The 114,963-nt window shown below is 60.3% G+C and carries 107 protein-coding genes and 2 riboswitches (2 of these 109 running past the window's edge); of the genes, 49 read left to right on the forward strand and 58 right to left on the reverse strand.

The genetic code is table 11. The annotated features are described in order from the left end of the window. Positions 1–273, forward strand: the 3' portion of a protein-coding gene (locus tag OA90_RS03580; RefSeq protein WP_068407250.1) for a fasciclin domain-containing protein. It extends 210 nt beyond the left edge of the window; the window shows 273 of its 483 coding nt (coding positions 211–483); the start codon falls outside the window, past its left edge; it ends in the stop codon at positions 271–273. Positions 274–530: 257 nt separating this feature from the next. Then, entirely contained in the window at positions 531–1,016 is a 486-nt protein-coding gene (gene bfr / locus OA90_RS03585) for a bacterioferritin (protein WP_068407255.1), read from the forward strand. Between the two features lie 66 nt (positions 1,017–1,082). Here bfr and OA90_RS03590 read toward each other — a convergent pair whose 3' ends face one another. Continuing rightward, positions 1,083–2,594 (reverse strand): AMP nucleosidase, encoded by a 1,512-nt coding sequence (locus OA90_RS03590; protein ID WP_068407258.1) that lies wholly within the window; start codon positions 2,592–2,594, stop codon positions 1,083–1,085. A gap of 200 nt (positions 2,595–2,794) precedes the next feature. Here OA90_RS03590 and OA90_RS03595 point away from each other — a divergent pair, with 200 nt between their 5' ends. The 3 genes from OA90_RS03595 (at position 2,795) to OA90_RS03605 (ending at position 6,447) form a co-directional block, all read left to right on the forward strand. After that, entirely contained in the window at positions 2,795–3,595 is an 801-nt protein-coding gene (locus OA90_RS03595; protein ID WP_068407833.1) for a transporter substrate-binding domain-containing protein, read from the forward strand. A gap of 353 nt (positions 3,596–3,948) precedes the next feature. Next, positions 3,949–4,755 (forward strand): amino acid ABC transporter permease, encoded by an 807-nt coding sequence (locus OA90_RS03600; protein ID WP_068407262.1) that lies wholly within the window; start codon positions 3,949–3,951, stop codon positions 4,753–4,755. Positions 4,756–5,307: 552 nt separating this feature from the next. Continuing rightward, positions 5,308–6,447, forward strand: coding sequence for a site-specific DNA-methyltransferase (locus OA90_RS03605; RefSeq protein ID WP_068407266.1), 1,140 nt, complete (start codon positions 5,308–5,310; stop codon positions 6,445–6,447). A gap of 122 nt (positions 6,448–6,569) precedes the next feature. Here the strand turns inward: OA90_RS03605 and OA90_RS03610 are convergent, their stop codons facing one another. Both OA90_RS03610 and OA90_RS03615 read right to left on the reverse strand, forming a co-directional pair. Continuing rightward, entirely contained in the window at positions 6,570–7,424 is an 855-nt protein-coding gene (locus OA90_RS03610) for an ergot alkaloid biosynthesis protein (protein WP_068407269.1), read from the reverse strand. Next, the gene (locus OA90_RS03615) at positions 7,417–7,881 is read right to left on the reverse strand and encodes a nuclear transport factor 2 family protein (protein ID WP_068407272.1); all 465 of its coding nucleotides are present in this window, start codon (positions 7,879–7,881) and stop codon (positions 7,417–7,419) included. The genes OA90_RS03610 and OA90_RS03615 overlap by 8 nt, the downstream gene beginning before the upstream one ends. Before the next feature lie 58 nt (positions 7,882–7,939). On the opposite strand from OA90_RS03615, the gene OA90_RS03620 reads away from it, so the two are divergent. The 3 genes from OA90_RS03620 to adh all read left to right on the forward strand — a co-directional run bounded on the left by OA90_RS03620 (position 7,940) and on the right by adh (position 11,395). Next, a complete protein-coding gene (locus OA90_RS03620) occupies positions 7,940–8,551 on the forward strand; it encodes a TetR/AcrR family transcriptional regulator (RefSeq protein ID WP_068407274.1) in 612 nt (203 codons plus the stop codon). A gap of 243 nt (positions 8,552–8,794) precedes the next feature. Next, a complete protein-coding gene (locus tag OA90_RS03625) occupies positions 8,795–9,745 on the forward strand; it encodes a GAF domain-containing protein (RefSeq protein ID WP_199823591.1) in 951 nt (316 codons plus the stop codon). Between the two features lie 129 nt (positions 9,746–9,874). Continuing rightward, positions 9,875–11,395, forward strand: a complete 1,521-nt coding sequence (gene adh, locus OA90_RS03630) for an aldehyde dehydrogenase (RefSeq protein ID WP_068407277.1) — start codon at positions 9,875–9,877, stop codon at positions 11,393–11,395. 81 nt (positions 11,396–11,476) lie between these two features. Here adh and tyrS read toward each other — a convergent pair whose 3' ends face one another. From tyrS to OA90_RS03680, 10 genes are all read right to left on the reverse strand, one after another. Further along, on the reverse strand, positions 11,477–12,754 hold the full coding sequence (gene tyrS, locus OA90_RS03635; RefSeq protein ID WP_082836818.1) for a tyrosine--tRNA ligase: 1,278 nt from the start codon (positions 12,752–12,754) through the stop codon (positions 11,477–11,479). A gap of 253 nt (positions 12,755–13,007) precedes the next feature. Continuing rightward, entirely contained in the window at positions 13,008–13,661 is a 654-nt protein-coding gene (locus OA90_RS03640; protein WP_068407279.1) for a cysteine hydrolase, read from the reverse strand. Positions 13,662–13,665: 4 nt separating this feature from the next. Beyond that, positions 13,666–14,133, reverse strand: a complete 468-nt coding sequence (locus tag OA90_RS03645) for a MarR family transcriptional regulator (protein ID WP_068407282.1) — start codon at positions 14,131–14,133, stop codon at positions 13,666–13,668. Between the two features lie 271 nt (positions 14,134–14,404). Continuing rightward, positions 14,405–14,989, reverse strand: coding sequence for a hemerythrin domain-containing protein (locus OA90_RS03650; RefSeq protein WP_068407285.1), 585 nt, complete (start codon positions 14,987–14,989; stop codon positions 14,405–14,407). A 412-nt stretch (positions 14,990–15,401) separates the two neighbouring features. Then, positions 15,402–16,994 (reverse strand): aminomethyl-transferring glycine dehydrogenase subunit GcvPB, encoded by a 1,593-nt coding sequence (gene gcvPB, locus OA90_RS03655; protein ID WP_068407289.1) that lies wholly within the window; start codon positions 16,992–16,994, stop codon positions 15,402–15,404. Continuing rightward, positions 16,991–18,337, reverse strand: coding sequence for an aminomethyl-transferring glycine dehydrogenase subunit GcvPA (gene gcvPA, locus OA90_RS03660; RefSeq protein WP_068407292.1), 1,347 nt, complete (start codon positions 18,335–18,337; stop codon positions 16,991–16,993). Before gcvPA ends, gcvPB begins: the two co-directional genes overlap by 4 nt. A 235-nt stretch (positions 18,338–18,572) precedes the next feature. Further along, a complete protein-coding gene (locus OA90_RS03665; protein ID WP_068407295.1) occupies positions 18,573–19,058 on the reverse strand; it encodes an OsmC family protein in 486 nt (161 codons plus the stop codon). Between the two features lie 4 nt (positions 19,059–19,062). Then, entirely contained in the window at positions 19,063–19,434 is a 372-nt protein-coding gene (gcvH, locus tag OA90_RS03670; protein WP_068407298.1) for a glycine cleavage system protein GcvH, read from the reverse strand. A gap of 24 nt (positions 19,435–19,458) precedes the next feature. Then, the gene (gene gcvT / locus OA90_RS03675) at positions 19,459–20,610 is read right to left on the reverse strand and encodes a glycine cleavage system aminomethyltransferase GcvT (protein WP_068407301.1); all 1,152 of its coding nucleotides are present in this window, start codon (positions 20,608–20,610) and stop codon (positions 19,459–19,461) included. A 181-nt stretch (positions 20,611–20,791) separates the two neighbouring features. Continuing rightward, positions 20,792–20,884: riboswitch (glycine riboswitch) on the reverse strand. Positions 20,885–21,028: 144 nt separating this feature from the next. Beyond that, entirely contained in the window at positions 21,029–21,610 is a 582-nt protein-coding gene (locus OA90_RS03680) for a hypothetical protein (RefSeq protein ID WP_068407304.1), read from the reverse strand. A 183-nt stretch (positions 21,611–21,793) separates the two neighbouring features. Between OA90_RS03680 and ispH the strand changes: the two genes are divergently transcribed. From ispH to OA90_RS03700, 4 genes are read left to right on the forward strand one after another with little or no spacing between them, the layout of a single operon-like run. Then, positions 21,794–22,792, forward strand: coding sequence for a 4-hydroxy-3-methylbut-2-enyl diphosphate reductase (gene ispH, locus OA90_RS03685; RefSeq protein WP_082836835.1), 999 nt, complete (start codon positions 21,794–21,796; stop codon positions 22,790–22,792). Between the two features lie 4 nt (positions 22,793–22,796). Next, complete coding sequence (gene thrB, locus OA90_RS03690) at positions 22,797–23,762, forward strand: homoserine kinase (RefSeq protein ID WP_068407307.1); 966 nt, start codon at positions 22,797–22,799, stop codon at positions 23,760–23,762. Next, the gene (gene rnhA / locus OA90_RS03695; RefSeq protein ID WP_068407310.1) at positions 23,759–24,211 is read left to right on the forward strand and encodes a ribonuclease HI; all 453 of its coding nucleotides are present in this window, start codon (positions 23,759–23,761) and stop codon (positions 24,209–24,211) included. Before thrB ends, rnhA begins: the two co-directional genes overlap by 4 nt. 34 nt (positions 24,212–24,245) lie before the next feature. Beyond that, entirely contained in the window at positions 24,246–25,169 is a 924-nt protein-coding gene (locus OA90_RS03700; protein ID WP_068407313.1) for a diacylglycerol kinase family protein, read from the forward strand. Between the two features lie 21 nt (positions 25,170–25,190). Here OA90_RS03700 and OA90_RS03705 read toward each other — a convergent pair whose 3' ends face one another. The 5 genes from OA90_RS03705 to OA90_RS03725 form a co-directional block, all read right to left on the reverse strand. Then, a complete protein-coding gene (locus OA90_RS03705) occupies positions 25,191–28,052 on the reverse strand; it encodes an EAL domain-containing protein (RefSeq protein ID WP_208985955.1) in 2,862 nt (953 codons plus the stop codon). A gap of 85 nt (positions 28,053–28,137) precedes the next feature. Continuing rightward, positions 28,138–28,776, reverse strand: a complete 639-nt coding sequence (locus OA90_RS03710) for a GNAT family protein (protein ID WP_082836819.1) — start codon at positions 28,774–28,776, stop codon at positions 28,138–28,140. A gap of 17 nt (positions 28,777–28,793) precedes the next feature. Then, positions 28,794–30,083, reverse strand: coding sequence for a pitrilysin family protein (locus OA90_RS03715; RefSeq protein WP_068407317.1), 1,290 nt, complete (start codon positions 30,081–30,083; stop codon positions 28,794–28,796). A 4-nt stretch (positions 30,084–30,087) separates the two neighbouring features. Continuing rightward, complete coding sequence (gene thrC, locus OA90_RS03720; protein WP_068407320.1) at positions 30,088–31,494, reverse strand: threonine synthase; 1,407 nt, start codon at positions 31,492–31,494, stop codon at positions 30,088–30,090. 216 nt (positions 31,495–31,710) lie between these two features. Continuing rightward, positions 31,711–32,307: a YqgE/AlgH family protein gene (locus tag OA90_RS03725; protein ID WP_156510370.1), complete on the reverse strand. Its 597-nt coding sequence runs from the start codon at positions 32,305–32,307 to the stop codon at positions 31,711–31,713. A gap of 219 nt (positions 32,308–32,526) precedes the next feature. Between OA90_RS03725 and OA90_RS03730 the strand changes: the two genes are divergently transcribed. Next, a complete protein-coding gene (locus tag OA90_RS03730; RefSeq protein ID WP_068407326.1) occupies positions 32,527–33,348 on the forward strand; it encodes a protein-disulfide reductase DsbD domain-containing protein in 822 nt (273 codons plus the stop codon). Positions 33,349–33,501: 153 nt separating this feature from the next. Further along, positions 33,502–33,990 (forward strand): peroxiredoxin, encoded by a 489-nt coding sequence (locus OA90_RS03735; RefSeq protein ID WP_068407329.1) that lies wholly within the window; start codon positions 33,502–33,504, stop codon positions 33,988–33,990. Positions 33,991–34,095: 105 nt separating this feature from the next. On the opposite strand, the gene OA90_RS03740 is transcribed toward OA90_RS03735, so the two are convergent. The 12 genes from OA90_RS03740 to coxB all read right to left on the reverse strand — a co-directional run bounded on the left by OA90_RS03740 (position 34,096) and on the right by coxB (position 46,662). After that, positions 34,096–34,929 carry a ChaN family lipoprotein gene (locus tag OA90_RS03740; protein WP_068407332.1) on the reverse strand — a complete coding sequence of 278 codons (834 nt, stop codon included), beginning with the start codon at positions 34,927–34,929 and terminating at the stop codon, positions 34,096–34,098. Next, a complete protein-coding gene (locus tag OA90_RS03745) occupies positions 34,926–35,609 on the reverse strand; it encodes a hypothetical protein (protein ID WP_068407335.1) in 684 nt (227 codons plus the stop codon). Before OA90_RS03745 ends, OA90_RS03740 begins: the two co-directional genes overlap by 4 nt. After that, positions 35,606–37,378: an SbmA/BacA-like family transporter gene (locus tag OA90_RS03750; RefSeq protein ID WP_068407338.1), complete on the reverse strand. Its 1,773-nt coding sequence runs from the start codon at positions 37,376–37,378 to the stop codon at positions 35,606–35,608. Before OA90_RS03750 ends, OA90_RS03745 begins: the two co-directional genes overlap by 4 nt. 4 nt (positions 37,379–37,382) lie before the next feature. Continuing rightward, complete coding sequence (locus tag OA90_RS03755) at positions 37,383–39,689, reverse strand: TonB-dependent hemoglobin/transferrin/lactoferrin family receptor (protein ID WP_068407341.1); 2,307 nt, start codon at positions 39,687–39,689, stop codon at positions 37,383–37,385. Between the two features lie 297 nt (positions 39,690–39,986). Then, complete coding sequence (locus tag OA90_RS03760; RefSeq protein WP_068407344.1) at positions 39,987–40,760, reverse strand: SURF1 family protein; 774 nt, start codon at positions 40,758–40,760, stop codon at positions 39,987–39,989. 21 nt (positions 40,761–40,781) lie between these two features. Further along, positions 40,782–41,171, reverse strand: coding sequence for a DUF983 domain-containing protein (locus OA90_RS03765; protein WP_068407347.1), 390 nt, complete (start codon positions 41,169–41,171; stop codon positions 40,782–40,784). Between the two features lie 122 nt (positions 41,172–41,293). Beyond that, the gene (locus OA90_RS03770; protein WP_068407350.1) at positions 41,294–42,166 is read right to left on the reverse strand and encodes a cytochrome c oxidase subunit 3; all 873 of its coding nucleotides are present in this window, start codon (positions 42,164–42,166) and stop codon (positions 41,294–41,296) included. A 49-nt stretch (positions 42,167–42,215) separates the two neighbouring features. After that, positions 42,216–42,821 (reverse strand): cytochrome c oxidase assembly protein, encoded by a 606-nt coding sequence (locus OA90_RS03775; protein WP_068407353.1) that lies wholly within the window; start codon positions 42,819–42,821, stop codon positions 42,216–42,218. Between the two features lie 11 nt (positions 42,822–42,832). Then, positions 42,833–42,994, reverse strand: coding sequence for a hypothetical protein (locus OA90_RS28960; protein ID WP_199823593.1), 162 nt, complete (start codon positions 42,992–42,994; stop codon positions 42,833–42,835). 4 nt (positions 42,995–42,998) lie between these two features. Then, positions 42,999–43,934, reverse strand: a complete 936-nt coding sequence (locus tag OA90_RS03780) for a heme o synthase (RefSeq protein WP_068407356.1) — start codon at positions 43,932–43,934, stop codon at positions 42,999–43,001. 153 nt (positions 43,935–44,087) lie between these two features. Beyond that, positions 44,088–45,683, reverse strand: coding sequence for a cytochrome c oxidase subunit I (ctaD, locus tag OA90_RS03785; protein ID WP_068407359.1), 1,596 nt, complete (start codon positions 45,681–45,683; stop codon positions 44,088–44,090). Positions 45,684–45,759: 76 nt separating this feature from the next. Then, on the reverse strand, positions 45,760–46,662 hold the full coding sequence (gene coxB / locus OA90_RS03790) for a cytochrome c oxidase subunit II (protein ID WP_068407858.1): 903 nt from the start codon (positions 46,660–46,662) through the stop codon (positions 45,760–45,762). Positions 46,663–47,274: 612 nt separating this feature from the next. Between coxB and OA90_RS03795 the strand changes: the two genes are divergently transcribed. Further along, entirely contained in the window at positions 47,275–47,766 is a 492-nt protein-coding gene (locus OA90_RS03795; RefSeq protein WP_068407861.1) for an invasion associated locus B family protein, read from the forward strand. Between the two features lie 199 nt (positions 47,767–47,965). On the opposite strand, the gene OA90_RS03800 is transcribed toward OA90_RS03795, so the two are convergent. The 3 genes from OA90_RS03800 to tldD all read right to left on the reverse strand — a co-directional run bounded on the left by OA90_RS03800 (position 47,966) and on the right by tldD (position 52,040). Continuing rightward, positions 47,966–49,753 carry a monovalent cation:proton antiporter-2 (CPA2) family protein gene (locus tag OA90_RS03800; RefSeq protein WP_068407362.1) on the reverse strand — a complete coding sequence of 596 codons (1,788 nt, stop codon included), beginning with the start codon at positions 49,751–49,753 and terminating at the stop codon, positions 47,966–47,968. A gap of 230 nt (positions 49,754–49,983) precedes the next feature. After that, complete coding sequence (locus OA90_RS03805; RefSeq protein ID WP_156510371.1) at positions 49,984–50,598, reverse strand: HAD-IA family hydrolase; 615 nt, start codon at positions 50,596–50,598, stop codon at positions 49,984–49,986. Positions 50,599–50,615: 17 nt separating this feature from the next. Continuing rightward, positions 50,616–52,040 carry a metalloprotease TldD gene (tldD, locus tag OA90_RS03810; protein WP_068407867.1) on the reverse strand — a complete coding sequence of 475 codons (1,425 nt, stop codon included), beginning with the start codon at positions 52,038–52,040 and terminating at the stop codon, positions 50,616–50,618. A 316-nt stretch (positions 52,041–52,356) separates the two neighbouring features. Here tldD and OA90_RS03815 point away from each other — a divergent pair, with 316 nt between their 5' ends. Further along, positions 52,357–52,584: a hypothetical protein gene (locus OA90_RS03815; protein WP_068407364.1), complete on the forward strand. Its 228-nt coding sequence runs from the start codon at positions 52,357–52,359 to the stop codon at positions 52,582–52,584. Positions 52,585–52,716: 132 nt separating this feature from the next. Further along, entirely contained in the window at positions 52,717–52,938 is a 222-nt protein-coding gene (locus OA90_RS03820; RefSeq protein WP_068407367.1) for a DUF2093 domain-containing protein, read from the forward strand. A gap of 26 nt (positions 52,939–52,964) precedes the next feature. Here the strand turns inward: OA90_RS03820 and lpxK are convergent, their stop codons facing one another. From lpxK to OA90_RS03850, 6 genes are read right to left on the reverse strand one after another with little or no spacing between them, the layout of a single operon-like run. Beyond that, entirely contained in the window at positions 52,965–53,993 is a 1,029-nt protein-coding gene (lpxK, locus tag OA90_RS03825; RefSeq protein ID WP_082836821.1) for a tetraacyldisaccharide 4'-kinase, read from the reverse strand. After that, on the reverse strand, positions 53,977–55,299 hold the full coding sequence (locus OA90_RS03830) for a 3-deoxy-D-manno-octulosonic acid transferase (RefSeq protein WP_068407373.1): 1,323 nt from the start codon (positions 55,297–55,299) through the stop codon (positions 53,977–53,979). Before OA90_RS03830 ends, lpxK begins: the two co-directional genes overlap by 17 nt. 39 nt (positions 55,300–55,338) lie before the next feature. Further along, complete coding sequence (locus OA90_RS03835; RefSeq protein ID WP_068407375.1) at positions 55,339–56,046, reverse strand: lysophospholipid acyltransferase family protein; 708 nt, start codon at positions 56,044–56,046, stop codon at positions 55,339–55,341. Positions 56,047–56,074: 28 nt separating this feature from the next. Beyond that, positions 56,075–56,314 (reverse strand): DUF4170 domain-containing protein, encoded by a 240-nt coding sequence (locus OA90_RS03840; RefSeq protein WP_068407379.1) that lies wholly within the window; start codon positions 56,312–56,314, stop codon positions 56,075–56,077. Between the two features lie 30 nt (positions 56,315–56,344). Beyond that, positions 56,345–57,151, reverse strand: a complete 807-nt coding sequence (locus tag OA90_RS03845; protein ID WP_347876829.1) for a 3'(2'),5'-bisphosphate nucleotidase CysQ — start codon at positions 57,149–57,151, stop codon at positions 56,345–56,347. After that, on the reverse strand, positions 57,138–58,481 hold the full coding sequence (locus OA90_RS03850; RefSeq protein WP_068407385.1) for a TldD/PmbA family protein: 1,344 nt from the start codon (positions 58,479–58,481) through the stop codon (positions 57,138–57,140). The genes OA90_RS03845 and OA90_RS03850 overlap by 14 nt, the downstream gene beginning before the upstream one ends. Before the next feature lie 699 nt (positions 58,482–59,180). On the opposite strand from OA90_RS03850, the gene OA90_RS03855 reads away from it, so the two are divergent. Continuing rightward, on the forward strand, positions 59,181–59,771 hold the full coding sequence (locus tag OA90_RS03855) for a DUF6101 family protein (protein WP_208985957.1): 591 nt from the start codon (positions 59,181–59,183) through the stop codon (positions 59,769–59,771). A 78-nt stretch (positions 59,772–59,849) separates the two neighbouring features. On the opposite strand, the gene ubiA is transcribed toward OA90_RS03855, so the two are convergent. Further along, positions 59,850–60,794 (reverse strand): 4-hydroxybenzoate octaprenyltransferase, encoded by a 945-nt coding sequence (gene ubiA / locus OA90_RS03860; RefSeq protein ID WP_082836838.1) that lies wholly within the window; start codon positions 60,792–60,794, stop codon positions 59,850–59,852. A 144-nt stretch (positions 60,795–60,938) separates the two neighbouring features. On the opposite strand from ubiA, the gene OA90_RS03865 reads away from it, so the two are divergent. From OA90_RS03865 to OA90_RS03895, 7 genes are all read left to right on the forward strand, one after another. Then, entirely contained in the window at positions 60,939–61,706 is a 768-nt protein-coding gene (locus OA90_RS03865; protein ID WP_068407394.1) for a PEBP family protein, read from the forward strand. Between the two features lie 135 nt (positions 61,707–61,841). Continuing rightward, a complete protein-coding gene (gene purD / locus OA90_RS03870; protein WP_068407397.1) occupies positions 61,842–63,119 on the forward strand; it encodes a phosphoribosylamine--glycine ligase in 1,278 nt (425 codons plus the stop codon). 77 nt (positions 63,120–63,196) lie between these two features. Beyond that, on the forward strand, positions 63,197–64,117 hold the full coding sequence (locus tag OA90_RS03875; RefSeq protein ID WP_156510372.1) for an alpha/beta hydrolase: 921 nt from the start codon (positions 63,197–63,199) through the stop codon (positions 64,115–64,117). 260 nt (positions 64,118–64,377) lie between these two features. Then, on the forward strand, positions 64,378–67,581 hold the full coding sequence (locus OA90_RS03880) for an EAL domain-containing protein (protein ID WP_208985958.1): 3,204 nt from the start codon (positions 64,378–64,380) through the stop codon (positions 67,579–67,581). Positions 67,582–67,726: 145 nt separating this feature from the next. Further along, a complete protein-coding gene (locus OA90_RS03885) occupies positions 67,727–68,578 on the forward strand; it encodes a patatin-like phospholipase family protein (RefSeq protein ID WP_068407403.1) in 852 nt (283 codons plus the stop codon). Positions 68,579–68,692: 114 nt separating this feature from the next. Next, on the forward strand, positions 68,693–69,034 hold the full coding sequence (locus tag OA90_RS03890) for a hypothetical protein (protein ID WP_156510373.1): 342 nt from the start codon (positions 68,693–68,695) through the stop codon (positions 69,032–69,034). Between the two features lie 243 nt (positions 69,035–69,277). After that, complete coding sequence (locus tag OA90_RS03895; protein WP_082836823.1) at positions 69,278–70,141, forward strand: MBL fold metallo-hydrolase; 864 nt, start codon at positions 69,278–69,280, stop codon at positions 70,139–70,141. A 15-nt stretch (positions 70,142–70,156) separates the two neighbouring features. On the opposite strand, the gene rsmD is transcribed toward OA90_RS03895, so the two are convergent. Further along, positions 70,157–70,720 carry a 16S rRNA (guanine(966)-N(2))-methyltransferase RsmD gene (rsmD, locus tag OA90_RS03900; RefSeq protein ID WP_068407405.1) on the reverse strand — a complete coding sequence of 188 codons (564 nt, stop codon included), beginning with the start codon at positions 70,718–70,720 and terminating at the stop codon, positions 70,157–70,159. Beyond that, on the reverse strand, positions 70,717–72,096 hold the full coding sequence (locus tag OA90_RS03905; RefSeq protein WP_082836824.1) for a pseudouridine synthase: 1,380 nt from the start codon (positions 72,094–72,096) through the stop codon (positions 70,717–70,719). The genes rsmD and OA90_RS03905 overlap by 4 nt, the downstream gene beginning before the upstream one ends. 202 nt (positions 72,097–72,298) lie before the next feature. On the opposite strand from OA90_RS03905, the gene OA90_RS03910 reads away from it, so the two are divergent. Both OA90_RS03910 and OA90_RS03915 read left to right on the forward strand, forming a co-directional pair. After that, positions 72,299–72,766: a nucleoside deaminase gene (locus tag OA90_RS03910; protein WP_068407408.1), complete on the forward strand. Its 468-nt coding sequence runs from the start codon at positions 72,299–72,301 to the stop codon at positions 72,764–72,766. Between the two features lie 189 nt (positions 72,767–72,955). After that, entirely contained in the window at positions 72,956–74,143 is a 1,188-nt protein-coding gene (locus OA90_RS03915) for a porin (protein ID WP_068407410.1), read from the forward strand. Positions 74,144–74,261: 118 nt separating this feature from the next. Here the strand turns inward: OA90_RS03915 and OA90_RS03920 are convergent, their stop codons facing one another. Beyond that, positions 74,262–75,113 (reverse strand): alpha/beta hydrolase, encoded by an 852-nt coding sequence (locus tag OA90_RS03920; protein ID WP_068407413.1) that lies wholly within the window; start codon positions 75,111–75,113, stop codon positions 74,262–74,264. Between the two features lie 69 nt (positions 75,114–75,182). Further along, the gene (gene mutL, locus OA90_RS03925) at positions 75,183–77,030 is read right to left on the reverse strand and encodes a DNA mismatch repair endonuclease MutL (protein ID WP_068407416.1); all 1,848 of its coding nucleotides are present in this window, start codon (positions 77,028–77,030) and stop codon (positions 75,183–75,185) included. Between the two features lie 113 nt (positions 77,031–77,143). On the opposite strand from mutL, the gene OA90_RS03930 reads away from it, so the two are divergent. Beyond that, on the forward strand, positions 77,144–78,019 hold the full coding sequence (locus tag OA90_RS03930) for a TIGR01459 family HAD-type hydrolase (RefSeq protein WP_068407419.1): 876 nt from the start codon (positions 77,144–77,146) through the stop codon (positions 78,017–78,019). 62 nt (positions 78,020–78,081) lie between these two features. Here OA90_RS03930 and OA90_RS03935 read toward each other — a convergent pair whose 3' ends face one another. Then, complete coding sequence (locus tag OA90_RS03935; protein WP_208985959.1) at positions 78,082–78,774, reverse strand: protein phosphatase CheZ; 693 nt, start codon at positions 78,772–78,774, stop codon at positions 78,082–78,084. 172 nt (positions 78,775–78,946) lie between these two features. Continuing rightward, the gene (locus OA90_RS03940) at positions 78,947–79,330 is read right to left on the reverse strand and encodes a response regulator (RefSeq protein WP_029063701.1); all 384 of its coding nucleotides are present in this window, start codon (positions 79,328–79,330) and stop codon (positions 78,947–78,949) included. A gap of 251 nt (positions 79,331–79,581) precedes the next feature. Between OA90_RS03940 and OA90_RS03945 the strand changes: the two genes are divergently transcribed. The 8 genes from OA90_RS03945 (at position 79,582) to OA90_RS03980 (ending at position 89,718) form a co-directional block, all read left to right on the forward strand. Next, positions 79,582–80,034 (forward strand): MaoC family dehydratase, encoded by a 453-nt coding sequence (locus tag OA90_RS03945; RefSeq protein ID WP_068407422.1) that lies wholly within the window; start codon positions 79,582–79,584, stop codon positions 80,032–80,034. A gap of 144 nt (positions 80,035–80,178) precedes the next feature. Then, positions 80,179–81,177 (forward strand): bifunctional riboflavin kinase/FAD synthetase, encoded by a 999-nt coding sequence (locus OA90_RS03950; RefSeq protein WP_068407425.1) that lies wholly within the window; start codon positions 80,179–80,181, stop codon positions 81,175–81,177. Then, complete coding sequence (locus OA90_RS03955) at positions 81,174–82,100, forward strand: DMT family transporter (RefSeq protein ID WP_244274530.1); 927 nt, start codon at positions 81,174–81,176, stop codon at positions 82,098–82,100. The genes OA90_RS03950 and OA90_RS03955 overlap by 4 nt, the downstream gene beginning before the upstream one ends. Before the next feature lie 296 nt (positions 82,101–82,396). Beyond that, positions 82,397–85,357: an isoleucine--tRNA ligase gene (gene ileS, locus OA90_RS03960; RefSeq protein ID WP_068407428.1), complete on the forward strand. Its 2,961-nt coding sequence runs from the start codon at positions 82,397–82,399 to the stop codon at positions 85,355–85,357. 22 nt (positions 85,358–85,379) lie between these two features. Next, positions 85,380–85,916 carry a signal peptidase II gene (gene lspA / locus OA90_RS03965; RefSeq protein ID WP_082836825.1) on the forward strand — a complete coding sequence of 179 codons (537 nt, stop codon included), beginning with the start codon at positions 85,380–85,382 and terminating at the stop codon, positions 85,914–85,916. 73 nt (positions 85,917–85,989) lie between these two features. Then, positions 85,990–86,700: a hypothetical protein gene (locus OA90_RS03970; protein ID WP_156510374.1), complete on the forward strand. Its 711-nt coding sequence runs from the start codon at positions 85,990–85,992 to the stop codon at positions 86,698–86,700. 339 nt (positions 86,701–87,039) lie between these two features. Continuing rightward, positions 87,040–88,359 (forward strand): pitrilysin family protein, encoded by a 1,320-nt coding sequence (locus OA90_RS03975; RefSeq protein ID WP_156510390.1) that lies wholly within the window; start codon positions 87,040–87,042, stop codon positions 88,357–88,359. A 3-nt stretch (positions 88,360–88,362) separates the two neighbouring features. Next, on the forward strand, positions 88,363–89,718 hold the full coding sequence (locus tag OA90_RS03980) for a pitrilysin family protein (protein WP_068407434.1): 1,356 nt from the start codon (positions 88,363–88,365) through the stop codon (positions 89,716–89,718). Positions 89,719–89,935: 217 nt separating this feature from the next. Here the strand turns inward: OA90_RS03980 and OA90_RS03985 are convergent, their stop codons facing one another. Next, a complete protein-coding gene (locus OA90_RS03985) occupies positions 89,936–91,468 on the reverse strand; it encodes an EAL domain-containing protein (protein WP_082836840.1) in 1,533 nt (510 codons plus the stop codon). A 455-nt stretch (positions 91,469–91,923) separates the two neighbouring features. On the opposite strand from OA90_RS03985, the gene OA90_RS03990 reads away from it, so the two are divergent. The 5 genes from OA90_RS03990 (at position 91,924) to groL (ending at position 97,274) form a co-directional block, all read left to right on the forward strand. Next, positions 91,924–92,502, forward strand: a complete 579-nt coding sequence (locus tag OA90_RS03990; protein ID WP_156510375.1) for a hypothetical protein — start codon at positions 91,924–91,926, stop codon at positions 92,500–92,502. A gap of 234 nt (positions 92,503–92,736) precedes the next feature. Beyond that, complete coding sequence (locus OA90_RS03995) at positions 92,737–94,242, forward strand: sigma-54 dependent transcriptional regulator (RefSeq protein WP_068407440.1); 1,506 nt, start codon at positions 92,737–92,739, stop codon at positions 94,240–94,242. 231 nt (positions 94,243–94,473) lie between these two features. After that, positions 94,474–94,992 (forward strand): hypothetical protein, encoded by a 519-nt coding sequence (locus OA90_RS04000; protein ID WP_068407442.1) that lies wholly within the window; start codon positions 94,474–94,476, stop codon positions 94,990–94,992. Between the two features lie 293 nt (positions 94,993–95,285). Next, complete coding sequence (groES, locus tag OA90_RS04005; protein ID WP_068407444.1) at positions 95,286–95,573, forward strand: co-chaperone GroES; 288 nt, start codon at positions 95,286–95,288, stop codon at positions 95,571–95,573. A gap of 57 nt (positions 95,574–95,630) precedes the next feature. Then, a complete protein-coding gene (groL, locus tag OA90_RS04010) occupies positions 95,631–97,274 on the forward strand; it encodes a chaperonin GroEL (RefSeq protein ID WP_068407447.1) in 1,644 nt (547 codons plus the stop codon). 768 nt (positions 97,275–98,042) lie between these two features. On the opposite strand, the gene OA90_RS04015 is transcribed toward groL, so the two are convergent. Both OA90_RS04015 and OA90_RS04020 read right to left on the reverse strand, forming a co-directional pair. After that, entirely contained in the window at positions 98,043–98,960 is a 918-nt protein-coding gene (locus OA90_RS04015; RefSeq protein ID WP_068407451.1) for a VOC family protein, read from the reverse strand. A gap of 57 nt (positions 98,961–99,017) precedes the next feature. Then, positions 99,018–99,449 (reverse strand): DoxX family protein, encoded by a 432-nt coding sequence (locus OA90_RS04020; protein ID WP_068407454.1) that lies wholly within the window; start codon positions 99,447–99,449, stop codon positions 99,018–99,020. Between the two features lie 127 nt (positions 99,450–99,576). Between OA90_RS04020 and OA90_RS04025 the strand changes: the two genes are divergently transcribed. Further along, a complete protein-coding gene (locus OA90_RS04025) occupies positions 99,577–100,482 on the forward strand; it encodes a LysR family transcriptional regulator (RefSeq protein ID WP_068407457.1) in 906 nt (301 codons plus the stop codon). Between the two features lie 189 nt (positions 100,483–100,671). Here OA90_RS04025 and OA90_RS04030 read toward each other — a convergent pair whose 3' ends face one another. Next, positions 100,672–101,376, reverse strand: a complete 705-nt coding sequence (locus OA90_RS04030) for a glutathione binding-like protein (RefSeq protein ID WP_068407460.1) — start codon at positions 101,374–101,376, stop codon at positions 100,672–100,674. A gap of 258 nt (positions 101,377–101,634) precedes the next feature. Here OA90_RS04030 and OA90_RS04035 point away from each other — a divergent pair, with 258 nt between their 5' ends. The 4 genes from OA90_RS04035 (at position 101,635) to OA90_RS04050 (ending at position 105,003) form a co-directional block, all read left to right on the forward strand. Beyond that, complete coding sequence (locus OA90_RS04035; protein WP_068407900.1) at positions 101,635–101,847, forward strand: SlyX family protein; 213 nt, start codon at positions 101,635–101,637, stop codon at positions 101,845–101,847. 182 nt (positions 101,848–102,029) lie between these two features. Beyond that, positions 102,030–103,043 carry an efflux RND transporter periplasmic adaptor subunit gene (locus tag OA90_RS04040; RefSeq protein ID WP_068407463.1) on the forward strand — a complete coding sequence of 338 codons (1,014 nt, stop codon included), beginning with the start codon at positions 102,030–102,032 and terminating at the stop codon, positions 103,041–103,043. After that, positions 103,040–104,278 carry an ABC transporter permease gene (locus OA90_RS04045; RefSeq protein WP_068407466.1) on the forward strand — a complete coding sequence of 413 codons (1,239 nt, stop codon included), beginning with the start codon at positions 103,040–103,042 and terminating at the stop codon, positions 104,276–104,278. Before OA90_RS04040 ends, OA90_RS04045 begins: the two co-directional genes overlap by 4 nt. After that, complete coding sequence (locus tag OA90_RS04050) at positions 104,275–105,003, forward strand: ABC transporter ATP-binding protein (protein WP_068407469.1); 729 nt, start codon at positions 104,275–104,277, stop codon at positions 105,001–105,003. The genes OA90_RS04045 and OA90_RS04050 overlap by 4 nt, the downstream gene beginning before the upstream one ends. Before the next feature lie 70 nt (positions 105,004–105,073). Here the strand turns inward: OA90_RS04050 and OA90_RS04055 are convergent, their stop codons facing one another. After that, the gene (locus tag OA90_RS04055) at positions 105,074–105,877 is read right to left on the reverse strand and encodes a YoaK family protein (RefSeq protein WP_068407472.1); all 804 of its coding nucleotides are present in this window, start codon (positions 105,875–105,877) and stop codon (positions 105,074–105,076) included. A gap of 88 nt (positions 105,878–105,965) precedes the next feature. Further along, a riboswitch (SAM-I-IV-variant riboswitch) is annotated at positions 105,966–106,091 on the forward strand. Between the two features lie 41 nt (positions 106,092–106,132). Here OA90_RS04055 and OA90_RS04060 point away from each other — a divergent pair. Further along, positions 106,133–106,417, forward strand: a complete 285-nt coding sequence (locus tag OA90_RS04060; RefSeq protein ID WP_156510376.1) for a hypothetical protein — start codon at positions 106,133–106,135, stop codon at positions 106,415–106,417. A 6-nt stretch (positions 106,418–106,423) separates the two neighbouring features. Here the strand turns inward: OA90_RS04060 and OA90_RS04065 are convergent, their stop codons facing one another. Together OA90_RS04065 and OA90_RS04070 are read right to left on the reverse strand one after the other, a co-directional pair. Continuing rightward, complete coding sequence (locus OA90_RS04065) at positions 106,424–106,768, reverse strand: acyl-CoA thioesterase (protein ID WP_244274536.1); 345 nt, start codon at positions 106,766–106,768, stop codon at positions 106,424–106,426. A gap of 203 nt (positions 106,769–106,971) precedes the next feature. Next, complete coding sequence (locus OA90_RS04070) at positions 106,972–107,487, reverse strand: group III truncated hemoglobin (RefSeq protein ID WP_199823597.1); 516 nt, start codon at positions 107,485–107,487, stop codon at positions 106,972–106,974. Positions 107,488–107,582: 95 nt separating this feature from the next. On the opposite strand from OA90_RS04070, the gene OA90_RS04075 reads away from it, so the two are divergent. After that, complete coding sequence (locus tag OA90_RS04075; protein ID WP_068407482.1) at positions 107,583–108,014, forward strand: Rrf2 family transcriptional regulator; 432 nt, start codon at positions 107,583–107,585, stop codon at positions 108,012–108,014. Here OA90_RS04075 and OA90_RS04080 read toward each other — a convergent pair. The 5 genes from OA90_RS04080 to OA90_RS04100 form a co-directional block, all read right to left on the reverse strand. Then, positions 108,011–108,700, reverse strand: coding sequence for a Crp/Fnr family transcriptional regulator (locus OA90_RS04080; protein ID WP_068407910.1), 690 nt, complete (start codon positions 108,698–108,700; stop codon positions 108,011–108,013). The genes OA90_RS04075 and OA90_RS04080 overlap by 4 nt on opposite strands. Before the next feature lie 688 nt (positions 108,701–109,388). Next, positions 109,389–109,919: an AAA family ATPase gene (locus OA90_RS04085; RefSeq protein WP_199823598.1), complete on the reverse strand. Its 531-nt coding sequence runs from the start codon at positions 109,917–109,919 to the stop codon at positions 109,389–109,391. Positions 109,920–110,030: 111 nt separating this feature from the next. Continuing rightward, positions 110,031–110,828 carry a ChbG/HpnK family deacetylase gene (locus OA90_RS04090; RefSeq protein WP_068407489.1) on the reverse strand — a complete coding sequence of 266 codons (798 nt, stop codon included), beginning with the start codon at positions 110,826–110,828 and terminating at the stop codon, positions 110,031–110,033. A 109-nt stretch (positions 110,829–110,937) separates the two neighbouring features. Next, on the reverse strand, positions 110,938–112,437 hold the full coding sequence (locus tag OA90_RS04095; RefSeq protein ID WP_068407492.1) for a glycosyltransferase family 39 protein: 1,500 nt from the start codon (positions 112,435–112,437) through the stop codon (positions 110,938–110,940). 10 nt (positions 112,438–112,447) lie between these two features. Further along, entirely contained in the window at positions 112,448–113,581 is a 1,134-nt protein-coding gene (locus OA90_RS04100) for a glycosyltransferase family 2 protein (RefSeq protein ID WP_068407913.1), read from the reverse strand. Positions 113,582–114,036: 455 nt separating this feature from the next. Here OA90_RS04100 and hisS point away from each other — a divergent pair, with 455 nt between their 5' ends. Further along, positions 114,037–114,963: the 5' portion of a histidine--tRNA ligase gene (gene hisS / locus OA90_RS04105; protein ID WP_068407495.1), read on the forward strand. It continues 591 nt past the right edge of the window; only the first 927 of its 1,518 coding nucleotides appear in the window; its start codon is at positions 114,037–114,039; its stop codon lies beyond the right edge, outside the window.

A 114,963-nucleotide genomic window follows, 5' to 3' on the forward strand; every position in this document is an offset into this window, starting at 1 on the left:
GCGCTGCCGGAGGGCACCGTTGAAGACCTGCTGAAACCCGAGAACAAGGACAAGCTGGTGGCGATACTCACTTACCATGTAGTCCCGGGCAAGGTGATGTCGGCCGACATCGCCGGCAAAAAGGCCTCTGTCGCCACCGTGCAAGGCAGCGAAGTCTCCGTCGACGCGACGGACGGCGTAAAGGTGGACGGCGCGACCGTCGTCTCCGCTGATATCGAAGCCTCGAACGGCGTTATCCACGTGATCGACGCAGTCATCCTGCCGAAGACCTGAGTTTTTGCCGGTATCCGTCGCCCCGGACCCGGGTGACTGAAGATGGCGCGATCCTTCGGGATCGCGCCATTTTGTTCAGCATACAGTAAAAACTCTTATTATTGATGATGTTACGACGCTCCGTTTCAAGAGCGAGGATCGTCCCGATGGAGTCGCATTTCAGAAAAATCTTTTGACCTATGACTGGACAAGAGCACTGGAATGACCTTAATGTGTTTTAGAACTATTCTAAATTAGAGACTTCCAGGAGAACTGCCATGAAGGGAAATCAAAAGGTTATCGATTGTCTGAACGAGGCCCTGTTTCTGGAACTCGGTGCAATCAATCAATACTGGCTTCACTACCGCCTCCTGAGCGATTGGGGGTTTGCGCGTCTCGCCAAGAAGGAACGCGAAGAATCCATCGAGGAGATGCAGCATGCGGACAAGCTGACCGACCGCATCATCTTCCTTGAAGGCCACCCGAACATGCAGAAGGTCGCGCCTTTGCGCATCGGCCAGAACATCAAGGAAGTGCTGGATTCGGACCTGGCCGGTGAATATGAAGCTCGCACGGCCTATTCAAAGTCTCGCGAAATCTGCCGCGAGGAAGGCGACTACGTCTCCATGCAGCTCTTCGAGGAACTGCTCTCGGATGAGGAAGGTCATATCGACTTTCTGGAAACCCAGCTCGAGTTGCTGGAAAACATCGGTGTCGAGCGTTACGGCCTGTTGAACGCCGCTCCGGCTGACGAAGCCGAGTAACAGCCTCTTCTTCCAGCCCTGATGGCCGCGGACAGATTTTGCGTCCGCGGCCTTTTTTGTTTTGTCTCACTGAAACGCGGTTTCCGTAAAGCTTCTGAGTTTGCGCGAATGCAGGCGTTCCGCCGTCATGTCGCGCATTTTTTCCATGGCCCTTATGCCTATCTCCAGATGCTGGGCGACCTGGCGCTTGTAGAAATCCGTTGCCATTCCCGGAAGCTTGAGTTCGCCGTGCAGCGGTTTGTCCGATACGCAGAGCAGCGTTCCGTACGGCACGCGGAAGCGGAATCCGTTGGCGGCAATCGTGGCCGATTCCATGTCGAGCGCGATAGCCCTGGATTGTGAAAACCGCTTCACGAGTTCCGGCTGGTTCCAGAGTTCCCAGTTGCGGTTGTCGAGCGAGACCACCGTACCCGTGCGCATCACGCGCTTGAGTTCATAGCCGTCGATGCCGGTCACCTCGGCGACTGCATCTTCCAAAGCCACCTGAACTTCGGCGAGCGGCGGGATCGGCACCCAGATGGGCAGATCCTGATTGAGCACATTGTCGTCGCGCACATAACCATGGGCAAGAACATAGTCGCCCAGCGTCTGGCTGTTGCGAAGCCCCGCGCAGTGGCCGAGCATCAGCCACACGTGGGGACGCAGCACGGCGATATGATCGGTAATCGTCTTGGCGTTCGACGGGCCGACACCGATATTGACCATGGTGATGCCGCTGCCATCCGCCCGTTTCAAATGATAGGCCGGCATCTGCGGCAGTTTGGGAAGCTCGACGCCACTGGCAGGCTCGCTGCACCCGGCTTCCGTGACCAGGTTGCCAGGCGCGACAAAAGCCTCGTAACCGCTTTCCGGGTCCGCCAGCATTTCCGCCGACAGGCGGCAGAATTCGTCGATATAAAACTGGTAGTTGGTGAAAAGAACATAGTTCTGGAAATGCTCCGCCCGGGTCGCCGTATAGTGCTGCAGCCGGTGCAGGGAATAATCGACCCGTGGTGCGGTGAACGATGCCAGAGGCATGATGCCGTCGCTCGGTTCATAGGTTCCGTTGGCGATGGAATCATCCATCACCGTAAGATCCGGCAGATCGAAGATGTCGGCAAGCGGCCTGTCCAGATTGGCCGCCGCCGCGCCGCCTTCCACATGTGTGCCGTCATAAAAGGCGAAATGCAGAGGAATCGGCATTTCGCTGTCACCGATGAGAACCGGCACCTCGTGGTTTTTCATGAGCAGCGATAACTGCGTCTGGAGATAGTTCTTGAAAAGGTCCGGCCGCGTGATCGTGGAGGCGTGCCTGCCCGGCCTGGAGACGAAGCCGTAGGAGAGCCGGCTGTCGAGGCGGCTGTGACTGTCCGTCACGATTTGCACCTGCGGGTAAAAGGCGCGCACCTTGCCATCGATCTCCTTACCGTCGAGAAGATCGTGAAAACGGGACCGCAGAAAACCGGTATTCGCCTCAAAGATCTCGATCAGCCGCTCCACCGCCTTGTCAGCGTCGGTGAAGACTTCCAGAGGATGGCCGGGGGCAAAGCGGGTCCGGCGGGCTGCCGGCTGCAGGTTCCGGCTGGTGGTATCGGACATGTACCGTCTCCTTATTGTTGTTTTTCGTTACAGTCCCGCCAAGTCTTATCCGGGTCAATAGACCCGACAGCAGAATTCGGAATTTTTTTCGAGCAGAGAAAAACTTTTCAGAACATCCCCCCCCCGCACAACCTGCAATGCTCTTTTCCGCGGACAAGGATACCGATAGTGTTATTCGTACTATCGTCAAGGAGCATCTCATGCATCGAACCATTGTGAAACTGGCGGTTGCCGCCGCTGCCCTGATCGGCGCAGGCCATGCGAGTGTTGCCGACACGCTTCCCGACCTGGGCGGGAAGGAAGTCGTGATCGCGTCGGAAAACACCTATCCGCCGCTGCAATTCGTCGACCCGAAAACCGGCGCGGCCGTCGGCTGGGAATATGATGCGATCAACGAAATCGCCAAGCGGCTGAACATGAAGGTGATCATCGAGAACACCAGTTGGGACGCGATGATCCCGGCCATTTCGGCAGGCGAATACGACGTTGCCATGAACGGCATCACGATCCGTGCCGACCGGGCGGAACAGGTGGCGTTCTCCGATCCGTACATGCGCTCGGAAATGTACATGCTGGTGCGCGCCGATGAGGACCGCTTTAGCGATGCCGGAGAGTTTGGCGCCAACGCCGATTTTCTTGCCGGCGCCCAGCCGGGCACCACACCCTTTTACGTCACTGTCTACGAAGTTCTTGATGGCGATGAAGCCAATCCCCGCATCAAGCTGTTCGAGACTTTCGGTGCCGCCGTGCAGGCGCTCAAGTCCGGCGACGTCGACCTGGTGCTGACCGACAGCACCGGTGGCGAGGGATATGTCGCCACCAATCCGGACACATTCAAGCTGATCGGCGAACCGATGGGATCAGAGGACTTCGGTTTCATCTTCCCCAAAGGCTCCGACCTCGTTGAACCGTTCAACGCCGCGATCACCGACATGCGTGACGACGGCACGCTGGAGGCGCTCAATCAGAAATGGTTCTTCGAATACAAGGCCGCCGAATAGCAGCCTTCTCCGGTGAAGATGTCAGCGGGTGACGGTCTGATCGACAGCCGCTCCACAGGGCCGGTGCCAACAATGCGGGTCCGCTTCAAAGGGACTGTCGCCTTTGCCGGCCCCGGCCAGTTGTGTCGTGAAGACCATATTCAAACCGGGTTTCTTCATGGGCGCAGATGCCGGCGAAACCGGAAGATGCCATATCATCCTTGACCTCACCGGCATTGAGGCAGGGCTTTATGAAGGTCCCGAATCAGGTTCGGAAGCATATCCGGGACAGGGTGTAGGGCGAGACACACCTTCCGCAAAACCCGGTCGTACCGGATCACCGCCCGTTCACCTCAAGCCCGCAGGACAAATCCATGTTCGGCAAAAAAAACCAGACGACTCTTCCGGAACAGGATTTCCCCTTTTGGCTTGTAGCCGCCGGCGGGATCGCCGTCTTCCTGCTGTTCCAGATTGCGACTGACGAGATCTATTCGCAGGTCATGGCGACCGTCTCGCGCGGGATCGGCCTGACTGTCTTCGTGACGCTGACCGGTTTCTTCCTGGCGTCCGTCTTGGGACTGCTCCTGGCGCTCGCCTCGCTCTCCGGATCGATAGTCCTGCGCCAGGCGGCAAGGTTCTATGTCGAGATCGTGCGCGGACTGCCGATCCTGGTATTGCTCCTTTACATCGCCTTCGTCGCAACCCCGTTGATCATCGCCGGCCTCAATGCCGTTCTGGAGCCTCTGGGGCTGACTGCGTTGCGCACCCGCGACTTCCCCCTGCTGTGGCGGGCTATCGCCGCACTGACCATCGGCTATTCGGCCTTTATCGCCGAAGTGTTCCGGGCAGGCATTCAGGCGGTCGACGCGGGGCAGATCGAAGCGGCCAAAGCGCTCGGCATGACCGGCTGGCAGCGGTTCCGGCTGATCGTCTTTCCGCAGGCGCTGAAGACCATCCTGCCGCCGCTCGGCAATGATTTCGTCGCCATGATCAAGGACAGTTCCCTCGTCTCCGTTCTGGGAGTTGCCGACATCACCCAACTCGGCAAGATCTACGCGGCCGGGTCCTTCCGCTATTTCGAGACCTATAATGTGGTCGCGCTTATCTACCTGATGATGACCATCACCCTGTCTCTCGCCCTGCGCAAATTCGAACGAACACGGGACGTCGGAGGCCGTTAGGTCAAACCGGTACGGCACCCGTGCGTGATCAGCTTGCCGCCCTGCAGCCTGTAACTACCGTGAAACTGTCTCATTTCATGATTGCAGCAGGAGATGCAACATGCACTCGATGATCCCGGGTGGGATCATGCTGGATTATAGGGCGTAAACTCATAAATGAGGGTGATACGGGATGGTTCGAAGCTCTCCTGGCGGAGGCACCCGGCAAATCACCCGGTGCTTCATGCGCAGGCAGCGTTTCGTCCACTCCGGTCACGTGGTTAACACCCTTATCCGTGAAAATGTCATTGAGAATGCCGCTATGTCGAAAAAAAACATAAGGGCGATTCAGACAATCTTTAACGAATGAAAGACAACCTCCGGTCGTACATTCATTGAAATCAGCAGAATTCCGGCGTTTTCGGTCAGCGACAACCGTTAACCTCTCATTCAACTTTTACTATTGTAAACAAACCATTGATTCAAAGGGAATTTTTGTTCCAGTCGCTTAACACCTGATTTACCAAAACCGGTAACCATGACGCTCTAAATTGCGTGAGGTAATGCGTCGCAATGAGTGTACTGCGTACCGGGGTGTCCTTTGCGGCACCCCATCAATCAGACAAGCCGGAGGCAAGCGCTTCCTGGCTCAATACGATCCTCAAGGGCGACTGCGTGTCCGCCCTTGAAAAGCTGCCGTCCCGGTCGGTCGACCTGGTCTTTGCGGATCCGCCCTATAATCTCCAGCTGGGCGGCGATCTGCACAGACCCGACCAGTCGAAGGTGGACGCCTGCGACGATCACTGGGATCAGTTCGACAGCTTTCAGGCCTATGACGCCTTCACCCGCGCCTGGCTGCTCGCCGTGCGCCGGGTGATGAAGCCGGACGGCTCACTGTATGTGATCGGCTCCTATCACAACATCTTCCGGGTCGGGGCGATGCTCCAGGATCTCGGCTTCTGGATCATGAACGATATCGTCTGGCTGAAGTCGAACCCGATGCCGAACTTCCGCGGCAAGCGGTTCACCAATGCCCATGAGACGATGATCTGGGCGGTGAAATCGAAGGATGCCAAGCCGACCTTCAACTACGACGCGCTGAAGACCTTCAACGAGGATCTGCAGATGCGCTCCGACTGGCACTTGCCGCTGTGCACAGGTTCAGAACGGCTGAAGGACAAGGCGGGCCAGAAGGTCCATCCGACCCAGAAGCCGGAATCCCTGCTCTACCGTGTCCTGACCGCCTCCTCCAAGCCGGGAGATGTCGTGCTCGATCCCTTCTTCGGCACCGGCACAACGGGCGCCGTCTCCAAGAAACTTGGCCGTAATTATGTCGGTGTGGAGCGCGAGCAGGACTATATCGACGCCGCCACGGCCCGCATCAAGGCGATCGAGCCGGGTGATGCGGAAGCACTGGAGATGCAGCAGGGCAAACGCGCCCTGAAGCGCATTCCCTTCGGCACCCTGCTGGAAAGCGGCCTGCTGGCACCGGGAACGGAACTGAGCTGTTCCAGGGGCAAGCATCTGGCCATCGTCCGCGCGGACGGCTCACTCAAGTCGGGCGACCACACAGGGTCGATCCACAAGGTCGGCGCCCTGGTCCAGGGACAGGAGGCCTGCAACGGCTGGACTTTCTGGCACACCCAGGACGGTCCGACAAAATCGCCTATCGACGAACTCCGCAAGGAAGTCAGATCCCGCCTGCAGGCATAAGCAGGCTAACAAGCAGAAACGACCTTCGCGTTCCCCGCGATTAACTGAACCCCGTCTCCCAGAAAAGGAGGCGGGGTTTTTCTTTGTGGGGACGGCGGCGAGACAGGGCGCCGGCAGGATGGCTAAACGCTTGCTGCGCGAGGCATTGCCCAGGCGCTTCTGTTTCGCCTGACAAAATCACGGAACGCGCCTGGTTGCCTCCCGGTGAGCCGGAAGACACCATCGCTCAAACGGTTCTCGGAGCCTTTGGCGATTGCGGTGTCCATTGAAGCCAGACCTCGTGCGTAGCCGGCTTCCATTCCAAGTATCGTGAAGCGGGCAGCCAAATGATCTTCAGAAAGGCAGACATGGTCGATTTTGCGCCCGGCCGCCAATCCGATCTCACTTGCGACAGCCTCGTAGGACAAGGCTTCCGGACCGGTCAGGATCATGTCCGTGTTTGGCGGTGAAGACGTCGTCAGGGCGGCGACTGCGGATGCTGCAATGTCGTCGGCATTGATGAAAGGCACCCGTCCCTCCCCGGTCGCCGAGTAGATCCTGCTTTCATCACGGATGGTGGTACGATGCTGCTGCTCGGAAAAATTCTGCATGAACCACGTCGGTCGCAGAATACAGAATTCAGGCACATTGCCGGCGAGCCAGTCATGGACCTCCCCCATCATCGCCCCCCCTCGCTGAAGCGAAGACGCGCTCAAGAGTACGAACCGCGACACTCCCATGCCGAGGGCGCACTGGAGGAAAGGCTTCATCACCGCGAGGTGATCGGTGCGGTCTGTCGGGGCGACTAGGTAAACCGCTTTCACGCTTCCCAAGGCTGCCGCGAACAAATCCGGCTGCCCCCAGTCGAAACGAACCTGGCCGGGTATCTGCGGATTACGGGTCGCAATGCGGACATCGCTGGCCCGATCACGCAGCAGCGCGGCTACCCGACGCCCTGTCTTGCCGGTGCCTCCGGTCACCAGAAATAAGTCAGACATTGGGCGTCTCCGCTGACAGGACACGTTCGAGCGTGTCCCGGTCCCCCGCAGCGGCCTGAACAACGAGCGGATTCCAGTAATCGCGATAGGAAACGATCCTGCCGTTCTTCATATCGATCACCGAGATGTAATCCTGATCGTAGGGCGCGCCGTTGACCCGGCTCTTTCCTCTGCAACTGAATTCCAGGACGAACCGGTTCCTGTCGGGGTCGGTCGTCACCGCATGCAAAGTCAAAGAGGTAAGTTCGATCAGCGCGCCGACACGCGGCAAGTACTGAGCCAGAGACTGCTTGCCCTGCAGGTTCTTCACCGCGCCGGGCGGCGCATAAGGAAATTCGAACGCAATGTCCTCGCTGCACATGTCGAGCAGGGAAACAGCATCGGCATCGAGAGCATCGCCCAGTCCCTTGCGAAGCAATGCAGCGAAATCCTTCAGGTCGTTATTGTTCTTGTGCATGCGTGTTTACCTTTCTTCGTCGGAACGGTATCGTTTCGACGTATCTAGAGGTTATTCGATGGAACGCAAGCGTATCGACGTAAAAAAATCCAGAACTCCCTCCGGAGCTGCCGTGCAGCGGCCGGAACTGACCCAGGCTCTCTACCGGGCATTGTTCGAAGTCTGGGCGGAAAAGGGATATCCCGCGATCAGTCTGGAACAGGTGGCCACACGTGCCCGGGCCGGCAAGGCGGCGATCTACCGGCGTTGGCCGTCAAAACTTGCATTCGCGCGGGAAGCGATCGAGGAAATCGGTTTTCCCCTCGTCGATACACCTGACAAGGGCTGCCTGGAGGACGACCTTCAGGCCTATCTCCTGGGATTGCGCCGGGTCCTGCGGCACCCGATCGTCAGACGGATACTGCCCGATCTTCATGCGGAGCGGAGCCGCTCACAGGAGATCGCCGACCTCCTCGACGCCGTTGCGGCAAGACGCCGGACACGCGGACTGGAGCTGATCGAGCGCGCCGTCGCTCGCGGCGAGCTTGCACCGACAGTGGACCGCGAAATGGCCATGGATCTGCTGCCTGCACCGCTTTACTGGCGGATGATCGTGCGCGGACGGTCCGTGACAAGAAGCGAGCTGACCGGACATGCCCGGGTTCTCAAGGCCGCCTTGCAGGCCGCTTGACCCGCATCAGGGAACAAGGCGGCAGGTCATCCTGCCAACCGGGTCTGGCTGCAACCTGACACCGCGCGAATTTGCTACCGGGTGTCCCGGAACTGAGACACATCGGCGTATCGTTCGACGCGGTGGCTTGAACATGTCGCTGATCCACTGCACTCTGGTCTTTCCTTGAAGCGTTCTCGGGAGGAGCGTCGAAGGACACGCGTTGGGTTTTCCGGCGGTGCACTTTGATCGTTGATCGCAGTCATGAAAGAACATGTGGAAACCGTCTTCCGAACCGTGGAATCGAGTTCGGCACCTGCCGTTTCGCAGATTGCCGCGTCGTGGCGCAGATCCATCGAGCGGCACGGCCTGCATCCGGGCGAAAAAAGTGCGCCGGATCGTCTCGATGCACCCGAGTTGCGCCAGCGCCGCGACAGAACCGGCGCGCTGCTGCAGATTGCAGCGCCTAAACTGGACCAGTTGTTCGGGCTTGTCGGACAGTCGGGCTGCGCTGTCGTTCTGACCGATGCCGACGGCATCGTGCTTGATCAGCGCTGCACGAACGCGGACGAGGGCGAATTCCAGACTTGGGGGCTTGCCGTCGGAGCGGACTGGAGCGAGGCTGCGGTCGGCACCAACGGTGTCGGCACCTGCATTGCCGAACAGCGTAACCTCATCGTCCATCAGAGCGAACACTTCCTTGCCCGCAACGCCGGTCTCAGTTGCATGGACGCGCCGATCTTCGGCCCCGACGGACATCTCGCAGGCGCGCTCGACGTTTCGTCCGCGAGATCCGATCAGACGGAAGCCTTCAACCGTCTGATCGCGGCCATGGTCACCCAGACCGCGCGCCAGATCGAAATCGACGCCTTTCGCGCCGCCTTTTCCGACAGCCGTATCGTCTTCGCCGATAAAGACGCCACGGACTCGGCCATGCTGCTCGCGGTCGATGGCGATGATATCGTGCAGGGAGCGACACGCGCCGCGCGCAAGGCATTCGGGCTGAATGCCTTCGGCCGGATCGCTCCGCTTCCAGCCTCGGACCTGCTCGGGCGCGAGGATGGTCCAACCGGTTTCGAGAAAGCAGAACGGGCGGCGGTGATGCGGGCCCTCACCCGTGCAAAGGGCAACGTGTCCGAGGCCGCGCGCGCACTGGGTATCGGCCGGGCCACCCTCTACCGGCGCATGAAGCGGCTCCGGATCGACGGAAACTGATCCGAATCTGTCTCAGTCCTGAGACACCTCCTCCCAAGCACCGCATCGCCCCATCTGTGCACCGGCCCGAGGCTTCGGCACAGTCCCCTCATACCCGGTGGAGGATCGGGGAACACGAGGAGGATATCCATGAACCAGATGCCCAGGATTGCGGTCGACACCGTGTCGCCCTTCAATGCGAGATACGACAATTTCATCGGCGGCAAATTCGTCGCTCCGGTGAACGGCCGTTATTTTTCCAATATTACACCGATTTCCGGACAGCACGTGTGCGACGTCGCCCGCTCCGACGCGGCGGACGTGGAACTGGCGCTGGACGCTGCTCATGCGGCCAAATCCGGTTGGGGAAGGACTCCTGCGGCGGAACGCGCAAACGTCCTGTTGAAAATCGCCGACCGCATGGAAGAAAACCTGGATCTTCTGGCAAAGGCCGAGACCTGGGACAACGGCAAGCCGATCCGCGAAACCACCGCGGCGGACATCCCGCTTTCCGTCGACCATTTCCGCTATTTCGCCGGTGTCCTGCGTGGTCAGGAAGGATCCATGTCGGAGATCGATGCCGACACGGTCGCCTATCATTTTCAGGAGCCCCTCGGCGTGGTCGGTCAGATCATTCCGTGGAATTTCTCCATCCTGATGGCGGCCTGGAAACTGGCACCGGCGCTCGCCGCGGGCAACTGTGTCGTGCTGAAGCCGGCCGAACAGACACCGGCGGCGATCATGGTGCTTGCCGAACTGATCGGCGACCTGCTGCCGGATGGCGTCCTTAACATCGTCAACGGCTATGGCGCCGAGGTTGGCGCACCGCTGGCGAAATCTTCCCGCATTGCCAAGATCGCCTTCACCGGCTCCACCCAGACCGGCAAGATGATCATGCAATACGCCACCGAGAACCTGATCCCGGTGACGCTGGAACTCGGCGGCAAATCGCCGAACATCTTCTTTTCCGACGTGATGCGCGAGGACGATGCGTTTCTGGACAAAGCCATCGAGGGTTTCGTGCTGTTCGCCTTCAATCAGGGTGAAGTCTGCACCTGTCCGAGCCGCGCACTCATCCAGGAAGACATCTACGAGGCCTTCATCGAACGGGCCATCGAACGTGTGAAAGCGATCAAGCAGGGCGACCCTCGCGTGCTCGACACAATGGTCGGCGCCCAGGCGAGCCGGGAGCAGCAGGACAAGATCCTGTCCTATCTCACCATCGGGGTTGAGGAAGGCGCCGAGGTTCTGTGCGGCGGCAGCGAAGCCAAATTCGGCGGCGACCTGGAGGGTGGTTTCTATATCCAGCCGACCATCCTGAAGGGTCACAACAAGATGCGCGTGTTCCAGGAGGAAATCTTCGGGCCGGTCGTGTCGGTAACGACCTTCAAGGACGAGGCCGAAGCGCTCGCGATCGCCAACGACACCATGTACGGCCTCGGTGCCGGCGTATGGTCGCGCGACGCCAATACCTGCTACCGTTTCGGCCGCGCCATCGAGGCCGGCCGGGTCTGGGTCAACAACTACCACGCCTACCCGGCCCATGCCGCTTTCGGCGGCTACAAGCAGTCGGGCATCGGCAGGGAAAACCACAAGATGATGCTGGACCACTATCAGCAGACCAAGAACATGCTGGTCAGCTACAATCCTAACAAGCTCGGGTTTTTCTGACAGCTGTTCGCGCTGTCCGGCCTTGCATCGTGAATATGGCGGGGCGGTCCTGAGAAGGGCTGCCCCGTTTTTCTGTTCGCCTCACGCAAACCCCACAAGGGCCTTGCGCCGTTTGCCGACGGAGACCGACATCCGGTCGTTGGCCTGAAGGTCGCCGATGGCGATGCGGCGGCGGGGATCGTCGACGATCCGGTTGTTGAGGCGTACACCGCCGCCTTCCACCAGGCGGCGGGCTTCGCCGTTGGAGGCTGCAAAGCCGACGGCCACGACGACTTCCAGCAATCCCAGCCCCTCGGCCAGCGAGGCAAGCGGCAATGTGTGGGTCGGCTCCAGGATCTCGCCCTCGCCGGCGAACAGCGCGTCGCCCTGCTGCAGCGCGGCGCGGGCTTCTTCCGGACCGTGGACGATATCGGTGACCTGGGTCGCCAGGATCTTCTTGGCCTCGTTCAGCTCCGCTCCCTGCAGCGCCGAAAGACGGGCGATCTCGCTCATCGGCAGCTCGGTGAAGAGCCGCAGGAACTTGCCGACATCGGCATCAGCCGTGTTGCGCCAGAACTGCCAGAAGCCGAAAGGCGACAGGTGTTCAGGATGCAGCCAGACGGCGCCGGCGGCCGTCTTGCCCATCTTGGCGCCGCTCGCGGTGGTCAGCAGCGGAACGGTGAGGCCGTGCAGCTTGTGCCCATCCCGGCGGCCGAGTTCGACGCCGTTGACTATATTGCCCCACTGGTCCGATCCGCCGACCTGCAGGACGCAGTCATGACGCCTGGCGAGTTCCAGGAAATCGACGGCCTGCAGCATCATGTAGCAGAATTCCAGCACGGTCAGCGGCATCTGGGCGTCGAGGCGCGATTTGACGCTGTCGAAGGTCATCATCCGGTTCACGGTGAAGCGGGAGCCGTAGTCACGCAGGAATTCCAGGAAGCGGAACTCGTTCAGCCACTCGGCATTATTGACGAGCATCGCGCCATCGGGCCCTTCCATGTCAACGAGACGCTCCACGGACCGGCGGATCGTGGCGATATTCGCTGCGATCTGCCGCTCTTCCAGCATTGGCCGGGTGTCCTTTCGGAAACTCGGATCGCCGATCAGGCTGGTGCCGCCGCCCAATACGACAATCGGCCGGTGACCCAGCTTCTGCAGCCAGCGCATGGTCATCAGCGGCATCAGGTGGCCGACATGCAGGCTGGCCGCCGTCGCGTCGAAGCCGGCATAGGCGGTCAGCGGTCCTTCGGAAAGCGTGCGGTCGAGCGCTTCGAGGTCCGTGCACTGATGCACGAGCCCGCGTTCCAGAAGCACGGCGAGCGCTTCCGATTTCAATCTGGTCGCCGGCTTGCCGGCTTCGATCATGTGGCTGGTCATTTTCGATTTCCTGGGTTTCCCGCCAGGAAGCCAGGGTCCTGAAAACCAAAAAGCCGCCTGACGCTGCGGCTTTTGAGGTTTCAAGAGGTGAACAAGATCCTACGCAGCCGCCGGTATGTCGGTGACGTAATAAAAATACACAAAGGCTGCGCTCATCCTGATCATGGCATTTTAAATGCGCGACGGAGGACAGGATGTCAAGCCTGTTGTCGGCAGGTATCCGGTTGCCCGGTGCCCGGCTCCGGGATGAGGCTCAAGCGAATACGACCCCTGCCGCATCAAGCTGCCTTTTCAGGGGCGGCCATTTTTGCGGCGTGCTGCTCAGCGTCGCCGCTTCGCGGATCTCCACCCGATACCCCCTGGCAAGCGCGCCCTTGGCGGTGAGTTGAACACAATGGCAGGTATCCAAGCCAATCAGGATCAGACGGCCGACGCGTTTTTTGTCAAGCCAGGCTTCGAAGTCGGCACAGGAGAACGTGTCACCGATGGATTTTTCGAACACGGGCGCATCACCGACATCAAGGGTATGGTCGAGCTTCAAGCCCTCCCGCCCCGGTGTACCGATGCCGCCGGCGGTCAGTTTCATTGCCGCAATGACTGGCCAGTCCCGAAAAATGTTTTTCACGAAAACCACTTCATGGCCTTCGGCACGGGCGGCTTCTATCTCCCGATGGACCTCGGCAAGAGCCGCGTCGCGAAGAGCGGGATCAAAGCCGTTCCTGCCGGAATTGCGAGTAAAATCCTCCTGAATGTCAATCACGACCAGTGCCCGGTTCGGGCGGGCCTGGCTGTCGATATCAGCGCCTTTCGTCGGCGTTCCCAGTTTGCGCAGGCAATACCCGATACAAAACAACAGGCAGATCAGGCCAGACGCGGCCATGGTTATTGCAATCCAGTAGATGGACATGGGTTTACTCCAGGGCTCTTGGGAGATCCGGGTTGTCCTCGAATTCCGCAAAATGATCGAGCATCGCACAGAGCACACGCTGCGCGGAGCGAAGATCTTCTTCCGCGAACAATCCGCTGACCGCCTCGATCTCGTCATTCTCGCGTGCGCGGATCTCCCCGAAGCCGGACTGACCGGCCTCGGAGATCGCGAACAGAGGCGAACGCTTGTGAGCAGGATTGGCCCTGCGGTGGACCATTCCCTTTTTTTCCAGCTCGTTGACCATCAACTGAACCTGCTGGCGCGCCAGAAACAGCACGCGCCCCAGATCGGGAACCGACATCGGACCGGCTTCCTGCAACACTTCCAGAACGGCGCGCATGCCGACCGTGATACCGGTTCCGTCCAGTTTTGCTTCAACCGCCCGGGCAAGACGCCTGTGGACCGGCCGGATCAGACGGATGATTTCGTAGAGTTCAACAGACTTGCTCATACCACCAACTTAACAATTTAATTGTCAAAATGACATTTTTATTGTCATTTGTCCAGCAGCCTACCCGACCCACTTTTCAAGAAAATTGAAAGGCGATCCGGCAGTTATACCAGCCGCAATAAATAAGAACCTATTGGATGGCTTGTTCAGGCGGGCGATGTGGAAGACAACACCGGCAACTCGTTACCAAGGCTTTGCCGGGCGGGACTCAAGGTCCCGGCTCAAGACCGGGACAGCGCTGAGGATGGGGCTTTGCCAGGCCGCGACGGCCTCACGACAGGCCCAGGTCGTGCTCGCCCCGTTCCAGGATCAGAGGCACGATCAGGTCCTCCTCGTCGTCCAGGTGGCGCATCAGGCCCGTGAGCAGCGTGTCGCTGACGGCCGCGTAATCGTCCGCCGCCCGGCGGATCCCGTCCCTACCACCCTGCTGCAATCGGCCGAGAAATGTGTTGGCGCTGCCGATGACGGTCTCAATACGGTGATGGATCAAGTCGTGATCGCCTTCCAGAAGCTCGAAACCGGCGACCAGCCGCTTTTCCGCCTCCATGAAAACGGGGAAATAGTGCTCGTCCTCGATCATGTGATGATGATGCAACTCGGAAAGGAACTGTTGCAAGCGCGGCGCGAACAAGCCACCGAACTGTTTTGCCGCGACCCGCTCCTCGTGGAAATCGTCGAGCAGCGTGTCGAGCGTCCGACCGAGCTGGCGAAACCCGTTGTGGCGCGCGAGCCAGAATTCGGTCAACGGGCCAAGGTTCCGGTGTGAAGTCCAGTCCACCCGGGGATGATCCTTCAACAGATACAGCCACTCTTCAGGCAGTCCGGTCCGCTGGTCCAGATGCATCGGGTCGGTCATGGTTTTCTTTCGCTTTCCCGGATGTCTCGCCTACGGTCCTTATAGCCCAATTCCGTCTGGCTTTAAGGAAACAGTGTGTTCAGCACAATTCCGGACTATCCGTCCTCACGCCTCCCCCCGCCGGCAGAAGCACGCGGCAAGACCGATTGCAGCGTCATTCCAGACATGTGCAGCAATGCTGCGCGCAGATCTGGAACCCAGCGCATATGGGCAACTGGCAGCGAGCACGAAACTCAAATAAGCACTTGAAATTATTCAATTAAGGCGCGCAATCGGCGCAGAATATGTCTGGAGTCCAGATCGGCCCTCGACTGGCGCCTCACTTGTCTGGAATGACGAAGTCGGGTGTGTCAGCAGTCTGGACCCCGGCCGAAGCCGGGGTTGCTTTACGTATCGGCCGACTGCCTGCCGCCTATTCCGCCGCGGCCGGACTTACTTCAGCCGGTTCGGGTTCGGTCCATTTCAGGACCGGCTTGCGGGCCGCAGCGGTTTCGTCCAGGCGGCGGCGCGGGGCCAGATAAGGCGCCCCGGAGAACCGGTCGGTTTCGCCGCGTTTGGCACTCATGACCAGGTCGCGCATGGTGGCAATGAACAGGTCAAGCGCCGCCCGGCTTTCCGATTCCGTCGGCTCGATCAGCATGGCCCCGTGGACGACCAGCGGGAAATACATGGTCATCGGATGATAGCCCTCGTCGATCATCGCCTTGGCGAAATCGAGCGTCGTGACGCCGGTATCTTTCAGGAAGCTGTCATCGAACAGCACCTCGTGCATGCAGGGACGCTCGCCGAAGGGAAGGCTCATCAGGTCCTGCAGGCCGACACGGATATAGTTGGCGTTGAGGACCGCGTCCTCGGAGGCCTGTTTCAAACCATCAGAACCATGGCTCATCATGTAGGAGAGCGCACGCACATACATGCCCATCTGACCATGGAAGGCCGTCATGCGGCCGAAGGGCTGCTCGCCATCCGTTGTCGCCGATGTGGTTTCGACCAATTCCAGCCCGCCGTCCGTCTTGCGGATGAAAGGCAGCGGCGCGAAAGGCGCCAGCCGTTCGGACAAGACCACCGGACCGGAACCCGGACCACCGCCGCCATGAGGCGTGGAGAAGGTCTTGTGCAGGTTGATATGCATGGCATCGACGCCAAGATCCCCTGGACGGGCCTTGCCGACGATGGCGTTGAAGTTGGCGCCGTCGCAGTAGAAATAGGCGTCGGCGGCGTGGATCAGATCAGCGATCAGCTTGATGTCGCGCTCGAACAGCCCGCAGGTGTTCGGGTTGGTCAGCATTATGCCGGCGATATTGCCGGTATGTTCCTCGGCTGTCGCCTTGAGGGCGTCCAGATCGACCGTTCCGTCGTCCTTGGCGGCGATGGAGACGACCTTGTAGCCGAGCAGCGCGGCGGTTGCCGGGTTGGTGCCGTGGGCGCTCTCGGGCACCAGCACGATCTTCGGATCGCGGCCGGCGGCGGTATGGGCCGCCTTGATCGCCATCATGCCGCATAATTCGCCATGGGCGCCGGCTTTCGGGCTCATGGCGACAGCGGACATGTGGGTGGATACCATCAGCCAGTGAGCCAGTTCGTCGATCAGCTCCAGCGCGCCCGGAACGGAAGAGACAGGCTGCAAGGGATGGATGTCGCCGAAGCCCGGCAGACGGGCCATCTTCTCGTTCAGCCGCGGATTGTGCTTCATGGTGCACGAGCCGAGCGGATAGAGCCCGCTGTCGATCGCGTAGTTGTTGCGCGACAGGCGCACGTAGTGGCGCATGGCTTCCGGTTCGGCGAGACCGGGCAGACCGATCTCGTCCTGGCGCCGGTGGCCGCCGAGTTCGAATTGCACACCGTCGTCTTCGTCCAGATCGACACCGGTGGTTTCCAGCGATCCGAATTCGAAGATCAGCGGCTCTTCCATGTCTAGCCCGCGGTTGCCGGTGAAGGTCTTGGGATGGAAGGCTCCGTCCGCCTCGCCCGGTCTGGTCGGGCGTCCTTGCGTGTTCATGCTCATGCCAGCACCTCCTTCAGCGCGCTCGCGAAGGCCGCGCGGTCTTCATCCGTGTTGACTTCGGTCGAGGCGACCACCAGCAGATTGGCGACCTCCTTGCTGTCCGGCTCAAGCCGGGAGACCGGCAGCCCGGCGAGAATGCCGCGTTCGGCAAGCCGTTCCACCACCTCGCCGGCCGGTTTCGGCAGGGCAATGGTGAATTCGTTGAAATAGGCCGAATTCAGAACCTCGACGCTTTGAATGGCGGCGAGAAGTGTCTTCAGCTTCACCGCGTTGGCGTGGTTGATGCGGGCAAGTTTCGTCAGCCCCGCTTGCCCCAGCAGCGACATGTGGATGGTGAAGGCCAGACAACAAAGGCCGGAATTGGTGCAGATGTTCGACGTCGCCTTGTCACGCCTGATGTGCTGCTCGCGCGTGGACAGCGTCAGCACGAAACCGCGCTTGCCTTCCGCATCCACTGTTTCGCCGCACAGGCGTCCGGGCATCTGGCGGACATATTTCTGACGGGTGGCGAAGAGGCCAACATAGGGACCGCCGAAATTCAGGCCGTTGCCGATGGACTGCCCCTCGCCGACCACGATATCCGCTCCCTGCGTTCCCGGCGGCTCGATAAGGCCGAGCGAGACCACTTCGGTGAAGACCGCGATCAGCAGGGCCTTGTGAGCGTGCACCTTTTCGGCAATCGGCTTCAGATCTATCAGTTGGCCGTAGAAGGACGGCGACTGGACCACAACGCAGGAGGTCTCGTCGTCGATCTGCGCAAGGATGTCCTCGGTGCCACCCGGGTCCGCAGGCAGGCTGACCACCTGGTCGCCGGCCATCGCCGACAGGCCCTCGACCACGGCGCGGTATTGCGGGTGCAGGCCGCCGGACAGCACCGCTTTGCTGCGCCGGGTGATCCGGTGGGCCATCAGCACGGCCTCGCCGGTTCCGGTGGAGCCGTCATACATGGAGGCGTTGGCCACATCCATGGCGGTCAGCCGCGCCACCTGGGTCTGGAACTCGAACAGGTACTGCAGCGTGCCTTGCGTGATTTCCGGCTGATAGGGCGTATAGGACGTCAGGAATTCCGAGCGCTGGATCAGGTGATCGACGGTGGCCGGCACATGGTGCTTGTAGGCCCCTGCCCCGACAAAAAACGGAACGGATCCTGCAGACGTGTTCTTCGCGGCCATGGCGGAGAGCCTGCGCTCAACCTCCATTTCAGTGGCGCGTCCGGGAAGATCCAGAAGGTTATTGAGGCGGACATTTGCAGGAATATCCGCAAACAGGTCGTCAATCGAATCGACGCCGATCCGCGCGAGCATGTCGCTCCGGTCGGTATCGTTTAAAGGCAGGTAGCGCATCAGGCAGCTCCCAAGAGTTAGAAAATCAGTAAGCCGGCGCAAGCTCAAATCTTCCGGTTCATTTTCCCCGGCGAACCACGCGGGACCCGGGACCAGTGAACCGGAAAACTCCCGGCTCAGGGCACCCCGGTCCCGGCTTGGCGCTGAAGCGCCGTCCGGGATGACGGAGGAAAGGCTTTGATGCCGTCCACAGCGATGGAACCGGCCGCATCACCCGCGCGGCCAGATCCTGACTTCAAGGCGCGACCAGCTTCAGAGGCTCCGGTTCCACAACGATCTCGCACTTTACGGAATTGGCGATGAAGCAGATCTCATGCGCCTTTTCGTGCAGATCGGTCAGCCATGTCGGATCCGGATCCTTGTCGGCGACCAGCGTGACGAGCGGACGCAGGACCACTTTGACGATCCCCATCTGGGCTCTCGCCACCCGGCGCATTTCGCCCTTTGCATCGTCCCGGTAACTGGCGACGTTGAAGCCTGCCCGACGGGCAAGATCCAGAAACGACATCATGTGGCAGGAAGAAATCGCCGCAACGAAGGCTTCTTCCGGATCGATGGCCGCCTCGACGGAATGCGGCAAGGGCACCACAGTCGGCGAGGAGCTTGCCGGGACTTCCAGACCGCCGTCAAAGCGCCAGATATGCCCCCGGGAATACGCATTTGCCGCGTAGTCACCGTCGCATGCCCACTCTATCTGAGCCGAGTAATAATGCCCTGCCATGACGTCACAAAGTCCCCACGTATGCCTTGTAGGCAGCCTCGTCCAGCAGGTCCGAAAGCTGGTCGGGGTTCCCGACCTTCATCTTCAGGAACCATGCTCCGCCTTCAGGGTCTTCGTTGACCTTTGCCGGTTCGTCGGCCAGCACGGCGTTGGCCTCGACCACTTCACCGTCGATCGGCGCATAGACCTCACTGGCGGCCTTGACCGATTCGACAACGGCGGCTTCATCGCCCTGGGACATTTCCCTGCCGGCTTCCGGCAGTTCGACATAAACCACATCGCCAAGCTGTTCCTGGGCATAGGCGGTGATGCCGACCGTGGCGATATCGCCTTCGACGGAAATCCACTCGTGGTCCTTGGAGTAATAGATGGTCATTGCTGTGCGTCCATTTCAGAAAAATCAGGATTTGGGTTTGCGGTAATAACGGTTCGGAACGAAGGGCATGTCGGCGACGGTTGCCGGCAGCCGCCGGCCCCGCACGATCAGCTCAAGAGCGGTGCCGGCGCCGGAATGTTCAACGGGCACATAGCCCATTGCGATGGGAGCGCCCACGGTAGGGGCAAACCCTCCTGAGGTCACCGTGCCGACCACCGGTCCGTCCGGCAAGGCGACCTCGGCCCCTTCGCGGGCGGGCGCCTTGCCGTCGAGGCGCAGGCCGACCCGGACCCGTCCGGGGCCGTCCTTCAATTCTTCCTGAATGCGATCGTCTCCGGGGAACCCACCTTCTTCCCGGCGCCGTTTCTGCATGCAGAAGGTGATCGCACCTTCCACAGGAGAGGTGGTCTCGTCGATATCGTGACCGTAGAGGCAGAGCCCGGCCTCAAGGCGCAGACTGTCGCGGGCGCCAAGCCCGATGGCGTCAACACGATCATCAGCCAGAAGCGCGCGCGCGATCGCCTCAGCAGCCCCGGCGGCAACCGAAATCTCCACACCGTCCTCGCCTGTATACCCGGCGCGGCCGATGTGGCAGTCGATGCCGTCGAATTCCATGGATGCAGCGGACATGAAGGCAAGGTCGGCCACGGCGGGTGCATGGGCGGCGACGGCAGCGACCGCTTCGGGTCCCTGAACCGCGATCAGCGCGCGGTCCTCGACCACATGCAGTTGCACATTTTCAGGCAGTCTTGCGCGAAAATGTGCGTAATCCACGTCCTTGCGCGCGGCGTTGACCACCAGCATCAGCTTGCCGTCATCGGCCTCGGAGATGGAACGGGTGACCATGAGATCATCGATGATGCCGCCCTCGTCATTGAGCAGCACCGAATAGCGCTGACGGCCATAGCCGAGTTCGACGAAATTGGACGGAGTTAGAGCCTCCAGGGCGCGGGCGGTCGTCTCATGATCCGGACCGGCGAGAAATGCCTGTCCCATATGAGAGACATCGAACAACCCGGCCTTGGACCGGGTTTGCAGATGCTCGGCCATGATGCCGGCCTTGTATTGAACCGGCATGGAATAGCCCGCGAAAGGCACCATCCTGGCACCCAGTTCCACATGAAGGTCATGAAGAGGCGTTTGTTTGAGATCGGTCTCTGCAGCGGCATCCGCCATGAACGGTCCTCGTCTCGGGGTTGCGCAGTCCCAGACCGTCCTTTCGGGACCCGGCCTGTCTGCACCCCCTCTGTCCGAGTACCTGAGAGATTTCCCGCGAACGCTATTCACGCGTCCTGCAGTTACTCCTTCGGTGAGCAGTCCGCAATTCCATTGGCGGAGCACTGCTTTCCAGAGCGTTTTGGCACGTGCGGTCCTTTTGCCTGAGAGTTTCCGGGGCGGTTGCTCCTTCGGCGCCGGGATCTTTCAACCCGGCCTCTCCCGCACTTGCGTCAGCGTGATTCCACGCCAATCAGGGAACGATCCTGATCTGAAGCGGCGATTGTGCGAGGCGGACATTGTCTTGTCAATATGCGACATCGCAACAACGCGAATTTGCCGGGCACAATCGCATCCGGCAAATCTCGAGTGTCAGCGATCAGCGACGACGGCCATCATCGAATCCGAAGACCACCTTGACGCTCTGGTCCGGGTCGACGGTGAACTTGTCTTCGATCAGCGTCCAGGTTTCGCTCGGCGACCCGGCCCCGACCGTCACCGGTATCTTGAGAATCTCGGAAGCCAGAGGTTTCGCGTCGGTGCCGCCGGGAACGATGGCAACACGCAACGGCAGGATCACTTCGCCGCCCTTCCAGGCGGGACCGGAGGTCACATCGCCGGAGAACCCGAGTTTCATCTGCCTCCGGCCGTCGGCTCCCTGAGTGCAGGTATTGGCCCAGTCCTCCACGGTCGCCTGATAAAGAAGTCCCTCGGGATCATTTTCCTTGCCGCGGACATACTTCATGATCAGGTAGGTGTTCAGCTTGAGCTGCATCGGGGGACAGGGAACCGGAGGCGCGAAGCTCTCGGGTGAAATTTCAATCGGCTCCTGGCCACCCGTAATGATCTTTCCGGCAACGCTTTCGGCTCCGCCGCATCCGCCCAGCGCCACCGCGCCGATGCAAACCGCCATTGCCGTCTTGAGTTTCATCTTGGTTGCGGCTTGAAACGCACTGATCATATTCTGTCCACTTGAATGCAAAGTAACCTCGCGGAGCTTCATAGCAGCTACACATTTGGTTGGCGAGGGCCGCCGACAGCAATGCTTGATGCGGCTCATTTTGCCGCGCGCGCTCCGCTCTCCCTTGACAGGTTGGTCATGCAAGCCCTTATTGCGACCATAAAAGTTTGCCGAAAGTGCATCATGACTGACACCCCGCTGCAAAAACCACAGCTTTCCATCCGGCTTTGCGCGCCGCGCGGCTTCTGCGCCGGCGTGGACAGGGCCATCCAGATCGTGGAACTCGCCCTGGAGAAATACGGCAGACCGGTCTATGTGCGCCATGAGATCGTTCACAACAAATTCGTGGTCGACGGGTTGAAGGCCAAGGGCGCCGTGTTTGTCGAGGAGCTGGAGGAGATTCCGGCGGAAGATGCGGGCAGACCGGTGATTTTTTCGGCTCACGGGGTGCCGAAGGCGGTGCCGGAGGATGCCCGCACCCGCAATATGTTCTATCTGGACGCGACCTGCCCGCTGGTTTCCAAGGTGCACAAGGAAGCGGAGATCCATTTCCGGCGCGACCGGGAAGTTCTGCTGATCGGCCACCAGGGTCACCCGGAAGTGATCGGCACGATGGGACAGCTTCCGGACGGCATCGTCAGCCTGATCGAGACCGAGGACGACGCGCGCCGCTATACGCCCCGCTCGGATCGTCCGCTCGCCTATATTACCCAGACCACCCTGTCGGTGGACGATACCGCCGGCATCGTCGCAGTGCTGCAGGAGAGATTCCCGCAGATCGTGGCCCCGCACAAGGAAGACATCTGCTACGCGACGACCAATCGCCAGGAAGCAGTCAAGCATGTCGCTCCCGGGGTTGACGCGATGATCGTTGTCGGTGCGCCAAACTCCTCCAATTCTCAGCGTCTGCGGGAAGTGGCGGAGCGTGCGGGCTGCAAAACCGCCGTGCTTATCCAGCGCGCAAGCGACATCGACTGGCAGGATTTCGAAGGGATTGGCTCGCTGGGCCTGACAGCGGGTGCATCCGCGCCCGAAACTCTGGTAGAGGAAATCATCAGCGCCTTCTCCAGCCGGTTCGACGTCACCGTTGAGACGGTGCGCACCGCCGAAGAAACGATTTCCTTTAACCTGCCACGTGAGCTGCGGGACCCGGTCCCGCCTGCTCAGGCCGCCAGCGGATGAATTAATGGCTGTCTATACTGAAGTATCCGATGAAGAACTCGACCGCTTCATCGGCGGCTACGATGTTGGCCGCCCCCTGTCCTTCAAGGGCATTGCCGAAGGCGTCGAGAACAGCAACTTTCTGCTCCACACCGACAAGGCGTCCTACATCCTGACGCTTTACGAAAAACGCGTGAATCCGGACGATCTGCCTTTCTTTCTCAATCTGCTGGAACATCTAGCGGGCAAGGGCCTGTCCTGCCCGACTCCGGTGCCTTCAAGGGATGGCAAGCTGCTCGGAACGCTGGCCGGCCGTCCCGCGGCGCTGGTTACCTTTCTGGACGGCATGTGGGTCAGGCGGCCGCGCGCCGACCATTGCGGCGAACTTGGCAAGGCCATGGCCGAGTTGCATCTGGACGGCATGGACTATGAGGGCTTCCGCAAGAATGCCCTTGATGTCAGCGGCTGGCGGCCGCTCTTCGACCAGTGCGGCGCGCGCAGCGACAGCGTCCAGCCGGGTCTCGGCGGCGAGATTTCACGCGAGCTGGATTATCTGGAAGCCAATTGGCCGTCCGATCTGCCGGCCGGTGTGATCCATGCGGATCTCTTTCCGGACAACGTGTTTTTTCTGGGCGATCAACTGTCCGGCCTGATCGATTTCTATTTCGCCTGCAACGACGCCTTTGCCTATGACATCGCCATCTGCCTGAATGCATGGTGCTTTGAGCTGGACGGGGCGTTCAACGTGACAAAGGCGCGTGCCCTGTTGAAGGGGTACACCTCCGTCCGGCCGCTCACGTCCACGGAATATGCAGCGCTGCCGACACTCTGCCGGGGAGCCGCCCTGCGGTTCCTGCTCACGCGCCTGTATGACTGGCTAAGCGTGCCCGAAGGCGCCCTGGTGACCCCGAAAGACCCGCTGGAATATCTGAAGAAGCTCAGGTTCCACCAGACCATCGACACCGCGGAGGCTTACGGGCTGGAACAATGAGCAGTACAAACCGAGTGACGATCTATACGGACGGCGCCTGTTCAGGCAATCCGGGGCCCGGTGGCTGGGGGGGCATCCTGCGCTTCGGCGAGCGCGAAAAGGAACTGTGCGGCGGCGAAGAGGAAACCACGAACAACAGGATGGAGCTGACCGCCGCCATCGAAGCCCTGAAGGCCCTCACCCGTCCCTGCGCCGTCGACCTTTATACGGACAGCACTTATGTGCGCAGCGGCATCAAAGAGTGGATCGAGGGCTGGAAAAGAAAGAACTGGCGCACGTCCCAGAACAAACCGGTCAAGAACGCCGACCTCTGGCAAGATCTTGATGCGGCTCGGGAACGTCACGATGTGACCTGGCATTGGGTCAAGGGCCATGCGGGACATCCGGACAACGAGCGTGCGGACGAACTGGCCCGGAGCGGTATGGCTCCCTACAAGGACGGCGCATAACCGCTGTTCCGGTGTGACTGGCAAAGGATTTCCCGTGAGACTGTTCCGGTGGTCCCCTCCTGCTTCACCACGCGCACCGCAGCCGGTTCCCACCGGCTCCGTGCTGATCATGGCCAATCCGACCTCCGGCGGTTACGACCCCGGGTTTCTGGAAGAGGTTCGGACGCGCCTTGAGCGGCATGGCTGCAAGGCCGAAATCAGGCTGACCCGTCATGCTGGTGAAATCGGCGAGATCTGCGCCGACCCGGAGCTGCGCGTGCGGACGCTGGCCGTTGCCGGCGGGGACGGCTCGATCAACGAGGCACTTACCGGATTTCAGTCTCATCCCAATCCGCCGCAACTGGCTGTGATTCCTTTCGGCACGGCGAATGTGCTCGCCCTGGAACTGGGCCTGCCACGCAAGGCAGGCGCCCTCGCCGACATCATCGCACGGCAGAAAATCAGACAGCTGCACTACGGCCTGGCAAACGGGCATCCCTTTGTCCTGATGGCGTCCGCCGGTTTCGACGCGGAGGTCGTCCATGCGGTTCCGCTCGCCCTGAAGCGGCGCTTCGGCAAACTGGCCTATGTGATCACTGCGATCAGAACCGGGCTCGCCCGCAAGGCAACTCCGCTGACGATCACCCTGGACGGCGACGCGATCACCGGCAAGCTCGCTGTGGCCAGCAACGCGCGGCACTATGGCGGCCCTTTCGTCATCAGCCCCGGTGGGGTGGCCGATCCGGGCCTCTATATGCTGGTGCTGGAGAAGGACGATCCGTGGTCTTCGATCCTTTACGGCATTGCGCTGTTGTTCGGACGTCTTCACAAGGCCCGCGGCGCAATCGTCAGACCGTTTTCCAGCGCCACGATCACCGCGGCAGGCCCTGTCGCAGCCCAGATCGACGGAGATCCGTTCGGGACGACGCCCCTGGAAATCCGGGCAACGGACAGGACCGTGCCTGTGCTGGTCCCCTGATCCTGACGCCATGAAGCGTGTCTACGCGGACTCGGCTTCGGCCGGCATCTTGCGCAGAATCTTGGTTGCCTCGTTCGCCGACACCGCTTCGCCGAAGAAATAGCCCTGGGCGTATTCGCAGCCGAGCTGATAGAGCTCCAGCGCATCGTTTTCGCTTTCCGCGCCCTCGGCGACAACGGACATGCCAAGGTCGTGGCCCATGGCAACGATGGTGCGCAGCAGGACTGGCCTCGCTGACGAGCCGTTCGGTTTAACAAAGGACTGGTCGATCTTGATCGTGTCGAACGGAAACCGGTGAAGATAGGACAGCGACGAGTGGCCGGTGCCGAAATCGTCCAGTGACAGACCCGCTCCCAGGCCGCGCAGGCGCTCCAGCACCTTGGCGGAGTATTCCGGGTTGGACATGACGAGGGATTCGGTCAATTCCAGCTTCAGCGTACCCGGCTCCAGGGATGTGCGCGACAGGACCGCCTTCACGTCGTTGATCAGATCCTGTTTCAGAAGCTGGCGCGACGAAAGGTTCACCGAGGCGAACAAAGGCTGATGGGTGCGGAACTCGCGCTGCCAGTACGCCAACTGCTGGGCGCCCTTGTCGAGCATATACATGCCGAGTTCGTTGATCAGCCCCGACTGTTCCGCAACGGGAATGAACTCGGACGGCGAGATCTTGCCGCGCTTGGCATGGTTCCAGCGCGCCAGCACCTCGAAGCCGGCAATCGACTGGTCCTCAAGACGGATGATCGGCTGGAAGAAGACGCCGAGCGTTTCTTTCTTGATCGCTTCCCTGAGGTCGCCCTCGAGATCGACGATGTTCTTGTCAAGCGGCCGCAGGATCGGACGGAACACTTCCTGGCGGTCGCCTCCCAGCCGCTTGGCGTGGTTGAGGGCTATTTCCGCATTGGTGAGCATGTCCTCCACACCCTGCTTGCCGCCTTCGAAAAAGGAGATGCCGACGGAACAGGTCAGGAAAATCTCACGGTCGCCGAAAGTGATCGGAGCCCGCACGGCCTTGCGCAGGGAATCGGCCAGCGCGACGATCCGGTCCGGCTCCTGTTCGGACAACAGCACCAGGCCGTATTGATCCCCGGACAGGCGGCCGAGGGTATCCTGCTGGCCGATCAGACGGCCGAGACGGCGGGCCACGGTAAGGAGGATGCTATCGCCCGCGGAAAGGCCGATGCTGTCATTGACCTGTTTGAACCGGTCCAGGTTGAGAACCAGGATGGTTGGCTTGGAGGTTTCCTCGGCGTTGGAGCGCACAACGCTGGTGTTCAATCTGTCGACGAACAGCTCGCGGTTCGGCAGGCCGGTCAGATTGTCATGCACGGCGTCATGCAAAAGCCGCTCCTCGGCGGTGCGTTCCTCGGTCACATCGAGCAGCGTGCCGACACAGCGGATCACCTCGCCATCCGACCCGATGATCGGACGGGCGCGCAGACGGAACCAGCGGAAATGGCCGTCTTCGGATCTCAGGCGGAATGTCTGCGTGACCCTGCCGCGCCGTTGATCTATCACGGCGTCGAGCGTCGCGCGGAACCTGTCACGGTCCTGCGGGTGCAGAACTTCCAGCCAGTCGCGCGCCGGCCCTTCAAGGGTGCCGTGCCTGAGATTGAGCAGGTCCTCGACCTCATTGCCCGTATAGATACGATCCCGGTCGATATCCCAGTCCCAGATGATGTCGCCGGCACCGGTAAGCGCAAGGGCCTTTCGCTCCACGTCGGAAATCAGCCCCTGTGCAATCGCGCCACCCGCAAATGCGTGCTGCATGACGGTGAAGCCGATCAGAAGGACGATGAGCACGAGACCGCCGCCAAGGGCAGGCTGGACAATGTCGTTGGACAGATACCCGGTTATGGTCATTGCCGCGCCGATCAGCCAGGCGATCAGCAGGCACCAGGTCGGGATCAGCAGGATCGCACGATCGTAGCGCTGGAAGGCCAGGATGGCGATGGTCACGAACCCGAGGATACCGATCACACCGAGGGCGAGCCGCGCGATGCCGGAAGCAATCGACGGATCCCAGACCGCGACGCCGAGAAGACCCAGAATGAGGATCAGCGTGGTGAGCGCCAGATGGGAATAGTGGATGTTCCAGCGATTCAAGTTGAGATAGGCGTAGAGGAAAATGATCAGGCTGGCCGCCAGCATCACTTCCGCACAGGCCCGCGCGAGCTGACTGCCGCCGCCGCCCTGCAGATTGAACACCATGCCCCAGAAGCCGAAGTCGATGCAAAGATACGCAAGGACGGACCAGGCCAGCGCCGCCGTTGCCGGGAACATGACCGTGCCCTTGACCACGAACAGGATCGTCAGGAACAGCGCCAGGAGACCGGAAATACCAAGGATAATACCGCGGTAAAGCGTATAGGCGTTGATGGTCTCCTCGTAGACATCCGGTTCCCAGAGCCGGATTTCCGGCAAGTTCGGTGTCGTCATTTCGGCAACGAACGTGACGATGGAGCCGGGGTCGAGGGTGACCAGGAAAACATCCGCCTCGAGGCTCTTCTGCCGCTCGGGAGCAATGCCCTGGCTCGGTGTGATCGCCGCGATGCGCGAAGACCCCAGGTCCGGCCAGAAGAGCCTGGACCCTACGAGCTTGTAATTCGGTGCGACGATCAGCCGGTCGATCTGTTCGTCACTGGTATTGGCCAGCGCGAAGACGGCCCAGTTCGTGTTGGTGCCGTCGCGCGAGGGCACCTCGATACGGCGGACGATACCGTCTGCGCCCGGCGCGGTCGATACTTGCAGGCGGTTCCCCGCATCACGGTGCATCTCGACGGAATTGGTGATGTCCAGCGCTTCGATATCTATCGGCACGGGGATCGGTTCGATCGCCTGCGCGGGGGCCGCCGCGAACACTGCCGCCAGCACGAGAACCGCCATAACGACAATGCTTTTGAACACGCTGCTGATTGAACCCGGTGACGAAATCGACATGGGGCGAAGAACTACCGGGTTGTGGCGCATGTCACAAGAATTCTTTCAAGATACCCTCAACACTTGGAGCCACTTTTCCGGGACGCGATGCATGATCTTCCGCCAGACAGGAAAACAGCAGATGATCCTGCCAGCTCCCGTTGATCAACAGATAGTTGCGTGCGTAACCTTCCCGGTGGAACCCGGCGTTTTCAAGCAACCGGATGGACGGAGTGTTGGACGGCAGACAAGCTGCCTCAATTCGGTGCAAGCCCAAAACGTCGAAACAAAACGGCAAGATCATGGCGACAGCCGCCGACATATGTCCTTTTCCCGCGTGTCTTTGCCCCATCCAATAGCCAAGGGTTGTCGTCTGACTGACCCCGCGCCGGATATTGCTCAGCGTCAGCCCCCCGAGAATGTCATTGCTTCTTGTGCGGAAAAGCAGAAAGGACAGGCTGCGGCCTTCCTTGCGGTCCCTGGCATAGCGGCGCAGGCGGCGGCGAAAACCGGTCTTGGTCAGGTCATCGGAGGGCCAGAGCGGCTCCCAGGGTTTGAGAAAGCTGCGGCTCTCCGAGCGCAGCTCGACCCAGTTTCTGAAATCGGACATGATCGGCGGGCGCAGGCAGTAGCCGCCAGCCTCGATCAGCAAATCAGCGTCTGTTGAAGATCCCGGCCGTAGCAGCGACATGCCCCGCTCTCCGCGTCCTACATTGAAGCTGCCCGAAGAACCGGGTCCTGCTGCAACCTTTCCGCCAGTTCGGCCGCAGTCATGACCCCGTCCACCGGGCCGATAGCTGTCAGAGTGGGCGTTGCTCCGACAAAGGTTTCGTGCGCCACCCGGCGAATATCGGCCGCCGTGACGGCATCGATCTTGCTGGAAATCTCTTCCGGGCCGAGCACGCGGCCATGGACCAGGATCTGCCGCGCGATCTGACCGGCGCGCGCCGCCGGGCTTTCCAGAGCCATCATCAGCCCGGCGCGTATCTGGGCGCGCGAGCGGGCGACTTCCTCTTCGGAAATGGTCCGGGTGGCGGAAAGCAGTTCATCGGTGATCATCGGCATGAGCGCGCCGAGATCATCGTGACTGGTCGCTGCATGCAGACCGAAAAGCCCCGTATCGGAAAACGCCCAGTGGAAACTGTAGATGGCGTAGCAAAGACCGTGTTTCTCGCGAATTTCCTGAAACAGTCGAGACGACATTCCTCCCCCCAGAACGGAGGCAAGAATCTGGATCGCATAATAGTCTTTCGACTTGTAGGGGCGGCCCTCGAAACCGATCAGTACCTGTGCTTCCATCAGGTCCTTGTTGCGCAGGGTCTCGCCGCCACGATAACGGGCTTCGGATTCCTTGGCGGCAGGCTCGCTGTTGAATCCTCCGAATTTTTCCCGTGCCAGCGCCACGAACGCCTCGTGATCGACCGCACCGGCCGCTGCCAGAACCATGTCAGGCGCCCGGTAGCGGTCGGCCAGATAGGCGTTGAGCGCGTCGCGGTTGAAGCCCTTGACCGTTTCCGGTGTTCCCAGGATCGGCCGGCCGATTGCCTGGTCCGGCCAGGCGGCTTCCTGAAAAAGATCGAAGGCCTGATCGTCCGGGGAGTCGTTTGCCGCGCCGATTTCCTGAAGGATCACATGCTGCTCGCGTGCCAGTTCCTGCGCATCGAACGTGGAGTTCTGCAGGATATCCGCAAGGATATCGACCGCCAGAGGCATGTCTTCCGCAAGGATGCGGGCGTAGTAGTTGGTGTGTTCGATGCTGGTCGAGGCGTTCAACTCGCCGCCCACCGCCTCGATTTCCTCCGCGATTCCACGAGCCGTTCTCGTCTTCGTTCCCTTGAACGCCATGTGTTCAAGCAGATGGGTGATGCCGTTCTGGTCGACGGTTTCCACCCGGGACCCCGTGCGGACCCATACCCCCAGCGCCGCAGTCTTCAGATGCGGCATCTGATCGGTCACGACCGTCAGTCCATTGTCGAGAACAGTAGTTTTTACATTCATATAGCTACACCCCGGCGGTGACGGCCCGGGCGTGATCTTCGATAAATCGTTCCACCACACCCTGATCTGCTGCCAATACCTGCTGGCGCTCCTCCGCAATCATCATGTCTTTCAGATTTTCAGGCAATTCCGGCCGTATACCGGAGGCTTTTTCGACAGCATCCGGGAATTTGGCCGGATGCGCCGTACCCAGAACCACCATCGGAACCGAGCCGTCATCATGGTCTTTGGCAACATGCACACCGATGGCGGTGTGCGGATCAAGAAGATAGCCCGCCTCTTTCCAGGTCTGCGCTATTGTAGCGGCCGTCTCATGCTCGTTGCAGCGCCCCGCCGCGAAGACCGAGCGCATGGCCTCAAGCGGCGCTTTCTCGATGCTGAAACTGCCGGACTGAGCCAGTTGGTCCATCATCCTGCGAACCGCATCGCCTTCCCGCCCGCAGACCTCCGCCAGAAGCCGTTCGAAATTCGAGGACACCTGGATGTCCATGGATGGCGATATCGTCGGCGTCACGCCGCGTTTCTCATAACGGCCGGTGTCCAGCGTCCGCGCCAGAATGTCGTTCACGTTGGTCGCGACGACGAGCTTTTCGACCGGAAGTCCCATTTTCCTTGCAGCGTAGCCGGCAAAGATATCGCCGAAATTGCCAGTCGGCACCGTGAAGGAGACCTTGCGGTGCGGAGCGCCGAGCGCCACGGCAGCGACGAAATAATAGACGATCTGCGCCAGAATACGCGCCCAGTTGATTGAATTGACGCCGGACAGCGCCACCCGGTCGCGGAAGGCGAAATGATTGAACATGCCTTTGACGATCGCCTGGCAATCGTCAAAGTTTCCGGCGAGCGCCAGAGCGTGAACATTGTCCTCGGATGCCGTCGTCATCTGCCTGCGCTGGACATTCGAAACGCGCCCGTCGGGAAACAGAATGAAGATGTCGGTGCGCTCACGGCCACGGAACGCCTCGATCGCCGCACCGCCGGTATCGCCTGAAGTGGCACCGACAATGGTTGCGCGCAGCCCGCGCTGCGTCAGCACATAATCCATCATCCGGCCGAGAAGCTGCATCGCCACGTCCTTGAAGGCGAGCGTCGGTCCATGGAAGAGTTCGAGAAGGAAGGTGTTCGATCCACTTTGAACCAGCGGAGTGACCGCCGGATGCCGGAAGCCCGCATAAGCGTCGGCGATCATGGCCTTGAGATCGTTTTCCGGAATTTCATCACCGATGAACGGGCTGATTACCGCGTAGGCAACCTCCTGATAGGATTTTCCCGCGAAGGAGGCGATGGTGTCGGCGTCGAATTGCGGCCAGGTTTCGGGAAGATAAAGTCCGCCGTCGCGCGCGAGTCCCTGAAGCAGGACATCGGAAAATTCCAGGATTGGTGCCTCACCGCGCGTACTGCTGTATTTCACCGCGTCACTTCCCTTTGGTATTGACCTTTTTGCAGGGCCCGCCCTGCATGACCTTCAATCCAGGCTCACAGCCTACGTGAAACCTGCCGGATTTGAAATAAATCATGCCATCGATGCGACTTACGCGCCATAACATTCAAGCGCAAGTCGCTTTTGGTTAAAAGGATGACTGTGGTTCGACAAGGCGGACAGGCGTTGTCTTGCGGCTGCACAAGTTCAGGCGTGACCGGCGTCGGAAAAGAGCATCGCCGGATCGATGCCCAGGCTTGCCAGCGCGCGATGCCATTTGGATTCGGAATCGGGATCGAAGAGGATGTCCGGATCGGCAGGTGCCGTCAGCCAGCCGTTGGACACAATCTCGTTTTCCAGCTGTCCGGGCGCCCAACCCGCGTAGCCCAGGGCCAGCATGGCGTTGGACGGACCTGTGCCGGTCGCCATGGCCCTGAGAATTTCAAGTGTGGCTGTCAGGCATATGCCATTGTCTATCGTCAGCGTGGACTGGTTCAAGGTGAAATCATCGCTATGAAGCACGAAGCCGCGCTCCACTTCGACCGGGCCACCCTTGTGCACGTTCATGTCGCGCACCCGTGCCGGCAGACGGATCGCGCTGTCGTCATTGACGATGTCCAGTTGCACCAGCAACTCTTCCAGGGACAGATGCCGGGCGATCTGGTTCACGACCAGTCCCATGGCTCCCTGGTCGCTATGAGAGCACAGGTAAATGACAGAATGTTCGAACCGGCTGTCCGCCATGCTCGGCATCGCAATCAGAAACTGACCTTCAAGAGTGTCTGTTGTTTCGCTTGCGGCCATGCGTACCTCGTTTGCTGTTGACGCCCTCTGCCTGCCCGCAAGCATAGCCTCTTTGGCGGGCTTTGTTAACGTCTGTTTGCCGTGCCGGGGCAATCGCCCGAACCACATCCATCCGAGCGCGGGATGCAGGGAATGCCTCACGATGCCGTCACGAGGATATGACCGGGCGGAGCACACTTGCCCATGACGCTTGCGCGAAACTCGTGTAGCACAGAGCGTATGAACCGGATTGCCTCAACACTTTTTCTTGCGCTGCTGACGCTGGCGTCCCCTTCCAGGGCGGCCATGACCGACTGGACTGAGGTCCAGGGCGGTGCCGTGCGACTGATTGCGTCAGGCGCCCTGGAAGATGGCCACTATCAGGCCGGCCTGGAATTTCTTCTGGAGCCAGGCTGGCACACCTATTGGCGCTATCCCGGTGAGGCGGGCATCCCCCCGCAGATCACCCTTTCAGACGCCGACAACCTAGAAAACCTCAAGGTCCTCTATCCTGTACCCGAACATTACGATGACGGCTTTTCGCGGTCGATCGTCTATCAAGGCGGCATTGTGCTGCCAATGCAGGCGGTTCCGGCGGACCCGCAAAAACCCGTCAGACTGTCAATCGACGTCTTTTTCGGCATCTGCAAGGATATCTGCGTGCCGGGCGACGCGTCTCTCTCGCTCGATCTGACGCCTGGGTCGGAAGCCGACACGGTCGCGGCAAAGCTCATCGCCCGGGATCTTGCCACCGTCCCCGTGGCAGACCGGGACGGTGAACTCCAGATCACCTCCGTCGCGGCGTCACAGGACCGGACCAGTCTTGTCATCAAGGCAAGAGTAGCGGGAGCGGAGGCCCCCGAATTGTTCATCGCCGGTCCCGAAGGCTCTTTCATCGGCCTGCCGGAGCTGACAGGGCACAGCGGTGGCGAGGCCCTGTGGACACTGCCGACACGCGGCCTTTCGGTCTCGGACAAAGACAACACGCTCAGGCTCGTCCTGTCCGCCGATGGCAGGGCCATCGAACATCTGCATCCGGTGGACCCCGCCTGGGTGAAATAGCGCTTCCGCGCCTCCTTCGCACGGGATACAGGTCGAGACTGACGGCGGCGGAGGTGTTTTGCCCGCGCGTCCCTCGACGCACGCGCCGGAACGTTCTATCTGTTCACCGGACTGTACCGTTTACTCAGCCGACACAGACAAGGGATGATTGTTATGACACTCAAGGTTGGAGACCGCCTTCCGGATGCCACGTTCAAGATCATGACCGCCGACGGCCCCGGCGAGATGACGACCGCCGAATTGACCTCCGGCAAGACCATCGTTCTCTTCGGCGTGCCAGGCGCGTTCACACCGACTTGCCACATGAACCACCTGCCCGGTTTCGTGGAACATGCAGAAACGCTGAAAAACAAGGGCATCGACGGGATCGCGGTGGTCTCGGTCAACGACGTCTTCGTCATGGACGCCTGGCAGAAAGCTTCCAACACCGGCAGCAACATCACCTTCCTGTCCGATACCGCCGCTGAATTCGTTGAAGCTGCCGGCCTCGGCCTCGGTCCGGCGCCGATCTTCGGTCACGTCCGCTCCCAGCGTTTTGCGCTGATCGCGAAAGACGGCGTCGTCACCTTTCTGGCAATCGAGGAAAGCCCGGGCGAAGCCACCAAGACTGGCGCCGCCGCCATTCTGGAAGCGCTTGGCTGATCGACACGAGCAGATTACATGTCAATCGCGCGAAAGGGCCCATTGGGCCCTTTCGTTTATAAACTCCCCCTCGCCCCGGTCATCCTGCCGGAGCGAGGCGAAGCGTCATCGCGTTCCGGCTTCGGTCGCCTGATCGTCTTCACCCGGGTCCATGCAAAACACGGCGTCCGCCAGCCCTTCCCGGGGCGGCTCACGGCCGGCATGGGGCAGCAGGACGACGACGGAACCTACATTCAGGTCGGCAAGCTGAGCCGGTGTTCCGTGGCCGAATTCCAGATGGCCCCGCCCGATGATCCCCGCCACAAGCGGCGGCTCGGGCGTGTCTCTCAAGGCGGCGATACGGCAGGCAAAGGCCCGGTCCCAGACCTGCTGGGCCCTGACAAAACGGTCCATGGCGGGATCGTCCGGTCCTTGCGCCTTGCGGTTCGGCGGACCGCCGCCGGTCAACTCGAACAGGTATCTGCGATAGGCGGGTGTTGCCGCCAGAGCCGGCGTGACACCGTCGCGGTCTTCCTCTGCAATCGCGTCCCATCCAAGCTTTCCAACATCGGTGACAAGAGCCCGGCGGCAATTGAGGCCATGCATCGGAATGCGGAACTGCCTGCAGAAGCGGAACAGCGGCAGGTAAAGCTCCGGAGGGAACCCCCAGACCGTTCCCCATTCCGCCTCGCTCAAGAAGGCATCCTCCCGCCCGTAGTCCCCGGCCACCCAACTGGCAAGCACGGGATCGAGCCTAGCGGGAAACATCTCATAGCCCACGGCAAGATCGGGACGCAGCGCCAGCAGGCCGGCCAGCACGTGGAGCTGCCAGCGGTGTTGGGCGGCCTTGTCATGCTGCTCTCCCAGCAGGACGACCGAGGCCCCGGCCGCCTTCTTCAGCACCTCTTGGTGGGCGACAGGCTCGCCCGTTGCAGGATCGATCCAGCAACCCGGGGTCATAGGTCTGTTCCGATCGACAGGGCGCTTCGGCCACCGTCCTGCAGAATGCCACGGTGCCAGCCGTTTTCCTCTGACCATCCGGACAGGCATCCTGCGGGCAGATGAAGGTGAAAATCCTTCAGGAGAATGTTGAAGCAACCGCCCATCGGCTTCATGTCCTCGAATTTGCCTGTCCATCTCTGTGTGACTGCTTCAGTTTGGACTTGAACGGTGACATCCGGGCTGCCGACAAGTTTTTCAAGGAACGGACGGGCGGGGTCCGCCTCCAGATCCGGATCGGCATCACCCGGGCTGGGGCGTGGCCGCAAGTCGACAGCTTCCCGGTCAAACCCGGAAAGTGGATGCGCGAACGGTTCCAACCCCTCCAGACCCACGACGGAGAAAAGAACGCCGCCGTCCTGTCCAAGAAAATCCAGGCGCGGATAGTGCTTGCCGCGCATCTGCGAAGACGTGTCGTATTCCACCGAGGCAAGCTTCGAGGCATCGATGTCCATATTCTGGCACGCTCCCGAAAGACGAATGGTCTCGGCCTCCACCTCAACCGCCTCGACCTTTCCAAGCCGTTCGTGCAGCAGTCCGTCCGCCCGTACGATCACCATCACCCGGTCCATTTCAGGCAGGCACTTCAGAATGTCGGAGGGGGCGGCTTTCAGGAGATGGCGGTTGTCGGTGTCGCTCATGCAGGATGTCCTGTTTTTGGAGAATGGTCGGTGCGGGTTTCGGACGTCCGGTCCCACGGGTCGGACACCCGGGATCCGTGCCCAAGGGAAAGAACCTTGAAAGTGCCGAGTGCATCCGGCGGACGATGGGCCGCGCATATGACGATCGCCTTGGGGCACTCCCTGCGCAGCAGGCTCAGCACCTCTGTCTCGCTGCTGCCGTCAAGGGCGCTGGTCGCTTCGTCCAGAATGAGAATATCCGGACGTGCGAACAGGATCCGCGCCAGAGCGAGCCGCTGCCGCTCGCCGATGGACAGCCCCGCGAAGCTCTCTTCACTCGGCTTCTTGAGCGCCTCCAACCGGTGCGCGAGTCCGACTTTCACAAAGACTTGCTCGATCAGGGCAAGGTCGAAGTCCTCCGGGGCGTCCGGGTAGGTCAGCGACTGGGCGAGTCCTCCCGGGAACACACGAGGGACCTGCGGCAGGGCGAGAAGCTTTCCTTCAGGAACCTGAATTTCACCTTTGCCGTAAGGCCAGACACCGGACAAGGCGGTCAGCAGCGTGCTCTTGCCTATACCGGACCGACCCTTCACCCAGACTGTCTCGCCCGGTTTCATGTCCAGATCCGGAACAGGGTCGAGGGGATCGCCTTGCGGCGTGGTGAGCGTCAGGCCCGAAACACGCAGGCGCGCGTCGTCGGAGGCGGTCCGTTTGATGGCACGGGGGGCTTGCGGCGCCGGGAACGGATCGCGGGTCGCCTTCAGCAGCAGATCCAGCCGCTCGGCGACGGCAGCGAACTCCGCCAGATCGCGATAGGAGAATATGAACCAGCTCAGTGTCGTGGAGACCCGGGAGAAGGCTCCGGCGAGCTGCATCAGCCCCCCTAGCGTCAGGTTGCCCGCGAAGAAGGCCGGCAGGGCCAGGAAGGTCGGAATACGCAAGACGGTCTGCATGTAGGGGCGGACGAACAGGCCGAGCAGCAGCTCCGCATTGATCAGGCGGAACCAGTTGCCGCGGATCGCGCCGAAGCGTGCCTCGAGCCGACGGCGCTCGGCCTTCTCACCCGAGGCCTGAGCGATCTCGTCAGCGCCTTCGCGCACCTGTATCAACGCATGCCTGAAATTTGCTTCCCAGCGTTCCTGCGCGAACACCAGTCCCTTGATCGGCCTGCCCAGCCTGTCGGTTATGACGATCGACAGAGCAACGTAAACGAACGCGGCCCAGACCATGTAGCGGTGAATGACGATGTCCTGCCCCAGAAGGCTGAACTCCAGAGGAAAGGAGGACAGGGACCACAACACGGCCACATAGGAGGCCAGCGCGACAATGTTGGAAGTGAGGTCAAGCGTTTCAATGAGCAATCGGTTGACGAACTGACGGCAGTCTTCCGCAATTCTCTGATCCGGATTGTCCACGGGACGGCTGGTGAAACCGGGCCGCAAATGCCAGTAGCTCTTGTTGGCCAGCCAGGCGTTCTGGACATTCTCGGTCAGCCGCTGGCGCAGGAACAGGAACAGGCGCTTGCGCAGCCAGTCACCTGCAAGATGAAAGCCGGCGGATGCGCCGATGAGTACCGCGAAGTTCCCTATCTCGACCAACGCCAGAGACGCATCCCGGTTTTCCAGAGCATCGAAGAAGCTCTTGCTCCAGGCAATCAACTTTACGGAAACCCAGACTTCCGCGAACTGAAATCCGAGGACGACGGCGTAAAGCAGAATGGCGTACCAGGATCCGGGCCCCGACACGGCTATCCGTGTCAGGGTGTAGATCCGTTTCAGGATCGTGTGCATCCGGTCAGAACTTGATGTTCAGCGATGCGGTGAACGTCCGGCCGGGGCCGGTCTGGAGTTCCAGCGGGTTCTGCCGGGCAACCGACACTGAGGGAGACAGCGTCCTGTCCGCCGCCCCTGCCTCGAAATAGCGGCTGTCGAAGACGTTCCTGACGCCGACATCCAGGCTGGCGAGTTTGGCGAACTGCCAGCTTCCGAAAACATCAAGCAAGGCATAGCCACCCGGCTTGAAACCATCGTCCCTGCCGGACACTTCCGTCACCGGCGCGGCAAGCGTCGTGACTGCGGAGAAACTGAGATTGTAGTCCGGAATCAGGTAGTCCAGACCGAGAACCGCTGTCAGAGGCGGCAATGTGTGCGCGACGGTGTCAGCATCTTCATTTGCTTTCTGAACACCGCGTTGCCAGGCGAGACTGCCGTTCAGTCTCAGGTTGTCGTTGAACTGGTAGGCCCCTTCGACCTCGATACCCCAGACCTCGACGGAGGACAGGTTTCGATAGGTGTAGTCGTTCGTGCCCGGAACATTGTAGAAGCTCTGAATGAAGTCGGTGTAGTCGGCATAGAAGCCTGTCACCGCGACGTGCCCGTTGTCGATCCGCGCACGGATCCCCGCTTCGTAGCTTTTGACTTCCTCCGGTTTCAGGTCGGGAGCCGGTATCAGATCGAAGAAGGCGCTGGGGAGCGATGTATAGAGCTGCTGCGCCGTCGGCATCTTGAAGCCTTCGCCGTATTTGCCCCAGACGGACCAGGTGTTGTTGACGTGGTAGAGCGCAGACAGGCTCTTGACCAGCGCAACATCTTCACGGGTCTTCGGTTCGAAGCCGTCGACGAGCTGGTAGTCATCGTTGGGTCGCGGCTTGATGCGGTAGCTTGCAAGGCGGACACCGGGCGTGATTTCAAGGTTGTTGTCGAACAGGCCGATCGTGTCCTGAATATAGAAGTCGGCGCGAGTGGTGTCGGAGTTCGCGAAATTGAACCCTCCCGCCCGCTCTTCGGTGGTCGTTCCGGTCAACAGATCCGTCGTGCGATCGACGCGCGTATAGTCGACCGTGGTGTAATCCCCGTCGAAGCCGAAGATCACGTCGTGGCTGAAGCTCCCCGTGTCGAAGGCCTTGGATGCCTGGATGTCCAGTTCGAAGAAATTTTCCTTGTAGGTCAATTTGTCTTCAGTGAGATACGGAGTGCCGGTGGAAGTGACCCCCCATTCGCTTCCCGTTCGGTCGTAGTTGTTCGGGGCATAGGCGACGACCGTCTTCAGTTCATCCAGAAGACCGGTTTCCGGGCTCCAGAGATGCTCCACTGCGAACCGGCCGCGGTCGAGATCGAGGTCCCGGTCGTATCTGTGAATGTCGGCGCTCAGGTTCTGGGTATAGTCGACGCCGGTGAGACGCTTCGTGATATCGGCGGAAGCTTCCAGTCTGTGCTCTGTCGTCGGCTCCCAGACGACTTTCGCCAAGGCGCGATAGGCTTGTGTCGTCGTGTCATCGAATTTGTTGCACTCAAGCTGGCCTGCGGAGAAGTCCCTGGGGCAGCCGTAGACCCCGCCATCGGCGCGCGCATTGCTGAGCTCGGGCTCTTCATTGTAGCCGCGCGACAGCGCGATCATCGCCGACAGCTGATCGGAAAAGCGGTAAGCGACGGCCCCTGAGGCCGTGGCCGCACTCGTGAAGCTGTCGTAGCCGACACTCCCCTGACCGCCATAGCTCCGGCCCAGAAGCAGGTCCTCCGGATCCAGTGTCTCCAGTGCGACCACCCCGCCCAGGGCGTCCGCTCCCCACAGGACAGATGCCGGGCCGCGGACGACCTCGACCTGCTTGACGAAATTGAAGTCCAGGTAGTCGCGTGTCCCGTCCGTGATCCGCTCCGGTATCCGCGACCCGTCCGACAGGATCATAACGCGGTTGCCGCCGACACCGCGTATGTTGAACCCGCCGAAGGTGTTGAAAGGATCGGTGGCCGTTGTTTGCCTTCCCACAGTCACGCCGGGGATATAGCGCGTGAGTTCCTGCATATCGGAGATGCCGTATTTTTCGATCTCCGCACCGTCAACAACCGTCACGCTGGCCGGAATATCGAGGGTCGAGATGCTCTTGCGGCCGGCAACAAGCGTAATCGTGTCGAGAAGCGTTCCCTGCGCCACCTCATCGGATGCGGTTTCAGCATCCGTTGCAACCCGGCGTTCGGCCGTTTCACTTTCAGAGGCAGGACTATCGTTTGTCTGCTGAGCTTGCGTTTCAGAAACAAGACACAACAAGGCGGAGCCGGCGATGGTCGCCAGCTTGAGGCTTTTCAGCCCCGTATTGTAAGGCATGGGTGAACTCCGTCGTTAGCTCGAAAGGTCTTTCGAACTCGAATCGGTTGAGGAAGGCTTGCTGTTTGGCTGGCGCTGGAGAAAGCGGCGCTTTGCGCCCGCTTTGTGGGACAATGATTTAATATATGAGTTTATGAGTCAAGTATTAAAAAGCCGAATTCACCAATGATTTCAGCACAAAATGGTTTGGGTGTTTGGGAGAACGCTCATGCCTGACACATTTCGTCTCGTGCGTGGGCGCACTTCCGCTTTTCCAGAGCCGACAAAATCTCAAGCCCTGCCTTGTCGAAACCGGAGTTAGTCGGCCTGGCGTCCGCGCGGCCAGATAACGCCGGCCGCATAAGTCAGGAAAACGCCGACAAGCGTCGCCGCGAGGCCGAACCAGGTGAGGGCGTAGCCGAGATGATCGTTCTTGAAGCGAACAATGGTTTCGCCCGCCTGCGGCAGGCCACCCTGCGGAGTAAAGCCCGCGTCGAGGTCGATGCTGTAGGGCGCCAGGACATCAGGGGCGATGCCAAGAACCTCTCCCATGGCCTGGGTATCGCGGGCGAACCAGATGTTGTCGGAGGGGTCCGTCTCCGGCGTCGTCCAGTTCGGTTTTTCGCTGAGACGCAATAGACCGGTGAGCTCCATCCGACCTTGCGGGAGGACCAGAGCCGGCTCGCGGCGCGCACTCTCAAGGTCCTGAGGCAGGAACCCGCGATTGACGAGAACAACCCAGCCATCGACGGTTTCAAAGGGCGCGTAAGTCATCACACCCGGCCCGCCAAAAGGCCCGGCCGGGTCGCTCAAGGCGTTATAGTAGAAAACCGCACCTTGTAGAAACGCACCTGTCACGCTGACATGGCGATAGTCGTCTGCCTCGGCGAGACCCTGCCAATTCGACGGCCCCGGCGCACCCACGGGCGCTTTTGAGACGCCTTCTTCCACCTGCACGATCAGGCTCTCTTTCCACGCCAGCCGGTCGAGCTGCCAGAAACCCAGCTTGAGAAGCACCAGCAAGGCCAGTGCCGCAGCAATGAAGGGAATGAAAAGTTTTCGAATTGGCCCCATGACGGGATCTGCTTTCATGCGTGGTGTGCTGGTTTGACGTCAGGCGTCGCGGCCGTCATCAAGGCGGCCTTCCTCGGCCTTGTGGCGGAACTGCTGGGCAATCATCAGGCCCTTCAAGGGGCGCAGGACGCCGGCCGCAAGAATGACCGTCAGCGGCAGCCACAAGATAAGGTGAACCCATATCGGCGGCTGAAAGCTGAGTTCGACGAACAGCACCAGACCGACAACAATGAATCCGACAATCATGATGACGAAGACGGCCGGACCGTCGCCGCTGTCGGCAAAGGAAAAATCCTGACCGCAGGCCATGCAGGACTTTTTCACCGACAGGAACCCGTCAAACAGCTTTCCCTGTCCGCAACGCGGGCATTTTCCGGAAAGACCCGCGGACACCGGATTGACCGGTGGAAAGTGCGCCTTGTCTTCCATGACCTGCCTCTTGAATTGTTGCGTAAACGAAAACGCCCGATCCGGCTGCCGGATCGGGCGTGTTCACGACCCTGATGATACCGCCCAGGAGTATCCTGCGTCCCGGCGGGACGCCGAATGCCCTAGTGAGCGGCCGGCGTACCTGCGCCCCAGATGTAGATCGAGACGAACAGGAACAGCCAGACAACGTCGACGAAGTGCCAGTACCAGGCGGCGGCTTCGAAGCCGAAATGCTTTTCGACGGTGAACTGGCCCATCATCGCGCGGATCAGGCAGACCAGCAGGAAGATTGTTCCGACAACGACGTGGAAGCCGTGGAAGCCGGTCGCCATGAAGAACGTCGCGCCATAGATGTTGCCGTCGAATGCGAAGGCCGCGTGGGCATACTCGTAAACCTGGCAGATGGTGAAAAGCACGCCGAGAATGACCGTCAGCGTCAGGCCCCATTTCAGGCCTTCACGGTCGTCATGCAACATGGCGTGGTGCGCCCAGGTGACCGTGGTGCCGGAGCACAGCAGGATCAGCGTGTTGAGCAGCGGCAGATGCCAGGGGTCGAAGGTCTCGATACCCTCCGGCGGCCAGATACCTCCCGTTGCTTCGACACGTGCGAACTGGATCGCCTCGCCGGTAAACAGCGATGCATCGAAATAGGCCCAGAACCAGGCTACGAAGAACATCACTTCCGAGGCGATAAAGAGCAGCATGCCGTAGCGCAGATGCAGGGATACCACACGGGTGTGATGGCCTTCGTTGGCTTCGCGAATGGTATCGCGCCACCAGCCGAACATCACATACAGAACAATCGCCAAACCGATGGCAAACAGGCCCCAACCGGTCAGATCGATGCCGAACAGCACGAACTCCGTTCCATTGCCGTATTTCATGAAGCCAATGGCCCCGAGCGCCATGATAAATGCGCCGACGGACGCAATGAACGGCCACGGGCTCGGATCCACCAGGTGGTAATCGTGGTTATTGGTATGTGCCTCAGCCATCGGCAAGCTCCCCAAACACAGTCATCTCAAGCGCAGCGCGCGCGATTGCTTACAAGTTCGTTTCAGCAGCGGGTTTGTCTGCCCGCGCCGCAACAGGACGTTCCGGTTGTTCTACCGGGAAGAAGGTGTAGGACAAAGTGATTTCCTTCACCGATTTCAGTTCCGGATCGTTGTCCATTTCCGGGTCGACAAAAAAGACGACCGGCATTTCTACATGTTCGCCGGCTTCAAGCTTCTGCTCGGTAAAGCAGAAACATTCCAGCTTGTTGAAATAGATACCCGCAGTCGGTGGCGACACATTGAAGGTCGAGGTTCCGAAGGTCGGCCCCGTACCCATATTCGTCGCCTCATAGGCAAGCTGGGCTGTCTCGCCCATCTTCAGCGTGACGGAACGCTGCACCGGACGGAACTTCCAGGGCAGCGCGTGATTGACGTTGCCGTCGAAACGCACGGTGATCATCCGGTCGATGATCAGATCGCTTTCCGTATCCGCGACCTGTGTCGTCCCTCCGAAGCCCGTCACGCGGCAGAACAGATTGTAGAGTGGCACCGCCGCATAGGCGGCGCCCACCATCATGGCGAACACACCCACACAGGCAATCGCGACCTTGCGATTGCTGCGGGACAGGGTTTGTGTGTTCTCTCCTGTGCTCACGGTCTTTTCCCTCAAAGCGCCCGGTCCATGACACTCGGACCCAGCTTGACGATGGTAACCACGTAGAAAAGGACGACAAGCGCTCCCAGAACCACCGCGATCGCGATCGATCTTGAGCGGCGCTTCTTTTTCTGCTCGTCCGTCAACGTGATGCCCTGATCTCCCTCAGCCATCGGTTCAGACTCCCGTGACCAGACTTTCACCCAGAAGCAGGGCGAAAAGCATGAACAGATAGAAGATGGAATATTTGAACAGACGTACACAGGCCAAACGCGCCGCGTCGCCGTCCCGCTTGCGCCACACATCGGCGGCCAGGGCCACGAAGGCCAATCCGAGCAGCACCGCGGACACGCCGTAAACCGGACCGGCGAAGCCGAGAAGGTAAGGCGCGACGCCGACCGGCGCCAAAAGAACGGAATAGACCAGAATGTGATGCCGCGTGCTGGTTTCTCCGGCGACCACGGGCAGCATCGGAACGCCTGCCGCGCGATAATCCACGCTCTTGAACAGGGCCAGAGCCCAGAAATGCGGCGGTGTCCACATGAAGATGATCAGGAAGAGGACGAAGCTCTCCAGACTGACCGACCCGGTGACCGAAGCCCAGCCTACCATGGGTGGAAAGGCGCCGGCTGCGCCGCCGATGACGATGTTCTGCGGTGTCGAGCGCTTCAGCCACATGGTATAGACGATCACGTAGAAGAAGATCGTGAAGGCCAGAAAGGCGCCCGCGAACCAGTTGATCAGCAGGCCGAGGGTGACCACGGAGCCGATCGACAGGGTAATTCCAAAGGCAAAGGCCTCGTTACCGGTGACTTTTCCGGACGGGATGGGCCGGTTGCGGGTGCGCGACATGATCCGGTCGATATCGGCGTCGTACCACATGTTAAGGGCGCCGGACGCCCCTGCTCCTATGGCGATGCACAGGATCGCGACCGCGCCGAGCACCGGGTGCACGGAACCGGGAGCAAGCATCAGGCCGACGAAAGCGGTGAAGATCACCAGCGACATGACACGCGGCTTCAGCAGCGCCACATAGTCGCCTACAGACCCCATACCACCGTCCCAGACGGAACTGTCCTGGCTGATCGTATCCTGGCGCTCAACGAGCGACATGGGCGTGTCCTTTGACTTCTTGTTTCAGCTTGCGCGTTGAAAGGAGCGCAATGGGCGGCACATCGCCCGGGCAGTCTTTTTCAAGTCATACACCGCGCCGGGGTCCGGCGCGGTGCGTATTTCAATCTGGAGGACAGATCCTCCGGCCGCAGATCACTTGATGCGCGGCAGGGTTTCGAACTGGTGGAACGGCGGCGGTGAAGACAGCGTCCATTCCAGTGTCGTCGCACCTTCACCCCACGGATTGTTGCCGACTGCACGTTTCTTGGCGAAAGCCTCGACGATACCGAAGAGGAACACCAGAACCGCGAAGGCGGAAATGTAGGATCCGATGGAAGACACGAAGTTCCAGCCGGCCAGAGCGTCCGGGTAATCGACATAGCGACGCGGCATGCCGTTGAGACCCAGGAAGTGCTGCGGGAAGAACACCAGGTTCACACCGATGAAGGTGATCCAGAAATGGGCCTTGCCGATCGTCTCGTTGTACATGTAGCCGAACATTTTCGGGAACCAGTAGTACCACGCCGCGAAGATCGCGAAGACGGCCCCCAGAGACAGCACGTAGTGGAAGTGAGCCACCACATAGTAGGTGTCGTGGTAGGCCCGGTCGAGACCGGCATTGGCGAGCTGCACACCTGTCACACCACCGACGGTGAACAGGAAGATGAAGCCGACCGCCCAGACCATCGGCGTCTTGAACTCGATGGAACCGCCCCACATGGTGGCAATCCACGAGAAGATCTTGACCCCGGTCGGAACCGCGATCACCATGGTGGCCGCCACGAAGTAGGCCTGGGTGTCAGCCGACATGCCGACGGTGTACATGTGGTGAGCCCACACGATGAAGCCGACGACGCCGATGGCAACCATGGCATAGGCCATTCCGAGGTAACCGAAGATCGGTTTGCGGGCGAAGGTGGAAATGATGTGGCTGATGATGCCGAAGCCCGGCAGGATCAGGATGTACACTTCCGGATGGCCGAAGAACCAGAACAGGTGCTGGAACAGGATCGGATCGCCGCCGCCTGCCGGATCGAAGAAGGTGGTTCCGAAGTTCCGGTCGGTCAGCAGCATGGTGATGGCGCCTGCAAGAACCGGCAGGGCCAGAAGCAGCAGGAACGCGGTGATCAGCACAGACCAGGCAAACAGCGGCATCTTGTGCATGGTCATGCCGGGGGCACGCATGTTGAAGATGGTCGTGATGAAGTTGATCGCACCCAGGATGGACGACGCCCCTGCAATGTGCAGCGACAGGATCGCCAGATCCATGGCCGGGCCGGGCTGGCCGGAAGTCGAAAGCGGCGGATAGATGGTCCAGCCACCGCCGACGCCGTTGGCGCCCGGAGGTCCCTCAACGAAGAGCGAGAGGAGCAGAAGCAGGAAGGCCGGCGGAAGAAGCCAGAAGGAGATGTTGTTCATGCGCGGGAACGCCATGTCCGGCGCACCGATCATGATCGGCACGAAGTAGTTGGCATATCCACCGATCATGGCGGGCATGACCATGAAGAAGATCATGATCAGACCGTGCGCGGTCGTGAAGACGTTGAACATATGCGGATTGGAGAAGAACTGCATCCCCGGTTCCTGCAGTTCAAGTCGCATGCCGACGCTGAGTGCGCCGCCGATGATCCCAGCAACAATCGCGAAGATGAGATACATCACGCCGATGTCTTTGTGGTTGGTCGAATAGACGTACCGGCGCCATCCTGTCGGATGGCCGTGTGCAACATGCGCTTCGGTCGCAGCCATTTTCGGCTCCCTCTCTAGTCGTTCTCAGCGGCGCTGCGTGTCATCGCGCGCATCGCCCAATAGGTTCGCCGCCACGTTATTTCGTGGCGACGGAGATTTCTTCCAGCTTGCCCTTCACAGCGAGCTTCTTGTCCGCTGCGATCGACGCCAAAAGCTGTTCGTTGGCGGTATCCAGATCGTCCTGGGCAGCTGCGGCCCAGGCCTCGAACTGACCCGAGTTCACAACGCGGATGGCGATCGGCATGAAGGCGTGATCCTTACCGCACAGTTCAGAACACTGGCCGTAATAGACGCCTTCCTCGCGGGCATGGAACCAGGTTTCGTTCAACCGGCCCGGGATCGCATCGACTTTAACGCCGAAGGACGGCATCGCAAAGGAGTGGATCACATCCTCGGACGTCACCTGCATTCTCACGGTGGTGTCCACCGGAATGACGAGATCGTAATCGACGGCCAGCAGACGCGGCACTTCTGCCAGGGAGACGCCACGCGCATCGGCGACAGCCTGGCGCTCGTCGTTCTGAATCATCAGGGAGTCGAAGTAGAGCTCGCCCATCCCTTCATCGGTGTATTCATATCCCCAGTACCACTGATAGCCGGTGGCCTTGATGGTCATGTCGTATTCCGGAATGTCCAGCTGCTTGTAGAGCAAACGGAACGACGGGATCGCGATCACGACCAGGATCAGGATGGGAGCTATCGTCCAGACCACCTCGATCATCGTGTTGTGCGAGGTGCGCGACGGTACCGGGTTGGATTTCACACCGAAGCGGAAAATGCAGATCATCAGCAGCACAAGCACCATCAGTGTGACAACCGTGATGATGATCAGGGTGAAATCGTTGAACCAGGTGATATCGTCCATCACACCTGTCACGGATTTCTGAAACCCGAGCTGCCACTCTTTCATGCCGGATTCAGCTGCCAGGGCCGCTGTGGACACTCCAGCAATTGTCGCCGCCAATCCGGCTATAGTCATGAGACGCTTGAAGACTGCCTTCACGTCCGCGCTCCCTTCCCTCAGCCGCATGAAATGCGGCACATACGTTAAGCACCGGTTTCAGGTCCCGGTCCAATCCAGTGCGGAGTAACGGGCTTAGCAAAGCTTCGCAAGCCAATTTTGCCGCGTCCGATCCTCGGACAGGATAATCAGATTGCCGGAACTATAACCACAAACTGGTATCAAGGGCGATGGCTACAATTGGCCAGAGCGGCGATCTGCCGCATCATCCCAACGACACCTCTATGCCGCACAAAAACCACAAGATAAGCCGGTCCGCAACGGAATTTCCTACTTTTCACAGAGGCTAAACACCCGTGCAGGATTGAGGGGCATCAAGGACAGGCGGATTTTCGACAAAAAAACCGCCTATTCATAGGCTTCCCACTCCGGTGAGACTGGAATCACGCGCCGTCATGCGGCAATGTCTGGCCGGGATAACACCATGATTCGCGAAAATGGACGCTTATATCGGAGCGGCCGGCTCTCAACGGATCGGACATTGATTGACTGGAGGATTTCTTGTCAGCGCATTCGCCTAAGCCCAATTCCGCTCGCCCGGCCGGGCGCTCCAGGTCGATTTTGTTCAGAATCACCGCAGCTGCGGGAATCGCTCTTGCCTCCTTCGCGCAGGGCGCGCTTCCCGCACTGGCGCAGGGAGAGGTGCGCTCCGCACACGGAGACTGGCAGATGCGCTGCGATACGCCTCCAGGCTCCGCCAGCGAGCAATGCGCGCTGATCCAGAATGTCACGGCAGCGGATCGGGAAAATGTCGGTCTTTCGGTGATCATTCTCAAAACCGCCGACAAGCAGGCGCGCATCCTCAGGGTGCTGGCACCGCTCGGTGTGCTGCTGCCATCGGGCCTCGGGCTGCGTGTCGACAACGCCGATATCGGACGCGCAGGCTTCGTCCGGTGTCTGCCGAACGGCTGTATCGCCGAGGTGATCCTCGAGGAAGATCTGCTCTCGAAACTGCAGACCGGATCTCAGGCGACCTTCATCATCTTCCAGACTCCCGAAGAAGGCATCGGCATCCCGATTTCCCTGAACGGGTTTTCCGCCGGTTTCGCAGCCCTTCCCTGACAGCCGGGCCATTCACGCGAAAATCAAAATCGCAAGCAACGAAAGGCGCCGCATCGGCGTCTTTGGCTTCTGAAAGCCCTTCTGTTCGCCATCCCGGACGCGGCATAGTGAAGATCCGGGCCCCACTCGCGGTGCTGGTTGCTGAAGAAGTGGTGAGTCCATGGCTTTGTCACCAGGGTCAGACACCGTACCGGCGCCTTTATTCCTTGGGGAGGTCCTGCTCGTCCTTCGCGGACTTGCGCGGTGTCACCTGGTGAAGACGGTCGGCGCCGGCGAAAATGCCGTCGGAAAGCTGCATCGCCAGACGCTCATCGTCCCGGTAACGCACGTCCTCCTCGATCTGATCGATCCTGTCCAGCGGCGTTCCCAGCGCTTCCAGCGCCGCACGGCCGAACACGACACTCGATTCGAAGGTCTCGCGAACCTGGAAATCCACGCCACGCCTGGTGAGGTCCAGCACATGCGCCCGATCCGTTGCCCGACAGAAGATCAAGGTGTCCGGGAATCCTTCGCGGACAAGATCGATGGCCTTGGCCATAACCTTGTCGTTCTCGATGCACATGGCGACAAGCGCCGCCTTGCCTGCACCCGCTGCTGCAAGGACGTCGGCACGGGTCGCATCGCCGTAATAGACCTTGTAGCCCTGTTTTCGGGCGTAGGCGATACGGTCCGGCCGGTTGTCGATGGCCGTGATTTCAAGCCCCTCCGACGTGAGGATCTGCGCGACGACCATGCCGAACCGGCCAAAGCCGATCACCAGAACGGCGGGTGTCGCCTCCTCGAAGGTCTCGATCGAGGGATTTTCCACACCCCGGGCCTTCACCCTGGCCGCAAGCCTGTCGAGACCGAGGCAGGCAACAGGCGTCAACAGCATCGTCAGAATGACAATCGCGGTCAGGAGATTCGCCGTCTGATAGTCCAGCAACTGGCTGCCGACGGCGGCGGTGAACAGAACGAAGGCGAACTCCCCTCCCTGCGGTAGGGTCACGGCGATACGCAGGGCATCGGAGTTCGGCGATCCGGTCACGCGGGAAAGGCTCCAGAGAAATCCCCCCTTGACCAGCATGACGATGGCGACGCCGGCGGCGACGATCTCCCAGTTCTTGCCGACAAGGGAGACATCGAGCGACATGCCGACCGCGACGAAGAAAAGCCCCATGAGCAGGGAGCGGAAGGGTTCGATATCGGCTTCAAGCGTATGGCGGAAGCTGGACTCGGCCAGCAGAACACCGGCCAGGAACGCGCCCAGCGCCATGGACAGTCCCACAGCGTGGACAATGCCCGCGCTGCCCAGCGCAACCAGCAGCGCGGCGGAGAGCATGACCTCCCTGGCACGGCTTGCCGCCAGCAAATGGAAAATCGGAGATATCAGATAGCGCCCCGCCAGAACCACCGCGGCGACTGCGGCCGAAACGGTGAATACCTCGCGGCCGATATCGGCAAGGGTAGCCGGCCCTTCCCCAGCTGCCAGAATGGCAACCATCGCCAGAAGCGGAACAATGGCGATGTCCTGAAGCAACAGGATGCCGAATGCCCGCTGGCCGTAGGCGGAAGACAATTGCCCGCGTTCCTGCAGGATCTGCAAGGCAAAGGCCGTTGAGGACAATGCAAGACCGAACCCGGCGATAAGCGCGGTCGAAAACGGATAGCCGGCATACCGGCCTACGGCGAAGAGCGTCAGACCGGTCAGCAGAACCTGCGCCGTTCCAAGTCCGAAGATATCCCGTTTCATCCGCCAGAGCTTTTGCGGGTCCAGTTCGAGGCCTATCACGAAAAGAAGCAGAACAACGCCAAGTTCGGCGACATGCAGCACGTCTTCGCCCGATCCCAGGAGGCGTAGGCCATGCGGCCCGATCATCGCACCGGCCGCCAGGTAACCGACCACCGAACCGAGCCCAAGGCGCTTGGCAATTGGAACAGCCACAACTGTCGCCGCCAGAAACACTATCGATTCAGCGAAAAACGGAGGTGCACCTTCTGAGGCCATTCTCTCTCCCCGGATCAGCTTTTTGCATGTGGATCGCATCCATGCAGGCAGTTGATCGACTTCGAAATATCAAGGAAATGCCGCCGCTTTCCACCTGGGACGGACCCGGCGCATTTTCGTTCTGCAAAGGATACGCGCTTCGACGTTAATAAATCCAGCTCGGCAGTCAGGAATGCGTCTTCATGTCCCTTAAAGGCAGCTCCTAAGCCCGGACCGGCGGAATCCGGAAGTCAAGCCAGTCCGACCCGATGCAGAAAGCCCTTCAAGCTCTCCGCGGCAGAAAAGACGTGACCTTGAAGTCCTGCCTGTTCCGCGCCTGCCACATTTTCGGGCCTGTCATCCACGAAAACGCTTTCCTCCGGCTTATAGCCGTATCTTTCACAGAGCCGCACATAGACAAGCGGATCTGGTTTCCGGCACTGAAACTCTGCGGAGACATGCGCCTTGTCTCCGAAAATTTCAACCGCTTCGGGTGCACAAACCGGTAAGGCCGCCTTGAGCATCATACCGTTGTTGGTCAGCAGAGCGACATCGGCGTGTTTCTTGATATCGCGCACCATCTCAAGGACACCCGGGCGCGGGCGCATCATCTTTCGGCGGATGTCCACCCAGGTGTCGAAATCGATGGGATAATCCAGCAGCCTGGCGAACTGGGCGAGATAGCCCTCCGCCGTATCCGGAATTCCCGCTTCCGCAGCGTTCTCATGCGGCCCGCCCCAGATCGCGGCATCAATGTCGGCCGCGGCTCTGCCGGTCAGTTGTTCCAGCAAAGCAAGCCGCGTCCGGTGCTCGTAATCGTAGAGCACCTGGTCCATGTCGAATATCGCGAATTTGACGCCCGCCACGATCCCGTCCGCCGTCGTCAGACCGCCGTTCCCCCGACCGTCAGCCCGTTGATGCGCATGGACGGCTGACCGACACCGACCGGCACACCCTGCCCCTGCTTGCCGCAGGTGCCCATACCGGGGTCGAGCTCCATGTCGTTGCCGATCATGGTAACCCGTGTCAGCGCATCGGGCCCGTTGCCGATCAGCATCGCCCCCTTGACCGGAGCTCCGACCTTGCCGTTTTCGACCCTGTAGGCCTCGGTGCAGGAAAAGACGAACTTGCCCGAGGTGATGTCGACCTGTCCGCCGCCGAATGAGACTGCGTAGATGCCGTCCTTGACGGACCGCAGGATTTCCTCGGGGTCCTTGTCGCCGGCCATCATGACAGTGTTGGTCATGCGCGGCATCGGAATATGCGCATAGGACTGGCGGCGGCCGTTTCCGGTCGGCTCCATGCCCATCAGGCGCGCGTTCTGGCGGTCCTGCATGTAACCCTTGAGGATCCCGTCCTCGATCAGCATGGTCCGGCCGGCCGGTGTTCCCTCGTCATCGACGGTCAGGGATCCACGCCGGTCCGGGATAGTGCCGTCATCGACAATGGTGACGCCCGGCGATGCGACGCGCTGGCCCATCAGACCGGCGAAGGCGGAGGTCTTCTTGCGGTTGAAATCGCCTTCCAGACCATGCCCCACCGCCTCATGCAATAGAATGCCGGGCCAGCCGGGGCCGAGAACGACATCGAGGGTGCCGGCAGGTGCCGGAACGGCTTCCAGGTTGACCAGCGCCTGACGCAGCGCCTCATCCACACCGCCCTGCCAGTTTTCCGTGGTGATGAAGCGGCCGAAACCCTCACGGCCGCCACAGCCGAAGGAACCGCTTTCCTGGCGTTCGTCGTTGCCCGCGACAACCGAGATGCTGAGGCGGACCATCGGACGGACATCGCGCACAAGATGGCCGTCAGCGCGCAGGATCTCGACCACCTGCCAGGAACCGGCCAGCGACGCGGACACCTGACGCACCCGCGGGTCCTTCGCCCGCGCATAGGCGTCGATTTCCTGCAGCAGCTTGACCTTATCCTCGAAGCTCGGTCCGCCAAGAGGATTGGCGTCGGTATAAAGCGATTGATTGGTTCTGGACGGAGCCGTGGCGTAGCTGCCCGAGTATCCCTTCTTGACCGCGCTTACGGCCTCGGCGGCCCGTTTCAGGGCTCCCTCGGAAATGTCACCCGCATGAGCATAACCGGCGGCTTCACCGGCCACGGAACGCAGGCCGAACCCCTGGGCCGTATCGTAATTGGCCCCCTTCAGGCGGCCGTTGTCGAACACCAGCCCTTCGCTCTGCCGGTATTCGACAAAAAGCTCACCGTCATCGGCGCCGGAAAGAGCCTCGGCGGTAATCCGCTTGGCCGTTTCCAGGCCCAGGCCGGAACTTTCGATGAGATCGTTGGTGGAAATTGTCATGCGCGCGTCCTGTCTGCCTCCGGCCTGCCTTGGCGTGTTCACGGGTCGATATGCAATCGCTGCGACCCGGTTTCACTCAGCTGCAATAACCGGAGTTGTTATCGCTGGTTTATCCCCAACATAGGGTTTCTGACGCATAAATCATCCGAAAATCTTCGAATTCCACTTGCGAAAATTTATACCTGAATATAAAGCTCATATTAATGTTGCAGTGCAAAATATACGTACCGCGTTTCCTTCGCCGACAATTTCGGCCTGCTGCAAACCATCCCGGAAGGCGCTTTGCCTGCAAGAGGATACAAAAGGGTGCAAGACCATGTCCTCATCAGATGACCTTCCCCAGATTCTGTCTTTTCACGCTCTTGCCGCGACGCGTGGCGACGGGCTGCATCCACTGCTGGCAAAGGTTCTCGCCCGGTCCGGGCCGGTTTCCGGTCCGCCGCCGCCGTCCGAACAGAACGACGCGAATATCGTCCGGCCGCAGTTCGGAGTCACAATGACCGAACGGGCCGCTCCTTCCAGAAAAGACGCAAAGCCACGCTGATCCGGTTCCCGGAGACCGGCGAAGTAAAGACCGGCCTCACCGCCCGGAAGCCGTGAAAGAGCCACGCCGCTTGCCCTGAAACCTTGTTTTGGCTTAGAAGGTGCTGTCGTTAGACTGTCTGGAACCGATCAGATGATGAACCGTTACGAAAACCCGCGCATTCCGAGCGAAGCCCGCGTCCGGTATCTGGACGGCGACTACCAGGTGGAGACACCGGGAACATTCGTGCGCTGCGCCGTGACAGGCACCGCAATTCCGCTGGATGAGCTGAAATACTGGTCCGTCGAGCGTCAGGAAGCCTATGTCGATGCAAAGGCCTCCATTACGCGGTATCTGGAAACGAAGTCCGCTTAACCGCGACACGCTCCGGGAGCCGAGACCTAGGCCTGCTGGTGGAATGTGCGATTGCGCAACGTTTCCTTGATCAGGCCCATCAACCTGTCCTCGTCGTCGATCTCCATTCGCACTTCGAGCACCCGAGCTGACGACGCGATCCAGTGGAACAGTTCGCCTTCCGACGTTTCCAGCCTCACCATATCCTTCGCCGTCGTAACGAGCTGCAGCCCGGCCTCTTCCGCTTCCGTCAGAAGGGCGCGCACATCGGCTTCTGTATAAGGGTGATGGTCGGCAAAGGCGCGGGTCTGTTTCACCTGATAACCAAGCTCTTTCAGCGACGCGAAAAACTTTTGCGGCCGTCCGATCCCCGCGAAAGCGAAGAGTTTGCGTCCCTCGAGCTCTCCGTCAGGCTGCGGCCGCAGATGAGCATGCAGGATCGGCAAGGCCTTGCGCCCGGCAAGATGGGCCGCCTCCTCGGCGGCATCGCCCTCTCCCACCAGCACAAGACAGTCGGTCTTGAGGATCTGCTTGTGTGCCGGGGCGCGCAGCGGACCTGCCGGAAGACAGAAGCCATTGCCGAAGCCGGTGGCGCAATCGACCAGCACGAGGCTGAGATCCTTGGCAAGGGCGGGATTTTGAAACCCGTCATCCATCAACAGCACATCGACCGGTTGCTCTTGCGCAAGAGCCGCGCCCGCCGGGCGGTCGCGGGAAATCACCGTTGGCCCGTAGCGCGCCAGAAGCAGCGCCTCATCCCCGACATCGGCGGCATCGTGAAGGTCCGCGGCCACCAGCAGCGGTCCCTTTTCGCTGCCGCCATAGCCGCGCAAGAGAAACCCGGGCCGATAGCCTTCTTCCCGTAACCTGTAGGCAAGTTCAATCGCGAAAGGGGTTTTTCCGGCGCCGCCAACCACGAAATTGCCGATACAGATGACCGGCAACCCGCTCTTTTCCTTCGCTCTTGCAAGCATCCGGCGACCGGCGACCAGACCGTAGATCCAGCCGACGGGAGCCAGAAACAGCGCCATGGGAGAAAGTCCCGGTTTCCACCAGAAGTCAGGCGCTTTGCTCACGCTCCGCCTCCGGTTCCCGCCTATCGGCGCGATCTTTCAGATAGGGCTGCAGCAAGAACAGGATCTTCTCCTTGGCACCCCTGCCGGCATCGACAAGAGCCCTTGCCAGCCCAGCCTGCCGGCGCGCCTCTTCCGGCCGGTGCAGCAGACCGGCGACAAGATCCGCCAGATCTTCGGGCCGTGCCCCCCGCACAGCCGCCTTGCCTGACCAGAACTCTTTGTAGAGCGCGCGTGCATTGGCCACTTGCGGTCCGGTGACAAGCGCGGACCCGCAAAGCGCCGCTTCCACCGGGTTGTGCCCGCCGGCGTCCGTAAAAGACCCGCCGAGAAATGTCACCGGCGCAAGTTTGTAGAACAGTCCCATCTCGCCAAGTGTATCGCCAAGATAGACCCTTGTGGACGGGTTTATTTTCTCTCCCGTACTGCGGCAGGTGCAGGTCAGGCCATGTGACCCGATCAGTTCCGCGATATCACCGGCACGGGCCGGGTGGCGCGGCACCAGAATCAGCAGCAGTTCGGGAAACTCCGTCAGGAGCTTTTCGCAAGCCCTTAGGACAATCGTATCCTCACCCGGATGGGTCAGCGCCGCCAGCCAGACGGGCCGGCCACCGATCTGCGTGCGAAGCTCGTGAATTTCGGTTTCCGCCACCTCGGGCACATTCGCGTCGAACTTCAGGTTGCCGGGTATTTCCACCCTTTTGCAGCCAAGCCGGCGGAAGCGTTCCGCGTCGGCGGCGCTTTGCGCCAGCACCAGGTCCAGACATTCAAAAATATATCGGGAAGCTCGCGGAAACCTTGACCAGTTTCTGTGAGACCCGTCGGAAAGACGGCCGTTCAGCAATATGAAAGGCACTTGGCGGGTCTTCAATTCGTCGAACTGGCACGGCCAGATCTCCGATTCGACAACCATCGCGAGGTCGGGGGACCAGTGATCGAGAAACCGGGCCAGCGGCCCCGGCGCATCGTAGGGAACAAACTGATGACAAGCGCCTTGCGGAAGCCGTTTTGCAGCAATCTCGGCCGCCGTGACGGTAACAGTCGTCAGCAGCACCCTGTTGCCCGAAGCGCACAAGGTTTCGATCAGCGGCAGGACAGACATGGTCTCACCGACGCTCGCCGCATGGATCCAAATGAGAAATCCGGAGGGGCGCTCGTTTTGCGGCCGGCCGAAACGCTCGCCCTTCCTTTGCACGATCTCCTTGCCGGAGCGACTGCGCCACCAGAAGAGAAGGTGGAACAGGGGCGTCAGGGCCCGGGAAAGACCCCGGTAGGCACTGATGAGCAAGGGGCGCCGCCCGACCTGCATATCTCCCACTCCTTAACCTCCAGCGCTTCAGTTCACACCCTAGGTCCCGGACGTCTCAACCCTGCCGACAAGTTCATAGGCACGTGCGGTGACCGTATTGAGGCTGTCCTCGACGTGTTGGCGGCAGACTTCCAGGTCCTCATCCCCGGCTTCGGCCGGAACCCGGATCAGCTCGCCCACGGCAATACTGCCACGCCCGAAAGGAAGGTTCACGCTCGCCTTGTCCCAGCTGTTGAGTTCGATGCTGCGGCTGGTCGCCACCGCGACAGGCAGGATCGGACAGCCGGAATGTTTCGCCAATTGCACGATGCCGACGCCGGACTTGCGCGCCGGTCCCTTGGGAATATCGGCAGTCATGGCGATCGTATATCCGTCCTTCAGGGCTCTCAGCGCTTCGATGAAACCGCGCATGCCGCCACGCTTCCTGATCTGGCGGGCGTTTCTGCCGCCCGATGCCCGGATCAGGCCGAGCCCGAGCTTGCGAGCCGCAATGGCGTTGACCTCGCCGTCGGCGGATCGCGATATCATCACCTTCGCCGGCCAATCAGCCGGTTTGGCAAAGGGCACCATGAAATGCTGACCGTGCCACATGGCGACGATAACCGGCAGATCCGGTTCCGTCTTGTCGTAGATCCCTGGCGGGTCCAGCACAAAGCGATTGGTGCGTTTGACCAGCTTCAGATAGGCAGCGAGCAAAGTGCCCACACCTGACAAAACCCAGGGATGGCGGCCGAGGCGTTTGATCATTTTTCTTATCGCCCGAAGAAACGGCTGCTCAGTCGTCCGTATCCGGATTGAGCAGGCGATGCATGTGAACAATGAAATAACGCATATGCGCGTTATCGACTGTGGACTGAGCCTTCGACTTCCAGACCTTGTAGGCTTCGGCATAGTTCGGGTAGATGCCGACGACATCAAGGGCGTCCAGATCGCGGAAGGTCAGGCCTTCCGGCGACTCCAGTTCACCGCCGAACACAAGATGCAAAAGCTGCTTCGGGGTGTCTTTGTCACTCATGAATATCCTCGCTGTTCGTCAATCCGCAGCTCATTTGATCAGGATTCCGAGCGCGTCGCGCACAGGCCCGATCAGCACCTGAGGAGCTGCGACCAAAGCCGGGTGACCCGGCTTCGCGCGGTTGTAAATCAGGTGCTGTCCGGACAGGTCGGTCAGATGGCCGCCTGCTTCCTGCACCAAAAGATCGGCCGCCGCAAGGTCCCAGTCACTCGGCCCTCCCCGGGCCGCGCCGACATCGACCCGTCCCGCCGCCACGATTGCAAGGCGGTAGGCGAGCGAGCGCAAGATATCCGCGCCGACAAATCCGGCCGCAATCACGTCCTGATTGGCCACAATCGAATGGGGACCTGTCAAGCTGGCCCCCTGGATGTCGGCCTGTCCGGACACCGACATCCGCTGGCCGTTGAGCCAGGCTCCGCCACCGGTGCTTGCCAGAAACATTTCCTCGCGGAGCGGGCAGAAAACAGCTCCGGCCGTCGGACGGCCATTTTCAACAACGGCAATCGACACCGTCCATTCGTTGCCACCGGCAAGGAAGGCGCGTGTGCCGTCAATCGGGTCGACGATGAACACCCGTTCGCAGTCGAGACGCCGCCGGTCGTCCGCAGTTTCCTCCGACAACCATCCGTAATCCGGACGCGCGGTGCGCAGTTCGTCCGCGAGGAAACTGTCGACGGCAAGGTCCGCTTCCGAGACGGGCGACTTGTTGCCCTTGAACCAGGTTTCAGGATCCCGGCCGAAATAGCTCAGAGCCAGTTCCCCAGCCTGCCGCGCGGCCGTTTCCAGCAGGCGCATGTCCGTCCCGGGAGCGGGATTGCCTTCGTCAGTTTCCGGCAAGAGCCATTCCTTCGATCATGATCGACGGTGTCGCGGTCGAGTAGCGGTTGTCCAGATCGCTGCCCGGCACCAGCCGCCTGAACATGTCGTTGAGATTGCCGGCAATGGTGATCTCGCTGACGGGCTCGACGATTTCGCCTTTTTCAAACCAGAATCCTGCGGCACCGCGGGAATAGTCGCCGGTCAGGCCGTTGACGCCATGGCCGATGAGATCGGTGACCAGCAGTCCCTCCCCGGCTTCGGCCATAAGCTCTTCAAGGCTCTTGTCGCCCGGCATCAGGGTGATGTTGGTTCCGCCCGGAGATGTTCCGCTGCCACCGCGATGGGCTCGGCCGTTGGGCTTCAGACCTAGCTCGCGCGCCGTCGCCCCATCCAGGAACCAGTGCTGCAGCACGCCGTCGCCGATGACGTCAAGGACCTCGGCCTTTGTGCCTTCGCCGTCGAACGGGCGTGTTGCGGCGCCGCGGCGCTTGAACGGATCGTCGACCACCTGAATGCCAGAGGCGAAAATCTGCTCGCCCATCCTGTCCTTCAGAAAACTGGTCTTGCGCGCGATCGAGGCGCCGTTGATCGCCCCTGCCAGATGACCGAGAATGCTGCGGGCCGCGCGCGATTCATAAATGACGTTGGTGGTCCGGGTGGACAGCTTCTGCGGATTGAGCCGCCGCACAGCTCTTTCGCCCGCTCTTCGGCCGATCTCCGCCGGCGATTCCAGATCCTCGAAATAGGTCCGGCTGTCGAAGTCGTAATCGCGCTCCATGGCCGTGCCGTCGCCGGCAACCGCGGTCATGGACATGCCGTAGCGCGATGAGATGTAGGAGCCCTGGAAGCCGTGGCTGGTGGCCAGAACCACACCACCCAGACGCCAGGACGCACCCGCGCCGCCGGATTTGCTGACCCCTGCGACGGCGAGACCGGCAGCTTCGGCTTCCAGCGCGATCTCGCTCAGGTCCTCGGCCGTCATCTCTTTGGTGTCGAGCAGATCCAGTACCGGAAAGTCCTTCACCAGCAGATCCGGATCCGCAAGGCCGGCATAGGGGTCTTCCGGGGCCACCTTCGCCATGGCGACGGCACGTTCGGCAAGGCCTGCCGGATCGTCCAGACGGTTGGCCGAAACTGCGGCGGTGTGTTTGCCGACGAAGACGCGCAGCGTGACGTCGTCGCCTTCCGCACGCTCGGTTTCCTCAACCTTGCCCTCCCTGACGTCCACGCCCAGGGACACCCCCGTGACCGCCACAGCGTCACAGGCATCCGCCCCGGCCTTGCGGGCCGCTTCCACCAGACGCGCAGCCCGTGACTGCAATTCGCTTTGATCAATCAGTTCCGACATCAGGTCCGCCTTTTTGCTCCGGCAGTTATTTACGCTTCGCACCGGCAGCCTGCAACCGCCGGGGCAGGTTCCCAACAGCCTGTGCCATTCCGGCTCCCTTCGAAAGGGATAAATCCGCCTGTCCCCACAGGACAATAACGCGATCCGGTTCTTTAAATTCAGATCGCGCGTCACTTCAACCCATACAAGCCCCCCACTCCTGCAGGAGGCTGCCGCTTGCGCGCCCGTCGTCGGCTTGCCTAGGGCGTAAACTCATAAATGAAGACGAAATGGCATGGGAAATGGCGAAACCCCGCTAGGAAGCGTGAGATGAGCGGGCTTCCTGCCCGGTCAAGCATGCTGACGACACGGGGTGAAGCCATTTCCATGTCCTTCGGATTTGACCGAAGTGGTCCTCCTCTGCGTCGCGAAAGGCTTCAAAATGAACCACATTTCCTGCGCTTTCGCTCCTTGATGAAGACCAATTCGCCTCAAACCATTTCATCTTCATTTATGAGTTTACGCCCTAGTTGAAAACTCATCCATGAGTTGTGTTTACCGCCTTCTGCCACACATGTGAATCAGGCGTTACCTCTCCGCTTACATTCCAGTAACCCTCTTTAAAATCAGACTTTTTTAACCGTGTCTCTTAAGTGCTTCACGACCTTTCTGATCTACATTCTGGCCATCGAGAGACCAAAAGGTCCGGTGGAGAGTCATTTGAGACGTCAAACAGAAAAACAGGAAACGGCAGCAACCGGGGGTGGCGCGCAAGCGATGCCACATCCCGGTTGCCTGCCGGCCCACTTCCAGCAACGACTGGAATCAAGGCCGGGAACCGCTGCTCTTCCTTCAGATATAAGTCTTGATCGCGACAGGGCGATCATCAGGCGCCGGGTTGCCGGCGTTCCGGTTACCGTCGTCGTTCCCACACCCGGTTTCGACGGCGTCATGGTACGGATCGTTCCGGGGGCTGCTCCCGGGGACATCATGGCGGCGCTGATCCTGAAACACCCCGACAGCGCATTGTCGATCACACTTGCGGAAACCGAAACCTCGGACGAACTTGCCGCGCTCTGGAGCCGCTGGGCCCAGACGCTGAATCTGCCGATGCTGGTGTGTGACCTGGGCGGCAAGGTGAAACCAATCGACGCCTACAGCGCCAAATCTTCGGCAAATCCGGCTCCGCGCCGCAAGCTTCGCCTCCTGACAGGTCGCCGCCCGCGCTTTCTCAACAAACGCCTGCCAGGGCGTCCGGCAGAGGTGATGGCTGTCCATGCAGACGAACGCGAAATTATCGCGCGGAACTGACGCGCCAAAGGACTAACAGGCTTATCGCCATGCACGAGGGGCTCCGCAGCGCGGGGCCTTTCTTTGTTTCCCGCGCTCTTACAGCCACCCGATCAGCGCGTCGGTGCAAAACCCTGCGAACAGGATCCAGCCGTAAGTGGTGTTGGAGCGGAAGAGCTTCAGGCACTGGTCACCGTCGTCGATGTCCAGAACGATGACCTGCCAGCCGAGATGGACGACACCGGCCACAATGCCCAGGAACGCGGCCGGGCCTGCGTCGGCGGCGGTGGCGGCCAGCATGAACAGTCCGGTGGCGGCAGCGTAGAGCAGGATCAGGGCCGGTTTGGTGCGCGTGCCGAACAGCCGCGCCGTCGACCTGACACCGACCAGCGCGTCGTCCTCCTTATCCTGATGGGCATAGATGGTGTCGTAGCCGATGGTCCAGCAGATGCCGCCGAGATAAAGCAGGACGGGAGCCCAGCCCAGTGATCCGAACACAGCCGCCCAGCCCATCAGTGCCCCCCAGGAAAACGCGAAGCCAAGAAAAAGCTGCGGCCAGTTGGTGACGCGTTTCATGAACGGGTAGATGGCGACGAGGATCAGCGAGGCGACGCCGAGACCTATTGAGAAGCTGTTGAACTGCAGCAGGACAGCCAGTCCGACCACGGCTTGCAGCAGGAGAAAAAGCCTCGCCTGGTTTTTCGTCACCTGCCCGGCCGGAATCGGCCGGGAGCGGGTGCGCGCGACCTTGGTGTCGATGTCCACGTCGACAATATCATTATAGGTGCAGCCTGCCCCGCGCATCGCCACGGCGCCGACCAGAAAAAGAACGAGATGCCACAGGTTCGGCCAGCCGTTGCCGGCTGCAATCGCGGCAAGGGCCGCGGACCACCAGCACGGCCAGAGCAGCAGCCACCAGCCGATGGGCCGTTCCCAGCGGGCCAGCCGCGCATAGGGGCGCAAGGCCGCCGGAAGACGCGTGTCGACCCAATGCTGCTTCACCGCATCGGCGACCGGCCCTGTGTCCTTGGTTGAAAAAAACATCTTCCTGCCCATCCGAGAGTCGCAGTTCCGGCGGCCCTGCCGGCCGCCGCTTGTATTCATCGGCACTTTTACCTCTAGCAGAGGTGAATTTCGTTCCGCAAAGCGTCATAGTGCCCCTGTCGTGGCCGACAAAATGAGCACGTTGTGAAGCTTTCCGCAATTCTTACCTCTAAATTCGCTGTCATCATCGCAGTCGCGCTGGCGGCCGCCCCGGCTGCAGCCTTCGCACAGAAACCGCCGCCTCCACCGGATGGTAAAGCCCCTCCTTCACGCGGTGTCCAGGGGCAGGATCTGAATGAAAGTACGATCAGGTCTCCGGGGGCGCACAGGATCCTCGGTGAGGTCTGGGTGGACAACTGGTTCAAGCTTTATATCAACGGGATGCCGCTTCTGGAGGACAGCGTCTCCATTCGCACGGAGCGCTCCTTCAATGCGGAACGGTTTGAATTCAGCGCCGATTATCCGATGACAATCGCGTTCGAGTTTCGCGATTTCATGGAAAACAGCACCGGCCTTGAATATATCGGCACCCGCCGTCAGCAGATGGGCGACGGCGGCGCGATCGCCCAGTTCCGTGAGGCCGCTTCCGGCAGGCTTCTGGCTGCGACCGGATCCGACTGGCGCTGCCTGACGGTTCAGTCCGCACCGGCGGACCGGTCGTGTGAGAACGACCGCAAGCCGGATGTCTCCAGTGCCAGTTGCGCGCAAACCGTGACACCGACGCTGGCCGGCTGGATGGCCCCGGATTTTGACGACAGCTCCTGGCCGGCGGCAACCGTACACAGCGCCGGGGACGTCAGTCCCAGGGGCGGCTATGACCGGATCACCTGGGACGGCAACGCCAGACTGATCTGGGGTGGGGACCTGGAAAAGGACAATATCCTTTATTGCCGTGCGACTGTGGACGGGTGATTGCCGCCGGATTTCGCGATCCCCGAATTGCAGCACACCTGTCCGCGTGATAGACCCCCCGGCATCGAATTCGACATGTCGCTGCGGGCAGCAAAACTCAGTGCGGCGTCAACCTGCTTTTGAGACTGGACACTCATGAAACTTCTCCTCATCGGATCCGGTGGCCGCGAACATTCCCTGGCCTGGGCGCTTGCGAAATCCCCAAGACTGACCAAGCTTTATGCCGCACCGGGCAATGCCGGCATCGCCCAGGTGGCCGGGCTCTGCGATCTGGATGTTTCTAACCATCAGGCAGTGATCGACTTTTGCCGGGCAAAGGGGATCGACCTCGTGGTGGTCGGGCCGGAGGCCCCGCTGGTGGCTGGCCTGGTGGACGATCTGGAAGCGGCCGGACTGAAGGCTTTCGGTCCGAGCCGGGCGGCAGCGCAGCTCGAAGGCTCCAAGGCCTTCACCAAAGGCGTCTGTGACGAAGCCGGTATTCCGACTGCGGGCTATGGTCGTTTCGACACGCGCGACGCAGCCCTTGCCTACGTCCGGGAAAAAGGGGCCCCCATCGTCGTCAAGGCCGACGGGCTTGCCGCTGGCAAAGGCGTTGTCGTCGCCATGACCTTGCAGGAAGCCGAGGACGCGGTGACGGCGTGTTTTGAAGGCTCGTTCGGTGAGGCCGGGGCGGAAGTCGTCATTGAGGAATTCCTGCAGGGCGAGGAAGCCAGCTTTTTTGTGCTTTCGGACGGCACTCACGCCCTGCCACTGGCAACCGCACAGGATCACAAGCGCGCCTTCGACGGCGACGAGGGCCCGAACACCGGCGGCATGGGTGCCTATTCGCCGGCCCCGGTCCTGACCGATCCGCTGATCGCGGATGTCATGAGGACGATCATCGAACCGACGATCGAGACGCTGGCCGGACGCGGCACGCCGTTCAAGGGCGTGCTTTACGCGGGCCTGATGATGACCGAGGACGGTCCGAAACTCATCGAATACAACACCCGCTTCGGCGATCCGGAGTGCCAGGTGCTGATGATGCGGCTGAAAAGCGACCTGCTGGACCTGCTCCTTGCCAGCGTCGAGGGGACTCTCGCAACCGCAACGGCGCAATGGCGCGATGACACAGCGGTCACTGTCGTCATGGCGGCCAATGGCTATCCGGGAAGTTACCAAAAGGGCACGGAAATCCGGGGGCTGGACCCGCTCTCCTCGGACCGGCTTGAAGTCTTTCATGCCGGGACGAAGCGGGAAGGCGGCCAGTTGCTTGCCAATGGTGGCCGGGTCCTGAACGTGACGGCGCTCGGATCCAGCGTCCTGGAGGCCCAGAGGGCAGCCTATGACGCGATCTCAAAGATCGACTGGCCGGAAGGCTTCTCCCGATCCGATATCGGCTGGCGGGCGATCGAGCGCGAGAACAACAGCTAGCGCACCTCCGGTACGATGCTTTCATCGGAATGGAAAAAGATCTAGTTTTCCCTTGAAGCTGCGGCGGGGAGAAGGGCTTGAAAAGTAATTTGCCGGATATGTTCCCGGGGTTTGACAGCGTCACCGTGGAGACCGCGAGCGCCCGGCTGTTCTGCCGGATCGGCGGGTCGGGGCCGCCTCTGCTGCTGCTGCACGGCTATCCGCAATCCCATGTCTGCTGGCACAAGATCGCGCCGCGCCTCGCGGATCGCTTTACACTCGTCCTGCCTGACCTTCCCGGTTACGGCAGATCCTCCGTTCCGCCCCTCAGCGATGATCACACGGCCTATTCCAAGCGCACCATGGCCGAGGCCGTCATCGAGATGATGCAGGTGCTCGGCCACAGCCGTTTCTTCCTCGCCGGGCACGACCGCGGCGGACGGGTGGCCTACCGTCTGGCGCTGGATAACCCCGACGCGGTTGAACGGCTTGCGGTGCTCGATATCCTGCCGACATCCGACTACTGGGACAGGATGGACCGGCAATTCGGCCTGAAGATATATCACTGGATGTTTCTGGCGCAGCCTGCCCCCTTTCCCGAGAAACTCATCGCGGCGTCTCCCATACGGTTTCTGGAACATACCCTCGCGAGCTGGACCGGCGACAAGACCCTGACCAGCTTTTCAGAGGATGCGCTCGCCGACAATCGCGCCTGGTTCTGCGATCCCGACCGGATTTCCGCCACTTGCGAGGACTACCGGGCAGGAGCGACGGTCGATTATCAGCACGACAGGGCGGATCTGGACGCAGGCAAACAAATCCAGATGCCCATGCTTGCCCTTTGGGGTGAAAAAGGAATTGCGAACAGCGTCGAAGACCCTCTGGCAATGTGGCGGACATGGTGTCCCGAGGCCAAGGGCACGGCCCTGCCCTGCGGACACTTTCTCCCTGAAGAAGCGCCTGATGAAACTTTTGATGTACTATTGGATTTTTTGCTACCTGATCAAAGTCTTACCTAAAGTTATTTTTGCTACATTTATCTCATGATTTATATTTTTTGTTTTAATTTCCAATATTCATAATTATTTTCAATAATATAGCGCTTCATATTAATCTTCTTTAAGAGACCTGTTCAAAACAATTTAACCATTCGCGCCTATTGAGAAAAATGGCATTGGCTTTTTGCGCCATCCTGCGGCAACCCAGCGGGACATGGTGCAGAAAAGAAGCTGGTCGAACGGTGCGCAGCGCAAGCTGCTCAGGGGCGCGGGTATTTCGAGTGGGCAATCTGGACACAGATGACGGGCAAGGCCTTCGGGGACAAGGGCATCTCCTTCGGGGTGCCGGCGCGCGCCTCGACAAGATTCTTGTCCGGTGGTGCTGCGGCGAGGATATTCAATTCGAAAAACCGCTCAGAACCATCTTTCTGTCGATCTTCGCGCTGACCGTTTCCCTCCTGACCATTCAGAACATTTCCGCCGCCTACTGGAGCATGAACGAACCGCAAAAACAGCTTGTGCGGACCGTCGAAAGACTGCTGATCCGGCAGAAAGCGCTTGGCACGGAAACGCTCGACCAGATCGTCAGCACCATAGGAGCGGACAGCGCTCTGCAGACGGCCATCCGGGAGAAAAACTCTTCCGAAATCAGAAAAATCGCGGCTGGTGTTTTCGCCCGGAAACCGGACGGACTGCACATTGCCGAATTCACGATTTACGGCGCGGATCAAAAGCGCATATTCCGGGCGTTGGAGCCGAACCCCTTCGGCGATCGCCACGGCCCTCACCCTGCCAGTCACAGAATATCCTTTCAGTCCGACCTGATTGCGAACCTGTCCCGCCAGACCAGCGGCATCGAACTCGGTCCGGATGCCGAGCCCGTCGTCAGCGTCTTTCGCTCCTGGACCGCCAACGGCAAGCTGATTGGTTACCTCAAACTCGCCATCGACATCGAGAGCGCGCTTGCCATAACGAGTTCCGCTGTGGATGCGCAAATCGTCAAGATCGCGCAGACAGGGGAAAGCCACGGTCTCAACGGCCACAGTTTCCATTACACGAATATCGGCGGTCCGGTGCCGGGCGGACTCGATATCGCCGCCATCTCCGGCTCCCGCGGATTCGACGGCCTCAACAAGATCCTGTTCCACGAAAACAGGATCTTCGTGTTGCGGGACCTGCCCATTCCGGTGACAGGAACGCAACGTCCCGTCTATCTCGCTCTGGTCAAGGATGTCACCCGCAACGTCTGGGCCTTCGCGCAGGAAACGCTGTTGTCGCTCATGGCCGGCATCGGTCTGGCGCTGGTGTCATGGACTGTCATCCATCGCCTTCTGTCCAGACTGCAATCCTCCGTTCAAACAACGACGTCGCGCCTGGAAGCCGAAGTGCGGGAAAATACAAGGAAGCTGGAACACAGCGCCTTTCAGCTGACGGAAGCCCAGCGGATTGCCGGCGTCGGTAGCTGGGAGAGGAACATTGCGACCAATGAGGTCCTCGGGTCTGAGGAATTCTACCGGATCCTGAATATCCCCAAGGATCTGCCGACAGGTGAAATTCAGGAAACGATCTACTCACGGGTACCTGAGCCGGAATTTCTCTCCATGCAGGCAATAGTCAACAGAGCGGAAGCCATTTGCGGAGAATTCGATTTCAAGCACAGTCTTGTCTGGAAGGACGGCGACTCCCGGTTCTTGCACGTGCGCGGCTACGCTCTGGCCGGTCCGGACGGCAAGGCTGCCAAGGTTATTGGTACGGTTCACGATATTACCGAGCGGCGCCTGGCGGAACGGCGGAACAATCTTCTGGCGAATATCCTGGAGTCCTCGCTGAACGAGATCTTCATCCTGAACCCGCAGACCTTTCTCATCGAATACGCCAACAAATGTGCGCTCAACAACCTCGGCTACGATCTTGCGGACCTCAAATGCCGGCATATCTGGGACATCAATCCGGTTTACGATGCGGAGTCCGTCCGCAAGGATGTGACACCTCTTTTGAACGGCTCCCGGCAAAGTCTCACCGTTGAGAGCCTTCACAAACGCAAAGACGGTTCGGAATATCCGGTCGATCTTCGGGTTCAGTTGCTGAAGGATGACGACAGGGATCTGTTCATCGCCATTGCCAATGACGTGTCGGAGCGCGTGCAACGGGAAAACGAAACCCGCGAGGCAAAGGTCCGCGCCGAACGTCTGGCCTATTTTGATCCGCTGACCAAGCTTTCGAACCGTGCCGGATGTCAGCGCGACGCGAAAGCCCACTTCTCCCGCTCCGACAAACCCGCGTTCCTGGTCCACGTCGACATGGACGGGTTCAAGCGGGTCAACGATACGCTGGGTCATCTTGCCGGTGATCATTGCCTTGAGGAAACCGGGCGCAGATTGCGGCAGGTCTGCCGCGGGCTCGGCACCGCCTATCGTTGGGGCGGAGATGAATTCGTCATTCTGGCGAAGAGCAGCACGTCGGATCCGAATGAACTGTGCGAACGCGCCCGCCGGCTCATGCGGGCGCCGATGGAATTCAGCGGCACGAGATTCTGGCCAACGGTCAGCATGGGCATCGCCCTGTGTCCGGAGGATGGAGACGATTTCGACACGCTGCTGGTGAATGCGGACCTGGCGCTCTACCAGTCGAAGGAAAAGGGCAAGGACCGCTACACCTTCTTCAGATCGGACATGAAAACCGACAGCGAAATCGAAGCAAAGATCGAGCTGGAACTTCACGACGCCGTCAAGAACGATCAGTTCATGCTGGTCTTCCAGCCCCAGGTCAATCTGAGGTCCCAGTCGATTACCGGTGTCGAGGCACTGGTCCGCTGGGAGCACCCCGAACGCGGACTGCTGTCTCCGGCCGAATTTCTCCCGGTTGTCGAAAAGACCAGCCTTGCCCCCCTCCTGGGCAAGATCGTCATCGACACGGCGCTGGCCGCAGCAAAACACTGGATGGATGCGCGCCTCGACTTCGGACGGGTGTCGATCAATATTTCCCCTTCCCACCTGGCTTCCGGCCTGCTCGTGGAGCACTTCAAGGAAGCGATGGCGAAATATGAGATCGGGCCGGAGAGGATTACCGCCGAAGTGCTGGAATCCGTCTTTCTGAGCGACGACCGGTCCGGCCAGCTGGCGGCGCTCGAGGAGCTTTACGACCTCGGCGTTCACATAGAACTGGATGACTTCGGGACCGGTTATGCATCCTTGACCCATGTTGCCGATCTGCCAATAAACGGGCTCAAGATCGACAAGTCGTTTACCAACCAGATGCTTCAGGATTCGAAAAAGGAAGCTGTTGTGAACCAGCTCATCCAGCTCGCACGGTCCCTGAATATCGGGATCGTCTGTGAAGGGGTGGAAACGGAAGCGCAATATGACCGCCTGCGGATGATGGGCGATTTCTCGGTCCAGGGATATCTGGTCGCCAGACCGATGACGTTCGACCGCATGACGGACTGGATGACCGAATCCGCGGACGACCTTTATTACGTTATCTGACGCATCCCGGCCTTCCGCGCGTTGTGTTTGACGCCCGGTTCCTGTACCGGCAATAAGAGATCAGGTCCGGGCTCACGGCTCCTTGCCTGATGCGCCCGAACCCCGGCCCTTACGCACAGAACACCAGCAACCGGAAGCTGACGAGATGTCCATTCCTTCCTCCTCCCCCCGGATCGGCCTCGCCCTCGGTGGCGGCGGCGCCCGGGGGCTTGCCCATATACCGGTGCTAGAAGCGTTTGACGAACTTGGCTTGAAGCCCGCCCAGATCGCCGGCACCTCCATCGGCGCCATCATGGGCGCCGCCTATGCCAGCGGGCTCAGCGGCAGGGAAATCCGGCAGTTGACGCTGGAGATCTTCGCTGACAGCAACAGTGTACTGTCACGCCTGTGGAAGCTCAGGCCCAGACGGTTCGTCGACATGTTCCGCCCCGGCCCCGTTCAATTCGATCCACAGCGTGTGCTGGAAGTTTTCATTTCGGACTATCTGCAGGACCGGTTCGAAGACCTCAAGATCCCGCTACGCCTGCTCGCGACCGACTTCTATGGCTGTCAGGAAGTCGATTTCGAATCGGGTCCGCTGCTGCCTGCCCTGGCTGCATCCATCGCGATTCCCGCGGTTTTCCGGCCGGTCAAGCTGAACGGCCAGATTCTGATCGATGGCGGCGTTGTTAATCCACTGCCGTTTGACGGCTTGCGCACCAATTGCGACATAGTCATTGCTGTCGATGTGGTCGGCGCCCCGGTTCCTCGGACCGACAAGAGCGAAATCAGCATGCTGGATTCCCTGTTCGGGGCTTCGCAGATCCTGATGCAAACGATAACAAGCCAGAAACTCAAGATAGATCAACCGGATATCCTGCTCCGGCCGCCACACGACACCATCCGCGTTCTCGACTTCATGAAAGCGGAGCGCGTTCTCAATTCGGCTGAGCCACTGAAGGAGACAACGAAAGAAAAACTCGAGATACTGATAAAACAACTGAGTCTTGTTACTTAGAGGCAACATTCGTACATCCCACGAGATAAACGATTTTTATTGGACCCCAAGCCCCTTTTAATAAAACTTTAATACAATCAATAAATAATTTTCCTATTCTATTAGGAGAAGGCTATGCAGCCAACGGAATCAGCGGATTTGGACAACTGCCCGGTATCGGACGTTTTGCTGAAACGACTGCTGGACGCCACGGTCAACGCGGTGACGGATGTCGGCAACCAGCTACCGGACAGCCAGCGCGCGGCCTTGGCCGTCTATTGTTACCGGCGCGCTCATTTCCGCAAACTCGGGCTGTCGCTTGCCAAGCTCTGCAGCCGTCACTCGCTGGTGATGGAAGCAGGACATGCCGGCGAGTTGATCCATTTGCAGGCCACGGCTTCCGGTCCGGAAACAGACAGCCGTTTCAGCGATGTCGCAAGAGGAGGCAAGGCCCAGGTCAGCCTCCGCAGCGTATAACGAATATCCGATCAGGGGCTGGTCTTTCCTCCCACCCGCCCCCAACTCAGGCAACCGTCTTCACAGCCTCCCTGTGAAAGCCGGTTGCCTTTTTCTTTGCCCAATTCATTCACATGACCAACCTCTTGCCTGTCCTGGCGGCTTATCGCCTCAAACTTGTGCCATCCTGCCCGCAAAGTTACTTGCCCTCGGGGCTGCGCCCACTACACTTAAAAGCACCTACTGCTTTCGGGATGGTGGACCATGGCTACAGCTGCTCGTGAACGTATTGGACACAACCGGCCTCTGCGACGTCTGACGGAGCCGGCAGCAGCCTTCTTCTTCACGATAATTGCCGGCCTGGCACTGCCGGGACATGCCTATGCCGTCTGCCAGTTGATTGCGGACGCGCCCTACAGAAGCCCGGCACCCGGAGAAGCCCGCGTGTGGCAGGCCGCTCTTGCGGTCGATGAGGTGCAGATCCGGTATATCGGCCATTCCACCTTTGAACTGGAAACGCCACAGGGGGTTCGGATCGCGACGGACTACAACGACAGTATCCGGCCACTTCTGCCGCCGACCGTTGCGACAATGAACGGTGCCCACAGCACGCATTATTCGGTCAATCCCTCTCCAGACATCGAACATCTGCTTTTCGGCTGGAATCCGCAGGGCGGTCCCATCGACCATGACCTGACTGTCCAGGACGTACGCATCCGCAATATCCAGACCAACATTCGCGGTTGGGATGGAGAAAGCCGGCGGCTGGGCAATTCGATTTTCGTTTTCGAGGTGGCGGATCTGTGCATCGCGCATCTTGGGCATCTGCATCACAGGCTGACCCAGGAGGATCTGACGCGGCTCGGACAGATCGACATCGTCTTTGCCGCCATCGACAATTCGTCGACGCTGCGGCTGGAGAGCCTGATGCACGTTCTTGACAGCGTCGGCCCGGCAATGGTGATTCCGATGCATTTTCATTTCGCCGGCGCCCTGCAGAGCTTCATGGGCAGGGCAACGGAAGCTGGATACGAAGTGATCCGGGCCGACACGCCAAAGCTGATCGTGAGCCGGGCCGGCCTTCCTTTGCGCAAGACAGTCTACATCATGATGCCGGGCGGCGCCTGATACATTGCGACTTGATTACGTTGCCGGGCTGTAATCCAGAAAAACAACCTGACTGTCGCCGGCCAGCCGCCGGTCGCGTTCGGTGAAACCTTCGGGGATCTCGATCGCGGCGGACGCACGCTCTTCCAGAACGCAGGTTGCACCCGGCTTCAGCCAGCCACCGGCCGCTGCAGATGCCAGCGCCTTTTCGCCAAGCCCCTTGTCATAGGGAGGATCGGCGAACAGCAGATCGAACGGTTCGATGTTACCGGCGCTGCCGAGGCGGACAGCGTCACGGCGGAAAATCTTCGCGGTGCCGTTCAGGCCGAGATTTTCCATGTTGGCGCGGATCACGCCGCGCGCCTGTGCGCCTTCCTCAATGAAAGTGCAATGACGCGCACCGCGGCTGATCGCCTCGAACCCAAGAGCGCCGGTGCCGGCAAACAGATCCAGAACCCGAATGCCGTCAAGCTCGGCGTCGAGACCGTGGACGAGGATGTTGAAGATCGTTTCGCGCAACCGGTCGCTTGTCGGGCGGGTCGCCTGCGACTTCGGCGCAGCAAGTGCCGCACCCTTGAAACGTCCGGCGACAATTCTCACGAACGGCCCCCACCCCTCGGTCCCCTGCCGCCTTTCGGCGGGCCGCTGCGGGCGCGCTTTTCGGCTTCGCTGCGGCTTTCCTGATGCTTGTCTTCGACCAGGCCCTCGTCACCCCAGATCTTGCGCTGCGGTGCATTGAAGCGTTGTTCGCCAAAGTCCTTGCGGGGTTTGGCGTCCGACGTCATGCGGAAACGGCTGCGCGGCGAGACCTTTTCCTTTTTCGGCCCGGACGGCTTGCGGTTGCCGGGCTTGCGATCCTTTTCCCGGTCAGTGCCGGCAGCGTCCGAGCGCTTCGACTTCGTTGCCTTGTGACGGTCGGTCACGGACTTGCCCTCACGGGCCGTCATCCATTTGCCCTGCCCGCCCTCGCGGCGCTCACCCGACTGCCCTTCGCCGGAGCGGCCGCCTTTCTGACGGGTTCCGGAGGCTTTCTTTTCCGCTTCCGGTTTGGGCGTATGGTAGAGCGGCGCATCGAAATCCGCACCGGCTTCTTCCGCCAGAGTGTCACCAAGCTGGTCGCGCAGGACCCGTCCCCGGATCTCGCGGACATCGCCTTCCGGAAGGTCCATCAACTGGAACGGACCGTAAGACAGGCGGATCAGACGGTTCACCGTCAGGCCGAGATGCTCCAGAACCCGTTTGACTTCCCGGTTCTTGCCTTCGCGCAGGCCCACGGTCATCCAGCTGTTGCCGCCCTGCTCCTTGTCCAGCGTCGCTTCGATGGCGCCGTAGAGAGCCCCTTCAATGGCGATGCCATCCTTCAATCCGTCCAGATCGGCCTGCGTCACCTTGCCGAAGGCGCGTACCCGGTAGCGCCGCAGCCAGCCGGTCGACGGCAGCTCCAGCACGCGCGCCAACCCGCCGTCGTTGGTCAGCAGCAGCAGACCTTCCGTGTTGATGTCGAGACGGCCGACAGTCAGTACCCGCGGCAGTTCCGCAGGTAGTCTGTCGAAAACCGTGGGCCGACCCTCAGGATCCTTGTTGGTCGTCACGAGACCGCGCGGCTTGTGATAAAGCCATAGGCGCGTGCGCTCCCGCGTCGGCAGCAGTTTCCCGTCCACGACCACCTTGTCGTTCGGGGTCACCGTGATCGCAGGGGTCGTCAGCGCCTTGCCGTTCAGCTCGACCCTGCCGTTCTCGATCCAGGTTTCAGCCTCACGGCGAGAACACAGGCCGGCGCGCGCCATGACCTTGGCGATCCTTTCGCCGCGGTCCGTGGCATCGCTGGAGCCACGGGGGGCGACTACCGGCACCGCTTTCGGCGCATTTTTCGGTGCATCTTTCGGCGCCGGGCGGCGTTTTTCCGATGTGCGCTTGTCGCGCCCCTGACCTTTTGCTGCGGCCGGGCGCCGGGGGGGTGTTTTTCTTGTCGTCATGCGCGCGTCATAGCAGAGCTTGGGCCTTTCGGAAATCGCTTGTTTTCAGCAATGATCGACGTGGAGCGTTTTCCGGCACGGAACATGCAAATTATCCGGGCCAAAATTTCGCAACCGGGGCTGACGGAACACGCAATTCCAACTAGGATGTGAACTCATAAATGAAGATGAACCCGACAGCCTCTTTCAGAACCGAGAGCTCATGACCGGCCCGCAAACCGATGAGCACCAGAGATCCTTCATGGATCTGGCCCTGGGCGAGGCGGAAAAGGCTGCCGCCAGGGGCGAAGTGCCTGTGGGAGCTGTTGTCGTCCAGGGGGAGCGGGTCCTTGCACAGGACGGCAACCGGACGCTTGAACTGAACGATCCGACCGCACATGCGGAGATCCTGGTCCTGCGCGCGGCCTGCGCGGAGCTTGGATCGCAGCGGCTGCAGGACTGTGATCTCTACGTCACGCTTGAACCATGCCCTATGTGCGCGGGCGCAATTTCCTTCGCGCGCATCCGGCGTCTTTATTATGGCGCCGGCGACGAAAAAGGCGGGGCGGTCGATCATGGCACCAGATTTTTCTGTCAACCGACCTGCCATCACGCCCCGGACGTCTATGCCGGCATCGGCGAAACCCGCTCCAGTGTGTTGTTGAAAACATTCTTCAAGGCAAAGCGATAACCCGACAGGCCTTCATGCGGACTTGCGCAAAAATATAACGCAGCGTTAAGTTGATTTGTGACGTAAATACAACACAGCGATTCAAACGACTTGTCCCACGACATTTGTGGCCGACGCGCTATCCAAAACGTCACATACGGGCCATATTTTCTGGCGGGGACTAAGTCCGCTTTCTTTTCGGAGTATCAAATGACACGCATTTCTGTTCTTGGGGCACTCGCCGGTTTCGTGGCGGCGGCCAACCCGGCTCAGGCTGCTGATCTGCCAGTAGCTCCGGAGCCTGTCGATTATGTCCGCATCTGCGATGCCTATGGCGCCCGTTTCTATTACATCCCGGGCACTGAAACCTGCCTGCGCGTCGGTGGCCGCGTTCGCTTCGACACCCGTTTCAGGAACTTCGGCGAAGCTGAAAACTCCTGGGGCGACCGCGATTCCGACGCCATTCAGCTCCGTTCGCGCGGTTACCTCTACCTCGATTCCCGCACTGCAACCGAATACGGCACCCTGCGCACCTTCATCGAGATGTACGGCACAGCCACCAACAACGACAACTCGTCCTTCACGGTGGACAAGGCCTACATCCAGTGGGGCGGTTTGCTGGCCGGCCGGAATGGCTCGAACTTCGACTTCTTCACCGGCTATTCCTACAACGCCCAGATTGAAAGTTATTCCGACCAGAAGGTCAATCAGGCCGCCTATACCCTCGCTTTCGGAAACGGTTTCAACGCAACGGTCGCAATCGAAGACCGCTCCTCGCGCGAGACCGGCATCGGTCTGAACGGCGGCACGCAGAACTATGGCGGCACCCGCATGACGGACTTTGTTGCCGCGGTCGGCGTCACGCAGGGGTGGGGCTCGGCCCAGGTCATGGGCGCACTGCATCAGGTCTACCCGGACGCGACCTATAACGGCGTCACCGGCGGTGACGGAGACGAACTCGGCTGGGCTGTCGGCGGTGGCGTGGAGTTCAAGTTCAGCGGCCTGGCCAACGGTGGCAGCATTGCCGTTCAGGGTGTTTATACGGACGGTGCCAGCGGCTACGGTTCAACCGGCTGGAACAGCCGGATCACGGACGCCGTTTTCACCGGTACGGGAACCGATACCACCAAGACCTGGAACGTCTTCGGCGGCATCAACCTTGGCCTGACCAATACCATCGAGGCCAATCTCGAAGGTGGCTACCACAGTGTGGAAGGTGGCACCGCCGCCTATGACTTCACGCAGTGGGACGCGACAGCCAACGTGGTCTGGGAACCGGTTTCCGGCTTCCTCATGGGCCCGGAACTGCAGTACCGCGACCTTGACTTCAGCCAGTCGTCAGGCCTCGACGATACCTACGAACTCTATGGAACCTTCCGCATCCAGCGGACGTTCTGAGCCTTCGCGATTTCTGAATGCAAGAGCCCCGGACCCAGCGGTCCGGGGCTTTTGAATGACTGGTGCGGCACCGGAGCAGCTGGGCCGGATTACGCAGCCCGATCAACGGTAAGTGCTGTCACTGCATCTGCCGCCAGGTTTCCAGAACGGCGCGCCACAGACCGTTGCCCCACAGATTTCCATGCCCGGCGCCTTCAACGATGAAGATCCGTTTCGGATCCGTGGCCCGTTCGAACACTCGTTTGCCGTGCTCGACGGAGATGAGCCCGTCATCGGTGCCGTGAACGACCAGAACCGGCACCGCAACATTTGCGATACGCTCGCGTGTCGGCATCGGGTCCTTCATCAAAAGGTTCACCGGTAACCAGGGATAACTTTCGTACGCCAGGTCGACGAGCGCCGTATAAGGGGCTTCCAGCACCAGAAGACCCGCCTTGGGGCGCTGTTCTGCGACCGCTGTCGCGACCCCGGTTCCCAGGCTTTCGCCGTGCAGCACGATTGGCGTGCCGGAAGCTGACAGCCGGTCAAAGTGCGCCAGCCCGTCGGACACCAATGCCGCTTCCGAAGGACTTCCGGCGCTGCCGGCATAGCCCCGATAGCTTGGAGCATAAAGCCCGAACCCGCTGTCGAGGATCTGTCTGAAACGCTCCCATCTGGTGGAAACATTTCCGGAATTTCCATGAAAATAGAGTACGGTAGGCGCGCCTTCGCGCGCCGGTTCCGCGCTCCAGACCGTCACCTTCGTCCCATCAGCCATCGCGACGGTTTCAACGGCGACGGATTCCAGCCCTTTTTCTGCAGGCTCGGAAAGTTCGCCAGTGGGCACGAACACAAAGCTGCGCTGATTGAGATACATGTATCCGGCCGCCATGACGTAGGCGATGGCAAAGATGCCCGCCAAACCCGCGAGCCCCCTCAACACACGCCTGCCCGCTTTCCGCTCCGGCTGTTCGGGTCCGCCTGTCAACATTCCGGTCTCCTGATAATGATTGTTCGGCAATCCTGCGGCGCAAACCCCGCAGCCGTTCACCTTGCCGGTTTATTTTCGTCCGAACAGTTTCTCGATATCCGTAAGTTTCAGTTCCACCCAGGTAGGTCGGCCGTGATTGCATTGGCCGGAAAGCGGGGTCGCCTCCATATCCCGCAGCAGCGCGTCCATTTCCTCAGGCCGCATGCGACGGCCGGCGCGCACCGACCCGTGGCAGGCCATGGTGGCGGCAACGTGATCGAGCTTTTCCTTCAGGCCATCGGCCGTGTCCCACTCGGCAAGCTCATCGGCCAGGTTGCGAACCATCCCCTGGATATCCATGTCACCCAGTATCGCGGGTGTCTCCCTGACGGCGATCGCGCCTGGACCGAAAGCTTCCAGGCTCAGCCCGACCTTTTCCAGGTCGTCCGCGCGCTCCGCCAGGCGGGCGGCATCTTCTTCCGGCAACTCGACGATTTCAGGAATAAGAAGGATCTGCCGGGCGACCTCCTTCTTCGCCAGCGCTTCCTTCAGGCGCTCATAGACGAGCCGTTCATGCGCCGCGTGCTGATCGACGATGACAACGCCGTCTCCGGTCTGGGCGATGATATAAGTCTCGTGCACCTGAGCGCGCGCCGCGCCGAGCGGCAGCCCGGTTTTTTCGCTTTCTACCGGAACCTCATGCGCGCGGGCATCCGCCGACGGCACGTCGAAGGCGTCTGCCCCGTCCGGGCCAACGAAGCGTTCCTGAGGCTGTTCGGCAAATCCTGACGCCGGTGCCCCACTTGCATTCACCGGCCGGAAAACCTCCGGGTCCCAGCGCGGCGCGGCGGCGGGTCGGCCATATGCGGCGCCCGAACCGTTTCCCGGCGCATGCGCCCGCAGCGCATCGAGCGCGACGGCGGCATTTGACGTGGACGAGCGATGCCCCGCCTGAACGAGGCTGTGCTTGATGGATCCCACGAGCAGTCCGCGCACAAGTTGGGAATCCCTGAACCGGACATCCGCCTTGGCCGGGTGCACATTCACATCCACCTGGACCGGATCCAGATCCAGGAACAGCACGACCACCGGATGACGGTCCCGCGCCAGAACATCGGCATATGCACCCCGCAGACCTGACAGCAGCAGCTTGTCCTTCACGGGACGACCGTTCACATAAAAGAACTGATGCTGCGCATTTCCACGATGGTGGGTCGGCAGGCCGGCGAAGCCGGTCAGGCGAACGCCTTCCCGCTCTGCATCGATATCCATGGCGTTGTCGACAAAATCCTGCCCGAGGATCTGCGCGATCCGCGCCAGATGCGGCTCGCCGCCCCGCGCCGCCGGCCAGTTGAGTGGCTGTCGGTCGGCGCCGGACAGCGCGAATCCTATCTGTGGATATGCAAGGGCGATACGCTTGACGATTTCGGTGATCGCGGAGGCTTCCGCACGGTCGGATTTCAGGAATTTCAATCTGGCAGGTGTGGCAAAGAACAGGTCCCGAACTTCAACCTGGGTGCCCCTGGTGCGCGCGGCCGGGGTGACCGGCAGCTGTCTGCCGCCCTCCACGGCGATGGCCCAGGCGTGGTCTTCCTCGCGGTGACGGGTCTGGATGGCAAGGCGCGCGACAGATCCGATGGACGGCAAGGCTTCGCCGCGAAAGCCGAGCGAGCGGATGTCGAAAAGATCGTCGTCGGAGATTTTCGAGGTGCAATGGCGCCGGATTGCCAGATTCAGGTCGTCCCGACGCATGCCTTCGCCATCGTCCGCCACCCGCATCAGGGTCTTGCCCCCCGCTGCGGTGACGATTTCGATGTTCGACGCCCCGGCGTCCACAGCGTTCTCGACAAGTTCCTTGATGACGCTGGCGGGACGCTCGATCACCTCGCCGGCGGCGATCTGGTTGATCACCTGTTCGCCAAGTTGCCTGACCTGCATGAAACTCTCTCTACTCGGTTTCGCACTGCGGCATGTTCCTATAAGGTCCGCGCCGAGTTTGCTTCGATTCTTTGCAAAGCTTATCAGACCTTTCGTGATCCGGGTGACCCTCCATGACCGCTTCTGCACCACTTCTGACTGACGGGCTTCGCGCCCTCGCGCCCTCCTACAAGGCCATCTTATGTGATGTCTGGGGTGTTCTGCACAATGGTGTGACGGCCTTCGAGGAAGCCCACAAGGCCCTGAGAGCATACCGGGAGGAAACCGGGGGCAAGGTCGTACTGATCACCAACGCACCACGGCCGGCCAAGCAGGTGGGCGAGATGCTCGCTTCCATGGGCGTTCCGGAGCAGACCTATGACAGCATCATTTCCTCCGGGGACGTGACCAGGGATGTTCTGATTGCACAGGGCCGCAAGACGCTGCTTCATATCGGTCCGAACCGGGACCAGCCGCTTTACCGGGGCCTGGAGGCGACCTTCACCGCCAACGACGACGAGGCCGAGGCAATCAGTTGCACAGGCCTTGCCGACGACGAAACCGAAACGCCCGACGACTACCGCGACCGCCTGCAGAAACTGGCTGATCGCAAACTGCCGATGATCTGCGCCAATCCGGACATTGTCGTCGAGCGCGGCGACCGGCTGGTGTGGTGCGCGGGCGCACTGGCACGGCTTTATGAGGATCTGGGCGGCGAGGTCACTATTCTGGGCAAGCCGCACGCGCCCATCTATCAGGCAGCCATGAAGCGTCTCGAGACACTCGGGGTGGAAAATGTCACCAAGGAGGACGTGCTGGCGATCGGCGACGGCCTGCCGACGGATATTCGCGGCGCGGTGTCCCAGGATATCGATGTCCTGTTCATCACGGCAGGCATCCACGCCTCAGACTTCGGGCCGAGCGACTCTCCGGACGAGACTCTGATCCGCCGCCGCCTGACCGAGGAAGGCCTGCGCGCCCGTGCCGCCCTCCCGCGTCTGCTTTGGTGACCGGACATGAAAAAGGCTGCCTGGGCAGCCTTTAAATCTTGAAAACCTGATTGGGTCGGGACTCAGTCGAAAAGCTTGTCGATGTCGGACTGGGCATCGCCGAGCAGGGCGTCGATGTCGTCCTGGGAAACCCCTTCACCGACATGCTGCGGTCCGTGCAGGATCAGCTCGCGTTTGCGGCGTTCCTCGTCGCTCTCCTCGATAGCGGCTTCCAGGTCTTCCGGAATGCGCAGATGCGAGATGAAGGAAGACACCCGTTCATCGATGAAACGAAGTGTTTCGATAACCTTCGAGATCCGCTGACCGGTGATGTCCTGGAACGTGCAGGCCTCGAAAATGCTGATCATCTTGTTGCTGACCAGCTCCTGGTAGGCTTCGGGATCGCTGGTATCGGCGCCCATGATTTCTTCGGCCGTTTCCATGATCGTGTTGGTCGCGTTTTCAGTCGCCTCGACAATGGCATCCAACTCGCGGCCCGCATCGGGGATCTTGTTGGTTTTCATGTCGTTGGCACGCAATTGGGAGATTTCCTCCTTCATGCTTGTGATTTGCCTGGCAATCGCCGTTAGCTCTTCCGTTACGGCAGGCTGCACCGTCGACAGAAAGTCAAACATCGACCCCGACATCACCTCGGCGAGATGCATGACGTCGGTCAGGGAAACTTCGCCTTCCCGATTCTTGTTTTCCTCCAAGAAATCGATAATGCGCGCAACGTTTTCCTGTTTCATGTTGGCCATGAGGTCCAGCCTTTCCATTTTGAATGTATCCTCCCGACACGCGGAGCTGTTGGCCAGCCTCGCTATTACCTCTCGGAAACACCAAAAACTCACCCGATCCGCCTGCCCGGCGGAACCGTGCTGATCTGGAACATCCGTCCTGCAATGGCGGAGATTTGGCCAGAGGCCGCTCTCCGCCGAGCGCAAGAGACTATTCGGAGAAGACGGCCTCGATCTTGCCCTTCAAAGTCTGCGCATTGAATGGCTTCACGATATAGTTGTTAACGCCTGCCTTTTTGGCGGCGATGACATTTTCCGTTTTGGATTCGGCAGTCACCATGATGAATGGCGTTTTGCTGAGACCACTGTCGGAACGAACCTGCTTGAGCAGTTCGTAACCGGTCATCGGTTCCATGTTCCAGTCCGAAATCACCAGGCCATAACGGCGCTGTTTCATTTTTTCCAAAGCTTCGGTGCCGTCCGCAGCATCGTCGATGTCCTCGAAACCAAGTTGCTTCAAAAGGTTCCGAATAATGCGAATCATCGTTTTGTAGTCATCGACCACGAGGACCGGCATCTGAAGATCAAGGGCCATTGTCTACTCCATAATGTCAATTTGCGCAGACCCAGGCCGTGGCCGGTGTAAACGCGTTATGACTTTTGAAGGAGAGAGACACATTCATTTGTGTCCTCACCTCCCCACACTCAACGCAATGTAATGGCAGCACCTGAAAAGACCGTTAATAACAAGCACTTTTTTCTTCACCCAAAGCACAATTGCCAGAAAACCTTGCGGTGCCTAGCGTTCGCGTTGCTTGTAAATGACTGATCGGGGCGGGAAACGCGATGCTGGAACTACAAAAACTCTGTTTCGAAGATCTGAAAACCGGGATGAGCGAAGAACTGGTTAAACATGTCAGTTCTTCCGATGTTGTGGGCTTCGCGGAAGTATCGGGAGATCGCAACCCGATTCACCTTTCGGAACATTTCGCAGCCAGAACACCCTTCAAGACGCGCATCGCGCACGGACTTTATACCGCAAGCCTGATTTCGGCGGTGCTCGGCACCCGCCTTCCCGGACCGGGCGCGATCTACCTGTCCCAGACGCTGAATTTCAAAGCCCCGGTAAAAATCGGCGACGACGTGAAGGTGGTCGCCACGGTGGAGGAACTGACGAAACGGGGGAACCGTGCCAGGCTGTCCTGCATTTGCAGTGTCGGCGACACGGTGGTGCTTGAGGGAGAAGCGCTTGTGAAAGTACCCAGCCGCGGTACGGAGCCAAACCAGACCGGCTCTTGAAGCCGGGACGGCACGGCCGACCTTGACCTTTGCTTTTCTTGACGGCAGGTTCCACGCCAGCGCGAGCGTGTCACTCACTTCTACGCGTTTGCCCTGCTGATCCCGCCCGGCTTTCGCCCGGCACGTTGCGCGAAGGTGTGCTGCATGAGCCAGTATGACTCCTCCAAATTTCTGGTTGTCGACAATCTGGACAGCTTTCCGGAGGACCTGAAAGGCGGCATCGTCGCAATCGGCAATTTCGATGGCGTGCACCGGGGCCACCGGGCCGTGCTCGACGCAGCTCAGGGCCTCGGGCAAGGGACTCACCATCCGGTCTATGCCATGAGTTTCGAGCCGCATCCGCGGACAGTCTTCAATCCCTCAAAGCCGGTTTTCCGTCTGACACCGCGCGGCCTCAAGATAGAAATGCTGCGCGTGTGCGGTCTGGACGGCGTCCTGATTCTTCCTTTCACAAAGGAATTTGCCGGGATCGAGGCGAATGCCTTTGTCCAGGATATCCTGATCGAAACGCTCGGCATCTCGCATGCGGTGACGGGCTACGATTTTCATTTCGGCCGCGCGCGGCAGGGCACACCGGATTTCCTGCGCACCGCCGGCGCGACCCACGGGTTCGGCGTCACCATCGTCCAGCGCGAGGAGGATGAAGGCGCCGAGATCATTTCCTCAACCCGCATTCGCGACAGTCTCGCACAAGGCGATGTGGCTCAGGCAAACGGCCTTCTGGGGTATCGCTGGTTTTTCGAGGCGCAAGTGCGGCAGGGCGACAAACGCGGCCGGGACCTCGGCTATCCGACAGCCAATCTCGCGCTTGCGGAGGACTGCCCGCTCAAACACGGCATTTACGCGGTCAAAGTCGAGACCGGCGGGCGCTGGCATGACGGCGTCGCCAGCTACGGCCGCCGTCCGACCTTCGACAATGGCGCGGCAGTGTTCGAAGTGCACCTGTTCGATTTTTCCGGCGATCTTTACGGGCAGACGCTCCGGGTCCATCTGGTTTCCTACCTGCGCGGCGAGGAGAAGTTCGACAGTGCGGAAGCGCTGATTGTCCAGATGGATCAGGACAGCGCCGAAGCCCGGGCAGCCCTCGGTTCGCTTCAGCCCCTGTCCGAAATCGACACCAGACTGCTGGGCGTCTCCGCGTGACGCGGCCCGCTTCCTCCGTGCACATGGAACAGAACTCGCTTCTGGCCATTGCTCTCATGAGTTCCGCGATGCTGATCGTTCCGGTGATGGACATCATCGCCAAGTACCTGTCGGCGAGCCTGCCTCCGCTTGAAGTGACTTTCGGCCGGTTTTTCTTCCAGTTTCTGATCTGTCTGGTCCTGGCCACGGCAACCGGGCGGATCACGGGCCTGCGCGGACATCACCCATTCATCAATTATCTGCGCGGCATCTTTCTCGCCGCAGCCTCGTTGTGTTTTTTCACCGCCGTGAAGTTCATGTCCGTTGCCACCGCGATCTCGATCTTCTTCGTCGAACCGATGGTGCTGACCGTCCTCGCGGCGCTGATCCTGAAAGAACAGGTCGGTGTCCGGCGGATCGCCGCCATCCTGGTCGGCCTCGCCGGTGCCATCATCATCCTGCGGCCCAATCTCGCCGAAATAGGACTGGTCAGCCTGCTGCCGGTGGCGACGGCGTTTCTGTTTTCCTTTTATCTGCTGTTGAACCGGCTCTATCCGGTCACCGATGGTCTTCTGACAATTCAGTTCAGCGCCGGCCTGTCCGGCTCATTGTTGCTGGGCGCCGCGCTGTTGATCGCGAACCTGGCCGGATTTGAGGACATGACATTCGTTATGCCATCCGGCAACCAGGCTGGTCTGCTGGCCCTGATCGGACTGATCTCGTTCGCCGCTCACGGGCTGGTCGTTGCCGCATTCCAGCGTGGCAGCGCCAGTCTTCTGGCACCGCTGCAATATATCGAAATCGTCAGCGCCACCCTGTTTGGCTATCTGGTCTTTGCCGATTTTCCGGACGGGCCGACGTGGCTGGGCATCGCCCTCATCGTCGGCAGCGGGCTATACATCACCTACAGGGAGCGGAAACTGAAGTCCGCCGTGGCGGGCTGAAGCCGATCCGGAGCCGCTCCGATCCGGCGCACAAAGCCGTTTTGCGCTCCGCTAACATCTTTATTCGCGGTCAAAGTGCTGCTATGTCCCATGCCATGCAGAAAAAAGCTCTCATAGTCACCGCACCAAGGGTGACCGCGATCTCGCGAATTACCTGCCCGGCCTTCGGCTGACGCGGCCTGCGCGGCGCCAGGGACCGGGACCCTCCAGTTTCACGATGCCGCCTGTCTACAGGCCGGCACTTATCCGCAGACAGTTCACGGGCAGTACGCCCGGACGACCGGATCGAATTGACGATGACCGAAACAGAAAAACGCGACTATTCACAAACGCTCAACCTGCCGCAGACCGAGTTTCCCATGCGGGCAGGCCTTCCCAAGAAGGAGCCGGAAATCCTGGCCCGCTGGAAAAAGCAGGAAATCTACAAAAAACTGCGCGAGCAGGGTAAGGGCCGCGACAAGTTCATCCTGCACGATGGCCCTCCCTATGCCAACGGCAACATCCATATCGGCCACGCTCTCAACAAAACGCTGAAGGACATCGTGACGCGGTCCATGCAGATGATGGGCTATGAGAGCAACTATGTTCCTGGCTGGGACTGCCACGGCCTGCCGATCGAATGGAAGATCGAGGAACAATACCGCGCCAAGGGCAAGAACAAGGACGAAGTTCCGATCAACGAATTCCGCAAGGAATGCCGTGAATTCGCCGAGCATTGGGTCGATGTCCAGCGCAAGGAGTTCAAGCGGCTCGGCATCGAGGGCGATTGGGACAATCCCTACCTGACAATGCGCTTCGAGAGCGAAGCCGTCATCGCGCGCGAATTGATGAAGTTCGCCATGTCGGGTCAGCTTTATCGCGGCTCCAAGCCGGTCATGTGGTCGGTCGTCGAGAAGACCGCTCTGGCGGAAGCGGAGATCGAATATCAGGACTACAGGTCCGACATGATCTGGGTGAAATTTCCGGTGATGACGGCGGGTGGCAGCGACGACGCGGCCGTCGAGGAGCTTCTGGAAGCCGCCGTGGTCATCTGGACGACCACCCCGTGGACCATCCCCGGCAACCGCGCCATCAGCTATTCCTCGCGCATCGACTACAGCCTCTACGAGGTGACACAGGAAGGCCTGCCGGACGACAACTGGGTCCAGCAGGGCGACAAGCTGATCCTGGCCGACGCGCTTGCCGACGATGTCTTCAAGAACGCGCGGATCACCGACTTCAACCGCTTGCGCGCCGTCACATCGGATGAGCTGGCGGCCCTGACCTGTGCCCACCCTCTCGCAGCCCTGGACCTTGGCGGCTACGCGTTCGACGTTCCGCTTTTGGACGGCGATCATGTGACGGACGATGCCGGTACGGGCTTCGTGCACACGGCACCTGGCCACGGCACGGACGACTTTGAAATCTGGATGGACAACCGCGCCGCGCTGGATGCACGCGGCATCAACACGGCAATCCCGTTCACGGTTGCCGACGACGGGTTCTATACGAAGGACGCGCCGGGCTTCGAGGGCTTTGAAGTCATCACCCACAAGGGCGAGAAGGGCAAGGCCAACAAGGCGGTCATCGAGAAGCTGAAAGAAAGCGGCACGCTGATCGGCCTCGGCCGTCTCAACCATTCCTATCCGCATTCCTGGCGTTCGAAGAAACCGGTGATCTTCCGCAATACGCCACAGTGGTTCGTCCATATGGACAAGGCGTTGAGCACGGAAAGCGACACGCTGCGGACCCGCGCGTTGACAGCCATCGACGAGACGCGTTTCGTTCCGGGCAGCGGCCAGAAACGCCTGCACTCGATGATCGAGAACCGTCCGGACTGGGTGCTGTCGCGCCAGCGCGCCTGGGGCGTGCCGATCACGGTCTTCATCCACAAGGAAAACGGCGACATCCTGAAGGATGAAACAGTCAACGCCCGCGTGCACGATGCGATCGTCAGCGAAGGGGCGGATGCCTGGTTCGCCGACGGTGCGAAGGAACGTTTCCTTGGCAGCGACTATTCAGGCGCGGACTGGGTCATGGTTACCGACATTCTGGATGTCTGGTTCGATTCCGGCTCGACCCACGCATTTGTGCTGGAGCAGCGCGAAGACCTTGCCCCCAAGCGCAAGCCCGAGGGCGGCAACGACTACGTGCTTTACCTGGAAGGTTCCGACCAGCACCGCGGCTGGTTCCACTCGTCGCTGCTTGAAAGCTGCGGCACCAGAGGTCATGCACCCTATGATGCTGTTCTGACCCACGGTTTCACCATGGCCGAAGACGGACGCAAGATGTCCAAGTCTCTCGGCAACCAGGTGTTCCCGCAGGACATCATCAAGCAATATGGCGCCGATATCCTGCGCCTGTGGGTGGCTTCGACCGATTACTGGGAAGACCAGCGCCTCGGTCAGGAGATCATCAAGACCAACGTCGACAGCTACCGCAAGCTACGCAACACGCTTCGCTGGATGCTCGGCTCCCTCGCGCATGCGTCCGGGGAAGAAGTTGCCTACAGCAATATGCCCGAACTGGAACGGCTGATGCTGCACCGGCTGGTGGAGCTCGACGCGATGGTCCGCGAAGCTTACCGGGAATTCGACTACAAGAAGATCTTCCATCAGCTCTTCAGCTTCATGACGCTGGAACTGTCGGCGTTCTATTTCGATATCCGCAAGGACGCACTTTACTGCGACCCGGCCTCTTCCGTGCGCAGAAAGGCCTCGCTATTCGTGATCGGCAAGATATTCGACTGCCTGGTCACCTGGCTCGCGCCGATGCTGCCGTTCACCATGGACGAGACCTGGACCTCCCGGTACGGGGAAGACAGCTGCGTCCATCTGGAACAGTTCCCCGCCGTACCGGCGCAGTGGAGCGACGATGCGCTTTCGGCCCGATGGGCGAAGATCAAGATCGTCCGCCGGGTCGTCACCGGAGCGCTGGAAATCGAACGCCGGGAAAAACGGATTGGTTCGTCGCTTGAAGCCCACCCGGTCGTGCATGTCACGGACCCGGAGCTGATGGCCGCACTGGAAGGCAGGGATATGGCGGATATCGCCATCACCAGCCAATTGACGCTTTCCGCCGATCCCGCTCCCGAAGGCGCTTTCACGCTGGACGACACCAAGGGTGTTGCCGTCGTGCCCGGTCTGGCGGAAGGACGCAAATGCGCCCGGTCGTGGAAGATCCTGCCGGAGGTCGGATCGGATCCGGACTATCCGGATGTGACCCGGCGCGATGCGGGAGCGCTGCGGGAGTGGGACGCGGCGCACGCCACAGCATGATGCGGCAAACCAGCGGACGGGCATGACCGAACCTCACGAGAGATCTGAAAATCAGCTGAAGCAGCCCCTCTTCTGGGGCCGCTTCAGCCGGTTCGTTTTGCTGGTCGCGCTGGCCGGGCTCGTTCTGGATCAGGCAACGAAGCTGTGGCTTGTCTACGGGTTCGGCCTCGCGGATGCAGGTCCGGTGCGGCTTTTGCCTGTCCTCGACATCGTTCTGGTCTGGAACAGGGGGATCTCCTACGGCCTGTTTCAGCAACACAGCGATCTGGGGCGCTGGCTGCTCGCCGGTCTGACCATGATTGTCACGGTAGGGCTGTGGATCTGGTCCACACGCTGCCAGACCAGACTGGTGGCTCTCTGCCTGGCGCTGATTATCGGCGGAGCCTTCGGCAACGGTATCGACCGGATGGCATTCGGCGCGGTCGTCGACTTTGTGCATTTCCACGCCGGCAGCTTTTCCTGGTATGTGTTCAACCTTGCCGATGTGTGGATCGTTGCGGGGGTCGCCGGTCTCCTGTATGACAGTTTCCGGAATGGTCCTAATTCAGCCGCAAAATAGCGGTTTATGGCAGGATTAACGGATTGCGGGCAGGACGCTGCCGGTATGTGATCGAAAAATCGGGGAGTCTGCCGTGCTGCGGACGAGTTTTGCTTTGGTGAAGAAATCTGCGGTACTGGCGATGCTCGCCGGACTGGCCGCCTGTCAGGCCGCGGACGGAACAAGCCAGGCACCGGATATTGCCCTTGTCAATTCGGTGATGAAGGGGCTCGGTGCTGTCGACCCGAATGAAAAGCCGATCGACTACAAGCCGCGCGCGCCCCTGGCACTACCCTCCGAGACCGCCACACTCCCGGAACCGGAGACAAATGTCGCCGGCGTCAATTCCGCCGACTGGCCGAAGCAGCGCGAAAACGCGCAGCTTAACGAGATCCAGGAAGTGTTCGCCAGTTCGGGCAAGTCGGGCAGCATGAACAGCGCCCCCCTGACGCCCGCGCAGATGCGCGGCTTCAAGATCACAGGCGTCACCGGCCAGCCGCGCGATGTGGAGGCTGATCGCCGCGACAGCGACATCACGGAAGGCAGCAAGCTGACACGTGCCGAACAACGCGCGGAGTGGGAACGCCTGCAGCAGTTGAAAGCACAACAGGCCGGGGTCGACCAGAACGGGCTTGCGTCCCGCCAATTCCTGACCGAACCGCCGACAGGCTACAGCACCCCTTCGCCGGATGCTCCGATGCCCGAAGTGGTCAAGAAGAACAAGCGGGCTGGCAATCGCGATATCTACGATGCCACGCCGCTCGACCCGCGGTGCCTGGAAGGCGAGACCAAATACTGCAACTGACGCTCCGGCCCTGCATGACGAAATTGTAATGAGACCTTCGGGCGCTGCTTCCTATATGGAAGATGGAGCCCGGAGGTTTTTTGCATTTGGCCCAGTCAGGCCAGCTTCCGCGTCAAGACAGGGAATTCGGGTCCACCGATTTCGTGGACACATGACTATTCACATAAAGACCCAAAACGGGAGTTGCACGTGAACCTGCCCATCAAGAAGAACCGCCCGTCCCTGCGCTATCGGCTGAAACAATCCGCCGGTCTGCTGTTGCTGCCGGCGCTGGTGTTCGGGGCTGTGTCCCTTCTGCCCGCTGACACAGTGCGCGCCCAGACCGTTTCGGCCGGCGACATGGTGATTGCCCCCAATCTGGAGAGCTTCACCCTGGACAACGGACTTCAAGTCGTTGTCATTCCCGACCGGCGGGCCCCGGTGGTGACCCATATGATCTGGTACAAGGTCGGGTCCGCCGACGAGCCGGAAGGTCAGTCCGGCGTCGCACATTTCCTGGAACACCTGATGTTCAAGGGAACAACGAAACATCCGAACGGTGAATTTTCACAAATCGTCTCCGAACGCGGCGGCCAGGAAAACGCCTTCACCAGCTCGGACTACACGGCCTATTTCCAGCGGGTCGCGAAGCAGCACCTGCCACTGATGATGGAACTGGAAGCCGACCGGATGGAGAATCTGGTGCTCAGCGACGCGGTCGTTTCGCCCGAGCGCGACGTGGTCCTCGAGGAGCGGCGCATGCGGGTCGACAGCAACCCTGGTTCGCGGTTGCGCGAGGCCCTGAACGCCATCACCTTCGTCAACCACCCCTACGGGTCCCCGGTGATCGGCTGGCAAAGCGAGATCGAAGCCTTGAACAAGGACGCGGCGATTGCGTTCTATGACCGCTTCTACACGCCCAACAATGCGGTTGTGGTGATAGCCGGCGATGTCAACATAGAGGATGTGCGCAAGCTGGCCGAAGACACCTACGGCAAGGTCGCCAGGCGGGCGGAACCAGGGGCGCGTGTGCGTCCTGCCGAACCGCCGCTTTCCGGTGAACGGCGTATCACGGTTTCCGATGCACGGGTGCGGCAGGAGTCCATTTCGGAAGCCTGGGTCGTGCCGAGCCGCAACACCGGGGCCGGCCATCTGCCGGAAGCGCTCGATGTGCTTGCCTACATTCTTGGAGAAGGGCCTTCGAGCCGTTTGTACAAGTCCCTCGTGCTGGAGCAGGAAGCAGCCATCAACGCCGGTGCATACTACCAGAGCAACGCCTTGGATGACGGCCGGTTCGGGGTTTATGCCACCCCCCGGCCGGGTCACACGCTGGAAGAACTGGAACAGCTCATTGCCACTGAACTTCAGCGGCTTCTGGAAACAGGTGTGAGCGAAGAAGAAGTCGAGCGGGCCAAGAACAGCATGATCGCAAGCGCGATCTATGCGCAGGACAGCCAGTCGGGGCTCGCCCGTCTTTTCGGTGGCGCTCTGGCAACGGGCCAGATGATCGAAGACGTTCAGAGCTGGCCGTCTCAGGTGAAGGCCGTGACGCCGCAGGATGTGCTCGATGCCGCCCGCGCCCATCTGACGGCGCTGCCGGTTGTCGGAGAACTGCGCATGGCGCCGGAAGAACCTGCGGCCGCCTTGAACGAAACCACTCCCCTCAAAGACAAGTCCTGATCCATGACCAAGACATCCCAATTCCGGCAATCCAATACTGACCCGGTTTTTTCTCGTCTCGCCATTTCCACCCTGATCATAGCCCTGTTTGTCACATTCGGTCTGACCAAGGCCGCAGGTGCCGTCGAGATCCAGAAGGTGACCAGCGAAAAGGGAATTGAAGCCTGGCTGGTGGAAGACCATACGGTGCCCATCATCGCGCTGAACTTTTCCTTTGAAGGCGGATCCGCCCAGGACCCCGAAGGCAAGGAAGGCCTGACCCGGCTGCTCGCCGCCACCATGGATGAGGGTGCCGGAGATCTGGAGTCAGAGGCATTTCAGACGCGGATGGAGGAACTGGCGATCAGCATCAGTTTCAGCACCGGCAAAGACAGGTTTTACGGCAGTCTGCGGACACTCACTCCGACGCTGGATGAGGCCACTGGGCTTCTTGCAATGGCGGTCAACGAGCCCCGGTTCGATGCCGAAGCGGTCGAGCGGATGCAAACCCAGCTGTCGGCCCGGGCCAGACGCAACGAGAGCGATCCGGATTCGATCGCCGGCCGCTCGCTTGCCGTGTCGATGTTCGCCAGCCACCCTTATGCCCGGTCAACCCTCGGCACGGACGAAACGATCAACGGCCTCAGCCCGGCTGACCTGTCCGCCCATCACGCCAGGCTCATAGCCCGAAACGGGCTGACCATCGGTGTGGTCGGCGCAATCGACGCGCAGAGACTGAAATCGCTTCTCGACGAGGTTTTCGCGCCGCTTGCCGAAACGGGCGAACTGGTCGCGGTGTCCGACCTGGAGCCGGAGTTCGGCAAACAGATCCACCAGGAGCTGCCGGTTCCGCAGACCACGATCCTCGTGGGACTGCCGGGCCTCAAGCGGGACGATCCGGACTATCAGGCCGCCTATGTGATGAACCACATTCTCGGTGCCGGCACCTTCACCTCGTGGATGTATCAGGAAGTGCGTGAAAAACGCGGCCTATCCTACGGCGCCAGCACGTCGCTCTCGCCCTACCGCCATGCGGGCCTTCTGATCGGATCCGCGGCCACCAAGGCCGACCGCGCCGGCGAGACTGTCGATGTGATGCTGGATCAGTTCCGGCGCATGGCCTCGGACGGCCCTAGCGAAGAAGAACTCAACTCCGCGAAACAGTTCATCACCGGATCCTATCCGCTGCGCTTCGACAGCTCGGGCAAGATCGCCCGTCAGCTGGTCGCTCTGCAGAACGCAGATCTCGGCATCGACTATTTCGACCGCCGGAACAGCGAAATCGAAGCGGTCACGCTGGAAGACGTCCAGCGTGTCGCAAAACGTCTGCTGGCGGAAAAGCAACCGACCATTGTGACGGTCGGCCCCAAGCAGAGCTGAGATATACTCAAAGAGCGTTGGCGGCGGGCCCTGCCTGCCGCTCGCACCTCTTCGCGTGTCATTGCCTGCATCATATCGCCGGAAGCTGCAGCAGCGCTGTGAAGCCTCGCAAGCGTCAGGGATCGAGCCTGTTGTGACAGGCACTCAGCTTATTTCGCTGCCCGCCGCCCAGAATGTCAAAGGAATGGATTGTGCCATCGGCATGCTGAACGGCTGATCAGCCTGCAGCCGATCTCCGCGGTCCAGGTGCGGGGGTTCCCTGAAGGACCTCCGCCTTGACCGGACGAGGCGGCGAGAAGAGGTTGCCCTGGGCAAGCTTCACATCATAGTCGAGCAGCTCCAGGACCTGGGACTCGGTTTCCACATGGTCGGTGATCAGCTCCATGCCATAGCGGTGCAGAAGATCGCCGAAATCGGAAGGATGGATATGGCCGTGTTTGGCTTCCCGCCGTCCGATCAGATAATCCGCATGCAGTTTGCCGTATTTGAACCCGCGTCCCGCCAGCGAATTGAAGTCCATCTTCATGTCGGAGATCTGATCGATGGAGAAACGGAAGCCGGCTTCATAAAGCGCGCTCAGGCTTTCCAGTTCCATCGCCCCCATATCCGCGACATCGGTCTGGGAGAACTCAAAAACGAGCGCGTCGGCAAAGTTGCGGTTCGCCTTGACGAATTCCAGGAAGCCCGGGAAGAAGGTCTCATCGACCAGGGACTGCGAAGAGATATTGCAGAAAAGGACCGCGTTGCGATTGCGTGAGGTCAGCCGGCGGATAACCTGGATCGAACGGAACAGCAGAAGATTGTCGATGCGTGCGATCTGACCGGATTGAACAGCCGCAGGCATGAACCTGGAGGCTTCAATGAGATTTCCGGCGGAATCGCGAAGGCGGGTGTAGGCCTCGTAGTATTTCACCTGGCGCTGCGGCAGGGAAACAATGGGCTGCAAATGCAGTTCGACGCGGTTGGCATTCAGCGCCGAGGCGACCAGTTCCCGCATCGCCATATCCGGGCCTGGCCGGTTCGGCTGCATCACGGCACGGTCCCCGGTCGGCCGGGCCGGTTCATTCATGTCGCCAACGTGGACATCCGGCGCACGCACCGCGTCCTCGGACTGTCTGGGCGCATGGACGCCGTAGCGGCGATCCAATTCGGCCATATCACTATGCCCGGCAGGTCCGCCGTTGTCGGAAGGCGGGAACTGACCGTAGTCCGGCTGCGGCTCGCTCCTATGATCCGGCGCCGGATAAGGTCCTGCCGGATACCCCTGCGCCGGCACCTGATGCTGGTGCCCCTGGGGAGGGAGGCCCTGGTGCGGCAAACCCTGGGGTTGCTGCCCCTGGGGATAGCCCGGCAGGCTGGGCATCCTCGGCGGCGGCATGAGTGCCTGCTGGTCTTCCACCTTGGTTTCCAGATCGGACATGGCTTCGGCCATCTGTTTCACCAGGGTGCCCAGAACTTCCACTTCGGCGAACAGCGGATCAATTTCAGCACGGGTGCGGCGGGGAACGGCATGTTCCATCCCGGTCAGCCGGCCTTCCAGGTTGCCGACATCCTCATCGAGGTCGGCCATCCGGTCTTCCAGACGGTCAACCGCCTCGCCGACGGCGCTGCGGTCGCGCGCCCGGCCGATCAGGAGATGAACGAGGATCATGGTGCACATGAGGGCGAGCGACAGGGAGACGGCCTCACCAAACGGACGGCCAAACTGGAAGACCAGAACCGTTGCCGATGACAGCGCAATAACCGCCATGCAGATTGCTACGAATATGGTCCCTGTGCGGCCCATGGAGCGTGACTATTCCAACTCGAATCAAAAGTTACCGGTTAATCATGCCTTAAGAAGCGGCGGCCTCCCAATCCGCAAGCCGCTTTACAGTGTAGAATCCGTGACTTGTCCCCTACTATGCTCGGTCAAATACGCATTTTCGGCAATTCAAGTGCCGTTGCTGCCGCCGACGATGTTTCAGATCTCCTTGCGCAACAAAGCCTTTGTCCGGTAATTCCCAGCCTTTTCAGCTTTGCATTCGACAATGGCTCCGATAAACTTACGTAGGGGAAGATTCTCTCTCGACGCAATGAATATGAAGGGGAGGACCGGTATGGAGAATGCCGGCCGAGGTATTCGCAGACGTTTGTCACCGGATGCTGCCGGGACGAAACCACGAGTGCTGGACCTCGACGAATTTTTGTGCCGGCAGTTCGGCAATGGTTGAGACGCATCACGGCTCTTTAGCAGCGCAATCCGAAAGCACCTCCCTTTCCGACCAACAGATCCGAAGAGCCCTTGCCAGGACGCTGAAAAGCCCGGAATTCCATTCAGCGCCACAGCTTTGCGCCTTTCTCAGGTTTGTGGGGACCGCCACACTCAAACATGGCCGCGACAGTCTGAAAGGTTATACCATCGCCGTTGAAGCGCTCGGCCGCCCGGAAGAGTTCAACCCGGTGACAGATCCGATCGTGCGCGTGGAAGCTGCCCGGCTGCGCCGGAGGCTGGAAAAATATTATGCAGGATCCGGATCGGAGGACCCTGTCCGCATCGTTATCCCCAAAGGTAGTTATGCGCCCGAATTTCGTCCGGCAGAGTGCCCCGAACGACAGAAATCCTTCTCCGTGCCACAAGAATCTGCCCCAGCGCTTTCCATCTCCCATCCCCCCTCCGGGGAACCCGGCAGGAAGGAAGCCGTGCAGGCGCGGCGCTATTCCCTGGCTTTTGTCGCGGCCGCCATGGCGGCGTCCGGCACTGTCTTCCTGCTCATCGGCTATCTGGCCGGTTCGATGCAATAGCACCCTCAACAAACAAGAACAGCGATCCTCTCTCAAACCGAGAGCCTCCCGAACTGGCGGGTGGGGGCAAGATCCACATTCGTCGGCAAAATTCGCCGGTTTAGCGCTTTCTCCTTGGTCAAAGTGCAAAATGCGCGAACTGACAACGCTTTGTTTACCCTGTTCGGAGAATTATCAGATTGACGAATCTTTCGATTTCCGAATGACCGGTCGAGCGATGGGAGTTACCCAGCAATGGGGAGTAATGAAGGCAATGCCCTGCCTGTGATTGTACGCATATTGGATGCATCGGCTTCTGAAGCCGCCCGCACGTCCGCAGTGTGCGCGAAACTGCCTCACTCCTGCTCGGACCCAATTCTTTATACGGAATCAGCCTCCTGTCTTCAGGACCTCGCGGACAAATCCACCGACATACTCGTGATCGATCTGGAAACCATCGGCGGAGACGAAGCGCTGGAAGCCTACGCCGTGCGGTGCCCGAAGGCGGTTATCCTGGCGGTCTCTTCAAGAGGATCTGTCTCGCGGGCCGTCAGCGCCATGCGGTCCGGAGCACATGACTTCCTGACCAAACCGTTCTCGCTGGACGCACTTGCCTCGAAAATCACCTTCCAGCTCGAGCAGCGCCGCCCCGTTCAGGCGCCCGTAGCGCCGGCTCAATCAGAACCGCAGGAAATCCGTCCTGCTTACATCAGTCCCGATCTGCTCTCACTGAGCAATCCTGAGGAACCGACACGCGACGCAATGAACCGGCTTATCGGTCACTCGGCGCAAATGCGCGACATTCACGACCAGATCAAACGCATGGCGCCATCGCAGGCGCCGGTTTTCATCACCGGTGAATCCGGTACAGGCAAGGAGTTGTGCGCCAAAGCGGTTCACGACCTGTCGGACCGCCGGCCGAGCCGTTTCGTCACGCTGAATTGCGCCGCCATTCCCCGGGATCTCATTGAAAGCGAAATCTTCGGCTATGTCCGGGGCGCCTTTACCGGCGCGGTGGACAACCGGGCCGGCGCCGCGGAACAGGCGGACGGCGGAACGCTGTTTCTGGATGAAATCGGCGAGATGGACCTGTTGCTTCAGAGCAAGCTGCTGCGCTTCCTGCAGACCGGCACGTTCCAGCGTCTTGGAGACACCCAGTCACGCAAGGTGGATGCACGCATCATCTGCGCGACCAACCGCAATCCGGTCGCCGAAATATCGGCCGGGCGGTTCCGGGAGGATCTCTACTACCGGCTTCATGTGCTGCCCATCCACCTGCCGCCGCTGCGGGAACGCCGCGACGACATTCTTCCCTTAGCGGAAACGTTCCTGGAGCGGTATTCGACAGAAGAACGCCGCGGTTTCAGGGGCTTTGACGCAGATGCGGAGGCGCGGATCGTTTCTTATGCATGGCCGGGCAATGTGCGCCAGCTTGAAAACACCATCCGGCAGATGGTGGTCATGAATGACGGCGCCGCCATAACCTTCGAAATGCTGCCGATGGTCATCCGTGACCAAAGCAGCCGTCCGAACGCAATCATTGATCTGTCCCGTGAGCGCTCCCGTGTTGCAGCTCCGAGCCGGGCTTTCGGGTCGATCGAACCGCTCTGGGCCCAGGAGAGGCGGATCATCGAGGATGCGCTTGACGCCTTCGACGGCAATATCGCCATGGCAGCCGCCGCACTGGAAATCAGCCCGTCCACAATCTACCGCAAGCGGCAGTCCTGGACGGAACGCAGTCTTGTGCCGCTGATGTCCTGATTCCCCTACCACACCACAATGACCACCTGTGTGACGCTTTCACGGGTAAATTTCCGCAAGCTGGACGCGACGGCGTTTACCGCATCGCACGCTATTCCTTGTCATATGTGTGATTTCTGTCTATATCGGCAAAATCGCTAAGAAAAGACAAGACTTAATGGCGTGCGGGGAACGATGACATTGTTGGCTGGAAGACTTGCATCTCGGTGGATCACATCCGCCGGCTTCATTATGGTCGCAATATTGACGGGCATATTGTCCGCGCAGGCCCAATCTGACACCGGCTCCGCTCTGTCTCCAGCATTCCTTCAGGCCCGCGCCGCTTATGACACGGCCTGGGAAACATCCGGCCTTGCGTTCGACAAGGTGACGCTCACAGATGGCAGCAGCCAGGGCTACGGTCAATATACCCCGCGCGCCAGTTCCGCATATGGCGATGGTGAGCCCCTTTCCGTCTACGCCGAACCGGTGGGTTACGATTTCCGCCAGACCGGTGACAGCTATGCCTACGAGTTGACGGCCAGCTACCGGCTGCTGAACCTCTCGGGCCAGGTTCTGGCCGAACAGGGCAATTTCGCAAGCTTCGCAGGCAGCGGCCTCTCGAAAAAGCGGGAACTTTCCGCTTCTCTCAATTTCCAGTTCAGCGGCCTGCCCTCCGGCGACTACAAGCTGGAAGCCACCTTTACCGACGCTGTCGGCGGCAAGCAGGCCAGCTTTTCCCTGCCCTTTTCCGTCACCGCCGCGAACTGATCACGCGCCTCCGCACCCTGCATATTGCGGCCATTTTTTGCAGGCAATGTGAGGCTGCTTAAGGTCAACCGGCACTTTCGCCTGTCTCCGCGCCATTCGGTGCATGAATTCTCCTCACCAAGCATTGACAACGGGCGCATGGATGCATAAATCCAAGGCACTGTTAGCACTCGCCTCAAGGGAGTGCTAACCGGTGACGGGAGACAAACGAACTCCCGTGTAGTTCAACCAGATTATCATGTCTCGCGCGCTGCCTAAATGCGTGGGGCGCGCTCATGAGAGGAAACAGTCTTATGGCATTTCGTCCACTGCACGACCGTGTCGTTGTTCGCCGCGTAGACTCCGAAGCGAAGACCGCAGGCGGAATCATCATTCCGGACACCGCAAAAGAAAAGCCGCAGGAAGGTGAAATCATCGCCGTCGGCACCGGCGCCCGCAAGGACAGCGGTGAGCTGATCCCGCTGGACGTCAAGGCAGGCGATCGCGTCCTGTTCGGCAAATGGTCCGGTACCGAAGTCAAGATCGATGGTGAAGACCTCCTGATCATGAAGGAATCCGACATCATGGGCGTGATCGCTTAAGTTCCAGCGAACCGCTTCTGATCTCATCCAAATTCCACAAACAAGTGAGACGATCCTATGTCTGCTAAAGAAGTAAAATTCGGTTCCGACGCACGCGAGCGCATGCTGCGCGGCGTCGACACGCTCGCAAACGCCGTCAAGGTGACCCTCGGCCCGAAAGGCCGTAACGTCGTCCTCGACAAGTCCTTCGGCGCACCGCGCATCACCAAGGACGGTGTTTCCGTTGCCAAGGAAATCGAACTCGAAGACAAGTTCGAAAACATGGGCGCACAGATGGTGCGTGAAGTGGCTTCCAAGACCAACGACATCGCTGGCGACGGCACCACCACCGCAACCGTTCTGGCCCAGTCCATCGTCAAGGAAGGTGCCAAGGCAGTTGCCGCCGGCATGAACCCGATGGATCTGAAGCGCGGCGTTGACATGGCTGCTGTAGAAGCCGTCAAGGCTCTGGAAGCTGCTTCCAAGACCATCACCACCTCCGCTGAAGTTGCCCAGGTCGGCACCATCTCCGCGAACGGCGATGTGCAGGTCGGTCAGGACATTGCCGAAGCCATGCAGAAAGTCGGCAACGAAGGCGTCATCACCGTCGAGGAAGCCAAGTCTCTGGAAACAGAGCTGGAAGTCGTCGAAGGCATGCAGTTCGACCGTGGCTACCTGTCTCCCTACTTCGTCACCAATGCCGACAAGATGCTGGCCGACCTGGAAAAGCCTTACATCCTGCTGCACGAGAAGAAACTCTCCAACCTGCAGGCCATGCTGCCGATCCTGGAAGCTGTCGTTCAGTCTTCCCGCCCTCTGCTGATCATCGCTGAAGACGTCGAAGGCGAAGCTCTTGCGACCCTCGTCGTCAACAAGCTGCGTGGCGGCCTGAAGATCGCTGCCGTCAAGGCTCCTGGCTTCGGCGACCGCCGCAAGGCAATGCTCGAAGACATCGCCATCCTGACCGGCGGTACGGTGATCTCCGAAGATCTCGGCATCAAGCTCGAGAACGTTACCCTCGACATGCTCGGCACCGCCGAGAAGGTGGCCATCACCAAGGAAACCACCACCATCGTCGATGGCGCCGGTTCCAAGGACGACATCCAGGGCCGCGTTTCCCAGATCAAGGCTCAGATCGAGGACACCACTTCCGATTACGACCGTGAGAAGCTGCAGGAACGTCTTGCCAAGCTTGCTGGCGGTGTCGCAGTCATCCGCGTTGGCGGTGCGACCGAAATCGAAGTGAAAGAAAAGAAAGACCGCGTCGACGACGCTCTGAACGCGACCCGCGCTGCTGTCGAAGAAGGCATCGTACCGGGCGGCGGCGTGGCTCTGCTGCGTGCGAAGAATGCTGTCGCAGCCCTGTCTTCCGCCAACCCTGACATTGCCGCCGGCATCAAGATCGTTCTGCGCGCTCTGGAATCCCCGATCCGCCAGATTGCTGAGAACGCCGGTGTCGAAGGCTCCATCGTTGTTGGCAAGATCCAGGAAAACGAAGATCCGACGTTCGGCTTCAACGCCCAGACCGAAGAATTCGTCAACATGATCGAAGCCGGTATCATCGACCCGACCAAAGTTGTCCGTACTGCCCTGCAGGACGCAGCTTCCGTCGCCGGTCTGTTGATCACCACCGAAGCCATGGTTGCCGAACTTCCGAAGAAAGACGCTCCGGCAATGCCGGGTGGCGGCGACATGGGCGGCATGGGCGGCATGGGCTTCTAAGAAGCCTCACGCTCACAAGTCTTACGGAAAGGGCGGTCTATCGGGCCGCCCTTTTTGCATGAAGCGCCGCCCGTCATTTCAGATTGTGCCGCATTGCCGCACGGGGAGCGACAATGGGCTTCCAGGAAGCCTCACGCTCACAAGTCTTACGGGAAGGGCCGTCCGTCGGGCCGCCCTTTTTGCATGAAGCGCCGCCCGTCATTTCAGACTGTGCCGCTTTGCCGCGTGGGGGAGCGGCAGAGACTTCCGGGAAGCCTCTAGCTCACAATTCTTGCAGAAAAGGTAGTCCATCGGGCCGCCCTCGACACCCTGACAAACCTGTAGTTTGTCAGGGTGGACGGAGCGGAGATCCGGGACCGGTGAGCCGAAGCCCGTCGCATTGATAAAGCAGCTCCACCAAACGTTTGTGCCTCCCCGGTTCCGGCTCGCACTTCGCTTGGCCGGAATGACGACCGAAAGGGAAAGACTTTGTCATCGGACTGAGGGCGGTCCATCAAACCACCCGCGCGCCGCACCTTATACAAGCCGCAATAAATAAGAACCTATTTGACCATGACATGAGCGCGTTCCGCGAGGAGCGCGCTCATGTCATGGCCTCCGGTGGCTTGTTCAGGCCCGCCTGACTACGCCCACGTCCCTGGACCGGCCAACCAGGCCGATCTGCGTGCCGCGCCTTGCAGAAGGGCCTGAACAAGCCATCCAATAGGCTCTTATTTATTGCGGCTGGTATTACGAGGTTTCGCCATTTCCTTGCCAATTCATTCTCATTTATGGGCCGGTGGCCTCATAAGCAGGAACAAGCGCCATTTCAGTCCCGCTGGGATCAAAGCCGATCAACGTCGTTCCGGATGTCTTCAGCAAGCCCCTGGCTTTTGCCATGATTGCGCGATCGTGTACATGCAACGTGTAGCCGGTCAGTCGCGCCATGAATGGTGGTGCGGGCGAGAGGTTTTGCCCCGCCCAGATGTTCAGTCCAAGGCGATGGAGAGACCCGCCGCCAAAATTCATATCTGCAAAGCCAAACCCGGGGATCATGAGACTACGGCTGAAACCTATGCCTTCAAACCAGTCCGTGGCGCTGTCGAGAGCCGGAATCTGAAGATGCAGATGTGCGAGGCTTGCCTCGTCCGACAGGCGCGCATCCAGATCGGCTCCCTGCGCGTGCCGCAATTCTGCTTCCACGTCCAAAGGCTCGCGCCCGCTATGCGGGTTTCCATCGATATCGTACATGGCGAGACCCCTGGACAGGTCCCCGAAGCGGCCGAAACGCTCAGGCGTCTCATAGACGATCTCGATCCCCAATCCGTCGGGATCGCTGAAATAGATGGATTTGGAAAGGAGATGATCCGTCGGCGAGACGGGCACGCCCTTCTTGATAAGCCGTGCCAGAACGCGTGAGAACTCCGCCTGGTCGGGCACCCCGATGGCAACGTGGTACAGGCCCAGATGCTCCCGGCGCACCGGCCTCAATGCACCGGAAAGCAGCACGATGAGGGTCTTTTGCCGCGTTCCGAGCGCGGCCGTACTGCCGTCCTGTTGGCGAGTTCCCAGTCCGAACGCCTGCGTCCAGAAATCCACGGCGCGGGCAAGGTCAGTAACCTGAAATTCTGCGACGTCCCAGGACAGGCGTTCGTGCTGATTGCCATCTCCGGCTTCCCGGATGGTGCCTAAAGCATCGGTATTCATGGTGTCATCCTTACGGCCGCGCCCCGGAAAGGACCCGGAACGCGGTTCTGCTGTTGTTCAGACGCGGGGAGCGATCACAGATTTGCGGCTGCGGCCCCAGATAATCAACACGGCAAGACCGAGGTAGATCAGGTTGAAGGGAAGAGCGGCAAACTCACCACGGTACATGTGGAACGGGATGGCGAGTACCTGAATAGCCGCCAGTCCCACGGCAGCATAAATCGTCAACTTGGGCATGATGCGGGTCGCGGCAGGCAGGATAAGGCCGATGATGCCAAGCAATTCCATCACGCCGATAAAGCGCACGAAGCCAAGCGGGGCATTTTCAGCCCAGGCGATCCCCATCGCGACCATCTCCGTTTGCGACAAAAAAAGCTTCATATAAACGGACATGGCGTAGAGCAGGCTCAGCACGACTGCTGCGACCCAAAGGCCGATATTCCATTTGGTGCTGGTGGGGGTCATAGATGTTTCAGTTGCAAGTGTCATAGGTCTGTTCCTTCAGGGTGGCCGCCGCTGGGCGGAGCGGTTGCTATCTGAGGTCAACCTTACTAGTTTCCCTTGAGGATATCATCCGGGGTAAATTTGATGCTGTATTTCTTGAGAGTAAATTGAGATGGATGCCCTTCTCAGTCTGCGGGTCTTTGCAGAGGTTGCCGAGCACAAGAGTTTCGCCTTTGTCGCGGAGCGTTTGAAACTCTCGCCCGCGATGACGACCAAACACGTTCAGCATCTGGAAAAACGGATTGGCGCCCGGCTGCTGAACCGCAACAACCGCAATGTCAGCCTGACGGAGGCCGGCGCGCTCTACCTTGCGACCGTACGTCCCTTGCTGGAGGGACTGACCGAGGCCGAGGCTCAACTGTCGCACTCGACGCTGGCGGCAAAAGGGACACTGAAGATCAGCATGCCGGTCTGGATGGCGAACCCTTTCTTCGGGCGCATCATGGCGGCGTACCACGCAGAGAACCCTGAAGTGGTGCTGGATTTCGATCTGAACAGCCAGAAAGTCAATATGGTCGAGGAAGGGATTGATCTGGCATTGCGGGCGGCTCCGACACTGGACGAAGGCCTGATCGCACGCAAACTTGCCTACGTGGATTTTCCGCTGGTGGCCTCTCCCGGGTTCCTCGACCGGTTTGGCCGGCCGAACACCTTCGATGACTTGTCCGGCGCACCGTTCCTTCTCTATTCACCGATGGTTTTCGGTGGCCGCCTGCGTTTACGCGAATACGCCGATTTGCCGGACCTTCGCTACAAGCTGGTGATGCAAAGCGAAAACGAAACCCTGATCCAGATAGGTGTACGCGAAGGCATGGGCTTTACCTTCCTGCCGTATTGGCTTGCTGCCGACGATCTGGCCACGGGACGGCTGGAAGCCGTGCTGCCGAGAGAAGACTGGCCGAGAGTTCCGATTTCAGCAGTTTATTCCGACCGCAGCTATCTGCCCGCCAAGGTGCGCAGTTTTCTCGACTTCCTGGCCGGGCCAAAAGGGCTGGGACAAATGGCAGTCCAGCAATGAGGCGCCGGAGGCGGCCCAGCCCAGCCGCTCCAAGACTGGCCCGAGCCTTTTCAATCATTGTTGACGGGCGTGTATCCGACCGCGTTTGAAGACTTGTCAGCAAAAAGCGGTTCGCAGAGCGACGTGCATCACCGGTCAGAGAGTGCGGCGCGCCCCTCAAACCGCACCGGCTGCTCCCGTCCCCACATATCACGCTCTTGCAGGAATATTCACCGCCCTCTCGCTTGCCGGGCGGTGCATGCATGTATCCAGCCAGCGCATCACGTTTGTGAAATCGGCGAGACCCAAGACTTCTCCCGCTTCGTAGAAGCCGCCGAGATTGCGTATCCAGGGCCAGGCGGCAATGTCGGCGATGGTGTAATCGGCGCCAATGATGAACTCGCGGGTGTTCAAGTGCCGATCCAGAACTCCGAGCAGGCGCTTGACCTCGTCGCGGTAGCGCTCGAACGGGCGGCGGTCCTCATAGTCGCGGCCGGCGAACTTGTGAAAGAAGCCGAGCTGACCGGCCATCGGGCCAAGACCACCCATCTGCCACATCAGCCACTGCATGGTCTCGGCTCTCCGGGCCGGGTCCGCCGGAAGCAGCTTGCCGGATTTCTCGCCAAGATAAATCAGCATTGCACCGGACTCCCAAAGCGGCAGCGGCTTGCCGTCCGGGCCATTGGGGTCGATCATCGCCGGGATCTTGTTGTTGGGATTGAGCGACAGGAACTCCGGACTCGTCTGGTCATTGCTGGCGAAATCCACCAGATGCGCCTCATAGGCAAGGCCGGTTTCCTCCAGCATCGCCGACGCCTTGATGCCGTTCGGTGTCGGCAGGGAATAGAGCTGGATCCGGTCCGGATGCCGGGGCGGCCATTTGCGTGTGATCTGAAATTCGGACAAGTCGGACATGGATTTCCTCGGTAAAATGTTTCTTCAGGCTGTCGTTTCTTTCTGGCGGCTGGCGCCAGGATCCAGCTCACCGGACAGGGCGTCCCGGACGCCGGTTCAAACTATCGGCAAAATCCGATGATTGAAATTGTTGTGTCGCCGCCGACGCCATATAAGGTCCCGGAGATTTGCTTTTCCGGACAGGGCCTCTTCCAATCGCCCCCCGGAAAAACAGATCGATCTTATCGTGTTCCGCGACCCAACCATCAGGAGATGCCCATGGCGGATGACCATGAACAGAGGCTGGAACAGCTTGAAATCATGCTTGCCCACGCGACGCACACGATCGATGAACTCAACACCGTCGTCGTCGAACAAGACAAGAAAATCGAAAGGTTGACGCGACTTTTGGGCAACATGACCGATCAGGTGGAAGAACTCATGGAGAACGTCCTGCCCGGGCACCAGGGCGAAAAACCACCACATTACTGATCAGTTCTGAGACCCTCTACCCTCGCCGGGCGATCGGCGCCTTCTCCTTGAAGCATGTCGCGTTCGCTCCAGCTTCATTGCGCACTTCCCTGATCCCAAGCCCCGGCCCCGTGTTTTGATCCAGAGCATGGCACCCAGGCCGGGACGCGGTAGTCTGTGACTGGGTCTTGCACAGGTGCTTCATGCGATTGGGACGTTATCTGCTTCTGCTCTGCGCCTTCGGCGCGGTCATTGCCGGCGGTTACTGGTGGTCGGTCCGCCCACCGGAGGTGACCGTGATGCATCCCTTCAGGGGCCGGACCGCCGAGGTTGTCTACGCGACCGCCGTTGTCGAGCCGGTGCGTTGGGCGAAAGTCACCAGCATCGTGCGGGAACGGATCATCTCGCTTTGTGGCTGCGAAGGCATGAAAGTGACCAAGGGCGACGGGCTGGCGGAACTCGACAGCGGCGACGCCCGTGCGACGCTTGCCGAGCTGGAGGCCCGGCAGGACCTGGCCCGGTCCGAACGCGACCGCGCCGTTCAGCTTCTGGAACGGCGCGTGGTCAGCCAGCAGATCTATGACAGGGCGCAAAGCGAACTGATCCGTATCAACGCCATCATCGCCGCCCAGAAGGAACGCCTTCGGGACTATAGCATCGTCGCGCCGATGGATGGTGTGGTCCTCAGGCAGGACGGGTCGGTCGGGGAAGTGGCGGAGCCCGGAGAGATCCTGTTCTGGATCGGACAGCCGAAACCGCTGCAACTGGTTGCGGAGGTGAACGAAGAAGACATTCCCAAAGTGGTGGAAGGCCAGAAGGCGCTGATCCTGGCGGATGCCTTTCCGGACGAGGACCTGAGCGCGACCGTCGGACGGATCACGCCCAAGGGCGATCCTGTCCTGAAGAACTACCGGGTCTATCTCGACCTGCCGGAAGATACGCCCCTGCGCATCGGCATGACCGCGGAAATCAACATTGTCACACGCGAAAACGACAACAGCCTCCTGCTGCCCCCCGCCGCGTTCAACGGTTCGAAAGTGCAGACCGTGGACATGGAGAACCGGGTCGTCCTCTTTGACGTCAAGGCCGGCATCAGGGGAACCCGGGCCATCGAAATTCTTGACGGCCTCGCGGAGGACAGCCGCGTGGTGTTTCCCTATCGGAGCGACCTGACAGAGGGGCAGAAAGTCGTGCCGGAGGCCGGAGACGAGCGATGATGCTGCTGTTGCGGATCGCGGCTACCCATATCAGGAACCGGATGCGGCAGACGGTGGTCTCGGTTCTCGGGGTAGCGCTCGGCGTCGGGTTTTCGGTCGCCATGGCCAGCCTCATGGAAGGCTCCCAGCGCGATTTCACCGCAACCCTGATCGATGCCATACCGCATGTGGAGATCGTCGACGAACAGCGCGCGCCCGCCGAACAACCGGCCAGCACGGTCTATGATGCCGTCGCCTATTCCGGGTTGCGGCCGAAAGAGGACCTGCGCGGCATCCGCAATCCGACGGAAGCGCTGGCCGCACTCAGGGACTGGGTCGACGGCAAGCTGGCCCAACGGCTGAGCGGACAGGCGGTTCTGCGCTACAGCGGTCAGGACATCGGCATGACGCTGACGGGTGTCGACCCGAAGCGCGAACTCAGCGTGTCCAAGATCCGGGACGACATGCGCGAAGGCTCCTTCGAGGATCTGGGAACCACGGCGAACGGGCTTGTCATCGGCGACAAGGCGGCCGAACGGTTGGGGGCGGATGTCGGCGATACAGTGACGCTGACCTCGGCGGGCGGGGTCGCGAAACGATTCAAGATCGTCGGGCTGTTCCATACCGGCATCACGACAAGCGATGAAGGGCTCGCCTACGCGCCGCTGAAGGCGGTGCAGATCCTTCTGGAGAAGCCCGATGTCATCAACAGCATCGCCATACGGCTCGACACCATCGCCCAGGCCAAAGAGGTTGCCGCCCGCGCCGAACGGCAGCTTGGCTACAAGGCCGTGTCCTGGGAGGAGGCCAACGAGGGCCTGATGGAAGCGTTTTTCGTGCGAAACGTCATCATGTATACCGTCGTCGGCGCCATTCTGGTCGTTGCGGGTTTCGGCATCTTCAACATCGTGTCGACGATCGTCCACGAAAAGTCCCGCGACATCGCCATCCTCAAGTCGCTGGGATTTCCCGAATCCGATATCCAGCAGATCTTTGTCCTTGAAGGGCTCGTCATCGGCATTCTGGGAGCGCTGGCCGGGTCCGCGCTCGGCTTCGGGCTCTCCAGCTATATGGCGACCATCCGCTTCGAGTTCACCCAGGACGTGGAAATGACGCATCTGCCGATCTATTTTTCCTGGACCCATTACATCATCGCCTGCCTGCTCGCCCTCTTCTCCTCCGGGATCGCCGGCTATATCCCGGCGCGCAAGGCGGCCCGGCTCAATCCTGTCGACATCATCAGGGGAGCGACATGAGCCTTCCCGCCAGACGTCCCGCACAAGCAGCCACGACGCCGGCTCTTGTGGAAGCCAGAGACCTGACGCGCATTCTTCCGGCGGTGGTGCCGGTCACCCTCGTTCAGGACGTCAGCTTCAGGATCGGCAAATCGGAATTCGTGGCGATCACCGGACCGTCCGGGTCCGGCAAATCCTCTCTTCTCTATCTGCTCGGCCTGCTCGACCGGCCAACCTCGGGCAAGGTGTTCATCAGCGGTGCGCGGACGGACGACCTGTCCCCGGCGGAGATGGCGCACATGCGTCTGGAAAAACTCGGTTTCGTCTTCCAGTTCCATTTCCTGCTGCCCGAATTCACCACGCTGGAAAATGTGATGATCCCGATGCAGAAACTCGGCAAGCTGTCTGCCGGGGATCAGCTGGACCATGCAACGGCACTGCTTGCTGATCTCGGACTGGAGGACTTTCTGCACCGGCGTCCGGCCCAGCTTTCCGGCGGCCAGCGCCAGCGGGTGGCGGTCGCGCGGGCACTGGCAAATTCCCCGGACCTGATCCTGGCGGACGAACCGACCGGCAGTCTTGATTCCGTCGCGACGGAACAGGTCTTCGACAGCCTGCGGAAAATCGTCGAGACGCAGAAGACCACAGTGGTTGCGGTCACCCATGACATGGATCTTGCGGCCCGCATGGAACGGCGCATCCACCTGGTGGACGGCCGCATCGACTGGGACCGGCAACAGGGATGAACTCCTGATCCCGGCGGGTCTTTCAGCCTAAACCGGTTGTCTGTTTGCCAGCAGGGCACGCCAGGAGAGGCTATCCAGTGGCGGCGGGAATTCCACCAGACCCGTCTTCATCGGCTCCTTCGTCATTATCGAAGTCTTCCAAAACAGACGGAAGGACCGCGAGCAGAAGCAGCACCGTGACCGGAATGGCAAGGACCCAGAAGCCGAAGGAGCCGAACAGGAAACTGGCCAGCAGCCCGCCTACGGCGAAGGCGGATATAACCAGCGTCTGGTGGATGACAATATCCCGGCTGCCGGAGCGGCTTTCCGGGTGGGCGAAATAGTCGGCGAGACCCAGAACCAGCTTCAGCGAATTTCCCGTCATCATGGTGGTCGGCACGTGGTGGTTCAAAATGGTCAGCATGATCACGTTCTGAAGTGTCATGGCGATTGTCGACAGTCCGACCGCGACCATTGTGATCGGCGCAAGCGGCCCGGATGCGCTCGGATCGCCAAGCCCAGCGACCAGCATGAAGGCCGCCACGATGCAGGCTTCGAGCGCGAAGAGATGGCCGATGGCAACTTTCTTCCGGCGGATCAGCCGCGTCACGACGACATACCAGAACAGCGTGAAGACCAGAAATGTAGCCAGCACGAATACCTTGAGGAGTGCGTTTTCGCTCTGGTGAAACACTTCCACGCACAACACGACAAGCGTCCCGGAAATGAAGGCCGTGAAGGTGTGGAAGAGGCCGATTATGCAGACCACATCGACAAAGCAGGCGCAAAAGGCGAGCAGAACCGGCACAAGAGAATGGCTGCGATACGAGGTTGAATTTTCCGGCACGGGTCTCTTTGCTTTCGTTTCAAACCGGCTTTCGGATCTGCGGCCCATCCACCGTGGTTCCCTCCCAGAGAAGTGCCATGACTTGCCGAACTTGCCAAGAGCCCCTTGTCAGACGCCGGAAGTCATGACATAAGCGCCCCATCATCAAGAGAAGGGCTGGCGCCCTCGCCAACCTGCCTTACCGGGCAAGGTGGTTTCCGCAAACAGGGATGCGGCCGGACTGACCCTCAGGAGAGGCTGACCGGCAACTAAGCGGTTTACTTTCATGCGCCAGTCCTCCTCGGGCAACCGATGGAGGATTTTTTGTCTCAACAGCCTTTTGCCGGACGTGCGGCAGATCTGATCGCCGGCCATTCACCTTGTGAACCTGCCGATACGAAAATCTGGGAACAGGCAGCTGAAGACTGCGTCCTGGCGCGCATCAGGTCCATGCGTCTCATTGGCGGAATTCGGCGTCGCAAGGCCCCCCTGGCGCCAGAAGAACGGATCAGGCGTCTGACGGACTTGCTGCATCTCTGGGCCAATGGCTGCACCTGCGCCGTGGACGAGGACCTTGTTGCCGACATCGTCCACCGGCAGCGGGGGTAGTTCCGGTCAGATTTCTTTGGGCACCGGGCGCGGCTTGCCGCTGTCATCGACGGCGACCATGGTGAAGACCGCCTCGGTGACCTTTTCCCGATGACCGTATCGATGGCGCAGGGCCCAGCAGACCAGCTTGATCTCCATGGACGAGTTTCCGACGCGGATGACTTCGGCGTAGACACACAGAACGTCGCCGACATGGACGGGGCGAATGAATTTCATCTGGTCGACTGCGATGGTGACCACACGCCCCTGGGCTCTTTGTCCCGCGGCAATGCCGCCCGCCAGATCCATCTGCGACAGCACCCAGCCGCCGAAAATATCGCCGGAGGCGTTGGTGTCGGATGGCATCGCCATGGTCCGCAGTGTCAGTTCGCCGGTCGGCTTGTCTTCGCTCACGCCTGAACTCTCCATTTTGCAATTCGTCCTTGAAGACTAACGGCAGGCGTGAAGATCACAAGACTAGTCAGGTCATTCGGTGCAGCAGAAGTGCCATGATCCACAGCGAGAGGGGCACCGTTCAGTAGACCCCGCCAGAAACGTCCGCCAAAAAACGCAGGTTACCGGCTTGATCCGCCCCATTCGCTGGTTGTCACGGAAAGCTCGGGAGGCGGGGTGGCCGCTGCAAAACCGAAGGTCGCCAGCCAGAGGCTCTGGGCGATACGTTCGGCAATCATGATGATTTCGTCGGCAAGATCAGGGACAAAAAGCTCCCGCACGACCGGACGGAAGACTGTCAGCCATTCGCCGTAGTCGGAACTGACCAGTTCCTTTTGCTTCATATGGGCCGGAACGGGCTTTCCCTTGTAGGCTCCGTTCTTCAAAAGAACGGATTGCCAGAAGCTCTCCATCTTCACGAGATGCTCGTCCCATTTGCCTTCCAGGCGGCGCGAGAAGATCTCTCCAAGGCGCAGATGCTCGCGGATACAGCCGTAAAACGTTTGCACCATGACCCGAATGGAATCTTCGCTCACGCTTTCATAGCGCTGCAAACGATCACCCTCGCCGTCCACAGCGCGGTACCGGCGGGCGACGGGAGCGTCCTCGGATTTCGGACCGGAATTACGGGAAACCATGATCATCTCCAAACATTCATTTTGAATGCATCTTTTAAATCTCACATCGTCCCGTTAAAATCAACATATCAAATGAATGTTTAGTGGGCCCCGATATGCGCCTCAGCCAGGCTAGCGACTTCGCCCTGAGAATCCTGATGGCGACCGACCAGTCAGACGATCCGCAAACGGTGGGAGGACTGACCGAACAGCTGGGCCTTGCCCACTCCCACGTCATGAAGATCGTCGCCCATCTGGCGAAAGGCGGCTATCTGGAGACCACTCGAGGTCGCGGCGGCGGCATAAGGCTGGCGAAAGAGCCGGCCACCATCCGCATCGGCGATGTCGTCCGGCTGATGGAACCGGATCTCGGCGTGGTAGCCTGCCTGAAGCCCGAACCGACAACCTGCGTCTTCCTGCCCCGCTGCGCCCTGAAGGGCGCCATGGCACGGGCCGCGGAGGCGTTTATCGACAGCCTCAACACGCAGACGCTGGCAGGAATTTTGGTCGGAACGCAACCTGCCTCGTTTTCGCAGACGCAAGCCTAAAGTGTTGATGCCTGTTGCAGGAATTCCACCTGCTCCAGGCAGTAATAGCCGGAAATCCGGCTGATCGTGCCGGAGCGTTTCCAGTCGTTCAGCACGCGGCTGACATTTTCGCGCGCCGCCCCCGCCATATTGGCGATATCGGCCTGGCTGAGCTTGTAGTGGATCAGCACCCTGCCATTCTCCAGAGGCTTGCCGAAGGTTTCCGAAAGCTGCAGCAGTGCCTGGGCGACACGGCCCGGCAAAGGCAGGAAGGAGCGCGCCGCCAGCACATCGTTGGCATGGCGCAGGCGTTTGCCGACGATCGACAGCATATGCCGGTAGACTGCGGGATTCTCATCGGAAAATCTCTGGAAAGCGGCCTTGTCGATAAAGGCGACATGGGCCTCTTTCAGCGCAATCACCGTCGCCGAGCGCGGTCGGCCGTCAAGCAGCGCAAGCTCACCGACGAGATCGCCCGGGCCGAGGACGGCCAGAAGCTGCTCGTCGCCGTCAACCGACAGCAGGGAAACTTTCAGCGAGCCTTCGAGCACAGCGTAACAGCCGTTTCCCGGGTCGCCGTTTTCGAACAGGATTGTGCCTGCGGGAATTTTCATCGCTCTGGCGAGACGCGACAGGCCGACCGCCAATTCCGGATCAAGCCCCTCCAGCGAAAAGCTGTTTTTCAAAAAGTCCTTGATTTCCGTCACGCATTCCCCCTGCCAGCGAGTGTATCCGTTCATACCGTTCGGATATTAAAGCGCTTTGCATTCCTATTGAACCAATTGAGCGCAAAGCACTCTAGAGTACGGACCCTAACACAATGGTGTCGGGAACCTGCCACCGGACCCCGTTTCTCCCACCAAGAAAGCAGGCCGGCTTTTGCCTGCGGGCAGGTCCCAGACCGAAGACTGCCGGCAGCGCCGGTCGACACCGGACCGGCCTGGACCGGAAACCCCACATCAATCATAAAATGCACTTACCGCGATCCTGTGATGTTCATCACGTGCAATCAAGAGAAATATCCCTATATGGTTAGTCATGGAAGCGGGGTCGCCCCTCCCCCTTTCAGACCTCCACGAAAAACGGCTCTGTTCCCCGCAGAGCCGTTTTTTCGGTTCAGATCATAATTTCAGCGCCTTGTCCCGAGCTGTCTGCATCCCTCCCGCAATCGAGCCGCCGCCAGACGTCTTTGATCCCCGGATGATGATGCACGGCACTCACATCTCGATCCGGAAGGCCTCAAGGCGGCGAAGTTCATCGCGAAAACTGAGCGACGAGAGGGGCAGAGGCGGGCGACACGCGGTATATGCCTACAACCGCGCCATGGTGGGCAGAGCAGCCGATGGTGGGTTCTTCTCAAGATTTAAATGTGATCTCTTTTGAGCATTCCCGGAACTAACTGCGGACAAGCCTAGCAGCAGGTTTTCCTTCGCTTTCGGCAATTTTTACGCAAATCTCTGAAGCGGCGGCCTCTGGAGAAGTGATGTTTTGAACCGTGCATCCAAGGGATCTGAGATTACGTTCAACGGCGCGGTAAGTCTTTATCGTAAGATCGCCGAGCGGTTCCCGCCCATCGCGAGCAGCCTCTCTTTCGACAATTGTTTCAACAGGCGCCCAGATCGTGAAGAGATGAACTGGAGTTTCCGGAGGAAGCCATTGGCAAAATCTCGAGACTTTTTCCGCAGCATCAAAGACGTACTCGAAAATTATTCGCGGTGCTCCCATCCCCAGGTATGCCGACGTCAAAGAGGCCCCGGCGCGGTAGGTCGATCCGTGGCCAAGGTACTGACCGACATCGACTGGCGCGAACCATCGAATGGCATCGCCGGAAATATTTATCGTTCCTGGAAGCATCCTTGCCAGGTTAGCGGAAATGGTAGTTTTCCCCACTCCGGCCGGACCATTGATGATTACGACATGGGTCAATTCGAACTTCCGTTCAATCCCGCGACTATCTGCATCATGCTGGGGGAACTTCGCCGCCACGACAAGGCAGTGAGCCAGATCAACGACGGGACAAGCAATCACCGGAGGGTGTTAGTTCAGGAAGACATCCTTCTGGTCCAGCGTCTGGAAGAAACGGTTGCTGGACAGAACTTCGTACTGGCATTCCCGTATGGCAATCTTCCTGCGCGGCTCGTCCCGCCTCAGACGATCATCGGGCCGTCCGGGTATGGCGGCGACAAAACTGCGGTCCGTCATGCCGTCGAAATGATTGTGCAGAAGTTTATGCAGCTCTTCGGTGTCGCTCGTTTCCGGCAGGGGATCGGCCCTGGGCAGCATCTGAAGATTGCAGGACTTGGCAAGGTGATTGAGCCGCAAGCTCTTCAGACCCGGGCGCACCGGTGAAATCACCAGCGGCGGCACCTGGAAATCCGCATGATCGATGGCCTTGAAGACAATGCGCGCCAGTGCGGTTCTGGCCAGCAGGCCCTCACGCACCGCGACGAAGTCGGGTGGCCGCCCCATCAGGATGCTGTAGCGAACCAGTTGCGCATGGGCTTCCTCGAACAGCACTTCGTCCGGCAGCAATCTCACGAGCGCCCGGCGCTGGAGTTTTGCCCGGCTGAACATGCGCTCGCCATAGGCCTCCTGCATGCGCGCACTGACGGGAAACACCCGGTCGCCGCTGAAGGCCAGCGTCACGCCGAACAGCACTTTCTTGCCGACCTTCTCCGCGGTTTCCTGAAGCGGGCGGAATTCCCGTGGCCAGAGTTCGCTGGCAACAATCGCGCCCACGGCGCTCAGGCGGCCCATCTCGACCAGTTCGCGCAGCGCGCGATCGACCCCGAACGCAAGGCCGTAGTCCAAAGCTCCAAGTGTGATCCGCTTCATGAATTTCCGCAGGCGAGTCGGAGAGATCTGAAAATGCGATATCTTCCCTGCGGCATTCGCTGCAGGTTTGCAAGCCTCTTCTCAGGAAGACGACAGGTCTTTTGCCAGATTATCTGTGCCGGATCGGCTCGAAGACCGGACCGATCCGGTCCTCGACCCTGTAGACTACAAGGTCTTCCAGACGGACACCTTTCACTGTGCGCTCCAGCTCCGCGATCTTCTCAACGACCGCGAATGATTTCTCAAGATCGCCTGCCTTGTCGCGCCGTGCCTCGGCCACATAGAGCCCCGGGTTTGCGAACAAGGTCTCTTCAGGTTCCGGCTGCCTCAGATAGCGGATGCGCTCGGTGAGCTGGAACACCGGCAGCCCGTCCTTCAGGAGAAAGTCCAACTGGCCGTTGAGCCCGTAGCTGGTCGTGGCGACAAAGGCTGCGTTTTCCCGTTCGGCGATCTCATCGAGCTTCCGGCCTATTTCAGGCCAGCCGCGCAGCTGGAAGGTCGGATCCTTGCGGGCGAACTGCCCGGTGAGCGGCCACACGGCATGGATCTGCAGCAGGACCGCAAGCAGCACACCAAGGACCACGCCGCCGCCCGCGATCCCCCGCCAGACAGATCTGCCCTGCGGGAGCCCTGCCACAAAGACAGCGGCCATCATCGCGAAGGCCGGAAACAGCGGTGCCGGCCAGTTGGCCTGAACGCGGGCATGCAGCGCGTGGTAAAGCAGATAAAGAAGGAACGGCAGTGTTGTGAGCAGAACCAGGGAAGCTGCGTTCTGCCTTCTGCGCAGGGCTCCGAACAGTCGTACCGCGCCGAATATAGCCGGGATCGCGATCAGCGGATTGATCAGGCCGATCAGCGCACCGAGAAACTCGAAAATGTATTTCGCCGTGTAGCCGCCATTGCCCGCCCGGCCGAACTGCTTGTAAAAGCTGGCCCATTCGTGGGCGTGGTTCCAGTAGAGAACCGGCGAGAAGCACAAAAGCGCGATCAGGCCACCGGCCCAGAGCTGCCAGCTACACCACCAGCGCCGCGCCTCCGGCACCCAGCACAACCACAACACTATTCCCGCACCGAGGAAGAGAACGGAATATTTGGACAGCAGGCCGCACCCCGCCATGAGGCCCGCCAGAAGCCACCAGTTGGCGTTTCTGGAGACGGAGAGTTCGGCCAGTGCCCAAAGACTGAGGCCCCAGAAGAAGACGGACGGTGCGTCGGGGGTCGCCAGAATGCCGCCGATGCCGACGAGAAGACTGGCGTTGAGAAACAGCACCGCCCAGCCGGCGGCCCTTCGATCGAACAGAATGGCGGCAGTGCGCCACAGGGCCAGAGAGCCGATCACACCGGAGACAATCACCAGCACCCGCACAGCGAACAGCGTGTCACCGAAAACGGCCTGTCCGGCCGCAATCCACCAGCCGATCATCGGAGGATGATCGAAATAGCTCAGCGCCGGATAAAGCCCCCAGAGCCGATAATAGGCTTCATCCTCGACGAAATGGGCATTGCCGGCCGCAAAGAGTTTCACGGCGGTCAGCAGGCCGACGATAATGATCAGGCCAGCCGGCCGCAGCACCGGCGGCAGGTCTTGCGTCTTTGCCAAATCGCTCACGTTGCCTCTTTTACGTCTTCCGCCAGGTCAGGGCGGAGCTGGCGGCATAATTCCAGACAGCTCCCATGATCGCACCGGCAGTGCCGGCGAACCACCAGTAGGCCGGATCGGCGTAGACCAGATTGGCAACGCCGACGTTCGCCAGCACGCCGACCGAGCACACGGCATAGAAGGTGAGAAGGCCGATCAGCATTCGCACGCCATGCAGGCGGCGGTCGCGATAAGTGAGCTGGTTGTTCAGGAAGAAGTTCGAGGTCATGGCGACGAAGGATGCCGCGGTCTGTCCGAAATTGAAATCCATCCCCGAGAGAAGGAATACACGCAGCGCGGCCAGATGCACGATAAGCCCGCTGGCACCGACAAGACCGAACATCAGAAACCGTACGGAGACGACATCGCCGAAATACTTGGCGAGCAGCAGGCCGAAATAATCCAGGGTGACCAGACTATCGAGCTTGCTTTCGCCATGTTGGCGCTCGCGGAATGTAAACGGCAGTTCCTGGATCTTCAGAGCCCCGCCCGCACTGGAAACGAGATCGAGCAGGATCTTGAAACCCTGCGGCGACAGTTTCGGCGCGAGTGCTTCCGCTTTTTCGCGGCGGATCATGAAGAAGCCACTCATCGGGTCCTTCAAGGTGACGTTGAGCAACTTCTGGGCCAGCCCGTTGGCAACGTCGGAGGCCCAGGCGCGGAGGGTGGAAAGCCCCTCACCCGCGGTTCCACCTTCGACCTTGCGGCTGGCGACCACCAGATCGGCGTCCGAGGCCCGCAATTCGGCCAGCATCTTTGGCAGCATGGTTTCATCGTGCTGCAGGTCCGCGTCCATCACCGCGACATAGGGAGCCGAGGAAGCCAGGATACCTTCCACGCAAGCGCCGGAAAGACCTCTGCGGCCAATGCGGCGAATGACCCGCACACGCGGATCGCTCAGGGCAATGGTACGGGCAACTTCAGTAGTGCCGTCCGGAGAATTGTCATCGACGACAATAGCCTCCCAGGCGATGCCGGCAAGGGCGGTGTCTAGCAGCCCGACAAGGATCGGGATATTGGCGGCTTCGTTGAAACTCGGAAGGATAACGCTGAGTTCGGCAGCTTTTGCCACCGGCCCCCGGCCGGCCGGTATTCCGCTGTCTCCTGCATCCATCTCCGCCATACGCACCGCTTCGTCCATTGCCAACCCTTGTCCGTTCCGCTTGCAGCCGGTCCAGGTTTCTCCGCCGCAATTCGCGCGGACCATAGCCTGCCTGATCTTAAATACAAGAAAACACCGGGTCCTTTTAATCCGAACTGTGATGCAAACAAGGCACCGGTTCCGCTTTCGGCGTTGCATTCCCGGTCCAGGCATCAAAAACCCGCCTCGTCCGGCCCGTTTCTTCCCGCCCCGGTCTTGAGCCGGGGCCACTGCAAATCGGCGTAGGGGTCCCGGCTCAAGGCCGGGACAGCTCCGGAGGGGGATACGGGGAAAGCAGCCGCCCCTGCTTCACCTCCTTGCTCTCAGCCCCTGTTTCGTCTAGGAAAACCGCAACATGCACACTGCCGGACGCCCGATCCTTTTTCGCGCGCGCACGGCATGGAACCCGCCAGGACCTGTTAGACTTCATGGCCAAAAAACCGAACAAGCTGAAGGCGCGCCTGCCGCGCGGCTTCGTAGACCGCTCTGCCGAGGACATCCGCGCCACCGATGAGATGCTTTCGCAGATCCGCGCCGTTTACGAGCAATACGGCTTCGACCCCGTGGAAACGCCGGCCTTCGAATATACCGACTGCCTTGGCAAGTTCCTGCCAGACACCGACCGCCCGAACGCGGGTGTCTTTTCCGTGCAGGACGACGACGAGCAGTGGATGAGCCTGCGCTACGACCTGACGGCGCCGCTCGCCCGTCATGTGTCGGAGAACATCAACGAGATCCAGCTTCCCTATCGCACCTACCGTGCCGGATGGGTGTTCCGCAATGAAAAGCCGGGACCCGGCCGCTTCCGCCAGTTCATGCAGTTCGACGCCGACACGGTCGGCGCGCCGGGTGTCCAGGCGGATGCCGAAATGTGCATGATGATGGCCGACACCATGGAGGCCCTCGGCATTCCGCGCGGGCAGTATGTGATCCGGGTGAACAATCGCAAGGTTCTGGATGGCGTTCTGGAATCAATTGGTCTTGGCGGTGAGGAGAACGACGAGCGTCGGCTAACAGTTCTCAGAGCTATCGACAAGCTGGACAAGTTCGGCATTGAGGGCGTGCGGTTACTGCTGGGTGAAGGTCGCAAAGATGACAGCGGCGACTTCACTAAGGGCGCTGGGCTTGGTAAAGATCAAGCAGAGTTCGTATTATCTGTTGTTATGAATGAACGCTTCGTCGAAGGCGAAGAAGAGATGGCATTGGATCAAGCCAACAGGAAAACTCCCGGATTTTCTGAAGGTTTCGCCGAATTAGATCTAATTCGAGATGTCATCAGCTCCTGCGGCTACGGCGAAGACCGCATCAAGATCGATCCCTCCGTCGTCCGTGGCCTGGAATATTACACCGGCCCC

Source organism: Labrenzia sp. OB1, from assembly GCF_001624695.1.
Taxonomy (GTDB): Bacteria; Pseudomonadota; Alphaproteobacteria; order Rhizobiales; family Stappiaceae; genus Roseibium.

Coding starts and splice junctions, on each gene's coding strand:
- bfr (WP_068407255.1), top strand. CDS start 531: ATGAAGGGAAATCAAAAGGTTATCGATTGTCTGAACGAGGCCCTGTTT.
- OA90_RS03590 (WP_068407258.1), bottom strand. CDS start 2,594: ATGTCCGATACCACCAGCCGGAACCTGCAGCCGGCAGCCCGCCGGACC.
- OA90_RS03595 (WP_068407833.1), top strand. CDS start 2,795: ATGCATCGAACCATTGTGAAACTGGCGGTTGCCGCCGCTGCCCTGATC.
- OA90_RS03600 (WP_068407262.1), top strand. CDS start 3,949: ATGTTCGGCAAAAAAAACCAGACGACTCTTCCGGAACAGGATTTCCCC.
- OA90_RS03605 (WP_068407266.1), top strand. CDS start 5,308: ATGAGTGTACTGCGTACCGGGGTGTCCTTTGCGGCACCCCATCAATCA.
- OA90_RS03610 (WP_068407269.1), bottom strand. CDS start 7,424: ATGTCTGACTTATTTCTGGTGACCGGAGGCACCGGCAAGACAGGGCGT.
- OA90_RS03615 (WP_068407272.1), bottom strand. CDS start 7,881: ATGCACAAGAACAATAACGACCTGAAGGATTTCGCTGCATTGCTTCGC.
- OA90_RS03620 (WP_068407274.1), top strand. CDS start 7,940: ATGGAACGCAAGCGTATCGACGTAAAAAAATCCAGAACTCCCTCCGGA.
- OA90_RS03625 (WP_199823591.1), top strand. CDS start 8,795: ATGAAAGAACATGTGGAAACCGTCTTCCGAACCGTGGAATCGAGTTCG.
- adh (WP_068407277.1), top strand. CDS start 9,875: ATGAACCAGATGCCCAGGATTGCGGTCGACACCGTGTCGCCCTTCAAT.
- tyrS (WP_082836818.1), bottom strand. CDS start 12,754: ATGACCAGCCACATGATCGAAGCCGGCAAGCCGGCGACCAGATTGAAA.
- OA90_RS03640 (WP_068407279.1), bottom strand. CDS start 13,661: ATGTCCATCTACTGGATTGCAATAACCATGGCCGCGTCTGGCCTGATC.
- OA90_RS03645 (WP_068407282.1), bottom strand. CDS start 14,133: ATGAGCAAGTCTGTTGAACTCTACGAAATCATCCGTCTGATCCGGCCG.
- OA90_RS03650 (WP_068407285.1), bottom strand. CDS start 14,989: ATGACCGACCCGATGCATCTGGACCAGCGGACCGGACTGCCTGAAGAG.
- gcvPB (WP_068407289.1), bottom strand. CDS start 16,994: ATGAGCATGAACACGCAAGGACGCCCGACCAGACCGGGCGAGGCGGAC.
- gcvPA (WP_068407292.1), bottom strand. CDS start 18,337: ATGCGCTACCTGCCTTTAAACGATACCGACCGGAGCGACATGCTCGCG.
- OA90_RS03665 (WP_068407295.1), bottom strand. CDS start 19,058: ATGGCAGGGCATTATTACTCGGCTCAGATAGAGTGGGCATGCGACGGT.
- gcvH (WP_068407298.1), bottom strand. CDS start 19,434: ATGACCATCTATTACTCCAAGGACCACGAGTGGATTTCCGTCGAAGGC.
- gcvT (WP_068407301.1), bottom strand. CDS start 20,610: ATGGCGGATGCCGCTGCAGAGACCGATCTCAAACAAACGCCTCTTCAT.
- OA90_RS03680 (WP_068407304.1), bottom strand. CDS start 21,610: ATGATCAGTGCGTTTCAAGCCGCAACCAAGATGAAACTCAAGACGGCA.
- ispH (WP_082836835.1), top strand. CDS start 21,794: ATGACTGACACCCCGCTGCAAAAACCACAGCTTTCCATCCGGCTTTGC.
- thrB (WP_068407307.1), top strand. CDS start 22,797: ATGGCTGTCTATACTGAAGTATCCGATGAAGAACTCGACCGCTTCATC.
- rnhA (WP_068407310.1), top strand. CDS start 23,759: ATGAGCAGTACAAACCGAGTGACGATCTATACGGACGGCGCCTGTTCA.
- OA90_RS03705 (WP_208985955.1), bottom strand. CDS start 28,052: ATGGCGGTTCTCGTGCTGGCGGCAGTGTTCGCGGCGGCCCCCGCGCAG.
- OA90_RS03710 (WP_082836819.1), bottom strand. CDS start 28,776: ATGTCGCTGCTACGGCCGGGATCTTCAACAGACGCTGATTTGCTGATC.
- OA90_RS03715 (WP_068407317.1), bottom strand. CDS start 30,083: ATGAATGTAAAAACTACTGTTCTCGACAATGGACTGACGGTCGTGACC.
- OA90_RS03725 (WP_156510370.1), bottom strand. CDS start 32,307: ATGGCCGCAAGCGAAACAACAGACACTCTTGAAGGTCAGTTTCTGATT.
- OA90_RS03730 (WP_068407326.1), top strand. CDS start 32,527: ATGAACCGGATTGCCTCAACACTTTTTCTTGCGCTGCTGACGCTGGCG.
- OA90_RS03735 (WP_068407329.1), top strand. CDS start 33,502: ATGACACTCAAGGTTGGAGACCGCCTTCCGGATGCCACGTTCAAGATC.
- OA90_RS03740 (WP_068407332.1), bottom strand. CDS start 34,929: ATGACCCCGGGTTGCTGGATCGATCCTGCAACGGGCGAGCCTGTCGCC.
- OA90_RS03745 (WP_068407335.1), bottom strand. CDS start 35,609: ATGAGCGACACCGACAACCGCCATCTCCTGAAAGCCGCCCCCTCCGAC.
- OA90_RS03750 (WP_068407338.1), bottom strand. CDS start 37,378: ATGCACACGATCCTGAAACGGATCTACACCCTGACACGGATAGCCGTG.
- OA90_RS03755 (WP_068407341.1), bottom strand. CDS start 39,689: ATGCCTTACAATACGGGGCTGAAAAGCCTCAAGCTGGCGACCATCGCC.
- OA90_RS03760 (WP_068407344.1), bottom strand. CDS start 40,760: ATGAAAGCAGATCCCGTCATGGGGCCAATTCGAAAACTTTTCATTCCC.
- OA90_RS03765 (WP_068407347.1), bottom strand. CDS start 41,171: ATGGAAGACAAGGCGCACTTTCCACCGGTCAATCCGGTGTCCGCGGGT.
- OA90_RS03770 (WP_068407350.1), bottom strand. CDS start 42,166: ATGGCTGAGGCACATACCAATAACCACGATTACCACCTGGTGGATCCG.
- OA90_RS28960 (WP_199823593.1), bottom strand. CDS start 42,994: ATGGCTGAGGGAGATCAGGGCATCACGTTGACGGACGAGCAGAAAAAG.
- OA90_RS03780 (WP_068407356.1), bottom strand. CDS start 43,934: ATGTCGCTCGTTGAGCGCCAGGATACGATCAGCCAGGACAGTTCCGTC.
- ctaD (WP_068407359.1), bottom strand. CDS start 45,683: ATGGCTGCGACCGAAGCGCATGTTGCACACGGCCATCCGACAGGATGG.
- coxB (WP_068407858.1), bottom strand. CDS start 46,662: ATGACTATAGCCGGATTGGCGGCGACAATTGCTGGAGTGTCCACAGCG.
- OA90_RS03800 (WP_068407362.1), bottom strand. CDS start 49,753: ATGGCCTCAGAAGGTGCACCTCCGTTTTTCGCTGAATCGATAGTGTTT.
- tldD (WP_068407867.1), bottom strand. CDS start 52,040: ATGACAATTTCCACCAACGATCTCATCGAAAGTTCCGGCCTGGGCCTG.
- OA90_RS03815 (WP_068407364.1), top strand. CDS start 52,357: ATGTCCTCATCAGATGACCTTCCCCAGATTCTGTCTTTTCACGCTCTT.
- OA90_RS03820 (WP_068407367.1), top strand. CDS start 52,717: ATGATGAACCGTTACGAAAACCCGCGCATTCCGAGCGAAGCCCGCGTC.
- OA90_RS03830 (WP_068407373.1), bottom strand. CDS start 55,299: ATGCAGGTCGGGCGGCGCCCCTTGCTCATCAGTGCCTACCGGGGTCTT.
- OA90_RS03835 (WP_068407375.1), bottom strand. CDS start 56,046: ATGATCAAACGCCTCGGCCGCCATCCCTGGGTTTTGTCAGGTGTGGGC.
- OA90_RS03840 (WP_068407379.1), bottom strand. CDS start 56,314: ATGAGTGACAAAGACACCCCGAAGCAGCTTTTGCATCTTGTGTTCGGC.
- OA90_RS03850 (WP_068407385.1), bottom strand. CDS start 58,481: ATGTCGGAACTGATTGATCAAAGCGAATTGCAGTCACGGGCTGCGCGT.
- ubiA (WP_082836838.1), bottom strand. CDS start 60,794: ATGTTTTTTTCAACCAAGGACACAGGGCCGGTCGCCGATGCGGTGAAG.
- purD (WP_068407397.1), top strand. CDS start 61,842: ATGAAACTTCTCCTCATCGGATCCGGTGGCCGCGAACATTCCCTGGCC.
- OA90_RS03885 (WP_068407403.1), top strand. CDS start 67,727: ATGTCCATTCCTTCCTCCTCCCCCCGGATCGGCCTCGCCCTCGGTGGC.
- OA90_RS03890 (WP_156510373.1), top strand. CDS start 68,693: ATGCAGCCAACGGAATCAGCGGATTTGGACAACTGCCCGGTATCGGAC.
- OA90_RS03895 (WP_082836823.1), top strand. CDS start 69,278: ATGGCTACAGCTGCTCGTGAACGTATTGGACACAACCGGCCTCTGCGA.
- OA90_RS03905 (WP_082836824.1), bottom strand. CDS start 72,096: ATGACGACAAGAAAAACACCCCCCCGGCGCCCGGCCGCAGCAAAAGGT.
- OA90_RS03910 (WP_068407408.1), top strand. CDS start 72,299: ATGACCGGCCCGCAAACCGATGAGCACCAGAGATCCTTCATGGATCTG.
- OA90_RS03915 (WP_068407410.1), top strand. CDS start 72,956: ATGACACGCATTTCTGTTCTTGGGGCACTCGCCGGTTTCGTGGCGGCG.
- OA90_RS03920 (WP_068407413.1), bottom strand. CDS start 75,113: ATGTTGACAGGCGGACCCGAACAGCCGGAGCGGAAAGCGGGCAGGCGT.
- mutL (WP_068407416.1), bottom strand. CDS start 77,030: ATGCAGGTCAGGCAACTTGGCGAACAGGTGATCAACCAGATCGCCGCC.
- OA90_RS03930 (WP_068407419.1), top strand. CDS start 77,144: ATGACCGCTTCTGCACCACTTCTGACTGACGGGCTTCGCGCCCTCGCG.
- OA90_RS03935 (WP_208985959.1), bottom strand. CDS start 78,774: ATGGAAAGGCTGGACCTCATGGCCAACATGAAACAGGAAAACGTTGCG.
- OA90_RS03940 (WP_029063701.1), bottom strand. CDS start 79,330: ATGGCCCTTGATCTTCAGATGCCGGTCCTCGTGGTCGATGACTACAAA.
- OA90_RS03945 (WP_068407422.1), top strand. CDS start 79,582: ATGCTGGAACTACAAAAACTCTGTTTCGAAGATCTGAAAACCGGGATG.
- OA90_RS03950 (WP_068407425.1), top strand. CDS start 80,179: ATGAGCCAGTATGACTCCTCCAAATTTCTGGTTGTCGACAATCTGGAC.
- ileS (WP_068407428.1), top strand. CDS start 82,397: ATGACCGAAACAGAAAAACGCGACTATTCACAAACGCTCAACCTGCCG.
- lspA (WP_082836825.1), top strand. CDS start 85,380: ATGACCGAACCTCACGAGAGATCTGAAAATCAGCTGAAGCAGCCCCTC.
- OA90_RS03975 (WP_156510390.1), top strand. CDS start 87,040: ATGGTGATTGCCCCCAATCTGGAGAGCTTCACCCTGGACAACGGACTT.
- OA90_RS03980 (WP_068407434.1), top strand. CDS start 88,363: ATGACCAAGACATCCCAATTCCGGCAATCCAATACTGACCCGGTTTTT.
- OA90_RS03985 (WP_082836840.1), bottom strand. CDS start 91,468: ATGGCGGTTATTGCGCTGTCATCGGCAACGGTTCTGGTCTTCCAGTTT.
- OA90_RS03990 (WP_156510375.1), top strand. CDS start 91,924: ATGGTTGAGACGCATCACGGCTCTTTAGCAGCGCAATCCGAAAGCACC.
- OA90_RS03995 (WP_068407440.1), top strand. CDS start 92,737: ATGGGGAGTAATGAAGGCAATGCCCTGCCTGTGATTGTACGCATATTG.
- OA90_RS04000 (WP_068407442.1), top strand. CDS start 94,474: ATGGTCGCAATATTGACGGGCATATTGTCCGCGCAGGCCCAATCTGAC.
- groES (WP_068407444.1), top strand. CDS start 95,286: ATGGCATTTCGTCCACTGCACGACCGTGTCGTTGTTCGCCGCGTAGAC.
- groL (WP_068407447.1), top strand. CDS start 95,631: ATGTCTGCTAAAGAAGTAAAATTCGGTTCCGACGCACGCGAGCGCATG.
- OA90_RS04015 (WP_068407451.1), bottom strand. CDS start 98,960: ATGAATACCGATGCTTTAGGCACCATCCGGGAAGCCGGAGATGGCAAT.
- OA90_RS04020 (WP_068407454.1), bottom strand. CDS start 99,449: ATGACACTTGCAACTGAAACATCTATGACCCCCACCAGCACCAAATGG.
- OA90_RS04025 (WP_068407457.1), top strand. CDS start 99,577: ATGGATGCCCTTCTCAGTCTGCGGGTCTTTGCAGAGGTTGCCGAGCAC.
- OA90_RS04030 (WP_068407460.1), bottom strand. CDS start 101,376: ATGTCCGACTTGTCCGAATTTCAGATCACACGCAAATGGCCGCCCCGG.
- OA90_RS04035 (WP_068407900.1), top strand. CDS start 101,635: ATGGCGGATGACCATGAACAGAGGCTGGAACAGCTTGAAATCATGCTT.
- OA90_RS04040 (WP_068407463.1), top strand. CDS start 102,030: ATGCGATTGGGACGTTATCTGCTTCTGCTCTGCGCCTTCGGCGCGGTC.
- OA90_RS04045 (WP_068407466.1), top strand. CDS start 103,040: ATGATGCTGCTGTTGCGGATCGCGGCTACCCATATCAGGAACCGGATG.
- OA90_RS04050 (WP_068407469.1), top strand. CDS start 104,275: ATGAGCCTTCCCGCCAGACGTCCCGCACAAGCAGCCACGACGCCGGCT.
- OA90_RS04055 (WP_068407472.1), bottom strand. CDS start 105,877: ATGGGCCGCAGATCCGAAAGCCGGTTTGAAACGAAAGCAAAGAGACCC.
- OA90_RS04065 (WP_244274536.1), bottom strand. CDS start 106,768: ATGGCGATGCCATCCGACACCAACGCCTCCGGCGATATTTTCGGCGGC.
- OA90_RS04070 (WP_199823597.1), bottom strand. CDS start 107,487: ATGGTTTCCCGTAATTCCGGTCCGAAATCCGAGGACGCTCCCGTCGCC.
- OA90_RS04075 (WP_068407482.1), top strand. CDS start 107,583: ATGCGCCTCAGCCAGGCTAGCGACTTCGCCCTGAGAATCCTGATGGCG.
- OA90_RS04090 (WP_068407489.1), bottom strand. CDS start 110,828: ATGAAGCGGATCACACTTGGAGCTTTGGACTACGGCCTTGCGTTCGGG.
- OA90_RS04100 (WP_068407913.1), bottom strand. CDS start 113,581: ATGGATGCAGGAGACAGCGGAATACCGGCCGGCCGGGGGCCGGTGGCA.